Origin of the sequence: Capillibacterium thermochitinicola (assembly GCF_013664685.1) — a bacterium.
GTDB lineage: Bacteria > Bacillota > UBA4882 > UBA10575 > UBA10575 > Capillibacterium > Capillibacterium thermochitinicola.
The window spans coordinates 1-115,343 of the sequence record NZ_JAAKDE010000002.1 but is presented as its reverse complement, the minus strand read 5'-3'; the positions used below and the strand labels follow the sequence as shown (position 1 = coordinate 115,343).

Genomic DNA, 115,343 nt, shown 5'->3' with positions numbered 1-115,343 from the left:
GTACCGCATCACTCTTCCGGCACTCCGCCACCGTCTCTTCCGGCAACGGCTCGCCCGTGGCATCAATGGCACAGCCGCCGGCCAGCAGTTCTTTATACTCAAAATGATGTCCGTAGGTATCGGCAATCTGGTCCAAGACCCGTAAAGTCTGGCCGACAATCTCGGGACCAATCCCGTCCCCGGGAATCACTGCAATTCTGTAGTTGCCCACAGGCCCACCATCCTTCCGTCCGTTTTCCCTTGGAGGTAATACTGGTATTGAGCAAGCCAAAGCCTTCGTTTCACGCCAAACCTCGTGATTGTTGTTCACGTGATCCTAACGGCCGGCCTTCACACGGTTGATCAGGCCGTCCGCCGCCATGATCTCCTTCATAAACTCCGGGAAGGGTTCGGCCTGAAATGCCTTGTTTTTGGTCAAATTCACGATTCTTCCCTGGTCAAAGTCGACCTCCAGCTCGTCGCCGGTCTCCGTCCACTGGACCGCCTCCGGGCACTCGAGAATCGGCAGGCCGATATTGATCGCATTCCGGTAAAAGATCCGGGCGAAAGTGGCGGCAATGACACAAGAGACGCCCGCCGCCTTGATCGCCAAAGGCGCATGCTCCCGCGAGGAGCCACAACCAAAGTTTTTGCCCGCCACAATGATATCCCCGGCTTGCACCTTTTTCCTGAACTCCGGATCCAGATCCTCCAGGCAGTGGGCCGCCAGCTCCTCGGGGTCGAACGTATTGAGGTAACGGGCGGGGATGATCACGTCCGTATCAACATTATCCTGGTACCTGAATACTCTCCCTTTCGCTTTCATCATAGACCTCCTCCAGGAATTTTGCATTTCCCGTTCCTGCCCGGCCTACAACTTGGCCGGGTCCGTAATGATACCGGTAACCGCCGAAGCCGCCGCCACAGCCGGGCTGGCCAGGTAAACTTCGGACTCGGGATGCCCCATCCGCCCGACAAAATTCCGGTTCGTTGTCGCCACCGCCCGTTCGCCCTTGGCAAGAATCCCCATGTGGCCGCCGAGACAGGGACCGCAGGTCGGCGTGGAAACCACCGCTCCCGCCTCCACCAGATCGGCGATGATCCCCTCCCGCAGGGCCGCAAGGTAAATCCGCTGCGTCCCCGGGAAGACCAGGACCCGGACGCCCTTCTTCACTTTCCGCCCTTTTAAGATCTGCGCCGCGGTGCGCAGATCCGACAGCCGCCCGTTGGTGCAGGAACCGATCACCACCTGGTCAACGGGGATCTCCCCCACTTCGTCAATGGTCTTTGTGTTCGAAGGCAAGTGGGGAAAGGCCACCGTCGGCTTGAGCGTGCTGAGGTCGATCTCATACTCTTCATCATAGTCCGCATCCGGATCGGGTTCATAAACCCGGTAGGGTTTGGTCGCATGCTCCTGCACGTAGGCAACGGTCTTCTCGTCCACCGGGAAGATGCCGTTTTTCGCCCCGGCCTCCACCGCCATGTTGGCAATGGTAAACCGGTCGTCCATCGACAGGTGGGCCAGACCGTCCCCCACGAACTCCATGGATTTGTACCGGGCACCGTCCACCCCGATCATCCCGATTATGTGGAGGATAACATCCTTCCCCGATACCCACCGGCCGGGTTTGTTTTTTAGGACAAACTTCAGGGCGGAAGGGACTTTAAACCACAGGCGGCCCGTGGCCATCCCCGCCGCCATGTCGGTGCTGCCCACCCCGGTGGAGAAGGCCCCCAGGGCCCCGTAGGTACAGGTGTGGGAATCGGCGCCGATAATTAAGTCACCCGGAACCGCCAGGCCTTGCTCGGGGATGAGGCAATGCTCGACCCCCATCTCCCCAACCTCAAAGTAGTGCTCGATCCCCATCTCACGGGCAAACTCCCGGATCATGCGGCACTGCTCCGCCGCTTTAATATCTTTATTGGGCGTGAAATGATCGGGGACAATGGCGATCTTCTTCCGGTCAAACACCCGGGTCAAACCGGTCTTGCGAAACTCGTGAACCGCCACCGGGGTCGTCACGTCGTTACCCAGGACCAGATCCAGATCCGCCTCGATCAACTGCCCCGGCCGGACCGTTTCCAACCCCGCATGGGCGGCCAGGATCTTTTGTGACATGGTCATTCCCATTTTTCTTTCCTCCGTCATAGATAGACTTTCATCTTTTTTTCCAGCTCCTTCAGGAGCTTATATTCGATGGAATCGACAAGGGCAATCCAACTGGCTTCAATGATATCGGTGGAGACCCCGACGGTAGTCCAGACCGACTCCCCGTCGGTCGATTCGATCAGCACCCGCACCTTGGCGGCGGTCGCCCGGTTGGAATCGATGACCCGGACCTTAAAGTCGGTCAAGTGCACCCGGGACAGCTCCGGATAGAACACCTCTAAAACCTTCCGCAAGGCCCGGTCAAGCGCGTGCACCGGACCATTCCCTTCGGCGGCCGTGATCTCTGATTTCCCGTCCACGTTCACCTTAATCAGCGCCGCGGCCGAAGAGCCCGTCAACTTGGGCTGCTCCGTCACGAGCTTGAAATTTTCCAGTTCAAAGAAGGGTTTATACTTGCCCAACTGTTTACGGACAATAAGTTCAAACGTGCTCTCCGCCCCTTCGAACTGGTAGCCCTCGTGCTCCATCTCTTTGATCCGCTGGATGATCTTTTCGGCCTCCGGTGAATCTTTGTCGATCTGCGGGATGATCTCCTTAATCTTCTCCACAATCGTTTTGCGGCCCGCCACCTCGGACATGAGAAACCTTCTTTTGTTCCCGACCAGGCTGGGGTCGATATGCTCAAAGGAGCTGGTGGCTTTGGTCACCCCGTCGATATGCATCCCGCCCTTGTGGGCAAAGGCCGAATTGCCCACGTACGGTTCCCGCTTATTCAAACTGATGTTGGCGATCTCCGCAATCTTCCGGGCAGTGTAGGTCAGATTCTTCATCTGGTCCTCCGGGATACACCAGTACCCCTTTTTCAATTGAAGATTGGGGATGATCGTACTGAGGTTGGCGTTGCCGCACCTTTCCCCAAAACCGAGGTAGGTACCCTGGACATGGGTGGCCCCGGCCTCCACGGCCAGAATCGAGTTGGCTACCGCCAGCCCGCAGTCATTATGGGTGTGGATCCCGATCTTGGTCTTGAACTTATCCGTGACAACCCGGACAATCTCGGAAACCTCCGCCGGGAAACAACCGCCATTGGTATCGCAGAGGACCAGACAGTCGGCGCCCGCGTCAAAAGCCGCCTGCAAGGTCCGGAGGGCGTACTCCGGATTGTTTTTGTATCCGTCAAAGAAATGCTCCGCATCGTAGATTACTTCTTTGCCCCGCTGTTTGAAGAAGGCAACGGTTTCGCCGATCATCCGCAGGTTCTCCTCCAGCGTGGTCCGGATAATCTCCGTCACATGGAAATCCCAGCTTTTACCGAAGATCGCGACCACGGGTGTCTCGGCGCTCAGAAGGGCGAGCACGTTTTTGTCCTGATCCACCGTAATATCGCGCCGCCGGGTACTGCCAAAGGCCACCAGTTTCGCGTTGCGCAGGGAAACATCCCGCATCCGTCCGAAAAACTCCATGTCTTTCGGGTTGGAGCCGGGATTGCCGGCTTCAATGTAAGTAACCCCCAGATTATCCAGGGCCGCCACGATCTTCAGTTTATCCTCGACGGAGAAGGAGATCCCTTCCGCCTGCGCGCCATCCCGCAGGGTGGAATCGAAGATATCAATCTTGACCCGCAAACCAATCACCCCTCATCCTAAGCCTGTGCTTCTAAGCCTGCGCTTCCAGTTTTTCTTCGTAGATCATCTTATTGATGGCATTAATATACGAGAGGACACTGGCCTCAAAGATATCCGTGCTGACCCCTTTTCCCGTAAAGATCCGCCCGTTGCGCCGGATCCGCACATAAGCTTCACCCTGGGCATCCTGGCCTTCCGTGACCGAATGGACCTTGTAGTCTTCAAGGACAAAGGAATGCCCGACAATCTTCTCGATGGCCTTAAAGGCGGCATAGACCGGCCCGTCGCCCGTGGAAACCTCCTCCAATACCTCCGGATTGCCGTTCCCCTTGCTCAGCCGGACCAAAGCCGTCGCCGTAAAGGTGTTTCCGGTGTTGATCACAAACTGTTCCAGTTTGTACATGGCGGGAATCTCCACCTTTTTCTGGGAGACCAGAACCTCCAGGTCAGCATCGTGGACCACCTTTTTCTTGTCGGCCAACACCTTGAACTTGGCGAAGGCTTCATCCAGTTCTTCCTTGGTCAAGGTGTAACCGAGCGCCTTAAGCCGCTCTTCAAAGGCATGCCGTCCGGAATGTTTCCCGAGCACCATCGTGTTTTTCTGCAACCCGATCGACTCCGGCGTCATAATCTCGTAGGTGCTGCGGTTGGCCAGGATCCCATGCTGGTGGATCCCGGCCTCATGGGCGAAGGCGTTGGCCCCGACAATCGCCTTGTTGGGCTGGACCGCCACCCCGGTAATATTGGTCAGCAGTTTGGAAGACCGGTAGATTTGCCGTGTGTCCACCCCGAGCTCCACATCAAAGAGGTCGTTGCGGGTTTTCAGCGCCATCACGATCTCCTCCAATGCGGCGTTGCCCGCCCGTTCCCCGATGCCGTTGATTGTACACTCCACCTGGTTGACCCCGGCCCGGACTGCCGCCAGCGAGTTGGCGACGGCCATTCCCAGGTCGTTATGGCAATGGACCGAAAGGATAACTTTGTCAATATTGGGTACCTTCTCCCGGAGATACTGGATAAGCCGGGTAAACTCCTCGGGGGTGGTGTAACCGACCGTATCCGGGACATTGATCCGGTTCGCCCCCGCGGCAATGGCCGTCTCAAAGACCCGGCAGAGAAAATCCGGGTCGCTGCGGGTCGCATCCTCGGCCGAAAACTCCACGTTCGGACTGAAGCGCCGGGCGTAGGCCACCATCGCTTTCGTCCGTTCCAACACTTCTTCCCGCGTCATCTTCAACTTGTATTGCATGTGAATCTCCGAAGTGGCAATAAAAGTGTGAATCAGCGGATCCGCCGCCTGTTGCAACGCTTCGGCCGCCCGTTCAATATCCTTCTCATGCGCCCGGGCCAGACTGGCCACGGTACAGTCCTTAATCTTCTCGGCAATTGCTTTCACCGCCTGGAAATCACCGGGTGAAGCAATGGCAAAGCCAGCTTCGATGACATCAACCTTAAGACGCTCCAGTTGCTTTGCCATTTCAACCTTTTCCTGAATATTCATGCTGCAACCGGGGGACTGTTCCCCGTCTCTTAACGTTGTGTCAAAAATATACACTCGTCTGGCCATGGTACTCCTTTCCGCTTAAAAAAGCTCCTCCCGATTTTTTTATCTTTTTCGAAGCGCCGTAATCCGCCGGTAATTACTTGTTCCAGCTCATCATCTTGCGCAGTTCCCGGCCGACCTGCTCGATCTGGCTTTCCTGTTCCATCCGGCGCCTTGCGTTGAAATAAGGCCGGTTGACCTGGTTTTCCAAGAGCCACTTCCGGGCAAAGGTGCCGTCCTTGATCTCCTGGAGGATCTTTTTCATCTCTTTCCGGGTCTCCTCGGTGATAATCCGTTTCCCGGTGGTGTAGTCGCCGAACTCGGCCGTATCCGAAATGGAATAGCGCATTAAACTCAATCCGCCCTGGTAGATCAGGTCGACAATCAATTTCATCTCATGGAGACATTCGAAATAGGCACTCTCCGGCTGGTAACCGGCTTCAACCAGCGTTTCAAAGCCGGCCTTGATCAATTCACAGAGGCCGCCGCAGAGCACCGCCTGCTCGCCAAAGAGGTCGGTCTCGGTCTCCTCCTGGAAAGTGGTCTCCAGGATCCCGGCCCGCGCGCCGCCGATCCCGGCCGCATAGGCCAGGGCAAGCTCCTTGGCGTTACCGGTCGCATCCTGGTACACCGCCACCAGACACGGGACCCCTCTTCCTTCCTGGTACTGGCTTCTGACCGTATGGCCGGGACCCTTGGGAGCCACCATGAACACATTCACGTCCGCCGGGGGCACGATCTGTCCGTAGTGGATATTGAACCCGTGGGCAAAGGCCAGGCTTTTCCCGGCTTTTAAATGGGGGGCGATGCTTTCCGCATAGATCCGGGGTTGCTTCTCATCGTTGACCAGGATCATAATAAGATCCGCTTGTTTGGCCGCTTCGGCCGTGGTCGCCACCTTTAACCCGGCTTCTTCCGCCGCTTTCCAGGATTTGCTACCCTCATAGAGGCCGACCACCACATTTACCCCCGACTCGTGCAGGTTCAAGGCGTGGGCGTGACCTTGGCTCCCGTAACCAATCACGGCCACCGTTTTCCCCTTCAAAAGCTCCAGGTTACAATCCTGCTCATAGTACATCTTCGCCATTTCCTGATTCCTCCTCACTTTTTTCACTTTTTTCATGTGATTTCAGCGCTTGAGAACCGCGCTCAATTGCCGTCAGTCCGGTGCGGACAATCTCCACAATACCGTAGGACTTCATCAGCTCGATAAAGGCGTTGATCTTGGCTTCGTCTCCCGTCATCGCCACCGTCAGGGAGTCGGTGGCCACATCAACGGTGTTGGCACGAAAGATCTCAACCACCTCCATCACCGAAGCCCGTGTCGTCAGGTTTGTCTTCACTTTGATCAGCGCCAGTTCGCGGAAGACCGACCGTTCCGGGTCAAGTTCCACGACGGTAAGCACATTGATCAGCTTTTTCACCTGTTTTTTGATCTGGTCAAGGATTTGGTCATCACACCGCACGACAATCGTCATCCGGGATATATGGGGATCTTCCGTCTCCCCCACCGACAAGCTGTCAATGTTGTATCCCCTCCGGCTGAAAAGGCCCGCTACGCGACTGAGCACACCGGATTGGTTTTCCACAAGCACTGACAGAACATGCCTATTCATCACTGTCCCTCCCCTTATTTCTTGCTAAAAAACCGCGGTTTTTCCGGCAATAGTTTAGAGAATACTAACCTGGACACGGGCGTTCGCCGGTGTATCGACTTGGCGGCCCGCGCGGTGAACACCCCAGATCCGACTTGGCTGTTTTTATCTTACATTTTTTCTATGTTTTAACATATCCGGGTTACAGTTAAGGCCCCAGTGCTTCCTTTTTCCTGACTTCAGACCCCACGGCCCGTTCGCAAAGTCCGTTGCAATGTAACAAAAAACCCCCGCCCTTCGCCATAAAGGCGACAGGGACGAGGGGTATACGCCACGTGTTACCACCCTGATTCGTCTTTACCTTACGATAAAGACCTCATGAGGTTCTAACAAACCTTCGCCTGTAACGGGGCTTCCCGTACCTTCCTACTGCCGGGTTCAGAAGATCTGCTCCGGAGAGAGACGTCCCCCGCAATTCTGCTGATTTCCACCGACCATCAGCTCTCTGTAAGAATCGGCCCGGGTGACGAGGCTCCTTCATCGCATTTAGTAGCAGGTATTATTACCTGGTGTTGATTGTTTTGTGTTATTTCTATCAAATATATCAACTGCCGATACTGGTGTCAAGAAGATTTTGTCACGGTAATTGTGAAATCTGTGTAAACCGGGCACCCCGTTTACCACCATTTCCGCGCAGACGGCCACAGGATCATCCGTTGATAATCCTCCTCGAAACCGGCGGCCGTCAGGATCCCCTTAACCCAGCTTCGGTTGGCCGGTTCCCCGTTAAAACTCTGGACAATAATCTTCTGGTCCGGGTAGGCCGGATACAAAGCGGGGATCAATGCCTTCAGACCTTGCTCCACCTGGGCCGGGGGAGCAGTTCCTACGGTTTGCAGGCGGAGGTTCCGCCCCGCCGCAACCAAAACGGGCCGCCCGGCGGCCAGGACAAGATAATCGCCGGTGGGCTTTTTGGCGTCCGGGGGAATCGCCGGCCACTCTGTAATATAGAGAAACGGGTTGGCCGGATCGGTCCAAGCCAAAGCCCAGCACCGTGCGGGCATTTCGGCGGAGGCGCCCAGAACGGCCAAAGCCTGCGGCAGTGCATATTGAACCCCGCTTAAGCCCTTGATGAAATAGCCCCGGTGCACCCGGCCGAGATTTTCCAAGACGGCAAGGAGGGGAGCAACCTCTCCCCAGGGGATCCCTTCCACCTGCACGATCTCCCGGCAGACAATCCCGTACCGGTTTAGGAGGGACTGGATTAGCATCTCGCTGGTCCAATTTAAAGGGGGCAACACCGACCATCTCCCCATCTGGGCCATTACCCCCGGTGGGATCACCCCGTGGGCCCCAGGCCGGTCCTGGGGTCTGGTGCGGAGTAAATAACGAACGGGACCAAAGGAATCATTGGTAATCAGCCCTTGGAGCATAAGTTCTTCCAAAGCCTGCCAGACGGTGGCGGCTGGAAGACGGGTCTCTCTTAAGAGAAAGGGTAAGGTTATCGCCCCTTTCTGCCTTAACAGATCCAGAAGTGACCGGGCGGGCGCGGACAACCCGGACAGGTCACCCGCCGCCGGATTACCGGCGGGCGGGTCACCGGCAGGTAGGGATTCGGCGGCCGGGGCCGGGGACCACGCTTCGGAAGAAAAAACCATCTCCTGGCCTTCGGCAGGAAGGGGAAACGCCTCAATCAGGATCTCAAAATGATCCGCGCTGCCCCGCGCCCGCCATTGAAACTGTCCACTGGCAAAGAGCATGTCCAAAAGGGAGGGTTTGTACCCCCGCACCCTGGCGGGGAGAAGATGCCGTTCCCAGGCGGCCGCGGAAAACCAACGTCCGCTCAACTGGTTCAATGTTTCGACCAGTCCTTCCGTCTCGCGCCGCTCCCCGGTCACCCCCTGCCAGCGGGCAAGAAAGGACGCATACGCCCAGGGTTCCTGGAGACGGGTGCGGGCCTTGACCTCCTGCCGCCGCCGGGCAAGGCTCCGCCGGTGGATCTCCCTTAAGATCTCAGGGTCACACCATTCCTCCTCATGGCCGCTGGGACTAAACTCCCCGGTTTCCACCAGCCCTACCGCGGCCAAAGCAGCCAGTTCTTCCTCGACCTCAGGCAAGGTCCAGCCGTAACGGGCAGCCAGTTTCCGGGCGGTAAAGGGCCCGTGGGTCAGCACGTACCGCTGAATAATCCGGGCCTTTGCCTCCTGGTAAGTCGGGGAAGAGGCCGGGCAGGCCGCGCTGGCAACCACAACCTTGGCCCCCGGGAGGGCTGTTAAATACGCGGCCAGCTCGTCCCGGTTCACCAGGAACCGCCGGTTGCTTTCGCCGCCGGCCGCCGGCGCCGCCTCGACCGGGACGGCAACCCCTTTGGCCTGTAAAACAGCGATGATGGTCCGGATCTCCTCTTCCCGCTGGGGAAAGGCCTCCTTGATCTCATCGTCGGTCAGATCCCCGCAGCGCGTCAGCCAGTACCCGACCCGTTCCTCGTTCGGCTCCTTGATCACCAGGTCGAGGCCGCGGGCTTTCCGGTCCACTTCCGCAATGACATCGGTCCGGAAGAAATCACGAAAGCCGCTCCCGCCGGCAATGGTTTTCAAAGTGGCCGCCCCCAGCCCGAAAAGGCGCTGCCCGCCTTCCACCCGCGGCGTATCGGGTTCATAGATAAAACTGGCCACAAAGTTAAAGAGGTGTCCGTAGGCAAAGGGGGAAGGCGTCTGGTGCTGTTTCCGGTAAATTTGGATCTTCCCGCTGCCAATCGCCGCCAGCACGGAACGGAGGCCATCCAAGTCCAAATAATCCTGGAAAATCTCCCGGTAGGCCTCGATCACCAGCGGAAAATCCCGGTCCTTGGCCACAATCTGCAGTAAATTCCCGGCCTTAATCCGGGAAAGCCACAGCGGGACCCTTTTCCCGCCGTACCCGCCCCGGGGCATCACCAGCGACCGTTGGGCAGAGTGGCGGAAAACCGCCCCGAAGAGCGGCGTCCCGGCCAGGCCTTTCCCCAGCTTTTCTTCGAGCGCGTCATCCGCCAAACCCAGCCAGTCGATGGTGGGCGGCGTACTCCCCCGCGGCAGACTGAACATAATCCCGTCGTCCTGGGTCATAAAGGGAAATTTCGCTCCCAGGCGCTCTTCCCAGGCGGCATTGAGCAGTAAAGCCAGCGCCAGATGGACCCGGTTCCCAAAGGGGGAGTGGAGCAAAAGGCGCCATTCCCCGGCCTCGTCGGGGAACTCCTCAATAACGATCCGGCGGTCGGTGGGTAGATAATCGACCGCCCGCTTTTGGGCGGCCAGATAAGCATGGAGATTCCTGGCCACCTCCGGACTGAGGGCACACCCCGTCTCCAGATAAGAACGGAGCTCCCCCGTCTCCAGCTTTGCTTCAAGCGTGCCTAAAAAGGCGCCGATCCGTTTCCCCAGCTCAAAAGAGCGACCTCCCTGCTCCGCCCGCCAAAAAGGGACGAAGGCTTCGCCTTTGCCCGCCGGGGAGACGATCACCCGGTCCTGGCGGATCTCTTCAATCCGCCAGACCGAAGTCCCCAAAACAAACCGGTCGTTCAGGCGCCGTTCGTAGACGAACTCTTCATCCAACTCCCCCAGGCGCACATTGGAGCCGGCCAGATAAACCCCGTAATAGCCCCGGTCCGGAATGGTCCCTCCGGCCGTGTAAACCAGCCTTTTCCCGTAGGCATCCGGTTTGAGGACCCCCGCGCTTTTGTCCCAATAGAGCCGGGGACGTAAATCCACATACTCCTTGCTTTCGTAAGCCCCGCTCAGCATGGCCAGCACCCGTTCGAAGTCGGTCCGGGCCAGGGTGTGAAAATTATAGGCGGAACGCACGATCTGCCAGACCTGCTCCACCATCACCTCGCCGGTGGCGGTCATCGCCACCAGTTGCTGGGCCAGAATGTCCAGGCAGTTTTTGGGGGCTTTCATCGGCTCGACCCGGCCTGCTTTCATCTCCTGGAGCAAGGCTACGGCTTCCAGAAGGTCCGCCCGGTTTTTGGGGATGATCCGTCCTTTGCTGGGCAGATTAACGACGTGGCCGGCCCGGCCTACCCGCTGCAGGCCACGGGCGACCTCCTTGGGGGACTCCAGTTGGATCACCAGATCAACCTCCCCCACATCGATCCCCAGCTCCAAGGAGGCGGTGGCCACCACGCACTTAAGCTCACCCGCCTTCAGTTTTCTCTCCACTTCCAGCCGGATCTCCTTCGACAAACTGCCATGGTGGGTCCGGGCAACCTCCTCCCCGGCGATCTTGTTGAGATTGGCGGTCACCCGTTCGGCCAGCCGCCGGTTGTTGACGAAAACCAGCGTCGACCGGTGCTGGCGGACCAGAGCGTCCACTTGTTGGTAGATCGATGGCCAGACGGTTTTCTCCGGCAATTCCCGCAGGTTGGGAACGGGAAGGATAATCTCAAGATCCAGCTCTTTCCGTTGGCCGGTGTCCACAATGGTCACCGGCCGCGGCCGGCGCTCCCCGCGCACCGGTTCCGGCTCATACCCGCCAAGAAAGGCGGCCACTTCTTCGAGCGGACGGATGGTGGCGGACAAACCGATCCGCTGGAGCCGCTCCCCCGGACCGGCCGTCTCCGCCACCAGACTTTCCAGGCGTTCCAGCGAGAGGGCCAGATGGGCGCCGCGTTTTTCCGTAAAAAGCGTATGGATCTCGTCCACAATTACGCACCGGACCGTCCTTAAGATCTCCCGGGCCTTTGAGGATAACATCAAAAAAAGCGACTCGGGCGTCGTGATCAGGATCTGCGGCGGCCGGCGCAGCATCCGTTGGCGTTCTGGCCCGGGGGTATCCCCGCTCCGGACCGCTCTGGTGATCTCCGGAAGCATCAGCCCCCGTTGCGCGCCGTATGCCCGGATTCCCTTCAATGGCCGTTCCAGATTGCGGTAGATGTCATTGTTCAAGGCTTTTAACGGGGAGATATACAAAATCTTCACCCCGTGGTTCTTTGCCGACCCGAGCTTCAGCGTCGTTGCTTCTTGCTCCATCTCGCGGTAAAGCCCGTCGATGGCTTTTAAAAAAGCCGCCAGCGTTTTTCCGGAACCGGTCGGCGCCAGGAGAAGCACATTTTCCCCGGCGGCGATCCGCGGCCACCCTTCCGCCTGGGGCGGCGTCGGGGTGCCGAAGGTCTCCGTAAACCACTGGGCAACAAGGGGATGAAAATCCTTCAGCGCCGGATGGAGCACAGAGAAACACCTCCAATTCTTTACAACGCAAACAGTCTGCCGGGACCCTTCTATAATAACATTTGTTCCCCGTAATGATCGGCCGGGATGTGAAAATAATATTACGTTTTTTCTTTCCCAACCTTTAAACGGTTATAACCTATAAATCAACTTTCCAGTCTTCCTGACACCTACGAAAATAGCTTATTTCTTGACTTTTGGCGGCATCTGCTATATAATTAATTTAACTTATAACAAGTAGTTTGGTAGAATGGTAGGAAATAAGAAAAGAAGAGGCAGATGATAACCACCGCTCGTGATGTGAGAAGGGGTTATCTGTTCTGTTTCTCTGTTTCATTGGAAACATGCGCTCCTACCGGAGCGCTTTTCTTTTTTCCGCCAGGAGCCAAGGAAAAAGGAGAGTGAACGCCTTGAAGAAAAAAGGAGTTTTGTTGTTAGTCGTTATCCTTTTGGTAAGCGTGGGGGTGTTCTTTTTCCTCCGCCAACCGGCAACGGATACCCTGAAAACGGATACCCTGAAAATCGGGATTGTCCAGATTGTGGAGCACCCGGCGCTCGATTCCGCCCGGCAAGGATTTATCGATCTGCTGACCGAACGCGGGTATGTGGAAGGAGAAAACATAACCTACGAAATCCAGAATGCCCAGGGTGATATGGCCACCGCCAATACCATCGCCCAGAAATTCAAGAACGCCAATCTCGACCTGATCTTGGCCATTGCCACCCCCACCGCCCAGGCCGTGGCGAATCTGATCAAAGATAAGCCCATTTTGTTCACTGCTGTAACCGACCCGGTCGCCGCCGGCTTGGTGGAAAGCGCCGAACGGCCGGGAACCAATGTCACCGGGACCAATGATCTGCAGCCGATGGAAGCACAGTTCAAATTGGCTCAAGAGTTGGTACCCCAAGCGAAACGGGTTGGGATCATTTACAACGCCGGGGAAACGAACTCCGTCACCCAAGTCAAGATGGCAAAAGATATCACCGCGGAATTGGGCCTGACCGTGGTGGAAGCCACAGTCGACACCAGCGCCGGCGTTTTGCAAGCCGCCCAGTCCTTCATCGGCCGGGTAGACCTTATTTACGTCCCCACCGATAATACCGTAGTCTCCGCTTTTTCTTCCGTGGTCAAGGTTGCCGAGGAGAATAAACTTCCGATCATCGCCGGGGAAGCAAACCTGGTATCCCAGGGCGCCCTGGCCACCGTGGGGGTTAATTACTACCGGCTTGGCCGCCAGACGGCGGAGATGGCGCTCCGCATTATTGAAGAAGGCGCCAAACCGCAAACCATGCCCGTCGAGAGCCAGAAAAAGACCGAACTGGTGATCAATGAAGACGTGGCACGGGCTTTGGGGATCAACCTCTCTGCGGCCATGCGGGAGATAGCCACCCTTATTCGGAATCAATAGGGCAACGTTTCCAAGATCGTCGTTAAGACGCCGCTAGAATCCGGGCTAATTCAATCTTTAAATGGAGTGACGAATCATGTGGCTAAATATTCTCCAGGGTACAGTTGAACAGGGACTTGTCTTTGGCCTGCTGGCGTTGGGTGTTTACCTGCCCTTTCGGGTTTTGGATTTTCCCGATCTAACAGTGGAAGGCAGTTTTCCGTTGGGGGCGGCGGTCAGCGCGGCTTTGATCATTAACGGAACGAACCCTTTCCTCGCCACCGGCATTGCGATGTTCGCCGGGGTGGTGGCGGGTATAATCACCGGAGTCATCAACACCAAACTCAAGATTGCCGGTCTCCTCGCCGGGATTTTGACCATGACTTCCCTCTATTCCATAAACCTCCGGATTATGGGGCGCGCCAATATCCCCTTGTTACGGGAGACGACCATTCTCACGGTGATCAAAGACTGGGGCTTTCCCGACCGTTATCTGGCCTTAACCGTTTTTACTCTCCTCGTCTTTCTGGTCAAATTTCTCCTTGATTATTTCCTTTATACCGAGATCGGAATGGCCCTTCGCGCCACCGGCGACAGCCCGGTCATGATTGAGAGCTTGGGCGGGAACACCAACCACATCAAAATCCTCGGTTTGGGCCTGGCCAACGGCCTCGTCGCCCTTTCCGGGGCCTTAACCTGTCAGTATCAGGGCTTTGCCGATGTGGGGATGGGGATCGGCATGATCGTGATTGGCCTCGCCTCGGTGATCATTGGGGAAGTTGTGATCCGGACCAGCAAAATAATCTATGCCACCTTTGGCGTGATCGTTGGCTCCGTCATCTACCGCCTGGCGATCACGGTCGCTCTCCAGCTGGGCTTCGCCCCCACCGACCTAAAGATCGTCACGGCCCTGCTGGTGATCCTGGCCCTCGGCGCCCCGACCCTGCGCCACTTCATGATCCAGGACGAATTCGCCGAACGCTTGATGGAAAGGGGCGTTTCTGATGCTCAGACTAACTAATCTGCACAAAATCTTTAACTACGGCAAGGTCAACGAGAATTACGCCCTGAAGGATATTAACCTGGAGGTTCCCAAAGGCGATTTCATCACGATTATCGGCAGTAACGGGGCGGGCAAATCCACCCTGCTGAACCTGATCGCCGGTACCCTTTTCCCGGATGCGGGAACGGTGGAGATTAACGGCGAGGATGTCACCCACTGGCCGGTTTATAAACGGGCGTCCCTCGTCGGCCGGGTTTTTCAAGATCCCCTGCAAGGAACGGCCGCCGAAATGACGATCGAGGAGAACCTTTCGCTGGCCGTCAAACGCGGTCAGCGCCGGAGTTTACGGCCGGGACTGGACAAGAACAGACGGGCCGAATTTAAGCGCCTCCTTTCCTTACTGGAACTGGGCCTGGAAAACCGCCTGGATTGCCCGGTGAAACTGCTCTCCGGCGGGCAGCGGCAAGCCCTTACCCTGCTCATGGCCACTATGGGCCATCCCCGGCTCCTCCTCCTGGATGAATACACGGCTGCCCTGGACCCGAGTACGGCCCAGCAGATCATGGCCATTACCGACCGGATCGTCGCGGAGTACCAATTAACCGTCCTGATGGTCACCCACGACATGAAACAGGCCTTGGCCATGGGTAAACGCACGATCATGATGGACCGGGGGGAAATCATCCTTGATCTCAAGGGGAAAGAAAGGGAGAAGCTTACCGTCAACGACCTGCTGGCGAAGTTCGCCGCGAAAAGCGGCCGGGAATTGACCGATGACCGGATTTTGTTACATGGTTGATGGTTGGTTGACCTAATTGTAAAGCTGCCGCTTTAGGCAGCCTTTTTATTTTAATTAAAACTTCTTTTCATATGTGCAGAACCCCGGACGGATCATAACCCACGTGGTCTTTTGCTGCTTCCACCGGACAATTTCGTCGGCAAGACAGCTACCGGAACAGACACCGGTTTAGACATGATTCTTCTTATTTTCTTACTTTACTCATTGCTCTGCTACAATCTTTAACAAGGAAGAGGTAAAATAATACCAAAGGTTTAGTAAGGGATAACAAAGATTCTGAAAGCTGGTGTTTCCATGGGAGATAAAGCAAAATACCCGGTTACCCCGGCAATCCGTTTTTTGCGGGCGGCAAAGGTCAGTTACACGGAACATCTGTACCGCTATGAAGACAGGGGTGGGACGGAGGTCGCGGCGCGGGAATTGGGCATCCCCGAACACGCCACCATCAAAACGTTGATTATGGAAGATGAAAAGAAAAAACCCCTCATCATCTTGATGCACGGCGATTTGGAGGTTTCCACCAAGGAACTGGCCCGGCTTCTCGGCGTGAAGACAATCCAGCCTTGCACTCCGGAAACCGCCAATAAGCACAGCGGTTATTTGGTCGGGGGGACCTCACCCTTCGGCATCCGGCACCGGATGCCGGTATATATGGAAGCGACCATTCTGGACCTGCCCAGAATCTACATCAATGGCGGCAAGCGCGGCTTCCTGGTGGAAATGGACCCGCAGGACCTGGTCAAACTCTTAAATCCCCAACTGGTAAAGGTAGGGATTAAGAAGCACTAATTTGTAGGATTTTCGTTGTCCCGTCCGGCTGCGCCAAGTAAACCAGACGGATTTTTTCTCCCTTGGCGAGCGTAATAAAGAGATAATGGCAATTTCTCCCGTCCACCGTAGTCTTTCCCTCCGCCAGCAAAACGGGGTTGTTCAGTTCATTGAGCTCCAACAAATACCGTTCGAGCACCAGCCGACGGGCCAAGGGCAGCGCAGCCACCTGACGTAAGGCCGGTTCGGCAAAGAAAAGCCGCCGGAAATGGAGTTCCCATAGGTTTTGGATCTCCTGCGCCCGGGGAAGGAGGCAAGCCTCCACTTGCTGACCGGTTTCTTCGACCGCTCTTTGCAGAGTGGTTTTTTCGTCCGCTGCCTGCTTCAGCTCCTGGGCAGTAGCAGCCAGTTTCTTTTCTAACTCCGCCAGCTTTTGGTCCAAGCGCTCAACTTCTTCCCTTTTCTTCCGAAGGACGTTTTGATACTGTTCTTCTTCGCCGGGAAATAATTTCTCAAGTGGAGAAAGAGTTGGCACTTTTCGGGTGAGCTTTTCCACCCAAACCTTGGCCTTCGCTTGGTAGCCCGGTGTAATTTGCTGCTTCCGCCAGGTCCCGTTCGCCCAGGCCTCTTCCAATTGACGCAACTCCTTGGCCAAAATCTCCTGTTGATTCGTTGTTTTTTGCTTTTCCTCAGTCAGCCTCGTCCGCAAGGCCTCTGCTTTATCCAACCGGCCGGCGGCCGTCTTCAGGTTTGCCGTTAAATCAGCCCGCTCTGCCTCCAGTTTATGCAGCCGCCGGTCCACCGCCTCCACCTTTGCCCGTTCCTCACCCTCCGCCCAACTGGGCAAATCCTCATCCCAAGGGGCCACCTGTCCTTGATAGTGGCTCAGGCTAAACCAGATCACCATCGCCAACAGGTTACGGTTTATCTCCAGAGTCCCTTTCTGGAGCTGGAAACCGCCAAAGCCGACCGCCAGGAGCCAACCAACCGGCCCGGTTAAAAAGCTTAACAGACTGGCCGCGCCGGTATAAATGGAAAAGGGAAGGGTAATCCCGAGCATCGTCGTAAAGACGGCGTGCAGCACTGTCGTCAACATCAGATAAGCTCCAAACCCGGTCAATTCGACCAGCGCAATCAGGGAAAGCGGGCCGGCCGCCCCCGTGAGGGCTTTCATAATCACCGTTCCAGTTAACCGGTCAACCCCTAGCGACTTTTCCAGGGCACGCCGCTCCTCTTCTTTAAGTCCACTGAGCGCTTCGTCCAGGCGCGCGGCCGCTTTCTCTTTCTCCTCTCCTGAGAAACGCTTCGCCCACTTTTGCGCCTCTTCCCAGAGGCGTTCTTTGTAACGCTCATAAACCAGCTGCGCTTTTTGAGCCAAAGATAAACCGCTATCCAGACGGAGCCCCTTGGCGGCTTCATTAATTATCGTCACCGAAAGGGCTTCCGGGCTGATTTCCCCGTTTAGGTTGACCCGTTTCGCCAGTTCCGCTTGGAAGAGAGAAATAAGTTCCTCGCGACGATAGCCCTGAAGGTTTTGGGTGGCCTCATCAATCAGATCGGAAACCTTTTTAATCTCCACCTCCGGCACCCAATCGCCGTGCCCGATCAGCGCTCCGGCCTGGTTCAATTTTTTCGTGAGGAAACTCCCGATTTTACTCCCGGTTTCCTTTAGATAGTTGGCCAGGGTGATGTTTTGTAAAATGGCAACAAGGGATCTTAGCTCCTCATCATTAACCTTGTCCAAAGGGGCAAAAATGTTAAGCAGGAGAACACTTCCCTTCTCTTCCTCTCCGGCTTCCTCCCGGCCGTAATCCCAAGAAAATTCCGGCGGAACAAAACCCGGGGGTCCGTAGGTTTTCATCAGCCAGATCCCTAGGGCAAAGGCTTTCCGGAGCATGGCCGCAGCAAGATAGTAATTGCCGTAATTTCGGTGATTTGCCTTATTCCCTTCGATCCTTAAGGTATGCAGGTAATTGAGGATAAAGTCGGGGGCTGCCCTATATTTCCGAAGCGTCGTCAGTTCCCGCAAAAAGCGGTGGTCTTCCCAGACAGACGACTGCAGGATCCCCGCTTCCTGCATAATTTGGCCGGTGACCAACTCGGCAAACAACCGTAATTTCGATAAAGTCGCCTTCGGATCCACCCCGAGAAGAGTCTCGGCCAAATGGCCGACTTCCGCCAAATCTGGCCATTTTGTTTTTAAAAACCCGAAGTTGTCCATTAAGTCACCCCTCCCTCACGGCGCAATCCGAATCCTAAAGCTGCAACCTCTCCGCTGAATCGCCTTTAATCCGATGGGTATAAATCCAAAACCTTATAAGCACTACGAATCATATCGTCTTTCAGTTCCTCCGGCGCCAGCACCACTGCCGACGAGCCAAAACTCCGGATCCAGGGTTTGATCTCGTTAATCCCCCGGACCTGGTCGGTATAGATGAGATATCCCTCCATTTTTGTCACCGACGCCTTTTTCCGGTGGGCTGTGTCCCGCAGAACCCGCCGCCAGACGTTATACTCATCGTAAAACTTGATTTTCACCGTAACCAACGGCGAACTGAGATCAACCCCCCAAGCCTCGGCAAAGACCTCTTCCAGAGAAAAATCAGGAGGGTAGGTGAATTTACCTGTCTCCATATAGTCCCTGATGCGATCAACCCGCAAGACCGTCAATTTCCCTTCAATGAGACCCACCAGGTACCAAAAGCCCCAGACCCAGTAATAAACCAACCCGTAGGGTTCCATTTCAAAACGGAAAGCCGCGCCGGCGGCATCCACATAATCAAGGAAAAGGCGGCGTTCGGCCAAGATCGCCTCTTCCAGGCTGGTCACCATTTTTTCCGTAGTGGGGGAGTCGTACAGTCCCCGCCAGCCTTTGACGAGCAGCCTGTTTTGCCGTTTACCCAAGGCCGCCTGCTCTCCCTTTCCCAGCAAGGCCTGGCATAATTTGGCCCGGACCCGGTTAAGTTCCGGCGAATCCTGACGCTCAAGGGCCCACAGCAAAGCCAGGGCTTCGGCCGGGGTGAAGGCCGGCGCCGGCGCGGAGACCTCCGTGGAGATTAATGACCAACATTCCCCGCCGCCGGTATCATCATCCTGGGTAGTCAGCGGCAATTCATGGCTAAGAATCTCCAAATCGGTCCGCACCCGGGCCCGACTGACCCCCAATTTGGTGCTCAGTTCCTCCAGACTTAAACCGGACGGGTTTTTCTTCAGCAAATAAACCAGCCGACTGAGGCGGTCCAAGGTTTCATCCATTGTCCTGCGCGCCCCCTTGACTTTCCGCCGCATAGCGGGCTAATTTCCGGCGGGCGCCGGCGATGATGCGCTCCCGCAACTCCACCGGCGCCAATACTTCGGCCGAAGCGCCAAACTGCCGGACCCAGCGGCTAATCTCCCCCAGGCCGGAGACCGTATCGGTAAAGAGCAACGACCCGTCGGGTTCCTCCTGCACTTGGGCGGTGGGACGCAAGGACGCGTCCCTTCTCACCTTGTCCAGAACATTAAAGTCATTCCGGAAACGGATCTTCACCTCACATAAGGGACCGTCCTCCGCGCCAAGGGCATAGGTTAACCGTTCGCACTTGGCCGGATCCAAACCGGCCGGCGGCCTGCCCCCGGCCGTCAGATTGGCCATCCGGTCCAGGCGAAAGAATCCGGCCCCGCCGTCCGTCTGATTGACGGCCGCCAGGTACCACCGGTCCAAGGCCAGGTTATATACGACATAACAGGGCAAGACCGTCCACCGGGAAGCCGGCTCCTGCGGGCAGCGGTAAGTAAAAGTCACCATCTGATCCTGGGCCACCAGGGCGGTTAATTGCTCCATCACCCGGAAGGCGGTCCCATTCTGCCGGCAAAGGGGTCCTTTAATGACCAGGCGGGCTTGGCGTTTGGCCGCCCTCTCCAACAAACGGGGCGAAAGATTGACCATGCTTAGCCGCAACTTCGCCAAGACCGCATTTAATTCCGGCCCTAAAGGGCCCTTCGCCTCGTAGCCTTGGATAAACCGGATCATACTCTCCAGTTCGGCAAAGGAGAAATTCAGCCGGGGCAAGATTTTTTCGCCCAACTGCCACCCTTCGGCCGTCTCCCGGATTAACCCTTCCTGGCCAAGCCGGTGCAAAAAGCGGTCAAAGGTTTTATCGCTGGCCTCAAATTCGGTACGAAAAAAGGAACGGGCCCTCTCGGTGGAGACGGGAAAACGGCATCTGGACAACCAGAGAAGAAACCGGATGGCCCGTCCGGAAAAATCATCGATCTGAAAAAATTCGCCTTTTAAAATCTGTTCGTATTTCTCCCGGTAACGCTGGACGGTTTTGACCGAAAGCCCCAGCCGGGAAGCGATCTCCGCCAGCGAAGCATCAGGGGATTGCTCGAACTCCAGACAAAACTCCTCGAATTTTTCGGACAGCGGCGCCGCCACGAAACCACCTTCCGGCTTAAATTCTAATTTAACAATTTATTATGTAATTCGCTTATACTTACCGGATTCCTTCCTTTTTGAAAAAAGTAAGCATAATAAAAAAGAGGACAAGACCTTCTACCCGTCTTGTCCCCGCCACTCGCTTACGACCCTGTGGTACGCTTTCTTTTTCGCTTTCTCGCCCAAAGTAAACTCTTAAACTTCTGCTGGCCGCTCAAAACCCGCCCGTCCGCCCGCTCCGTAGTTTTTTTCTTTCTCATCTTACCCTTCTTTGACCCGGAATTGCAAAAGGTGCTTGCCGATGCCAATCAGATCCCCGTTACGCAACGTAAAGCGCTGAGCGGAATGATTGTTATGCATGACCATCCCCCGCCCGGTTAAATCCGTTCCCCGGTAGCTCGAATCATTAATCACGTCAACCCGGAAAGCGTAAGGGGGAACCGACGCATCACCATACAGGACGATGTCGGCCTTGCCGGAAGACCCAAAAACAGTCCGGGCGCCGAAGAGGATGAACTCCTTTCCCTGCATGGGGCCGCTGACGGCCGCCAACCAGACTTCCCGCCGGAAATGTTCAACCAAGCCGATGAGCGCGCCGATCCCGCCGCCAAGGGCCAAAAAACCAACCAGCCGGGCGACGCTGCCTTCCCCGTAGGGCAAGGGGATACAGATCAGATCAAAGACTAAGCCGCCGGCCGCCCCTCCGGCCATTCCGCCGATCAAACCATTCACCATCCTTTTTTTATTCCCCGCCATCCAGCCGTTGGCCATCCCCATGCCGGCGCCCAGCAGGGTCCACCCCAACGTCCGGGCGATGATTTGCCAGAGCAGGGGCTGGCCTATGCCGCCCCCACCGAGCAGACTGTAAAGCATTTGACCGGCTCCACTCCCGATGAACCCGCCAAGCGCCGCCCCGAGCATCCAGCGGAAACCTTTCCGGAGCGCCAGCCCATACTGACGGTTGAGTAATGATTCTACCGTTCCGAAGGAAAAACCGATGATTCCCGAGATGAGACAGCCCCACCAGGCCATTCCCAGCACCATTTCCATAAAGCTCCCGTAAGTGTAATGATCCGGGAACAAACATTCATCCACCAGCCAAGCCAGCACCGCGCCGCATAAGCCGGCCACCGCCATCTGCCAAAGATTGGTCGGGATCAGCCCGCGCATTTTGGCCTTGAAACTTTCCGGTTTGGAAGGGATTTTTTGGGAAGGAAGTTCTCCTTGCTCCGGCGGGAAACTCCCTTTAACCGCGCCCGCCGCATCCAATTCCTCCGGAAACAACTCCAGCCTGGGGCGGACGGCATCCAATTCTTCAGCCGTAAAAATCAGCGCCTGCCTAATGTCATCCAGTTCAGCCCCAGTAATTTCCCAAGGGGAAGAATGCTCCGCCGCCCCGGCCGCCGTTCCCGGTTCCACCAGCACAGCGTCCAACTCTTCCGCGGTTATTTCCCAACGGCATGGAGCGTTTGTCCCCCCGTCTTGCTCCCCCGGCCAAACCTTTCCTCTTCCAGTCTCCGCTTGTTCTTCCGCTTGCTGTTTTGCTTGCTGGGCTTCCTCCTGAAGTCCAGCTCCCGCTTTTTCCCCGCCGGTCTCCTTGGTCATGCGGATCTCCCTCCTTTCCTCCGTTCAAACCGGCTTTCACCTGCCACCAAAATCAGCCTCATCCCCCGGTCAATACCTGCCCTCATCCTTTGCGGGGAAGGCTTTCCTTCCCCCTAACCCAACACCCGGAATAATGATCTCCCGGCTTTCAGTAGCCGCTGCCCGCCGGGAATTCGATTTCAAAATCATCCTCCCGCCGCTTCCTTTTTTTCCGTTGACACCACCGGAGAAAGGAGATGAACCCCACGAGCACGGCTGTTGGCAGCAGGAGGATAAGCCCTTTCCCGGCCAAGGATAAATTCGCCCAGTTGTCAGGTCTCAACATCCAGCGCCGGCCGGTGCTGGTCTCCGGTAAAAGCTCATCACTGACAAAACTATAGGGAACGTGCTGGTTGTTTAAAAAATCCTTGATCACCCCGGCCGGAATGGCCAGCGCCAAATCGGTTCCCTCCACAAGTTCCGTAACCACTCCTAAAACATTTCCGTTCGCATCCAGCAGCGGTCCTCCTGAGTAGCCGGGGACTACCTTGCCTTGGATTTGCATATACCGGTGACCATCAACCGGCAATTCAGTGGTGATTAACTCGCCGTCCGTCCATTCCGGGCTCCCCCCCCCGGTGGCCAAAAAGATAAATCCGTTCTTCGCAGGCGTTTTTATTCTCCCCCAGCCGGAGGAGGGGAGTAGAGGCGGCATCCACCTTCAGCACCGCCAGATCCCTTTGGGGATCGGCCGCCGCCACCTTGGCCGGTAAGCGCGCGCCATTCCCGTTCACCACCGTCACCTCGTCCCCGCCGGCCAGCACATGACAACAGGTGAGCACATGTCCGGCGGAGGAGATAAAAAAGCCCGAGCCTAAGGCCGTTTTCGTTTCAATGGTGACCACAGCCGGGTAGGTCAAACGTTTGACATAATTGGTAACCTGCTCCCCGGCCGGCGCCAAATGGCCGATGCCGATTCCTAAAAGCACACCAAGCAAGAGAAAGACACAAAGGAGTTGCCGTTCTCCTTTCATGGACGCCAACATCCGAATACCCCCTTTACTTGCCAATTTTCACTTTTATACCGCCCGGCTCCGGTCTCTCGGGGAAAAGCGCAGCAGGTCTCCCTTAATGGATGATCAGTTCGAAATCATCTTTTTCCCCACCGGCCGGTTTAAACTCGATCTCCCAATCATCCTCTCTGCCACTGGTCTGCGGTTCCCCCGGGTAAAGTTCCAAATTACCGACCGGGAATCTTCTCTCGTTATCCAGGGCCCAGGAGGCCGCTTCCCGGTCCATCGGGCTTTTGATGTTATATTCTTTGTATTGAATCATATCGCCGACCTTCACGATTAAGTCGACGAGGGTTTCCCCGCCCGCCGCCCAATAGTCGCCGAGACAGACAACGCCGTTTTTGAAATTCGGATGAAAAATCGGGGTTTGAATGGTACATCTCGGTTTGATCTGGGGATAGTTGGCAGTCAGTTGGAAAACAACCTCATGCCGGTCGATCACTTCCGGCCCGTTTTTCCCCAACCGCAAACCGGGTACCCGGTAAGTAACATGGTAAATAGTGGGCGGGTTTCCGCCACTGGCCCGGACAGTAATATAGGGATGTCCGGTAAAAGCCTTCATGACCTGTTCGTAATCGGCTTGCAGCCTTCTGAGCCGTGGTGTGCTCATGTTTAACCCTCCTTCTCTTTTTCTCCGGTTACGTCCGGTTCCGGATCCGGACCCTTTTCCCCCGTCATCGTTGGTTTTTCCATCTCCACTTCCTTCCGGCCTGCGTCGCCCGCTGAGCCATCCTCGGCCAACCGTCTTTCCTCCTCCTTGCCAGAGGCTGCTCCAACTTTCTCCTTTATCCTGCGCTCGCCATTGGCAATCCGGAAAGCCCCTTCCACCACTTCGTCCTTTCTCCAGACAAACACACCGGCTTTTTTCCGTACCGGATCGATCACCAGCGCCACTTGCTCGGGGGAGGAGAAAAAGTAACGGTGGATAAAGAGGTCGTAGGCCGAGAGGAACACCCCGAAGCCGGGATGGGTATGGAACCAACCCACCACCTGCAAAGCGGGGTATAACCGTTCCTGCTCATTCGCCAGGTACTCCCAATCCCGGTGGGTGAAGGTCAGACTGGCCTGCCGGTGCGTGGCGTATTTGGCTTCGACCCAGGCCGTCACCTCCACTACCACTTGGCCGTTTGCCTCCCGGCACCGGCCAAGAAGAAAGCCCCCTTGTTCGTGGCGGAGGTCACCAACCGCATACTCCACTAATTCCGCCATCAATGGCAGGGCAAGCTCCACAAGGACCGGTCCATTGACCGCCGGAACCTCCCTCAGCCGGTAACTTGGGCCAACAATGATCTCAAAATTATCCGGAGTTTCTGTTTGCTTTCCCAAGTCAACTCCTGGATCTTTCCCCTTCTCTACGTGCTGTTCATCAATGGGCATTTGCTCCCTCCTTTCCGCTCCACATCCGGTCACCACTGAGTTCAAAATAGATCCGTTCGGCTCCGGCCTGTCCGGCCAGGATTTCCCAGGGCGCCACGCCTGTTGACCGCAAGGTGTAATCGAGGAAAGGCTCATCCCCGGTGATCTGATGGGTAAAAACCACCTGCCTGACCTGGCCGCAAACCGGACAAACCGCTGCGGAAGCCGACAACTGGGCCAGATTTCCCAGGTAATCCTCCTCCTTCCCGCAATGCGCACAGACCAGCCGGTAGACCAGATCATTCAGGAGTTCCACAATGGCCTCCGCCCCCATTTCCGCCCGCACGCGGGCCAGGAGTTGCCGCCAAGTAGTCCCGGCCGCCGTAAAACCGGGCAATTCCACTAGCCGTTCGATCTTTTCGTGGGCGTAGCAATCTTCCCGCTCCTGATAGGTCACGACATAGGAATCATGGGTTAACCCGTTAAAGACAAACCCCTTCCCCGCCAGGACCGGCAAAGCCGGCTCCTTCTTCCGGTGCAGCAGTTTTACCGCCTCCTGCACGGCAATCCCGGCAATCACCGCCGAGGTGGTTGGCGTGGTCGGAGTTTTCCCGCTCAGCATTTCTTCTTTCGAAAGGAGCGCGCAGGATCGCCTCAGGTTGACTAGGCGGTAGTCTTCTGCGGTCATGGTGCATTCATAACAAGGACCTTCCGGCGGAAGAAAGACCCGGGCCACTCCGCTTAAGGCCTCGATTGCCCCGTCGATCCAGGGCGTGTTGGTCAGCCAGCACCGGCGGTTGATGGCCATCCGCGCTTCCCGGTTATCCACCCCCCCCGATCACCACATCCACATGGCGGAAGAGACCCAGCCCCACTTCGAAGTTGATATTCCCGACAATAGGGACCACCTCAAGCTCAGGGTTGATCTCCCGTAAACGGACGGCCGCCACTTTCGCTTTGAACTTTCCTTCATCTGTGGCGCGGAAAAGCACTGCGCGGGAAAGGTTGGAGAGCTCCACCCGGTCCATGTCAACCAGGAAGATATGGCCTACCCCGAGCAAAGCCAGGTTTTTCAGGATTTCGTTTCCGAGGGTGCCGGCCCCGACCACCAGGACTTTGGCCGCTCGTAACAGGTCCTGATCCCACCAGGAGATGAGCCGGAGCCGGGCATAGCGGTCTTCCGGAGTGAAAGTCAGTTCCATCCGGTCAGGCATGCTCTCCCCCTCCCGGCGGTAATCTCCGGTTGCAGCCTTAAGATGTCGCCTTCCTTGACGCCGGCTTCAGCGAAAGTCTGATCCTCTTTCAACTGTTTCCCGCTGGCCTTATGATGTAACTTGTAGGATAACGGTTGTCCATCCGGTCCGGTCGTCGGCAGCTTCATCCCCTCGATTAATTTTTGGATAATCGCCCGCACCGGCCGGTCGTCCGGGACCGTCACATCAGTCCGTTTATTCCCGGTCTGGTCAATAATGGTCACGGTAAGCTTATTCACTAAAAGTCCCTCCTTTTTAATCGGGGCGCCCCTTTGTCTTCATCTTCATTGTAAAACTCGATCCGGACAAAAGCTGTCCATGGCCATAAACCTCACGGTCACGAACCTGAAAAACGAAAAGAAAACAAAAAAGTAGTTTTCCCGCCCGCCGGCCTTCCGGAAGCTAAAACAAGGGAAACGGCAGGAAAACTCCGGACCAATCCGAATCTTTACCTTTAGAAGCAACCAAGATAACCAAGATAATTAGAAACAACCTGGATAGTCTATTAAACAACCCTCAACAAGCTTTGCTGGGGAGGTGTTATTCCGGATGAACTGGAAAGACTCCTTACGGACCCTATATCAAACGACATATCATGCAACCAGTCTGATCGCCTCCAAGGCTTTTGAAATGATGGATACCGTAAAGACAAGGATCGACATCGGCCGGCGGAATAAAAAATGCCGGCTGCTTTACGGCGAAATCGGGGAAACCATCTACCGCCAAGGAGGGGGCGGCGGGGAAATCCCCCGTTTCCGGCAAGAGATTAGACCGCTCGATGACGAACTGTTTACCGCAACCAGGGAAAAAAATCAACTGGAGCAGGAAATTGCCTACCTCTCCCGGGAACTTAGGGAAGCGAAAAGACGCCATAGCCTAAACTACAGCAAAGAGCTGGAAGAAAGGATCCATCCATTACGGGACCGCTTGCATACCACCAATAAAAAAATATCCCATTTGAAAGGGATATTAAGAAACCTTTATGAACAGATGGGAGAATACGCTTACCAAAACCGGCTGCCCGATCCGGAGCTCAACCACTTGTTTCAGGAGATTGACGACTTAAAAAACGAAATCAACGAGTTATTAGCTGAACTGGATAGGAGAAACCAGGTCCGCAGCCTCCGGCGGCAAAACGACCGGCAGGAAGTATATCAAAGAATCCGGTCCCTCTTTACCTCCCGTCCGGGAGCACCCACCACGGAGAGGGAAGTCATCTTAAACCTTCCCCCTCCCGGCCGGAACCAAACCGATAACTCCGTGCGCACCTGTCCCTACTGCCTGACCGCCATCCAACCCGCGGAAAGAACCATCGTCTGTCCCGTTTGTGAAACCCCCCACCACGAAGAATGCTGGCGCGACAATGGCGGATGCAGTGTCTTTGGGTGCCGTGGGAGGGCTTAGGCTTTCAGCGTCGATTAACCTGTCCATCAATGTTTTTAATTTGATCTAAAAAAGCCCTTTTAAAGAAACGTTAGCCGGTTGTTTGAGGTAAAAAATTCGAGACGCCGGGGGCTATTTACACCCTTTTCCTCTTGGTTTCCTCCGATAAAGAGAGGAACAAGGGTATAACGTGGCAACGAATTAATCCGCAATTTTCCATCAACTGGTTCGGTGACGCCTTTGATTTAGGGAAAAGACCACGGGCCGTTATCAATTAATGCATCATCTAAGATGTAAGATGGAACTTTATTTGCCAAGGGGGTTAAGCTGATGCCTTTTCAAGGATGGGAAAGCGCCCAGGTGCAAACCAAAGACGGGATAAAGCCGGCCATCACGCCGGTGATCATCTCCGCCAGCCGGGCCACGGACATTCCAGCCTTTTATAGTGACTGGTTCCTGCGCAGGCTGGCGGCCGGTTATGTCAAGTGGGTTAACCCCTTCAACGGACAAGCTCAATATGTATCCTTTGCCAAAACACGGGTGATTGTCTTTTGGACCAAAAACGCAAAGCCCTTAATCAAATACCTTCCAGTCCTCGACCGGATGGGAATCAATTACTACTTTACCTTTACCGTCAACGACTACGAAGCGGAAGGGCTGGAACCGAACCTGCCCAGGCTTTCCGAAAGGATGCAAACCTTTCAACAACTGGCAAAAACCATCGGCAAGCAGAAAGTAATCTGGCGGTTTGACCCGTTAATCCTGAGCAAAACTTTAACCGTCGGGCAACTTCTCCGAAAAATAAAACGTGTCGGTGAAGCGCTGCATCCGTTCACAGAAAAACTGGTGATCAGTTTTGCCGACATTTCCATCTACCGACGGGTGCAGCGTAATCTTACGAAGGGCGGGTTTGCCGACTATTGCGAATTCGACCAGGCGCAAATGAAAGCAATCGCCGCCAGCCTCCAGAAAATCAACCGGGACTGGGGCCTCCAAATTGCGACCTGCAGTGAAGAAATTGATCTCTCGGCTTACGGGATCACGCATAATAAATGTATCGATGATCAATTGCTGATCCGGCTCTTCCCCCAGGACCAAGCCTTAATGAAATTTCTTGGGTATGAAGCGCCGCAGCCAAGCTTATTTTCCGGCGGAGAAACCGGCCGGCGGTCAAGCAATCTCAAAGACAAAGGGCAGCGCAGGTTCTGCGGTTGTATTGTCAGTAAGGATATCGGGCAGTACAACACCTGTATGCACCTTTGCAAATACTGCTACGCCAATTATTCGGAAAGCCTGGTGCGCAAGAACTATCAACAAAAAAGGGATGTCGAGGCGGAGAGCATTCTGCGGGACTTTTAAATTCAAAATCTTAAACACTATAGAAATCGCCGGCCTTGCCCGCACTCCCCAACAGCTCGATAAGGTGTTTTGTTTTTTCCTCAAAAAACTGCAGAGTATGCGCCACGATCTCGTGATAAGGGGGATATGGATCATCCTCCCCGATCTTCTTTTCCAATTCGCTCCAGGCATACCTTGCGACGCCGGAATAAAAATGGATGTTGCTGATCCCCGCCGCGACGATTTTTCCATACATACTCTCCGGAAGGCCGGAACCGCCATGCATGACCAGGGGGACATCCGTCAGGGAAGCAATCTTAGCCACCAGGTCGAGGTCAATTTCGGGCTTGCCTTGATATGGCCCATGGACATTGCCAAAGGAAATGGCCAGGGCATCCACGCCGGTTTTGGCGATAAAGTCCGGCACCAATTCCGGATCGGTCTTGTAACCCGCCGGCGCGGACGCCGGTTTTCTGAGCGCCGAACCCCCTACCTGTCCCAACTCGGCTTCAACACAAACATCAAAGGCATGGGCCAGTTCGGCAATTCTTTTGGTCTGCGCCACATTTTCAGCATACGGAAGGGAGGAGCCGTCAAACATCACCGAATTCACGCCCAGTTTGATCGCCTTGGCAATCTGTTCGTAACTTTTGCCGTGTTCCAGTTGGACCGCCACCGGAACCCGGGCCCGTTCGGCCATATTTAAGAGCATGGGAAAAGCGATCTCCAGTGGAATCCCGGCAAAGACTTCGGGCGCCACCCCGAGCGCAATGGGCGATTGCAAAGCTTCGGCCGCGCGGATCGCCCCGTAGGCCATCTCCAGATTTCCCCCCAAAACATGGCAAATGGCGTAACCGTTCCGCCACGCGACCCTTTGCAGATGCGACAGTTTAAAAAGCATCCGTACACCCCCGCCTTCTCAATTCCGCCGTTAGCCAATGAAGCACTACCCACTTCCCCCGGCCTTATCAGAAAAAGAACAATTGTAAAAAAGAATGAGCCGCTTGGCCGGGTAGAAAAAGCGCCCTCGAAAAGAGGGCCCTTTCCCTGCCGGCCGGGGCTTAGCCCGGCCGGATTTCTTTGTTTAACTGGAGCACAGCCGTGTATAACCGGCGGTAAACTTCGTATTGTTCCTCGTAAACACGATGTACCGCCGGATCGGGTTCGTAAATCCTTTCCACCTCAACCATCGTGTCCACCGCCTCCTCGAAGCTGCGGTAATAACCGCAACCGACGCCGGCTAAAATTCCTGCACCTAAGGGTGCGGCGTCTTTATTTTTCAAGATCTTGAACGGCCGTCCCGTAATATTTGTCTTGATGTTCAGCCAGACCGGTGATTTGGCGCCCCCGCCAACCGCAATTAATTCATTGATGCTGATCCCGGCTTGCTGCATCGTTTCAAGGTTTAAGCGCAGTTCGTAAGTGAGCCCTTCCAAAATGGCCTTGGCGATCTCACCCTTGGTTGTATTGAGCGTTAAGCCGAAGACCGTTCCTTTCGAGTCCAAGTCGCACGTGGGAGAACCGCTCCCTTTAAAATGGGGGATAAAATAAAGCTTCGTCGGCTGGGGCGGCATTTGCGCATTAATGAGATCATAGGCGCTCACCCCTTGCCTTTGGGCCTCCCGCTTTTCCTCCCCGCAAAACTGGTCGCGATACCACTGGTAGACCACCCCGCCCGTATGGTTTAAGGCGAAAGTGCAATACAGATCCGGTTTGGCATGAATATAACAGGGATAATAGGCTTTGAACATTTCCTCGGTGCGTAAAGGTTGGGAAAAGGCCGTAAATAACACCTCCGCCGTTCCGGATGAATCGACCCCAATCCCCTCTTTGATCACGCCGGCGCCAAGGGCGGCGCACGTTTGGTCGTGACCGCCGGCAACCAGGATCGGGTCGCCGCCTAAACCCAATTCTTCCTGGACCCTTGCATTCATTTTTCCAACGGCCGTCCCCGACGGAACAGGGCGGGACAATTTAGCCGCCGGGATCGCCAATTGGTCCAAGATCGGCCGTGACCAGTCTTTACGTAACAAATCAAATGCCATTGTCCGGGAGGCCATGGTCTGGTCGATGACCGGTTCGGCGCCCAACTTGCCCAAGAGAAAATCGGCATAAGTCATGAACTTCCAGGTTTTTCCAAAGATCTCCGGCCGTTCTTCTTTAACCCATAATATTTTCGTGAGCGAATTGATCGGGTGCGGCCGCATTCCCGTTAACGCAAATAACTCTTTATCCCCGAATATTTCTTGGCAGCGCCTCGCCTGCGGAAGCGAACGGTAATCCATCCCCAGCAAAGCGGGGAAGAGCGGTTTCATGTTTTGGTCGACGGGAATGACGGCATCGCCCTGCACGGAAAGGCTGAGGGCTTTGACTTCTTTAACCCCGCTGCGCTTTACCGCCGCACCGATGACCTCTTTCGCCAACTGCCAGACCAAAGCCGCATCTTGTTCGGCGTAACCGGGCTGGGGATAGCGAACGGGATACTCCTGCGCGGCTGCGCCCAAAACCGCCCCGTTTTCACTCAAGACGACCGCTTTGCAATTGGTGGTGCCAAGGTCAAAACCGATAAACATCCGGTCACTCCTTCATGCGTCCCAATTAATACTTAATGCTTACCACCCATCAATTCCTCGATCTTCTTGATCTGTTCCGCGCTCAAGGGTTTAAACCCACCCAACAATTTGGCGACGACCAGGGATTTCAAATAGGTCTCCAAGGTTTCCATCTTATAATAGGCATCCCAAATATCACCACCGACAGTAATGGCGCCGTGTTTGGCCAGGATAATGGCGTTCGCCGTCGGATACTTATCAAGGGCTTTATTAATCGCCACCGGGACCTCCTCCGTCGTCGGCAGAGCATATTCGGTCACGGCGATATGGTTAAAGGTAAACATCACCTCGGGGGCGGCAATTTCGTCCAGCGGGTATTCCGCGATGGCAAACCCGGTGGCCACCGGCGGATGAGAATGGACAATCGCTTTGATATCGGCGCGGCGTTTATACAACCCCAAATGCATCCGGTAGTCCCGGGCGGGCTTGGCGTATTCCTTAAGGGCCGCGATCACCTTACCCTCCAGGTCGATTTTGACCAGTTGATCCGGTTCTAAAACTCCTTTACACATGCCGGAGGGGGTAATCAGAACCTCATTCTCCGCAATGCGTATACTCATGTTGCCGCCGCCCCCCTCCAGGAGGCCTTTGGCATATAACCTTTTCCCAACTTCAACAATATCTTTCCGGTAACAACTCTCCGTCTTCACGCGTAATCATTCTCCTTTATGAACTTTATTTAAGTGTCATTACCGCCTTCATAAAAGCGTCAGCTCCGACTTCTTTTGAGCCACCGCAAGCACTTGTTTAATAATGGCGGCAAAACTATCCGCTTCCCAGGCGGCCCGCCCGATAAACAAGCCGTCGATCGCCGGTTGCTCCATGAGACCGGTCGCATTCTGACTGTTGACGCTCCCGCCGTACAAAACCGGTATTTCCTGGCCACAATCCGGGAAAAGCTCGGCCAAGGTTTCCTTAATGACCTGGTGTGAACGGTCGGCGTACTCCGGGGTGGCCGGTTTACCGGCAACCCCGATGGCCCAAACGGGTTCGTAAGCAATCCAAACGTGGCGGGCTTGTTCCCCGGTTACCCCGTAGAGCCCGATCTTTAGCTGTTCCCGTAAGCACTCGGTGGTGACCCGGTATTCTTTGTCCACCGCGGTCTCACCGATGCAAAGGAGCGGGGTAAACCCGTAACGCAGCGCCGCTAAAACTTTCCGGTTCGCATCAAAATTGGTCTCGCCGAACTTGTGCCGGCGTTCCGAATGGCCGATCTCGATCAAATCAACGCCAATTGCTTTCAGCATCTTGGGGGAAATTTCCCCCGTGTACTCTCCCGCATCCTCCCAGTACATGTTCTGGGCGCCGATCTTGATCGCGCCTTCCGCAGCCTTGACCGCCTCCGCCAGGGCGGTGAAGGAGGGAATCACGAACAGTTCCAGTTCGGGACAGCGGAAAGCAGCAACTTTTTCTTTGAGCTCTTTTAAATAGCTCACGGTCTCCTGATTGTTTTTGTACATTTTTAAGTTAGTTCCCATATAGATCCGTTTCATTGCTCGTCATTCTTTCTAATCTTAATTCCTACTTAACGCTCTTTGTACCGCCTCTTTCCACTGGCGGATCAATTCAGCCCGTTCGCCTTCACCCATCTGCGGCTTGAACCTTTTCTCTTCTTGCCAGGCCGCGGCGATCTCCCCGGTATCCCGCCACAAACCAACAGCCAGACCGGCCAGATAAACCGCGCCCAAAGCCGACACCTCGCGGAGCGCGGGTCTCGACACCTCAACGTTTAACAAATCGGCTTGAAACTGCATGAGAAATTCATTGGCCGCGGCCGCACCATCCGCGCGCAGAAAATCAAGCTTGATGCCGCTTTTTTGCATCAGTTCAACCGCATCGAAAACTTGATAGGCAATTGACTCGAGGCCGGCACGGATGAGATGCGCCCGGGTGGTGCTTCTGGTCAAGCCGCAGATTAACCCGCGAGCATCCATATCCCAGTACGGAGCTCCTAACCCGACGAAAGCCGGTACCAAAAAAACCCCGTCATTACCGGAAAGACTCCGGGCAATCTCGGCACTCTTGGTCACATCATCCAGAATCCCCAGTCCATCCCGTAACCACTGCATGGTCGCGCCGGTTATATTGATCACACCTTCTAAAGCATAGGCGGGTTTGTTCCCCAAGCCCCAGGCCAGCGTAGCGACCAACCCTTCCGGCGGGGAAACAGGCTCTTCTCCAACGAACATCAGTAATGATGTTCCCGTGCCGTAAGTCGCTTTGGCCATGCCCGGCCGGAAACAAGCCTCCCCAAACAAAGCCGCCTGGGAATCGCCGATCACCCCGGCGATCGGTACCCCGGCTGGCAGTTGCCCGACCGCCACGGTTGTCCCGTACTGATAGGAAGAAGGATAAACCTCGGGCAATGCCGCCGGAGGAATCCCCAGGATGGCCAATAACTCCTGGTCCCACCGGCATTCATAAATATTGTAGTAAAGGGTACGGGAAGCGTTGGAGTAGTCGGTCGCAAAGACTTTCCCACCGGTCAGGTTCCACAACAACCAGGAATCGATCGTCCCGATACAAACCTGACCTTTAGCCGCTTTTTCCCTTAAGCCACGGTCCTGATCCAGCAGCCATTTTACTTTGGTGCCGGAAAAATAGGGATCAATTTTTAAACCGGTCTTGCGCCGGAATAGATCGTTATACCCCTTTTCAAGCAGATCTTTGCAAATATCCACCGACCGGCGGCATTGCCAAACGACCGCCGGTGCCAGAGGCTTTCCGGTGGTTTTATCCCACACCACGATGGTCTCCCGCTGGTTGGTCAAGGCCAACGCTTTGACGCGCCGAACATCAATACCGGACAAAACCTGGCCAATCAAAGCAACCATCCCGGTCCAGATCTCTTCCGGATCATGCTCGACCCAGCCCGGTTTGGGATAATGCTGCGTTATTTCCTGGTAAGCCCGGCCCCAAATCCGGCAAGTTTTATCCAACAAAAGCACCTTGCTCCCGGTGGTCCCTTGATCCAAAACAAGAATTAAATCGGTACTCGCGCCCACCACGTTCCCCCCTTTACCTTTTCATCCTCTAAAACCGGGGCGCTTGTTTGCGGCGGAACAATTTTTTGGCCCTTTCCACCAAACCCGCCGCATCTAAACGGTAGTGGCGGAAAAGCTCTTCCTGACTGCCGGTGACCAACGGTTCATCCGGGAATCCGGCCACACTCAAAGGAACCGGGCAGGACTCACCCAGGAACTGGGCAACCCGGCTCCCCAACCCGCCGTAAATACTATGTTCTTCCACCGTCAGAATGGCGCCTGTTTCTTTCGCCGCAGTCAAGAGGATCTCGGTATCCAGCGGTTTCAATGTGTTAAGCGCCACCACCCGGCAGGAGATGCCCTCTTTCCGCAGGAGATGGCCGGCATCCAGCGCGGACCGGACCAACTCCCCAGCGGCCACAATTGTCAAATCAAAACCGGAGAGGAGCTCAGTACCCTTCCCAATCGCTGGCCGGTAATCATCTTCGTAAACCCGGGGTGCCGTTTCCCGCCCCAGACGCATGTAAACCGGGCCGGGATAGTCGACCAGTTCCTGGGTGAGCAAGGCTGTTTCCCGGTTATCGGCCGGAAGAAGAACCGTCATCCCGGGGATCGCCTGCATGACTGCCAAATCCTGTAAGGAATGGTGGGTTCCGCCCAACGCGCCATAGCTGACCCCGCCACTGATCCCGATTAAACGGACATTTGCCCCGGAATAGGCCACATCGGTTTTGACCTGTTCAATACTGCGCATCGAAAGAAAACACGCGGGCGAACAGACAAAGGGAATCTTGCCGCACTTCGCCAGCCCGGCGGCAATGCCCACCAAATTCTGTTCGGCGATTCCCACTTCCACAAACTGATCCGGTAAGGTGGCCGCAAACTCATTCAAAGTGGCACTTCCCCGCGAATCGCTGGCCAACGCAAAAATACGCCGGTCGTTTTTGGCTAACGCCAACAAAGTCTCGGTAAAGACGCGACGGTTTGGACGATCCATTACCTATCATCCTCCAATCCCTGTCGGCCGGGGCCTGCCAGTTCCCGCATGGCCCGTTCGTATTCTTCACTGGTGGGTACCCGGTGGTGCCAGTGGTAATCATTCTCAATAAAGGAAATCCCTTTCCCCTTTACGGTTCGGGCGATCACTAAAGAAGGACGCCCGGTGCTAAAAGGAACTAGGTTCAGGTGCTGCCTGATTTGTTGCAGATCGTGCCCGTCGATCGCCCGGACCGCCCAGCCAAAAGCCTCCCACTTGGCGGCCAAAGGTTGGGTGTTCATGACCTGCTTCGTCGGGCCGCTGATCTGTAGACCGTTGCAATCAATAAGGCAGACTAGATTATCCAACCCGTAATGGGCGGCCGCCATGGCCGCCTCCCAAATTGAGCCTTCGGCCAGTTCCCCATCGCCCAAGAGACAGTAAACCCGGTACGGTAGTTGGTCCCGTTTGCCGGCCAAAGCCATCCCGACGGCAACCGATAGCCCGTGCCCCAAAGAGCCGGTGGCAATCTCCACCCCGGGGATCTCCGGATGGGGATGTCCCATCAACCGGCTTTGGTACTTCATGAAACTGGTCAGTTCTTCCCGGGGGAAGTAACCCCGGTCGGCCAGAATCACGTAATACCCTTCACAACTATGGCCTTTGCTTAAAATAAACCGATCCCGCATGGGCCAATCCGGCTCCTCCGGGCGGTAATTCATAATATCGTAAAACAACACCACCAGCAAATCCACCGCCGAAAGCGCCCCGCCGATATGCCCGGCTCCAGCCCGGTAAATCATGCGCAAAACTTCACGTCTGGTCGCTAAGGCCTTTTGCGCCAATTCCGAAAGGGTCATTTTCCTGTCTTGCACTCCACATCACCTTTAGCATCCTTTTTTCTGCAAGGTAGCCGTCCACGCCTCAGCTAAAATATTTCTTCCGTAATTTGGTTAGTTCTTTAAAATCCTCTTTCAAGTGTTGATACAGTTTTAAATATAAAGCGAAAAACTCCATGTAACGCTCGTGGTTTTCCGGGAGCGGCTCCATTTCTTCAATATACTCCGCTTTTTCCTTGGCAATGGCATAATCCGGAAAGATCCCCGTCGCCACCCCGGCCAGAATCGCATCGCCATAAGGCGCGCCAGCCCGTTGTTTGACAAGGACGGTCGGGAGATCGAACACATCGGTAATAATCCGGCGCCAAAGTCTGCTTTTGGCGCCGCCTTCATTAAGAACAATTGGATAATTAATCTTCTTCCCTTTCGCTTTGATGATCATATACGAATGGTAGAGGGCGTAAGCCACCGACTCCATCATCGCCCTGATGAGATGGGCCTTGCTATGTGAAAGCGACAGCCCAAAAACCACTCCCCGCGCATCGACATCCCACAAAGGAGTCCGTTCGCCCATGAGATATGGTAAAACGATCAGCGCCTCGCTGCCCGGCGGAATTCGTTCCGCCTCAAGATTGAGGTAATCATAGGCATTGAGCGACGGGGTCAGTTTTTCCATCGCCTTTTCCAAAGCGGAAAAATTGTCCCGCAGATACCGCATCAATTGCCCGCCGGTGGTGGTCGTCGGAATCGTCACATATGTATGCTCCGGTTCGACCGTATACGGACAAACAATCATCGTATCGATAAAATCGGTATCACGGTGGATTACGCCAAAATTACCGCAGGTCCCCAAGTTCATCTGCATGTCGCCTTCCTGGATCGCGCCCCCGCCGACCCAGCCGGCACAGGCATCCGCCTGTCCGGCCGCCACCGGAATACCAGGAACCAAGCCGGTTTCCTCCGCGGCCTTTGCGGTGACCGTCCCGATGATCGCCGCGCACGGATAATTATCCGGCAGCAGCGCCGGGTCAATGCCGATCTCCGCCAATAAATCATGATCAAACCTTTTGTGCACAATGTCATAGGCCACGCCGTAAAACGAAGCGTTCGAATAATTGGTCGTGGCTTGCGCCGTCAATTTCAACCGGATAAAGCCGTCAATTGTCAGGGCTTTATAAATTCTGCGGTACGACTCCGGCCGGTTGTTCTTTTCCCACAAAAGATTGACGATGGAGGGGTGGTCTTCCAACCGGTTGCCCGTCAGGGCAAAGATCCGGTCGGCACCGATTTTCTCTTGCAACCACTCGACTTCTTTCGTGGCCCGGCGATCCATCAGGTTGTAGGCCAGATTGATGGGTTGATGGTTTTGATCGACCATTACCAGACAAGGCAGCGCCGAAGAGGTGCCAATCCCAAGGATCTCCTTGGGCGAAATGCACGCTTTTTGGAGGCACTCCTTAACCAGCTCGCAGGTAAGTGTCCAGTAGAGCACGGGGTCGTGTTCGGACCAGCCCGGTTTATTGATAATGATTGGATATTCGCGAAAGGCATACGCAAGAATGTTTAATTCGGTATCGGTGATACAAGCTTTGGCGCCACCGGTCCCGTAATCGATCCCCAACAAATAACCGCCCATCACCGCATCTCCCTTCTCGCCAACCTTGGATCGGAAACCGCAGAATAATTAATTAATTATAATTACCTCTCCTTGTGCCTCTACCCAACCGAGGCCCCAACTACTTGGCAAAGATTTTCTTAATGAACGCCAGTGGACTGTTCTCCTTATTATTGCGGAGAATATCGATGATCACGGCCAAAATCACCACGATCCCGATAATGACCCGCTCCCAGTAGGAGGAAATATTAAGTAGAACAATCCCGTTGGTCAGCACACCCATTAAAATCGCGCCCACCATCGTTCCCAAGATGGTTCCCTCGCCACCGGACAGCGAGGTCCCGCCAATAATTGCCGCGGTCACGGACGGCATCACCCAAGTTTGCCCTGTCGTCGGTTGCCCGCCTGCCATCCGGCTGGCATAAAGCATCCCGGACAAAGCCGCCAAAAATCCGGAGATGGCATAGACGCTGATTTTAATCTTGGGGACTTTAATCCCGACCAAATTGGCCGCCGCTTCATTGCCGCCGATCGCATAGACATAACGCCCGAACGGCGTATTCTTAAGAACATACGCCACGACCAAAGCGACCAGAATCATGATGATCACCGGCACCGGGACCACGCCAACCATGCCTTGCCCCAACCACATGAATTTTTTGGGCAGCCCCAAAACCGGGTAACCCTTCGTCAACACCAAAATCAAACCGTAATAAACCTCCCCCGTCCCCAGGGTGGCAATGAACGGGTTCAAACCGATTTTAGCAATTAATAAACCATTAAGCAGCCCGCAAAACAACCCGAACAGGCCGGCCAGGAAGGCGCAAAGATAAGGGTCGATCCCCGTCGCGGTCATCATCATCGTCCCGACAATCGCACTTAACCCGGCAATCGCCCCGACGGAAAGATCAATCCCCCCGCTGATCAAGACCAAAGTTTGGCCCAACGCGAGAATGGCCGTAAATGAGACCTGACGAATCACCATTCCCAAGTTAAAGGCAGTTAAAAAACTGGGTGTGGCCAGCGTCAAACCCAGACACATAATGAGCAGGGCCAGAATAATTCCGCTTTCCCTAAATTTTAGCTTCTTCCATATTTGCTCGGTCATCTTCGACAAAGTCATTCCTCCTCTGCTTTTTTAGCTTAAGGCGATGCGCATAATCTCTTCTTGGGTGGTCTCAGTTCCCTTAACTTCCCCTTTTAAACGACCTTCATGCATGATCAAGATCCGGTCCGCATAGTCAATCACTTCTTGCAATTCCGAAGAGATCAGGACCACCGCATAATCCAGTGCCACCATCTCTTGTAACAATTGAAAGATCTCCGCTTTCGCCCCGACATCGATCCCGCGGGTGGGTTCATCCAAAATTAAAATCTTACAACCGGTCAGCATCCAACGGGCCAGAATTACTTTCTGTTGATTACCCCCGCTCAAATTCTTCACCAGTTGCCGGGGATGGGGCGTTTTGATCTTTAATTCCTCAATGTATTTATTGACATCAACAAGCTCTTGCCGTTGATTAATCCGTCCCCACTTTTTATATTTCTTCAACGTTGACATGGTCATGTTCTGGCTGACCGGGAGGACAGGGAATAATCCCAACTTACGCCGTTCTTCCGGCAGGAAACCAACCCCGTTTCTTATGCTTTTCGCCGGCGTAGGGTGTTTGATTTCTTTCTGGCCGATCTTGATTGTTCCTTCATCGGGTTGCGTTTCGCCAAAGATACACCGGACCAGTTCCGTCCGGCCGGCCCCGACCAACCCAGCGATACCTAATATTTCTCCCGGGTATAACCGAAAACTGATTCCGCTAAACTCACCCCGCCTGGCCAAATTTTCCACTTCAAGGACCGGCGTTTTCGCTTCATCAAACCTCCGGGCGGTGCGTTTTGCTTTTTTGATCTCCCGGCCCACCATGTAGCGGACCATCTCGTCGGTAGTAGTCTGTTTGGGATTAAGTTCCGTGATATAACAACCGTCGCGTAAAACCGTAATCCGGTGTGCAATCCGTAGTATTTCTTCCAACCGGTGGGAAATGTAAAAGACTGACCCTTTGTTTTCGATAAAACTATTAATGATCTTAAAGAGTCCTTCTGTTTCTTTCTGTGTTAAACTGGCGGTCGGTTCATCATAGATCAGAACCCGGGCGCCAAAGGCCAGCGCTCTGGCAATTTGAACAATCTGCTGTTGCGCCACGCTCAATTCCGCCGTTGTTCTTTTTATATCGATAATCTCCCCGACCGTTTCCAAAATGGCGGCCGCATCCTTGCGCATTTTATTCCAATCGATCAGGCCAAACCTTTTCCTCGGCTCCACGCCCAACAAAATGTTTTCCGCCACCGTCAACTGGGGAACCAGGTTAAGTTCCTGGGGAACAATCCCGATGCCCAAACGTTGCGCAGCAATTGGACTGTCAATGACCACCCGCCGGCCGTTCCAGTATATTTCGCCGGCATCCGGTTGGAGTAAACCGAAGATTATTTTCATCAAGGTGCTTTTCCCCGCCCCGTTTTCGCCAATTACCGCATGGACCTCGCCTTCGCGCAAGGAAAGACTAACTTCTTTTAGCGCCTGGACCCCCGGAAAATGTTTGGAGATTTTCTTTACCTCAAGCACAGTCTTGGTATTAATTGTCTTCACTTCCTTCCCCTGCACCCTTTTAATACCATTCTACCGGCGAAATCGCCGGTAGAATGGTGTTGTGCTAAAACCTATTTAAGATCGGCTTTGGTCATGATCCGGGAGCCGGTCGGGTGTTCCTTCGGAATGGTGTGTCCTTCGTTCAGCGCGACCAGGTATTTTACGCTCCAGTACCCTTGCTCCCATTGTCTTTGCACTTTAACGGCGTCAATAACGCCTTCTCTCATGAACTGCACTGTTTCATCCAGGTCATCCATACCGACGATGCAGATTTTCCCGGCTTTGCCCGCATCTTTAACCGCCCGGGCAATCCCAATCGGGTTGGAAGCATTGCAGCCGAAGAAACCTTTGATATTGGGATAGGCCTGCAAAATACTCTCGGCAATTTCAACCGCTTTATCCAACACGTCGTTGTCGGCTCTTTGCGCTACAACTTTAATGTCGGGGTATTTTGCCATCGCTGCCAGGAAACCTTTCGTCCGCCCTACGTGGTTCGGGGCAGTCGGCGTCCCAGTCAACACCGCGACTTCACCCTTATAACCGATCTTTTTCGCCAAATATTCCCCTAACTCAAAACCGTCTTCGTAGTCCTTGTTATGACCGACATAAGCCAAACGTAAGCTTTCGGGAGAATCGTTATCAAAGGTTATTACGTTAATGCCGGCTTTGACCGCTTCGTTAATGACCTGGGCGTTGGTCGGGGGATCGACGCAGGCAATGGCGATTCCATCCGGGCGCCGGGCCATATGGGATTCAAACTTGCTGATCTGGGTCGAAATATCGGGAACCGGCGGCGCATCCCACGTAACGTTGATCTTGATCCCTTGCTTCTCAAATTCTCTGATGGCGTAATTCACACCGTCTTTGACCTCTTCATACCAGGGGTGAACGGTCTTCGGGATGAATACAAAATTGAGGGTTTTCTTGATCGGTTTAATCAACGAAGCTTGATAAGGATTACCATCGATTTTAACATAAGCACCTACGGTAGCGGTTACGAGCAGCACCAACAGTAACGTGAGACCAATTAGATTTTTTTTCGTCAATTCATTTCCCTCCTTAAAATATGTACTGCTTTTGGATCAATTTGAACAGTTTGATCATCGACCACCCCCTTCAAATTAAAGATTTTCGACAACGTCGTTTCTTAATTGTAAAATTACGACACATTGTGCACGAATTCCTTCTAAAAAATAAAAAAAGTTTCGTCTGTGATTTTTGTTATCACAAACGAAACCTGATCTTTGTTTTTTCTGTTACCTGTGTCTGGTTAATTGCTTATTGCGTCATATAATCAAGCAACTTTTGCTGCGATAAATCCGGTGTGTTAACCAGGTCGGCCACGATTTTCCCTTTGTTGAGCACGATAATCCGGTCACTCATCCCCAACAACTCATTTAAATCGGAAGAGATCAGTAAAATCGCCGCCCCCTCCAAGACCAGCGTATTAAGAATGTTATAAATATCGATCTTCGAAGCGAGATCGACCCCTTTGGTGGGCTCGTCCAGGATAAAGATCCGGCTGTTTTTGTAGAGCCAGCGGGCCAAAAGCAGCTTTTGTTTCATCCCGCCGCTCAGATTGCAAGCTTTGGTTTCCGAACCGGTTTTGGTGATGCCCAGCTCAAGTTTGTAAAACTCGGCAATTCTCTCTTCCCGGTGCCGGCTCAGGAAAAGGCCATTCCATAACCGCGCCAAATTGGAGATGGTGATATTCTCTTTTATGTTCAATAAAGGAAAGATCCCTTCCTGTTCCCGGTCTTCGGTAATAAAACAAATGCCCGCCTTAATGGCATCCCGGGCATTATTGAAGGTTATCCGGTAACCGTCTAAGTAAATCGCCCCCGACGAAACTTTGCCCAGCCCGTACAAGATCCGGGCCAAATTGGTCCGGCCGGAACCGGCGCTCCCCGTCAAGCCAAGAATCTCTCCCCGGTGCAGCGAAAAAGAGATCTGATCTAAAATATCGTCGCTGACTAGATTTTCCACCTGCAAAATCTCGGCGCCCCGTTGGACGCGCAATTTCGGGTAACGCTCCTTATAATCCGCGCCGGCGATATAGGTTAACAACCGGTTGTACTGTATCTCTTTGACCGGAAAAGTACCGATATGAGCCCCGTCCTTTAGAACCGAAACCTGATCCCCCAAGGCAAAGACTTCCTCCGGTAGACTGGTGAAATAAACAATGGTGACTCCTCTTTGTTGCAACTCCTTGATTAAATTATAAAGTAGTTCAGCCTCGGTTCGGTTTAACGAGGTGGACGGCTCATCCAGGATTAAAACCCGCGGGTTCTGGTGATAAGCCCGTAAGATTTCAATCAACCGCTTTTGGGCCAACCCCAGTTTATGGACGGGTTGATGGGCATTGATCTTGACCGGTAACAGCGATAATAATTTGTTCGCCTCTTCATATAATTGCTTGTGATTGATCCGGAATCGCCCCAACCACGAACTTTCCCGGGGTTCCTGGTTGAGGAACAAATTCTCGGCCACGTTCATCTGCTCAATGAGAATACAATCCTGGTGGATCATGTAAATTCCATACGCCCGAGCATCGGCCGGTTCCCGAAACCTGACTTTTTCCCCATCCATGATTAAATCGCCGTGATCCGGTTGATAAACGCCGCCCATGATCTGGGCTAAGGTGGATTTCCCGGCGCCGTTTTCCCCGGTTATGACATGAATCGTTCCGGGGGCAATACTGATATTGATCCCCCGCAGAACCAGATCCTCCCCTAACCTTTTCGTGATATTCACCAGTTCCAGTTTTGGGCCAACCACTACCATCACATCCTTGGTTATGATTCGATTTCGATGGTTGTATAAACCCCAATACAGTTCTCAAAAAAGTAGTTTTTATACTCCGCCGGGATCCGGCTGTTGGTAATGACTTTATTAAAATACTTTAAGTCACCGATAGAGGTAAGGGCAATTTTGTCAAACTTGCTGTAGTCAGCCACCAAAACCATTTCATCCGAGTTAAACTTGATCGTCTTAATTATGTCAATCACGGCAAAATCATTCAAAGTATATCCCCGGTCCAGGTTTATCCCGTCCACTGTAACAAAACTAATATTGGTGTGCAAATGTTTTAAACAATCCTGCGCGATTGGACCAACCAGGCAGTTTCGCCCATAATTGACCTCGCCGCCGACAGCAATCACCTTGATGGTCGGCGATTTTTGCAATAAAGAAATAACGTACAAATTATTGGTGACAATCGTTAGGTTCCTTTTCTGGACAAGGTTCGCGGCAATTTGGTAACAGGTTGTTCCCGGTCCGAGAAAAATGATCTGATAGTCCTGCACTAAGTTGGCGGCGATCTTCCCGATCTGCTCCTTTTCGGCCAAATAAGGATCATCGTCCAGATTAAAGCCGGGCATCTCGCTTTTGGGGCTTTCATCAACTAACTCTTGTAAGACAGCTCCCCCATAGGTCTTGACAATATAACCCTCTTCTTCCAATTTAAGCAAGTCCCGGCGGATGGTCACCTCCGAGACCGCCAATAGTTTGCTGAGAGTTGCGACATCAATTCGCTTTTTTTCCCTAATGATTCTTTTTATCTTTGCCAACCGTTCCGCCGCGTACATTAGATTCCCTCCTGGAACCTATTATAACATGGGAGATTAATTTTTTGCTAATATTGTGGTGACCACCCTCAAATGTTGTACCTTCTTGAACAGATTGTTCAAGAAAAATCACGACAAACATTCATCCCACGGCTTTTCTTAGCTCGGCAAGGGCTTTCATGTTGTTCGCCAGCACCGGGTAGAGGTTTTTATATTGGGCGAAATATTGGGAGTAAAGTTGGTAATTTCGTTCGTTCGGCTCAGAACGGTCATCAAAACTTACCCATTCCTTGATGACGGAATAATCCTTCAAGAGACCCGTGCCCACACCGGCCAGCAAAGCGTCCCCCAACGGTGCTTCGATATTTCTGCTCGGACTGACGATCGTCAACCCGGTAACATCGGCAAAGATCTGTTTCCATAGTTTCGACTTCGTCACCCCGCCGACGAGGACGCATTGATCACCGGATTTGACCCCGGCGTCACTGGTCTCCATAATATGACGCAAGGAATAAGCCACCGCTTCCAAGATTGCCCGGTAAACATGGGCTTTCGTATGGGACAGAGTCAGACCAAAGATCGTCCCCTGCGCATTCGTGTCCCAAATCGGACTGCGTTCGCCCATAAAATAAGGAAGGACAAGCAGCCCTTCGCTGCCCGGCTTAATTTCCGCCGCCAAGTCGTCAAGGGCGGCATAGGCGCTCTTCGCCCCTTGTTTCTCCTTTTCTTTTTCCAACTCCGCAAAGTTATCCCGGAACCAACGGGGCAAAGCGCCGGCTGTCGAAGCGCCGCCATAAGTATAATTCTTCGTCAACGGATCTTTGATATAAGGCATGGTCACCAAGGTGCGGTTGGTCGGGAACTGCTCGTGGACGACCCCCCAATTGATCGAGGTTCCGATTACGGCCACGTGTTGGTTGGGCTCAAGCACACCCGCACTGAGCGTCGCCACAATGCAATCAATTCCGCCGCCCAGGACCGGCAGGCCGGTTGGGAGCCCCAATTCTTCACTGAACATCCGGTTCAGGCCGCCGATTACCGTTCTGGCGTCGACAATCCGCGCCGGCATCATCGTCTTGGGAATACCCAAATCCTTCATTAATTCCTCCGACCAGTTCCGGGTCTTCAGATCAAAGATCCCGCCCAGATTTCCGGCGGAGGAATAATCGATCGCCACCTCGCCGGTCAGCTTATAAATCACATAAGCATTGGGCGGTAAAAACAGTTTAATCCGTGCCCAGTTTTGCGGTTCGTGTTTTTTGATCCACAGGATCTTCGTAAAACCAAAGTAAGGGTCAAAGCCATTACCTGTGATCCGGAACAACCGGTCCAAGCCGATCTGCACTTCCACCCAGCGGCTCTCTTCGGTCGCCCGGCGATCCATCCAAATTATACAGGGGCGGACCGGATCCATGTTTTCGTCACAGGGTACCCCGGTTCCGCCGTACAAGCCACTGATGGCAATCCCCCCCCACCTCGGCAGGATTGACTTTTGCCTCCGCCAAAACAGCTTTGATCGTCTTTACCGTAGCATCAACCCAGACATCAGGCCATTGTTCAGCCCATAAAGCTTGGGGCGTCAAGACCTGATACTCCACCAACGAAGAGGCCATTACTTTGCCGTTAAGATCGACCATCACTGACTTGGTGCCCGAGGTACCGATATCGGTCCCGATTAAATATTTCCCCACGATCGTCCTCCTCCTTTTCCGCTGCAATTGGGCAGAGCAGCCGGCAAGAACAGCCGGCATCCCAAGCTGCCTGACCGCATCTATTCACAAAAGCTCCACCAGGGCCTTTTGGTACTCTTCGTCGTTGGGCGGGGTCCCGTGAAATTTGATCTGGTTTTCCATAAAGGAAACCCCTTTCCCTTTCACGGTCCGGCAAAGGATCGCCGTCGGCTGACCGGCCCATTGTTCAGCCTGGTTAAGCGCATCCAGGATCTGCGGGAAACTGTGTCCGTCAATTTCGACCACATGCCAGTTGAACGAGCGCCATTTGGCCGCCATTGGTTCCATGGACATCTCCTGGGCCGTCGGGCCATCGTTTTGTAAGCCGTTCAGATCAATCAAGGCCGTTATTTTGTCCAGCCGGTGATGGGCGGCGGTTTTGGCCGCCTCCCAGATCTGCCCCTCGTTGGTCTCCCCGTCCCCGATGACGACAAAGACCCGGAAATCTTGGCCTTTAATGCGACCCCCGAACGCCATGCCACAAGCCACGGACAAGCCGATCCCCAGGGAACCGGAGGACATGTCAACACCGGGGGTTTTTTTCAGGTCGGGATGCCCCTGGAGGATTCCGTTGACGCAACGGAATGAAGTGGTCAAATATTCTTTGGGGAAGTAACCCAAGTCGGCAAGGACGGCATACAGAGCCGGAGCGCAATGTCCCTTGGACAGAATAAAACGGTCTCTCCCTTCCCACCCTGGGTCGGCCGGGTCAATCCGCATTACCTTATAATACAGAGCAACCAGCATTTCGACGATGGAGAAAGAGCCACCCAAATGCCCCGATTGTCGCCGGTAAACCATCTCCAGAATATCCCGCCTAATCTGTCTGGCTTTAGTTTGGAGCTGCTGGATTTCCAATCCGTTGTTTGCCATCTTTCCCCCTCCCTTCGTTTACATAGACTTCCGCAACATAACCTTTTGCGCGGCAGAAACGATCCGGGAAACCGTCAGGCCATACTTTTGAAAAAGGTCTTCCGCCTCCCCGGATTCGCCGAATTGGTCGTCAAGCGCCACCTGTTCGACGGGAACCGGACACTTCCTGACCAACAGCTCGGCAACGGCCCCGCCCAAGCCCCCGATCCGGGTGTGGTCTTCAACCGTAACCAAGCATCCGGTTTCCTCCGCCGCTTGCAAGAGAATCGCTTCATCCAGGGGTTTCAGGCAATGCATATTGATGACCCGGGCCTTTAGATTCACCTTTCTTAACTCCTCCGCCGCTTGCAAAGCTTTGGCCACCATCGTCCCGCAGGCGACAATCGAGACATCATTCCCGTTCGTCAGCAAGTCGGCCTGGCCGATGATGAACGCTTTTTCCTCCCGATAGACGACTTCGGCCTCATCCCGGCCCAACCGCAAATAAACAGGTCCCTTATGTTCAAGGGCGGCTTTTAACGCGGTCTTTGTTTCGCACGCATCAGCCGCGACCAGAACCGTAAAATTGGGTAAAGTTCTCATGATTGCAAGGTCTTCGATGGCCTGATGGGTGGCGCCATCCGGACCGACCCCGATTCCGCCATGGGTGGCGACGATCTTAACGTTAAGGTTGGGATAGGCGATGGCATTCCGGATCTGTTCAAACGGTTTCTCCACCGCAAACATGGCAAAAGCGGCGGCAACCGGAATTAATCCGGTCGTCGCCAGCCCGGCGGCCACCCCGATCATATCCGCCTCGCTGACTCCAACTGTGATAAACCGGTCCGGAAAGGTTTGCTTAAAATCCGTGATCCGCAAAGATTTTGCTAAATCCGGGGTAACAACAACCATCGCCGGATACTCCTGACCGAGTATTAACAAACTTTCTCTGAGGGCGTCGCGAAATGAGCGTTTCATGCCAAGTTGTAACCTCCAAATAAAGTTTTTTATAAAAACCTGCTCCGTTTAAGCTCAAAGCTTATTGAATTTAATGACCTCCGTTGTTATTTTTAGATTTTTCTCGTATTGTTGTCGTTTTTTTGCCAACAAGCCCAAATACAAACTTTCTAAAATTGCTTGCTCCGCCACCCGCCGGGCAATAATCTCTTTCCCAAGGGTCGTGTCGACCGTAGCCGTAAAAATCGTAATGTCACTGACTTTCGTTAAGGGTGACTTCTCATATTTGGTAATGCTGATGGTCGTGGCTTTCCGTTCCTTGGCCAGCCGCATCGCTTCCACAATGGTCCGGCTGCGCCCAGAATGGGAGACCGCAAACGCCACATCACCAGGTTCAAGCAAACTCGCCATGGTCAGTTGCAGATCCGGATCGCTGTGGACTTGACTGTTAATGCCCAAACGCTTGAATTTGATGTCGGCAAAATAACAAGGGATTATGGCGTCACCCATCCCGAAAAAGATGACGCGGGAGGCGGTTAATAATGCATTTAAAGCTTCCTCACAGTTCTGTGCATTAAGCGCCAGCGTGTCTTGTAACGTTTGAATATTAATCAGGAACACCTTCTCCATGATCTCCGCAAAGCTATCATCCAGACTCACTTCCTGACTGGTCACGTCGGGCTGTTTAACACTTAGTTCTTTCGTAAGATGAAGTTTTAGTTCAGAAAAACCTTCCAACCCCAATTTTTGGCAAAACCTCAAGACCGATGCTTGACTGCTTCCAGCGGCTTCGGCAAACTCGGCTAAGGTCAATCCCAAAACCAAATCCGGTTTTTCCAAAAGGAAGACGGCAACCTTCTTCTCGGCTTTTGTCAAGGAGGGAAGAAGAAACCGCGTCTTCACGAAAGTACCGTGCGGGTTTTTGATCTCCCGATCCGATAAAACGGTCATCAACGATCACCCCGTTAAAGAAGTTCGCCTTGCTTTGGAGAAAACCTCCAATTTTATAAAAAATTTTTTGGAGCTATATTGAACATAACATTAGCATTTTACCTTTTATACCTCGATTTTTCGGAATATTCGATTGTGTTTACCTCCATGTTTACTCCAATTTTTTAATCTCATTTTTGAAGTATCTTTTCGTCATTAGCGGAAGATCGTAAAGAACCCCCACAAAGTCAAAAAGCAAACCAAAAAGCCTACCTTTCCCAAGGTAGGCTTATCAAGTTTAAAAAGCTCCTTTCTAATCCCGAATCACTTTATTTTATTTGTTCATATCAATAACTACTTTCACGGTCTTTTCTTTGTTTACAATGTTGTATTCCAACGCTTTTTTAATCTCCGAAAAACCAAACACGTCCGTCACAATCTGTTTGACATCGATCATCTTCTCGCCCACTGCTTTAATCGCCGCCGGATAGATGTTCCGGTACCGGAAAACGGTGTTCAAGACGGCTTCTTTCGCCTGTAACTTGCCAAAGTCATACTCAATTACCGGATTGGCCGCCATCCCGACCAGGATGATGCGGCCGCCTCTTTTTACCAAATCAACCGTCTGTTGCGTCGTGATTTTACTGCCGGCCGCATCAATAACAATATCGACTCCTTTGTTATCCGTCAGCTTCATAATTTCTTCCACGACTTTGCTTTCCCGGGCGTTGATACATTTTTTCGCCCCGATCTCTTCCGCCTTTTTCAATCTGAGGTCGATTATATCTGTAATATAGACCTCGCGCAGGCCTCTTGCCAATAAGGACATTAAAATGACCAGACCGATACAGCCCGCACCTAAAATAACAGCACTTTCACCGATCTGCGCATTGGCCTGGTTGGCCGTATGAAAACCGACCGCCAGCGGTTCAATCAATGCCCCTTCCATCGTGTCCATCTCCGGCGGCAGTTTGAAACACATATCTTCGGGGTAGGCAATATATTCAACAAAAGCGCCATCATACGGTGGCGTTGCCAAAAACTCAACATCCGGGCATAAATTATACCGGCCGGTTTTACAGAATTCACATTTACCGCAGGTTATTCCCGGTTCCAAAGCCACCAGGTCACCTTTTCGCAATGTCTTCACATTTTTACCCGTTTCGACCACTCTTCCGGCGGCTTCATGACCTAAAACAATCGGTTTTTCAACAACAAAATTACCGATGCGCCCGTATTCATAATAGTGCAAGTCCGACCCGCAAACACCGACATGCTCGATTTTGACTAATACTTCGTTCTCTTTGATCTGTGGCATTTCCCGTTCAACAATCGAGAGTTTCCCCGGTTCCGTCATCAAGGCTGCTTTCATCTTTCCGAACCTCCTCCTCGTCGTTTTTCTCTCAAACTTTTAAAACATACTATATGCGGTCAACAGGATGACCGCATATAGTATGTTGTTTGGTTTTGGGCGCTACCAGCTTGGCACTGGTTTAGGCTGATCTAGGCTTATAGATTCCCTGCCCGTTTGTGCATGGCAATATATTGATCAACATTATCTTTGGTAATGACCGGATTGCCGATATCGGTATGGATCTCGATCACCTGGCCCCTGAGTAACAGATCCGAAGCCCAGAGAATTCTTTCGGCCAGTTCATAGGCGTTTTGCAGGGTGGTCGCGGTCATTCTGCCCTCTTTGATCAGCAAGCAGGCTTCTGCGGTACCGTCGACGCCATAGGCCAGTATTTTCTTGTTGACCGGATCGTCCTTCACCACTTCCAAAGCACCGGCGGCCATGTTGTCGTTCATAGAGATAATGGCGTCAATTTTCCCGTGGGCCTGTACCCAGTCCTCCATATACCGCATGGCTTCTTCTTTGTTCCAGTTGGCAATCTGCTCGCCGACAATCTTTACATCCCGACGTTTCTTAAAGAACTCTTCTTCCCAAGCTTTCCGGCGCGCAATCGAATGGAAGTTTCCGGCCGGCCCGTTCAAGACCACCACTTTCGCGTTCCTGGGCACTTGTTTCAAAGCTAACTGGGCAACCACCGCCGCCTGCATATACGGATCGGCATCCACGGAAGACCCGCCTTCAATACCTTCAATCCGGGCATTGGTCGTGATCAGATGAATTCCGGCTTGGACAACCTTCTCCGCATATGGACGTTGGGCTTCGCCATCGTGCGGTTGAACGATGATGAGATCATACCCGCTGACAATTGCGTTCTCAATCAAAGCATTTTCCTTGGCGCTGTCGGCTTGTCCGTCAAAGACCCGTACGGTGATGTGGTCATACTTCTTTGCTTCTTCCAGGATCGAGTTGGCCAGCCATGCTGCGAACGAATCCGCCTGCGCTCTGGCGATATAAGCGACTCTGAAATTCTCCTTGGCCAAAGTGCTGCTCACGTTCACTAACAGTCCAACCATCAACAGAAGCACTAGAAGTAGCCGTAAACCTTTTTTCATCCATAATTCCTCCTTTGTTTTTTATTAAAATGGCCGGTGGCCATTTTAAGCCGCTTCCTCAATAGACCCCAGTTTACGCTTGACCCTCATTTTCTTGGCATACATGTCGTAAATTACGGCCAGAGCGATAATGGCGCCACGAATAATCTGTTGGAGATAGGCATTTAAACCGACCAAATTCATGATATTGTTGAGAATCCCGACTATAAACGCGCCGATGATCGTTCCCCAGGCCGTACCGATGCCCCCGGAAAAACTGGTTCCCCCAATGATGGACGCGGTCAGCGCTTCAAACTCAAAACCCACCGCACCGTTGGGCAAGCCGGCATTCACCCGCGACATGAAAATCACCCCGGCCAGCCCGACAAAAAGGCCGTTGATAATATACGCTTTCATCTTTACTCGCTTCACATTGATCCCGGAAGCAATGGCCGCTTCTTCATTCCCGCCAATGGCGTATATGGACCGCCCCAACCGGGTGTGATTCAAGAGGTACCAGGTGACGATCGCAATCAGCACCAGGAAGATAATCGGCGTCGGAACTCCCCCGATTGATCCCTGGCCAAACACGATATAATTGCCAATTTGGTAGATATTTTGACCATTGGTATAAAGGAGGGCGGCCCCCCGCGCCATGGTCATCATCGCCAGCGTCGCAATAAACGGCGGGGTATCAAACTTAGTTACCATGAGACCGTTCAAGATATTGCACAAGACCGCAATCGCGATCGCCAGCAAGAAAGCCAGGAATAAATCACCTGTTGTTTTATACAACGAGACGGAAAGCAGCCCGGCTAAAGCCAGTACCGAACCGCAGGAAAGGTCCAACATGCCGCAGATAATCAAGATTGTTTCCCCGAAGGCTAAAATGGTCGTGATTGAAATCTGCCGGGAAATATTGGTCAAGTTTCTGATCGACAAGAAGTTTTCATTGAGCAGTGAGGAAATAACAAACAGAACAACCAAGACCAGTAAAATACCGTATTTCTGCCTCATTTTTCTAAAATCGACCCTTAAATTTAAACCTCTCATCTTTTCATCTTCCTTTTCATCGAGTTATTCAGTAACTATTCGCCCACCGCCAGTTTCATAATGGCCTCCTGCGAAAACTCCGGCCGCTGCAGTTCTCCCCGGATTGTGCCTTCCGCCAGCACATAGATGCGGTCGCACACCCCAATCAACTCCGCCAGTTCGGAGGAGACCATCAAAATTGCTTTACCTTGTCCGGCCAATAAAGTCATTAGCTTATATATTTCATACTTGGCCCCCACATCAATCCCGCGGGTTGGTTCATCCAGGAGCAGGATATCAGGATTATTCATCATCCATTTGGCCAGGACAACTTTTTGCTGGTTACCGCCGCTTAAAGCGCTGATCTCTTTTTCAATGGTCGGGGTCTTGACATTCATTTCCCGGCACTTTTGGGTGACCGCTTCTCTTTCTTGTTTCCGGTGGCACCGCCCTTTATAGATAAACCTCTCCAGACTGGCCACCGTGATATTTTCGCGGACACTCCGAACCGGAATAATCCCGTAGCGCCGCCGGTCTTCCGAGAGCATGACCATTCCCCGCTCGATGCTGTCTTTGGGGTTACGAATTTTCACCGCTTGCTTCTTGATCCTAATCTGGCCCCGGTCATAGGGATCGAGCCCAAAAAGGCTCCGTAAAATTTCCGTCCGGCCGGCCCCGACCAAACCGGCAAACCCTACAATCTCCCCGGCGCGGATATGAAAATTAACATTTTGGAAGACTCCGTAGCGGGTAAAGTTCTCGACCTCTAAAATCTCCTCCCCGATGCCAACATTTTCTTTGGGGAAGTTCTCCGACAGTTTTCTGCCGACCATCAACGAAATGACCGTGTCTTTATCCAGTTGGTCTTTGGGCTTGGAATCGATCACCTTCCCGTCCCGCATAATGGTGATCTCATCGGCGATTTCAAAGATTTCATCCATTTTATGGGAAATATAAATAATACTTTTCCCGAGTTGTTTAAGGGAGTTTATCTTTTTAAACAGAACAGCCGTTTCTTTATCGCTGATCGCCGAAGTGGGCTCATCCATAATGATGAGGTCTGCATTGTCGGATATGGCCTTGGCGATCTCCAGGAGCTGGATGTCGGAGATGGACAAGTCCTTTAATTTAGTGTTTAAATCATAAGGCAAGTTTTCTTCCGCCAGCAGCCTCCGGGCGCGGCTCCGGATCTCCCGCCAATTCACTTTACCGTATCTGTTCGTTGGCCACTTGCCGGAAAAGAAATTTTCTTCAACCGTCATCTCCGGAATAAAGTTCAGCTCTTGATTGATCATTGAGATCCCAAGGTTCCGGGCTTGAACCGGGCTGTTGATCGCCACCGCCTTGCCGTCAATCAAGATCTGCCCCGCATCCGGTTGCAGAATACCATTGATGATCTTCATCAATGTGGACTTTCCCGCCCCGTTCTCCCCGCATAAGACATGGACTTTACCCTTTTCAATCGTTAAATTGACTTTGTCCAGCGCCTTGACGCCAGGAAAAGATTTTTCTATATTACAAACCTGTAATTTGATGTTACTGCTCATCGGTCTCCAAACTCTGCTCCTTTCCGGTTTGGCTTTCCCGCGCTCCCTTTCTTACTATGAATAATAAACCGAAGTCTGGTCTCAATAAATAACACCAATTAATGAAGTACTGTCCTTTTTTGCTTATAGGCACACTTGTTTATATTTTCTGTAAATTTTCTTTACAATTTTTTAAGGTTTAGATGTTTTATTTTAATCATTTCGCATCCCATTATTAATCTTGGTGTATAATAAAGTTTACAAATTAAATAAAAAAAGCCATCCGGTTCCGGATGGCGAATCAGGTCAAATAAAATACGAAACCGGCCTGGGCCTTTCCAAGCTTACAGCACAAGGCCATAAAACGCGGGACGCCGAAAGGTCAAAGAGGCTTGGTCGCCGGAAAAAAGGCGCATCTTCTCCAGAAAGAACCTCTTGGCGTCCGTTCTCCAGTTCCTCTACAATTATTTTAGAATAATGTTGAATAATGTCGCCGACCGAGTTTATTTCACAAAAGCAGGTGATGGGGGATGACCAGAAAAAGACTGCTTTTAATCTTAATGATCATTATTATAATTCTTCTTTTCTCTTTGCCCCGTTACTTTAATTGCTCGAAAAGCCCGCTCGAAAACGAAAAAGCCGAGCGTACAGACCCAATTACTGCCGAGCGCTTTGAGCATGAAAATACCAATTTCAAAAACCTGCAAATTCCCGCGGGCTATGATCTCCGGCAATTCCAGGGGATTACCCTGAATTTTATCGTGGAAAACAATATCAACGCCAATGTTCTTTCCCATGAAACCGAGGCTTTTTCCAGGATGACCGGGATAAATGTCAAGATCCGCTCGATGGATTATGAAACTTTAATCCAGCAAGCCAACAAGGATTTACTGTTTCAAACCGGGGATTATCCGCTTATCTATGTTGATCCCTATCAAACCCTGAATCGCTTCTACGATTACTTAGAAGACCTCAATCCCTATAATGAAGACCCCCATTTACCCAAACTGGCCGGTTTTCCTGACGATTTCATCGAAAATCAAACCGAAGTTCTTTCTTATTTCAAGGAAAAAAACCACTTGTACGCCGTCCCTTTTGACAGTAATACGATGATTTTATACTACCGGAAAGATATCTTCGACAAGTACAGAGACCAGTTTTATAACGAAATGGGTTATGACTGGACGCCGGGGACAAAGGATTTTACCTGGGAAAGATATATTGAAGTAGCGCAGTGGATTACCGAAAACGTCCCCGAGGTAAAGTATGGAAGTGGACAGATGGCGCAAGCGCATAACTCCATTTATTGTGAGTTTTCCAACATTCTTGCCGCCTACGGCGGGGATTATTTTGCCGATCCCAACGTCAATACTTTAGGGGTGGACACTTTTAACGAAATCCGGGTTTTGGAACCGGAATTCGTCAAAGCGCTGGATGTATATAAAGCGGTGGTCAAAGCCGCCGCCCCGGACAGTGTTAATTGGAATTGGACCGATTTGGCCAATGCTTTCCGCAACGGCGAAATCGCCATGATGCCGAACTGGGATGAAAACAGCACTTATATCGAGAATGAAGAATCTAAGGTGCGGGGGAAGGTGGGGTATGCGATCCTTCCTTACGGTGAAAGGAGAAGCGCCAATATCTATGGGGGTTCCGGGATTGGCATTAATAAGTACGCCTCCGAGCTTCAAAAGAAAGCAGCGTGGCTTTATATTACCTGGGCGACTTCCACCGAGATGCAGTTGGAAATTTTGGTCCATCCGGAGGGAGGCAGTTTACCAACCAGGAAATCAGCTTACGAAAGACTAGACGATTATCTGGACGAACTTACCCCGGGGACCAAATATAACGATCTTAAACACATGAAAGCCGTATTGGAGGCATGGAAGCCGGAGAATATCTATTTCCGGCCGAAGATCAAAAACTTCTATGAAGTGGAGAAGGTGTTGATTAGTAACCTCCATGAAATGGTGAAAAATGATCTGGACAGTGCATACGTCAGCAAGAAGATTTACCGGGAATTACAAGCGATCAAAAACAAGACTAATAAATAAGGCAATTGCGGTGAGTTTTGCGTGACTAAAGTAAGATTCTTCAATTCTTTACGGTTTAAATTGGGAATTATCGCTGTTTTTTTGATTGGGGTACCCATCACCCTCGGCGCGATTTTATATTCCCGGACGGTTAAAGAGATCATTATCGACAAATATATTACCACCGCCCTTGAATCGGTCTATGAGACCGGGGAAAAAATCAGTTTATACTTGAACGATCTGCAAAAATTCTCGATCATCATCGTCTCCGACCAGAGTTTCTTAGAAATGCTGCGCCATCCGTCGGTTTTCAGCAAAAACGACTTTAACATCAAACTACGGAATTTTATTACGACACGGGCGGATATTGAAGCAATCCACTTGTTACTGGACAAGGATTATTATCTAACCGGCGCCAAGTTGGCTTCGCAATTGGCAAGGGTTGATGAAGCGCTAATTAACTCTTCCGGCCAACCGGTTTGGCTTTCGACCAGAGAAGAAATGGTGGAGATCCTGGCCGGTACCTTTAAAAAGTACTACTTTACCCTTGGGCGGAAGATTATTGATTTCAACACTTTAAATGAATACGGTTATTTGTTGATTGATCTGGATGAAGTGATTTTAGAACAAGCGTACACCAGCATTAAGGAGGATGAGGGTTCCGAAGTTTTTATCTGTGATCAAGCAGGACGTATCATCAGTCATCCCCAGAAGAATAGAATTGGCGAGAGCATTCTTAACCAGGCCTATGCCGGTGAAATCTTGGCCAACAAAAAGGGGCAGATCCAATTTCGCGACCGGATTGAACAAGTCGCTCTTTACTCGACCATCGATAACGGCTGGAAGATTATCAAAACAGTCCCGACCAGTTATTTGTTTAAAGAGATCAACAAAATCCAAAGATATTTAACCTTTGGCGGACTCTTCTACGGTATTGCCATTGTCCTTTACATCATTCTTTTTGCCATCAGGTATACCGAGCCGATGTTTAAAATAATGAACGTGATTAAACGGGTCGAAGAAGGGGATTTGCAGGCGAGGGCGACCGTAAAAACAAATGATGAGATCGGACAACTGGGGGACAGTTTAAACAAGATGATTGCCAAAATGCAGATCCTCATCGACAAACTGGTCAAAGAAGAACAGGAAAAGAAAGAACTGGAACTCGAGGCCCTCCAGGCACAAATAAACCCCCATTTTCTCTATAACACCTTAAACACGATCAAATGGATGGCTAAAATCCAGGGAAATCAAAGTGTCAGTAAGGCGATTACCGCGTTGATCAAATTATTGCGCATCAGTACAAACCTGGGCCGGAACATGATCTCGCTCCGGGAAGAACTGGATTATGTAAAAGATTATATGGTCATCCAAAATCTACGTTTTAATAAAGCCATAAATATAGAATACATCGTCGATGAAAGCTGTCTTGATCTAATCGTTCCCAAATTAATTCTGCAACCAATCGTCGAGAATTCGATTATTCATGGGATGGAAAATGAAGAATTACAAATTGTCCTCAAAATCTACAAAAACGGTCATCAACTCCTGATTGCCATCAGCGATAACGGTCCGGGGATCAAAGAAGAAATCCTGGAGAATATCTTTGAAGCCGCTTCGGACCGGAACAAATTTTCCAAAGTGGGGCTCAACAACGTCAATCAGAGGATAAAACTGTATTGTGGCAATGAGTATGGACTGGACATTAAGACGGAGTTAGGCCAAGGGACAACGGTCATTCTCAAACTGCCGTGTTGATTCCCACAGTCCATGCCGGTTACTGGAGGTGGAACCAATGTACAAGGTGATGATTGTTGATGATGAGGTTCTGGTCAGGATTGGACTGAAAACAACCATCAACTGGGAGGATATTGGCTTCACCGTGGCCGCCGAAGCTTCCAATGGGGAACAGGGTTTCGAACAGTATAAAAAGCATCATCCGGACGTTTTAATCACCGACATCAAAATGCCAAAACGGGACGGGCTTTGGCTGATCGAAGAGATCCGAAAGGAAAATCAGGATATTAAAATCCTGGTGCTGACCTGTTATGATGAATTTTCGTATGCCAGAAAAGCATTACAATTAGGGGCGGATGATTACATTCTAAAATCCGAAGTCGAAGATGAAGAGTTAATCAGCGTGATGAAAAAAATAAAAAATAAAATCGATGTGCTTCGGCGGACAAAAAATAGTCAACTGCGGATGAAAAGCGATCGCCACGATATGAAGAGGTCGTTACTGAACGACCTGATTAAAAGTGATTTTTATGTTGATGAGAAAATCGTTGAACGCTGTGCCGAATTGGATTTTACCGTTGACAATACCAGATTTGTGTGGGCCAGTATCGGTATTGGTGAACAAGCAGGGCAAAACAACCCTAAAGTAAACAAGATGAAGCACAATGCCGTTTTGAACATTGTCTATGACCAATTGCAGGAGAAAGGACTGGAATATCTTTATAATCACCTGCGGGATAATTATCTTTTCCTGATTTCCGCTCGGGAAATGACCGCCTACCGGATCCAAAAGATTTTTGAGTTGGTCAGCAACGCCGCCAGGCAATACTTTGATCTGCCGTTGCAAATAATCTACACCGATCCTTTTGATGAGCTAAGGGAAAGGCCGGATATCTATAACGATTTTATCGAGAAAACGGGGATTCTCTTTTATTCCGGACCGCAACACGGATTAATCCAGAATACAAAAGAGATTAATTTTAAAGATGTGAATGTGTTTATTCTTAAAGAACAGTACAGTCCCAGTGTTATCGAATACATTGGCCAAGGGGACTTTGCTTCCCTGAAAGAATTAACCTATGAAATTGGCCACTATTTCAAAGATAACAAGATTAAACCCATGACGGTTAAGATCTTCTACTCCACGCTGGCCGGTGATATTTTCACCAGTTATGGACAGCTTTTTGAGGATAATGACGACTTTTTGAAGTATGAAGATTTTCACTCCGGCATTGTGAATCTGAATCGTTTGGAAAAGGTCAGCAAAGCATTTTTTGATTTTGCGGTAAAAGTCATGGATGAACTCAGGCAGGTCAAAAACGGCGAGTTAATCATCAACAAAGCGATCAAAGCGCTCCCGCCCCGTCGTCCGGGGCTGGGAGCGCAATTTTTTTCCGTCCGGATTTCTAGAAAGATAAACACGCCGGTCTACATTGCGCTGGCGGCTTCGATCTCCGCCTGCATCTCTTCGGCAAGGGCTTGGACCTTCGGCAACGTCGCCATCAGATACTTTTGGGTTATCTCCATTGTCTTTTGGGTAAGGACCGGCGTTTGGGCGACTGTCTTTTGTCCCACCGGCGTCTGGTAAAACTTGATCAGCTCCTGGATCTCCTCTTCCGTATAGATCGACATGTAAACTTGGATAAAATCATCCTTAATCTTCGCCCAACCCATCTCCTCTTCCATCAGATCCATCAGTTTACCGATATATTTCTCCATGATCTTAATTTGTTCAGGATTCAGATCTTCGGGTATTCCTTGCTGAAACTGCTCAAAAAGCATGGGACGGATTTGGGCAAAGGAATAGGCCAAGTTTTCCTCAAATCTCATCAGCCGGAATAGCTCCTCCACAGATTCGTAACGGGCGCTGGTGCTGGGGTTCGCCTCGGCCAAGCCGCCGGCCACCAAGATAAAGATGCAGCCGGCGATTAACACCTTGACCGCCAATTTCCACCTGTTCATGAGCGGGCCTCCTCCCCTTAGGTTTCTTCCAACACAGGTAATTGTACCATATTTTACCCAAAATTACCAAAACATAATAAGGTCAACTTTTTTTCCTGCCGTAGTCCTGAAGTTTTTTTACCGTCTCCGGACTATGGCTGTGGACGGTTTGCACCAAGGTTTTCAGATTCTCCGTCGGCACGCTCGTCGGAATCGCACACTCCGGACCGATCATTTGCACCCCGCAGGCAAGGTTGTACTCCACTTCCCGCCGGACCTCCGCCGGGGTCCCCTGGGACAGGGTGAGCGGATTATTGATCCCCCCGACAATTTTGATCCGGTCACCGGCCATCGCCACCGCCTCCGCAATATCGTTCCGGGAATCCATATGGAAACACTTAAAACCGGCCTTGATGAACAGGGGGAAGCGGTCGGCCACATTCCCGCAGACATGTAAAATCAACGGGCCGTATTGTTGTAAGATCCGGGTCACCCGGGCGTGGACCGGCATCACAAACTCTTCATAGATCTTGGCACTGACCAGATCGGCCGTGACATGGTCGGCCCAGGTAATAATGTCAGCGCCCGCTTCAAATTGGGCTTTGGCAAATTCCAATGGCACTTTCGCCAGTTCTTCGATGAGGGCACGGGTCTTCACCGGTTCCAGGATGGTATCCAGGATCAGATTCTCCACCCCGTAAAGATTATAGGCTAAAGTCCATGGCCCGATCACTTTCCCGATCACCGCCACTTCGCCCCGGAAGCGCTTACGCAAAAGCCGCAAAGCCCTTAAGAGTTGCTGGAACTCAAAACGGGAGAGAAAATTGTCGGGAATCGCAAACTCATCCAAACTGTGAAAGGCGGTCGCCATGACCTGGGGGGTACTGGTTTGGTCGCTCCAGTCCACTTTCGCCCCCAAGGCCGCCGCTTCAAGATGGACCGAAAAATAGGGGGCCACCGTGTCAAAGCCAAACTCCTCATGCCCCACTGCGGCCAGCTCCGCCATCTCTTCCCCGTTGGTGTGGGCGGAAGGAAAACTGGCACCGGACCGCCGCATCCCTTCGATAGTAGCCACCGAAGTCGGACTGACCGCCGGAAAGACGTCAAACTCGTCTCCCGCGATCGCCGCCATCACCCGTTCCCTGCTGGTCATCGTCATTTTCGGGGCCATCCGCTTCTCCCCTCCCAAAACGAAACTGGATTCGACCAATCGTGATCAATCATACTATAACACATCAATCATCCTCCAGTACAGTTATAGAGAAAGGAGGAGATCCTTCCTCTCCCCCTTTCTCCTCCCTTGGTATTAAGAAGCATTCCGTGCCGCCGGCACATTAACGCTGAATAATGCGGTCAAAAATCCGGCCGGAAGGATAGATCCCCTCCGCACCCAGGAGTTGCTCCATCCGGATGGCTTCGTTCCATTTAACCCCCCGCTCGCTGCGGGCGACCGACCCAACTTTCAATTGGCCCGCATTCGTGGCGATCGCCAGGTGGACAATGGTCGCGTCCTCCGTTTCTCCACTCCGGGCACTGATCACCGGGAGATAACCACTGTTCTTCGTAAACTCGATGGCATCCAAGGTTTCGGTAATCGTGCCAATCTGGTTCATTTTCACCAAAACGGCATTATAGGCTCCCCGCTCCACTCCCGCGCGGATGCGGGCAATATTCGTCGTAAAAAGGTCATCCCCAATCAACTGGACCTTTTTCCCCAGTTTTTTCGTGAGCAGGACGGCACCTTCCCAGTCCAGCTCCGAACAGCCGTCTTCCAGGGAAATAATGGGGTACTTATCCACCCACTCGCACAACAGGTCCACAAATTCCGCCGACGTAAACTCCCGGTCTTCGAGGCTGAACCGATAAACCCGCCGCTCCGGATCGTAGAATTCGCTCGAAGCAACGTCAAGCGCGATGGCGAGATCTTTCCCCGGTTCATAGCCGGCTTCCGCAATCCCCGCCACCAACAATTGCAAGCCTTTTTCATTGGACTTAAAAGCCGTCGGCCAGAAACCGCCCTCATCGGCGATGGAAAGCGGGCGGCCCGTCCGGGTGAAGACCTTTTTCGTCGCGTTATAAACATTAATCACCATCGCCAAGCCCTGCTCAAAACTGGTGGCCGTCAGCGGGATCACCAAATAGTCCTGAATGTCGACGGAGTTGACGGCATGCGCCCCCCCCGCCGATGATTTGGATCATCGGGACCGGCAATACTTTGGCGTTGGCTCCGCCCAAGTAACGGAAGAGGGGCTCCCCTTTGGCCTTCGCCGCCGCATGGGCGATCGCCATCGAGCAGCCTAAGATCGCGTTTGCGCCCAAGCGGCTTTTATTCTCTGTCCCATCCAGCTCAATCATCATGTTGTCCAGTTCCACCTGGTGGGTGGCGTCTTTCCCGATCAGGGCCGGGGCCAGGGTCTCTTCAATGTTCCTGATGGCTTTGCGGACGCTTTTGCCGCCCAAATCGGCCGGGTCCCCGTCCCGCAGTTCTAGGGCTTCAAAGCGCCCGGTCGAAGCACCGGAAGGCACCGTCCCGCGCCCGACAACTCCACAAGCCAGGGTCACATCCACTTCCACCGTCGGGTTGGCCCGGGAATCAAAAACCTGCCGGGCTTGAATCTTCGTAATGGTAAAGTCACTCATGTTGTCTCCTCCTCATCCGCCCACCGACTTGCTGATCAAGCGAAGGGCATCGGCAAAGTTTTCAATCTTCTCGGCCACGAGGCCAAAAGTCATCCGGCGTACCAATTCTTGTTTCTCCGGTTCCGCCGTCAGATACTCCACCGGCGATTTGCCATCAACCCGGGCAATCATCAAGAGCGCCAAGGTCCGGATATAACAAGACTCCAGTTCCGTCCGGTCCATATAGTCCACCCGGTCAAAATAAAGGCCGATCATATAAGCCAGCATATTGAGGTAAGCCTGGGCAAAGTGGGGATTTTTAACCGCCTTCAGGATAAAGTGGTTGGAGAAGAAGGCCAAATCAAAAGCGGGATGCCCGTAATGGGCCACCTCATAATCCAGGACCTTGATCCCGCGCCCCACAACCATGATGTTCTTGGGACTATAGTCGCCATGGACCAGAGTAATCTCCCGTTCCATCAACTCGGTACTCACCCGGTCGGCATAGGCCTGTAGCTGCGGGTGTTTCCCGACGGTAAAAATAATATAGGGTGAAATCCGCAAATCATAAAAGATCTTCTTGTCCGCAAACTTGGCCGCCACCGCCGGATCGCCGGCACATTCCTTATGCACCACCGCCATCGTCTCAATGGCCTTTTGCGCAATCTTGAAGTCAAGGAGCCCGTCCAGGAGGTCGGCTTTCCACATCGTGCAGCCGGCCGGCACCGCTTCCCGCCCGAAGATGTAATTTTCTTCGTCGTAAAAGTAGACTTCCGGCGCGTTTTCCGGCATTAGTTCGTGATAAATTTTATTGCTTTCGTATTCGATATTCATCCGGTTCGGGTCGCAGAGCCACGTCTCTTTCACTTTAAGTTTGGCCAAAGCTTGCTTAATAATCAGCGGTTTTCCGGGACGCTCGACATAGACGACAGTCCCGGAAACACCACCCTTGCAGTACTCGAGTTTAAAACCATCCGCATCGCTGATTAGCTTCCGTTGCCGTAAATATTCTTCGAGGATCTTCTGGTTGGAAATGTCGATCATGTCAATTCCTCCGTAAGTTTTATAAAGAGGGAGCCGGTTTGTTCCGCTCCCTCCTCTCTGACGATACCAAGTCTAGGTCCGCAAAGACTACCGGATGCTGGGGAGTTGTTGCTTAATGGACAAATAGTGAGAAGATATAAATGGAAACCAAGGCGATGGCGCCCATGACGAAAGTCGTGGCGGTCACTGCCACATAGCCCTTTTTAATGTCATAACCGGCCAGTTTAGTAACACACCAGAAATAGGAGCCCTGTGGGAAAACACCACAGAAGGAACCGCCGGCAATCGAGATCACGGCCAACTCGGGCGAGATTCCCAACGACGGCAGGAGCGGCAGCACAATCGCCGAGGCGGTGGTCAAGGCCACTGTGGCCGAACCCTGCGCAATCAGAACAATGGCGGAAATCGTAAAGGGCAGTAAGACACTGGGCAAGCCGGTTTTGGCGATTACATCGGCCAACACATTGCCGACCCCAATCCCTTGCAACACACGCCCAAAGCAACCGGCAATCCCGGTGATGAGCAGGATTTCGGCACTCTTTTCAATCGCCCTGGAGACCCAAGTATCGGTGACTTCAGCTGTAATCTTGGACGGTAAAAGGAACGAAACCAAGGTACCAATCAAGAGCGCAATATAGGGTGTACCCACAAAAGCGATGAACTGCCCCAAACCGCTTTCCGCATTGCCGTACTGCAACACGAAAGAACGGACGACAATGAGAATAATAGGCAATACAATCGGCAGATAAGACATAAAGGTGGAAGGTGCATGTTTGACTACTTCTTTAAATTGTTCATTGGCCGCCAGATCATCACTGTCCGCTTCGGCAATCTCCGGATACTTCTTACGGACATATGTCGAATTACACCAGAGCAGGGTCCCGAGGATCACGGGAATCGAAACAATTAGCCCATAGATCATAACTTTCCCGACATCGGCCCCGAGAATACCGGCAGCGGCAATGGGACCGGGCGTGGGCGGGACCAGGGAATGGGTGGTTAATAAACCGGTCATTAAGGCCATCACCAAAGTCATGTAGGGTATCTTCCCCACCCGGGAAAGGGCTTTAATTACCGGATTGAGAATGACAAAACCGGAATCGCAAAAAGTCGGAATCGAAACAACCCCGCCGGTTAGCGCGGTGGCGAGGGGTGCCCGTTTGATCCCGACTAAACGAAGAAGAGAATCGGCAATTTTTTGGGCGCCACCGGTAACTTCCAAGATTTCACCGATGATCACACCACAGATAATGACAATCCCGATGTTCTGCATTGTTCCGCCAAAGCCCTGGGCAACCATGTTCGCCACATCAGTTAACGACAGCCCGCCGGCTACCCCGAGAAGCAAGGAAACAATTAGCAAGGACAAAAAAGCATGAATTCGTAGTTTCGAGATCATCACCATCAGCAAAGCTACGCCCAACACAAGCAGAATTACTGAGTACATCCATTTTCCCCCTTAGTTTCGTCTCTTGTCGAAAGTATGATCATACTTCTCAACTAAAAGTATAAATAAGCCGCTACGCTTGATCAATATTAATCTTATAGAAACATTGTACAATTTATCTGTTTGTTTTATTTTATTATGTGCATATTGCACATTTTTCTTTTCTTGTTTTAAGTTGTTTAAATGACAGTTGTGCTATTCTGATAAGTATTGTATTATTTATGATGAAACCTGTGCTTTTTGCACTATACATTATTGGGCAGGGATTACAAGATGATCAATGTCGACTTTATCAATCATATTTTGGAAAAATTCCGCTCCCCACACCTCACTATTTACATTACCGATGCGGAAACGCGCATTTTATCGGCGACCAACGAGGAACGGATCGGACAGACCAGCCGGACCGCCAGTTATATCATTAGTATCATGCGCCCGGCCACCATCGAGAGTAACGCCGCCGAATCCACCGACGCCGGCGTTGTAGTTTACGGCACACCGGTGATGAAAGAAAACAATTTGTTTGGTACGGTCATTGTGCGCGGCCCGGCCGGAGCGGCGGTCCAAACCGGCAATACCATCAAAATGCTCCTGGAAATCACCTTGGAATTTTTGTACAGCACCACTGAACAAACCGACAGCCATAGCCCTGAATATAAAATGGCCCAAATTGCCAGCCAAATCCTTTCGGATCATGTTGACAAGGAAAAGCTCTATTCGCTGATGTACAGTCATGAGTTGGATCCGCAATTATTACGGACGGTCATCTGTATCCGGCTTAATTACTACCAAACCAGCTACTTCAATATTAACTTGAATTTGGGATACCAATCTTCGATTGAGCAATTACGGGAAACCGTTTTTCAGCGCATCCGCGCCAACCGTTATCTCAACTCTCAAGATCTTGTCTACACTGCCGACCGCAATACGATCTTGATTCTGAAGTCCTTTATTCCCTCGCCGGATATATCCCGGATTTACTTGGCCCTGGATGTAATCTGCCGTGACCTGGCCGCTTCCTTGAGTTCCTTCTCCGGTTTTTCTTTTAGCATCGCCTACGGCAACCTTTACGAAGACATTACGCAACTGCGCAAAAGTTGGCTCGAAGCCATTGAAACCCTGGAAATCGGCCAGGAGACGGATCCGAACGCCCAATTTTATAGCCTGGAAACCCTTTTGTTTGACAATGTCTGTTTACATCTCCAACCGCAAATCATCAATAAATTTCTCCTTCCCGCCCTGAAAAAACTGACCAGAAAGGACGGCACCCTTCCCCAAGACTTGATCGAAACGTGCGAAGCGTTTGTTGACAACTGTATGAACCTCTCGGTCACCGCCGCCAAAACGCGGATCCACCGGAATACCATCAGCGCCCGTCTGCAAAAAATGAAAAACCTGACCAACCTTGATCCGGTTTCAAGTTTCCGCGATGCTTTTTTAGTCAAAATGCTGGCTTTATATGTCAGACACAATAATATCAAGCAGATCTGAGCGGTAAGAAACCAAAATGAACCAAAGTTGATCAGTAGATTATAAGCGGTTTATAAGCAAAGCACCGGCCGTTTCAACAAACCGAAAGGACAAACCGACCGCAACTAGGCATTACCCCGGCTCCCCGGCTTCTCCCAGGGAATCCCCTGGGCGCAAAGGGGACACTCCTCCAGGGCAAACGCCTCAATCTGCAGCGACAGCAAACTGTGGAGGGGCAAGCCGGCAAAAGTCACCCGGCCTCCGCTGCGGTCCACCAGAACGCCCACCCCCACCGGTTCGGCGCCAAGGTCCTTAACCAAGTCGATCACTTCCTGCACCGACCCGCCGGTGGTGATCACGTCCTCCACCACCAAAACTTTTTCCCCCGGTTTGAGGGTAAAACCCCGGCGCAGGGTCATTTTGCCGTCCTGCCGTTCGGCAAAGAGCGCGCGCACGCCCAAGGCCCGGCCTACTTCATGGGCGACCAGAATCCCGCCCATCGCCGGTCCGACCACCGTCTCCACGCCTACCCCGGCATAGTGGGCGGCCAGAGCTTCCCCTAAAGTAGCCGCCAGCCACGGATACTGTAAAACCTGGGCACACTGCATATACTGGGCGCTGTGTTTCCCCGAAGTCAGGACAAAATGCCCTTGGCGCAAGGCGCCGGTCTCGTTAAAAATGGCCATAATCTCCGTTACCCCCATGGGGCTTCCGGCCTTCATACCGCCGTAACCTTCACACATATGGATTCCCCCTTCACGCAATTCAATCCAATCCCAATCAAACCCACCTTATAAACCACACCCTACTCCCAAAGCGCCGCCAGGGCTTGCCGCGGATCCGCCGCCCTGGTCACCGGCCGCCCGACCACCAGGTATGAACTGCCCGCCTGGAGGGCTTCCCGCGGCGTCACCACCCGGACTTGGTCGTTTTTCGCACTCCCCGGCGGCCGGATCCCCGGTGTAACCAGAATAAATTCGGGGCCCAGCTGTTCGCGAAGGACCGCCGCCTCCTGGGCCGAAGCCACCACCCCGTCCAAACCGGCTTTTTTCGCCAGACGGGCCAGGTTGACCACCTGCTCCTGCGGGCTGGCCTGTACTCCAATCGCCCGCAGGTCTTCCGGGCCCATACTGGTCAGCACCGTGACCCCGATCACTTTGATCCCGGCCTCGTGGCACACCTCCGCCGCCCGCGCCATCATGGTATAACCCCCGGCGCAGTGGATGTTCACCATATCCACGCCGGAAGTGCACAGCACCTTCAGGGTCCGTTCCACCGTGTTGGGAATATCGTGCAACTTCAGATCGAGAAAGAGGGAAAAGCCCATCTGTTTAAAGGTCTCAACCAGCTCCAGTCCGGAGAGGGCGTACAGTTCCAGCCCAATCTTCAACCAGCAGCCGGAGCCCTGGAGGGCCTCCGCCAAGGCCAGCGCTTGCGTACGGGAATCAACATCCAGCGCCACCATCACTTTTTCGTTGAGGTTATGTCCCCCCGGCCAATCCTTGTTTACCGCCATTTACCCAGTCCTCCTTTTTTACCCGGATCCCCGGTCTTCATAAATCGGTCCGTTTCTCTCCTTTACTATCCTTTACCAACCCCAGCATCCAAACCGGTTTAATTCAACCCCCGCCTGGCCTGGATTATTTCCTTCTAACAGCTGGCCGAGCCGGTGCTTATTCCCCTCTAGCGGTGGGCCAAGCCAACGATCTCCCGGACCGCCGTAAAACCGTTCTGCCGGCAATACTCCGCCAGCCCGTCGATGATCTCCAACGGGGCCAGGGGATTGACAAAATTGGCCGTTCCTACGCTGACCGCCGAGGCCCCCGCCAGCATAAACTCGACCGCATCCTGCCAGGTGCTGATCCCGCCCATCCCGATGATCGGCAGGCGGACCGCTTGGTAGACCTGGTATACCATCCGCACGGCCACCGGGAGGACCGCCGGGCCGGAAAGCCCGCCCATGATGTTACCGAGGACGGGTTTTCTCGTTTTGATGTCAATCCGCATCCCCAAAAGCGTATTAATCAAGGAGATTATATCGGCCCCGCCGTTTTCGACCGCCTTCGCCAGTGTCACAATGTCGGTCACATTGGGTGAAAGTTTGGCGATCAGCGGCAGCTTCGTGTTTTTGCGCGTTGCGCTCAGGACCGCCTCGGCGCTTTTGGGGTCCGTGCCAAAAGCCAACCCGCCCTGTTTAATGTTGGGGCAAGAGATATTGACCTCCACCGCCGCAATACAGGAATCTTCCGGTAGCGCGGCAGCCATTAACGCGTAGTCATCCAGGGAAAAACCGGAGATGTTGACGATGACCGGCGTCTTGAGCTTTTCCAGCCGGGGCAGGTACGTGGTGAGGAACTCGTCCAGACCGGGATTCTCCAGTCCCACCGCGTTCAACATGCCGGAAGGGGTCTCCACCACCCGGGGTGCGGGGTTTCCCCGGCGCGGCAAAGGAGTAATCCCCTTCACCGTAATCGCCCCCAAGCGGGATGGATCGTAAAAGGCTGCATACTCTTCCCCAAAACCATAAGTGCCCGAGGCCGTCATGACCGGATTCTTCAGGGTTAACCCGGCCAGACGCGTGGTCAGGTCAACCGGTTTCATCCCAGACCACCTCCCTGCCGTCAAAGACCGGGCCGTCCTTACAGACCCGCCGCCGCACCGGCGTCCCCTCGGCGGTCCGCACCAAACAGGCACAGCCCAAACAGGCCCCGATCCCGCAGGCCATTCGCTCTTCCAACGACACCTCCACCGGGACGCCCGCCCGGCCGCAGCAGGCGGCGACCGCCTGTAACATCCCTTTGGGGCCGCAGGCCGCCACCGTTATCGCCGTGCGCCCTTCCGGGCTTTTTACCAAAGCTCCGGCCTGTCCGCCAGACGGGGCGGATTCTGCTTGTTGGCCGGCCGCTGTTTCCGGCGCCAGCGCCGCTTGAAGGAGATCGGTCACCAAACCGGGGTGGCCCATACTCCCGTCCACCGTGGCCACGGCATAATCGACCCCCATCTGGAAGAGGGTCGCCCGGCCGACGTCCTCCAGAAACCTCCGGTTTTCCCCGCCCCACAGGACTTTGACCCGTACCGCCAAGCGGTCCACCGCTGCGAGCAGGGCAAGAAGGGGAAAGAGGCCGATCCCCCCGGCCACCAGGAGGAGTTCGCCCGCGGCCGGGACCGTAAACCCCTTCCCCACCGGCCCGATCACGCTCAAGGTCTCCCCGGCCCGTACCCGGGTAAGGAGGGCGGTCCCCCGGCCGGTGACCCGGTAGTATATGGTAACCTCCCCCTTTGGCCGGTCAATCCCGGCAATACTGAACGGCCGCCGTAATAGGGGGTCGGTGGCCGTCCCCACCTGCACGTGGACAAACTGGCCCGGCCGGGCTGTCGCCGCCACCGCCCCCTTCAGTACCAGCCGGTAGATCGCCGAACCTAAACTCCGGTTTTCAAGCACCGTCTCCCGATGGAGCATGCCTATCACCTAATTTCTTTTTTTAATAATCTTCCGATAAAACGTGCCTTTTCCGCTCGTTACCCGTTACTCGTGTATAATTACCTTTGTTCGCCTTCCCCCAGCCGGGCCAAATGGTATTCTCCACAGACTTGAATTTCTTGGCACAGTATTCTTAGCGAAGCGGAGGTTGAAAGAAGGTCGAGCGACATGGAGGTCGCGAGCCGCTTTGGTTCAGGAGAAACCATAAAGCGATCTGCCTGCTTTCAACCGGAGCTGAGCTTTAGAATACGCCAGGAAATTCACTGGAAGGGGAAATACCATTTGGCCACATTTCTGCTCACAACACAATCAAACTCGGCACGGTCTCTTCCATCACCTGCAACCACGCCGCCGCCGTGTCCAGACTGGTAAAGCAGGGAATCCCCTGTTCTACCGCCGCCCGGCGGATGGCGAAACCGTCGGTGGCCGTCTTCCGGCCGTGGGTGGTCGTGTTCAACACACACTGGACCTGCCCCTGGCGGATCTGGTCCCGGATCGCCGTCGAACCGGTGTGCAACTTCGCCACCGTGGTCACTTCAAGACCCGCCTGGCGCAGGGCCTTCGCCGTTCCTTCGGTCGCCACCAACCGGAAGCCCAGGTTATGGAAGCGGCGGACCAGCTCCACCCCTTCGGCCTTGTCGCGGTCGGCCAGGGTGGCCAGCAAAGTACCGTGGACCGACATCCGCATCCCGGCCGCCAGCAACGCTTTGTAGAGCGCCTTGGCGTACTGGTAGTCGATGCCCATCACTTCACCGGTGGATTTCATCTCCGGCCCCAGCGAAGGTTCGACCTTCTGCAGCTTCGAGAAGGAGAAGACCGGAACCTTGACGGCCACCTTATCCCCGGCCGGCTTCAGCCCATGGGCAATCCCCATGGCCGGCAGGCTTTCCCCCAGCATGACCCGGGTCGCCAGGTCGACAATGGGCAGTCCGGTCACCTTGCTCATGAACGGCACCGTCCGGCTGGAGCGGGGGTTGACTTCCAAGACGTAAACCTGGTCTTGGTGGATCACATACTGGATGTTCAACAGGCCTTTAATCCGCAGGCTCCGGGCGATGGCCGCCGTCAGCTCAGTGATGGCCGCTTGCTGTTCTGCCGACACCCGCTGGGGCGGGTAGACGGCGATCGAATCCCCGGAGTGAATCCCGGCCCGCTCCAGATGCTCCATGATTCCGGGGAGGCAAACCGTCTCCCCGTCGGCAATGGCGTCCACCTCCACCTCTTTCCCCACAAGGTATTGGTCGATCCAGATCTGCTGGGCGGGGAACTCCTGCAGGGCCTGGTCTAAAACCGTACGCAGCTGCGCCTGGTCGTAAACGATTTGCATCGCCCGTCCCCCCAGGACATAAGAGGGGCGGACCATCAACGGGTAACCCAGCTCCCCGGCCAGCCGCTCCCCTTCGGCCACCGTGGAGACGCAGCCGCCCCGCGGCCGCCGGGCCCCAATCTCCTGCAGGACCCGGTCGAAGAGGCCCCGTTCCTCGGCGCGGTCAATATCCTCCACCGCCGTCCCCAGAATCTTGTAACCCCGGGCGGCCAGCCCTTTACAGAGCCCCAGCGCCGTCTGGCCGCCGAACTGAACGATGACCCCCTCCGGTTTCTCCTTTTCCAGCACCGCACAGACATCCTCCAGAGTGAGCGGTTCGAAATACAACCGGTCGGCCGTATCAAAATCGGTCGAGACCGTCTCCGGATTGTTGTTGATAATGATGCTCTCCACACCAGCCCGGCGCAGCGCTTTTACAGCATGGACCGAACAGTAGTCAAACTCGATCCCCTGCCCGATCCGGATCGGCCCGGAACCCAGGACGACCACCTTACGGCGGGTGCTGACTTCCCCCTCATCCTCCTGGTCGTAACTGGAGTAAAAGTAGGGGGTGGTCGCCTCATACTCCCCGGCGCAGGTGTCAACCATCTTAAAGACCGGCCGCAGGCCATACTTCATCCGGAAAGCATAGACCTCTTCTTCGGTGGCGCCCCACAACCGCGCCACCTCCCGGTCGGCAAAGCCCAGCCGTTTCGCCTCTTTCAGGGCGGCAAGACTAAAGGGGTTGGCCTTCAGCTCCGCCGCCAAGGCGACAATCCCCTGGATCTTCTGTAAAAAGAAGGGGTGCCACTGAGTCAGATGGGCAACGCGGGCCACGGCCCAGCCCCGCCGGAAGGCCTCGGCGATGATGAATAAATGGTCGTCCGCCGGCTGCCGGCACCGGACTTCCAGTTCGGCGTCGCTTAAGCCCTCCAGCCCCGGATCGAGCAGGCCAAAGACCTTCATCTCCAGGGAGCGGACGGCTTTATTGAGCGCCGTCTCCAGGTTCCGCCCCAGGCCCATCACTTCGCCGGTGGATTTCATCTGGGTGCCTAGCGTCCGGTCGGCATCGGAGAACTTGTCAAAGGGCCAGCGCGGAATCTTAACCACCACATAATCCAGAGCCGGTTCCGTGCAGGCGCTGGTCTGGCCGGTGACGGCGTTTTTCAATTCCGCCAGGGTGTAACCGATGGCAATCTTCGCCGCCACTTTCGCAATGGGATAGCCCGTTGCTTTGGAAGCCAAGGCACTGGAACGGCTGAGGCGCGGATTAACCTCGATCACCACATACTCCAATTTCTCCGGGTGGAGGGCGAACTGGACATTACACCCGCCGGCAATTCCAAGCGCCTCGACGATCTTCAACGCCGACCCCCGCAGACACTGCAGTTCCTCGGCGGTCAGGGTCTGGCAGGGGGCCACCACAATGCTGTCGCCCGTGTGGACTCCCACCGGATGCACGTTCTCCATATGGCAGACGGCAATGCTGTTCCCCGCACTGTCGCGCAAAACCTCAAACTCGATCTCCCGCCAGCCGGCCACACTTTTTTCCACCAGAATCTGCCGGATCAGGCTGGCATTAAGGCCGTTTTCGGCGATTTGGCGCAATTCTTCCGCGTTCCGGGCGATGCCGCCCCCGGTTCCCCCCAGGGTAAACGCGGGCCGGACAATCACCGGATAGCCAATAGTTTCGGCAAAGGCCAAGGCCTCCGCCACCTCCGCCACGATCGTACTCTCCGGAAACGGTTCGTTCAACTCTTGCAGGAGCGCCCGGAACTCCTCCCGGTCCTCGGCCCGCCCGATACTTTCCAGCGGCGTCCCGAGCAAGGTGACCCCGCAGCGGGACAGCACCCCGGCCTTGGCCAACTGAAAGGCCAGGTTTAAACCGGTCTGCCCGCCCATCGTCGGCAGGAGCCCGTCCGGCCGCTCCTTCTCGATGATCCGCTCCAAAAACTCCAAGGTTAAGGGTTCGATATAAATTTTGTCGGCGCTCTCCTGGTCGGTCATGATCGTGGCCGGATTGGAGTTGACCAGGACGGTCTCGATCCCTTCCTCCCGAAGCGCCCGGCAGGCCTGCGTCCCCGCATAATCAAACTCGGCGGCCTGTCCGATGATGATCGGCCCCGAACCGATCACCAACACCTTACGCCAGTTCCCTTTCGGCATGGTCCATCCTCCCTTCCACTACCGCCGCGAACCAGGCAAAAACCCCGTCGTGCACGGCCGGGCCCGGAGCCGCTTCCGGCTGGTACTGCACCGTGAGGATCGGTTGCTCCGTATGGCGGAGCCCTTCGACGGTGCCGTCGTTCATATTTATCGCCCACACGATAAAGCCCGTCCCCGTTAGCGATTCGGCCCGTACCGCATAGGCGTGGTTCTGGGCGGTGATCAACACTTTGCCGCTCACCAGGTTTTGCACCGGATAATTACCGCCCCGGTGGCCGAAGGGCAGTTTATACGTCTCGGCCCCCGCCGCCAGCGCCAGCAGTTGGTGGCCCAACCCAATCCCGAGGATGGGCAGTCGCCCGCTGAGTTTCCGGAGTTCAGCCTGGATCGCCGGCAGCGCCGCCGGATCCCCCGGTCCGCTGCTGACCACCAGCCCCTTGGGCTTCACTTCCAGGATCGCCGCCGCCGGTGTCCCGGCCGGGAACACATGGAGGCAGAAACCCTTTTGCTGGAGGCAACGGAGGAGGCTCCGTTTCACGCCCAGATCAAGGACGGCCACCACCGGCCCCGCGCCCGGAATGACGTAGCCTTCCGCGGTCGTGGCCTGGTAGACCCAATGGGGCGCAGGTCCGTTCTCCTCCGGAGCGGGCGCGGCCCAAAAACGCTGCCCGGCCTCTAAATCGCGCACCAACACCCCGGGCTGCGTTCCCTTTTGCCGCAGATACCTAGCGAGCGCCCGGGTATCGACCCCTTTGAGCCCGGGAATCTTTTGTTTAACGCAAAACTCCTCCAGACTGCCGTCGGCCCCCGGTGCCCCCGCCCCGGCGGCCGGCTCCCGGAGGATGATCCCTTTCAACAGTACTTTACCGGCTTCACCGGCCCCCCGGCGCCAGCCGGAGTTTCCGATCTGGGGCTGGGTGAAGGTCAAAATCTGCCCGGCGTAAGACAGATCGGTGATCATCTCCTGAACACCACTCATCGCCGTGTTAAAAACAACCTCGCCGCTGACCGGGCCGTCCGTTTCCGGCCAGAAGCCGAACTCCTCCCCGGCAAAGGCTTTACCGTCCTTTAAAACCAGCCATGCCATGGCCTTGCCCCCTTTGTCCTGTTCTTTATTTCAGTCCAACACTTTCCGGTCCTTCACGACCAGCTTGCCGCCGACCCAGACCATTACCGGAAAGCCCTGCAGTTCCCGGCCGAGAAACGGCGTGTTGTGGCTTTTGGACTCCCGGGTTTCCGCCGTCACCCGTTCCCGCCGCGCCGGGTCAAAAAGGACCAGATCGGCCGGGCTGCCTTCCGCCAACGTCCCGCCCGTGAGCCCAAAGCGGCGGGCCGGATTGACCGCCCACAGCTCAACCAACTTCTCCGGGGTCAGCTTCCCCTTGGCCACCAGCTCCTGCCACACCGCGGCCAAAGCCGTCTCGAGCCCGTTGATCCCGAAGGGCGCCTCCGCAAAGGGCCTTGCCTTCTCTTCCCAGGTGTGGGGTGCGTGGTCGGTGGCCAGCATGTCAATGGTCCCGTCCAACAGTCCTTCCAGCAACGCCTCCTGATCCGCCCGGCTGGGCAGCGGCGGGTTTACTTTATATGAAGTGTCGGTCAGCGGCACATCCTCGTCGGCCAAGAGTAAATGATGGGGATTGACCTCGGCCGTGAGATCAACCCCGGCCTTCTTGGCCATTCTAATCACCTGGACACTTTCTTTGGTCGACACATGGGCGATATGGAGACGGCCCCCGGTCTCCCCGGCCAGCAGGGCATCGCGGGCCACCATCACACTCTCGGCACTGGCCGGAATCCCTTTGAGGCCCAGCCGGGCACAGTGCTCACCCTTTCGCATCACGCCCGCCCCGGCCAAACTGTCGTCCTCGCAGTGACTGATCACCGGACAGCCGGTGAGCTTGGCGTACTCCAGGGCCAGCCGGAAGGTCTCCGCGCTCTGGATCCCTTTACCGTCGTCGGAGAAGGCCACCGCCCCGCCGTCCTTCAGGTCCACCATCTCCGTGATCTCCTTCCCGGCCATCCCCTTGGTCACGGCGGCCACCGGATAGACCCGGGCTTTACCCGCCCGTTCACCCGCCAGCCGGACATACTCCACCAGCGCGCGGCTGTCGATCACCGGCTGCGTATTGGCCATGACCAGGATGGAGGTGAAACCGCCCCGCACCGCCGCCCGGGCCCCGCTGCGGATCTCCTCCTTCTCCTCCTGTCCCGGTTCGCGCAGGTGTACATGGGCATCGACCAAACCGGGGAAGAGATACATGCCCGTTCCGTCCACCTGGTCAACCGCCGCCAGGTCGGAGCAGCCCAGCAGGGCCAAGACCGCCTCGGCGGTTAACGTTTCGCCCACCACCACCTTATGGATCCGGCCCTCCCGCACCAGCAGACTGCCGCGGCCGGAGATCCCGCAGGCCGGATCGACAAGATGCGCATCTTTAATCCACAACATCGCTCGTTCCTCCTCCCATCAGCAGATAGAGCAAAGCCATCCGGACCGCCACCCCGTTGGTCACCTGTTCCTCAATCACCGAACTGGTGCTGTCTGCCAGGTCACTGGCGATCTCCACCCCGCGGTTGATCGGCCCGGGGTGCATGACGATGGTCGCTTTCCCGGTTTTGGCCAGGCGTTCTTTCGTTAAACCGTAGAGCCGGTGGTACTCACGGACGGACGGGAACAAGCCCCGTTCCTGCCTTTCCAACTGCAGGCGCAGGGCCATCACCGCATCCGCCCCGGGCAGTTCCCGGTCCAGATCATGGGAGAGCTTGACCCCCAAGTAGCCCATTTCCGGCGGGAGCAGCGTCGGCGGTCCCACCAGCACCACCTCCGCACCGAGTTTTTTCAGGCCCAATACGTTGCTGCGGGCCACCCGCGAGTGGAGAATGTCGCCGACGATCACGATTTTCTTCCCGGCAATCTCCCCCAGCCGTTCTTTGAGGGTGAAAAAATCCAGCAAAGCCTGGGTGGGATGGGCATGCGCCCCGTCGCCGCCGTTGATCACACCCGCCTTGAGCTGTTCGGCCAGAAAAGCGGCCGCGCCGGCACTGGCGTGCCTGATCACAACCAGGTCAATCTTCATGGCCTGCAGCGTCTTGGCCGTATCATAAAGGCTTTCTCCCTTGTTGACACTGCTCTGGGCCACGGAGAAGTTGGTCACATCCGCCCCCAAAATTTTACCGGCCGTTTCAAACGAGGTCCGCGTCCGGGTACTGTTCTCGTAAAACATCAGCGCAATCGATTTTCCCCGGAGGGTCGGCAGTTTCTTGAGCGGGCGCGCCAAAATCTCCTTCATGGGGACTGCGGTTTGCAAGACATGTTCAATCTCTTCAGCGGTTAAAGCATCCAGGTCCAACAGGTTCCGGTGTCTCCAGTGCATGGGGCAAACCTCCTTCCAAACTTGCGGGGTGATACAAAAAACCTCCTGGCCAAAGGCAGGAGGAATTGCAGTGCCAATCCAGCTTACCCTTGGCTACCTCACGGGATAACCTTAAAGGGGTGAGGAACAAAGCTCTGAACAAAACGGCGGAATCAAAAAAAGCTGCCGGCAAGCGCAGGCAGCTTAACATTCCTATCCTTAAGCATGCTTAAGCATAGAAAGTGGTCATGCACAGAAAATTTCTGTTCGTTCTGCCTTCCTTGCCTCACGGGACAAGTTTTAAAGGCCCTACTTAAGTTTTCAAGTCATTTTAAACGATCTACGGTCAAATGTCAATAGAAGTTAGATTAATTCATCGCATCCCAGCTCCGCCAATTCATCACCGTTCCGCGCCAAGCCGTTTCTTCTAGGCGGGAGCAGCACAGATTGTCGATAAGAAAATGAGAACAATCAAGATGATCATGACCACTTTTTGCTTCAACTTTTCTTTCATTGCCCAACCTCCCTATGGGGGAAAATGTCTACTTTCGCCAAGTAATTAATTGTTTTCTACAATTTAAAAATTCTTCCTGCTTTTGGCAGGACGAGGCAACAAATTTTATTAAAATCTCTCTTTAAATAATTAAGTGAGTGGTTTATAATCTTCTCTAATTAAAAAAAGCAAAAACAGGGGGTTTCCCCATGCTTGATTACGACGAGATCCTGCGCCAAAACTCCATCCTGGAAGGAGAAAGGATAGTTTTACGCCCCTTTTCCCTTGATGACGTAAATGACGTGTTTTTATACGCCAGTGATGAAAAGGTGACCAAGTATCTAACCTGGCCGCCCCATGCCGACCTGGCCGAAACCGAAAAGATCGTCCGGGAGATTTATCTCAACAAACCAAACGTTTACGCCATTACCTTGAAAGACGAACCGCGCTGCATTGGCTGTATCGAACTGCGCCTCTGCCCCGAACACCATAAAGCGAGTTTCGGTTATGTTTTAAACCGGAACTATTGGAACCGTGGCTATATGACCGAGGCTTTATCGCTCATCCTCGATCTGGCCTTCTCCAAGTTGGGTTTGAACCGGGTGGAGTCGACCCACTACGCCGGGAACGAAGCTTCCGGCCGCGTCATGGCGAAGTGTGGAATGAAATTCGAAGGAAAAGGCCGGCAGGAGGTGAAAATCAAGGGGATTTACCATGATGTTCTTCACTACGGGATCCTGAAGGAAGAGTGGTTGCAAAACAATACTCCATAAAAGAATCATTCCCGATAATTACAACTATTCCCTCGAAAACATTCCCTCTTCTTCCTCCCTGCCAAATCCGAAACCGGCAGCGCCCTTTGACCTCGCCTGGCCCCCACGCTCCTCCGGGAACAACGACGGCGGTAAGGATCAGGGCGGCCACGGCGGACCCATCCCGCCGCCCCGCTCGCTCCCTTCTCCCCTCAGAAAAAAAGAGCCTTGCTTTGCAAAAGCAAGGCTCCCAGTAAAAGAGGCCTCGGGTTGCCGGTTATGCTTCATACCAATGCAGGCGGTTAAACCGGAGATAACAGGTCTCTCCTTCCCGGAGGAGGCCTTGGCGGTACAGTTTTTGGACACGGACTTCCGTAGCGCCGATCATGACCCGGTAATCAATGACCTCTCCCAAAAAGGCCCGGCGTTTAACCACGCCTTTGACGCCGCCTTCGCCTTCGCTGACAAAGGCGATCTCCGACGGGCGGCAGGCCAGCGTGGCTGTGGGGGCCTTGAACCCGGCGGGAATTTCCCTGGTCAACACCCCCGCTTCCGGCGCGGATTCCACCACCGCGCCGCCCTCTTGCACCCGGACCGGAATAAAGTTGGAGAGGCCGACGAAGCCGAAGACGAACTTATTGGCCGGATGGTTATAAATCTTCATCGGGGCATCAACCTGCTGAACGACGCCATGGTCCATAATCATCATCCGGTCGGAGATGGCCATCGCCTCCGCCTGGTCGTGGGTGACAAAGACAACCGTGTAATTGAATTTCCGTTGCAATTCTTTGATCTCAAAGCGCATTTCTTCCCGTAACTTCGGATCGAGGTTGGACAAGGGCTCATCCAAAAGCATGACGGTGGGATTCAAGGCAATGGCCCGGGCGAGGGCAATCCGTTGCTGTTGCCCGCCGGACAACTCGTTGGGATAACTCTCCTTCACCTTGGTTAAGCCGGTATGCTGGAGGGCCTTATCCACCCGTTCCTTGATCTCCGCCTTGGGCAAACGCCGGTACTTCAAGGGGAAGGCCACATTTTCATAGACGTTCAAATGGGGCCACACCGCAAAAGCCTGGAAGACCATGGCAAAGTTCCGCTTGTTCGGGGGGATATAAATCTTCTTGACGCTGGAGGAGTAGATTTCCCCCCCCCACGATCACTTCGCCTTCGTCCAGATCCTCAAAACCGGCCAGCATCCGTAGGGTGGTCGTCTTGCCGCAACCGGACGGTCCCAGCATGGAGAAGCATTCTCCCTGCTCGATCTTTAAGTTGAGATCATTAACCGCCGTGACTTTGCCAAATCTCTTGGTGACGTGCACGAGCTCAACCTGTGCCATCAGGCATTCCTCCTCTCCGCTTTACTGAGTCTCCGGATGACAATCTCTCCGATGACAATGATGACCAGGGCAATGGAGGCCAACGCGGTGGCGTAGACCGTCTCGCCGTCCTCATGCAGGGCATAGATGGCCACCCCGATCGTCCGGGTCGTCGGCCCGTACAACAACACCGAAGTGGTGAGTTCCCGGAGGGCCGGGAAGAAGATCATGAAAAAGGCCGAAATCATTCCCGGTTTAATCAACGGCAAGACAATGTCTTTTAAGGCTTGCCAATGGCTGGCCCCGCACGCGCGGGAGGCTTCTTCCAAGGAGTCATGGACCTGTTCCAGCGAAGCGGAGGTCGACTTCAGGGCAAAGGCCATATAGCGGGCGATATAAGCCACAAAGATAATCCCTGCCGTATTGTACAGGTTGATGCCGAATTTCCCGCTCCAGGCCAGGATCACACCCAAGACGATGACCGTCCCGGGCACCGAATAGGGCAGCATACCGAGGAACTCCAGAATAAATTTGCCTCTCACCTTGGCTTTGACAATCACATAGGAGATCATGGTCCCGACCAGCATGGTCACCACGGCCGCGCCGACGGAAAGAATCACACTGTTCTTAATCGAATCCCTGGTCATCTTCCAGGTAAAGATGTATTTCAAGTTATCCAGGGTCATGTTGGCAAACTTCAGCGGCAGGCCGTAGGTCTTCAACGCCCCGACCAGGAAGATGATGACCGTCGGCAGGAGAACCGTCACGGCAATATAGAGAATGCTCAAGACCAGCATGGGCACCCGCAAGCCTCGGAGTTTCAAAAGCATCGGGCGCATGCTCTTCCCGGCGATAATCTGGTAACGGCCCTTCTTTAAAACCAGGTTCTGCAGGTAGAGAATTAGGGCCGCCGACAGAACCAGGAGCGAGGCCAGGACCGTCCCGGTCCGGATCGCGTTGAAGCTCCCGCCGCTGGCATGGATCGCCTGGTAAATGAGGGTCGGAATATTATAGATCCCGGCATTCTGCCCCAAAACCGACGGCACCCCGAAGTGGGAAAGGGAGTACATTGCCACCAACAGCGCCCCGGCCACAATACTCGGCGTAATCAGCGGGAACGTGATCTTGCGGGTAATGGTGAAAAGGTCAATCCCGGAAATGAGAGCGGACTCCTCCAGGGTCGGGTCCATCCGCTCCAGCGCCCCGCTGACCTGAATAAAGACAAAGGGGAAAAGATACATGGTTTCGACAATGATGATCCCGGTCATCGTATAGACATTAAAGGGGGCTTTCTCCAACCCGAAAAGATTCACCAAAAAGACGTTTAAATAACCGCCCCGCGGGGAACAGAGGATCTTCCAGGCAATCGCCCCGATAAAGGAGGGCAGCATGAACGGGACCACAAAGAGCAGTTTCATCAGGTTTTTAAAGGGCAAATCGGTCCGGGTCACCAACCAGGCAAAAAAGACGCCCAAGACCGTGCTCAGGGCCGTCACCCCGGCCGCGATCACCACCGAATTCCAAAGGGCTTCGTAAGTTTGGGGTTGACTGAGGATCGTCACCACATCTTTCAAGTTAAACTTGCCTTCGGCGGTGGTAAACGCATTCCAGAAAATCAAGAGGATCGGAAAGGCCACAACCACTACGAGAATAGCAATGGAGACCAAAAGCACCAACTCGGCCACGCCAAACTTCTTTAAGCCGGACAAACCTTTTGCCAGCCGTGGAAACTTCACATTAATCCCTCCACTTCCGCCTCATGGGCAAAGGACTTCACGTGATGAAACTTGAGGAAGCAAGTTTCCCCCTCTTTAAACAGCAAATTGTTGCTGATCGCCTCGTGGGTATCTTGTTGCACCCGCAGATTCATCCCGCCCAAGCTTACACTGTAGTCAATGGTGGGCCCGAGGAAGGTTGCCCTTTGCACCTGGGCCCTTGTCCCCGTATCCTCCCGGGTCAACTCAATATCGGAAGGACGGCACGCGGCCAGAATTTTCCCGTCCTGGCCGGTCTTGGCCAGGAACTGCAGGGCCTTAACCTCCTCCTGCGTGCTTTCCAGCCAAACGCGGCCGTCTTTCTTGGCCACCGGAATAAAGTTGGAAACCCCCATGAATTTGAAGACAAAGCTATCCGCCGGCTGCTCATAAATCTCTTCGGGTGTCCCCACCTGCCGGATCCGGCCGGCCGCATCCATAATGGCAATCCGGTCGGAGAGGGCCAGGGCCACTTCCTGGTCGTGGGTGACGTAAAGAATAGTCACCCCGATCTCCTTCTGCAGCTCTTTAATCTCAAACCGCATCTCCTCCCGGAGTTTGGCGTCCAGGTTGTTCAAAGGCTCATCCAGCAGCAAAATCTGGGGTTTGGAGACCAACGCCCGGGCCAGGGCAATCCGTTGCTGCTGACCGCCGGAGAGCTGATAGGGAAGGCGTTCCTCCAGACCGGCCAAGCCCACCTGGGCGATGGCTTTCCTCGTCCGCTCCCGGGCTTCTTCTTTCTCGACCTTCTGGATATTCAGGGGATAGATCACATTTTCAAAAACGGTCATGTGGGGCCAGACCGCATAGTCCTGAAAGACCACCCCGATCTTCCGCTGCTCGGGAGGGAGGAAGATATTCCTGTGGGCACTACTGACTAGGGTGGAGCCGATAAAAATCTCGCCCGCGTTGGGGCGCTCAAAACCGGCAATTAACCGGAGAACCACCGTCTTCCCGCAGCCGGACGGCCCCAAAAAGGTCAGACACTCCCCATCTTTGATGGTGATATTAAAATTTTCGATTACTTTATGGCTGCCATAATGTTTACTGACGTCCACCAACCTAACTTCAGCCATCCATTAATCCCCGCCTTTGACATAATTTTCCTCCGTCATAAAAAAGTTGCACGTCCCTTTCCGCCGGTTGCACCAAAGGAACGTGCAACGACACCAGCCTTAACCCGACAGGTTATTATTTCGTCATGATCTTCGTAAACGTAGTGAGATCCGTTTTTACGATGGTCGAAGGTTATGTGGAAGAAAACGTCGCCCAGGCCGATGTCCTGATCGAACAGGAGATGGACTTTGATACGTTCATTGATTTTCACCGGGTGTCTTACTTTGTTGAACAGGGCTACCGGGCGGGGAATAAAGCCATGCCGCAGATCAAAGCGGCAATCCTGGCCTACGACCCGAATTTTGAATTTATCCCTCACCGGCAAGCCGGGTATGGCCCCGCCGAACTCCAGCGGATCCTGAAAGAAGCGGAACGGGCCGCCGCCCAAGTGCCGAAACGCTTTACCATCAAACCGGGGTTCTCCTTTGACCACGACTACAATTTCACTAAATTTGAGGTTAAGTTGACCAACGGTCCCTTCGGCCGGTTCGGGGTCGGCTACCGTTACGGCTTTGATGCGGACAACGGCGGGCATGAAGTCTTTTTTGACTGGGGGACAAAAAAAAGAGGCCATGCCGGCGTCTTTTTCCGGCAGAGCCCTAACCTGGATAAGCCTACTTACGGTATTAGCCTCAAAAGCCCTGAATTCAAGGAGTACGTTGTGGAAGCGGTCTACCTCTCCCAGGGGGACCGCGCCTGGCGGGCATCCCTGGGCAAAGACCCTGTTTTCGTTCTCCCCTGGGCCGTGACCGGACTGTCACTGGACCTGTTTGGCCTCCGCCAAAATGAAAAGAACCTTCCCCCCACCGAAAAGCTCATGCTCGGGATCCGCCCCGCAGTTAAGCTCTTCCCGTGGGGAGAAAGGCGCTTTCCTTTCTTCCCGGTCTTGGCCAGACCCTATTTCACCGCCGGAGTTACGGTCGTTTCCCCCCTTACCGCCTATCGCCCCCAGTTTACATATGAAGCCGGGATCGGCACTGATCTCCTGTTGTTCGGCCTCTACCCGAGTAGTTTTTCCGTGGGCGTACAGCTCGACAACGAGCACAAAATCCGCTGGCAAGTGGAGCTGGGCTATTGACCTTGCGCCACATCCGTGTGCAAATCTTGCCCGAACCGTTTGTCCTTGTCATCCCGGCTTTCGAAGGTTTAATAAAAGTTGAGGGTCCCCTCCCGCCGGACCTTTTTTTCTGTATAACCGAAGATTAATACCCCCAGTAAGAACCAGATTAGTGAAACCACAACAAAAAAGAACAAGTCGGACTTGGCGACCAACAATCCGGAAATAGACTGCCTGGCCAGGTTAATCCCGTTGGTTAAGGGAATAACTCTTCCCAGTCTGTCGGATAAAGATGTTTTGGTCAGGGTATCAGTCAAGAACATTAAAAGGATTCTAGATTTATAGTTTAACTCTTTAGCCAGGCCACGATTGGCATTATTTCTTAAAGGGGACTTAATCATGTCTTTTCAAGGATGGGACCGCGTCCAAATCGATACCAAAGAGGGGTTAAAAACGGCCGTCGCGCCGGTGATCGTCTCCGCCAGCCGGGCAACGGATATCCCGGCTTTTTATAGCGACTGGCTGATGCAGCGGCTCAAAGCCGGCTATGTCAAATGGATCAACCCCTTCAGCCGGCAGGACCAGTATGTATCCTTCACGAAAACGCGGGTGATTATCTTTTGGACGAAAAACGCCCAACCGCTGCTTCGCCACCTGCCAGCCCTGGACCGGATGGGGATCAACTATTACTTCCACTATACGGTCAACGACTACGCGGCGGAAGGGCTGGAACCCAATCTGCCCGGACTGGCCGCCCGGATCCAAACCTTCCGGCAGCTGGCCAAGGCGATCGGAAAGAAGAAAGTGATCTGGCGGTTCGACCCTTTGATCCTGGGCCAGGATTTAACCGTCGCGCGCCTCCTGGAAAAAGTGAAGCGCGTCGGGGACGCGCTCCATCCGTTTACGGAAAAACTGGTGATCAGTTTTGCCGACATCGCCCGGTACAAACGGGTCCAGCGCAATCTGATCAATGGTGGTTTTTCCGGCTACCGCGAATTCAACCCGCCCGAAATGCGGGCGCTCGCCGCCGGTCTTCAGGAAATGAACCAAAAGTGGGGCCTCCGGATCGCGACCTGTGCGGAGGAGATTGATCTTTCGCCTTACAGTATAACGCATAATAAATGCATCGACGATCAACTGCTGATCGAGCTCTTCCCCCATGATCAGGCCCTGATGAAGTTCCTTGGGCACGAACCGGCGCCGCCCGGTTTGTTCCCCGGCGCAACCGGGCGCGGCCGGCGGGCCGTCAACCTGAAGGACAAGGGGCAGCGCAAGGCGTGCGGCTGCATCGTCAGCAAAGACATCGGCCAGTACCACACCTGCCTGCATCTTTGTCAATACTGCTACGCCAACTATTCGGAAAAGATGGTGCGCAGGAACTATCAGGAGAAAAGGGACCCCAACGCTGAAAGCATTTTGCGCAACTAAACCCGCTCTTTTTTATTTCTCCTCTTTCCGGGCCAACTGAATGATCTGCTCCAATTGCTTCAGTAGTGCAGAAGGCGGCACCTCAGATTTCCTTCCGGTAGATCCGGTACGTCCGGTAGTGCTTGCCCCCGGCCCGTTCCACATCCCGGCGCATCCGGTCGTTTTCTTCCCCGATGGTCGAACCCTCGACCCAGCGGTAACGGGACTTCTTTACCGCCTCGAAGGTCCGGAGGAAGATGGCCGCCGAGACCCCTTTCCGGCGAAAATCGGGGACGACAAAGAGCACGAAAAAGCGGAGCCCGTCGATCTTCCTTTTCCAATACAGAAACTTAAGCCAGCCAAAGGGGAACAATCGCCCATTACGGAGATGAATCAAAACTTGATTGTAGTCGGGCAGGGTAATGTTAAAGCCAATGGGCCGCCCGTTGTGCCTGGCGATCAGGATAAACTCCGGGTCGGCCAGCGGCCGCAGGGTCTTGGCGATTTCCCGTAAGGCGTCCGTGTCGGGGGGAATCATATCCGGCCATTCTGCGGGCATCGCCTCGTCCAGGACCCGTTTGATATCGGCCAGTTCCTCTTCCAACCGGTTGAAGTTGATCGGTTCGACGGTAAACCCGTACCTTTCCATCGCATAGGCGACCGCTTCCGGTGTCCGCGGCACGTGAATGTCGAAGTAGTAGGCGAACAGGTCAATATGCTTGGTAAACCCGTACCGTTCAAAGAACTCCGGATAATAGGGGGGATTGTAGGAATTCATCAGGACGGGCGGGCGGCCAAAATCATTAAGTAAGAAGCCCCGGTAATCATCGCCATTGGTCGGGGAGACCGGCCCCCGGACCGCCGTCGCCCCGTTGGCGCGCAGGTAAGCACAGGCCGCATCCAACAAGGCGCGGGCGCACTCGTAATCCTCTATACATTCAAAGAGCGAGATATACCCTTCACATTTCCCTTTGGCCTCATTCGTCTTCTGGTCGATCCCGGCCAGTAAGCGCCCGACCGGTTTCCCGTCCCGTAAAGCCAAAAAAAGACGAAACGGTCCTGAGCGGAGAAAATGGTTCTGCTCCGGATCAAGGGTCTGCGCCAGATCGCGCCGGAGCGGCGGCACCCACGCCGGATTCCCCTTGTAAATCTGCCAGGCGAGATTGATGAAGGCCTTCCGGTCCTTCTTGGTTTCCACGGTACGGATGGTTATTGACATGATGATACCTCCAATGTTTTATCCCATGTGCTTATTAGCTTATTAGACTAATCCTTCGTACCAATTTGGTCATTGATTTCTCCCCAGATCCTCCTCCGCACCGGCGGCCGAAGTAGCCCGGGCGGCCAGTTCCTGGGTGATTCGCGCGTGGTAAGCGCGGTCAATGGGGAATTTAAGCAAAACCAGCACCCCGAGGCCGATCAATACAGCCGGTAACAACCCCAGCAGCAGCCGGATGGCAAGTAAGGCACCGGCACTCTGGGCGGTGTTTGGCACATAACCGGACCACTGCAAAACAAGGCCCACAATAAAAAGCGCACCCGAAGTGGCAAATTGCTGCATAAAGGTGACCAAACCGAAATAGATTCCCTCTTGCCGGTGGCCGGTGCGCAATTCATCATACTCGATGGTATCCGGAATGATCGAAAGAGGAATGATATGGGCGGCCGAAACACCAATCCCGGCTAAAGCAGCGATTAAATAGACCAGGTTACGCTGGCCGGGCTGGATGAAGATGGTCGCCAGCATGATCAAGGCCAAAAAGCCAAGGCCGACAAAATAAGAGCCTTTTTTGCCGAAACGTTCCGCATATTTAACCCAGAAGGGCAAGAAGACGGCCGCAACGATAAAGATAATGCCAAAAATAATATTACTGTTTTCCTCGCTGATTGCCAGCCAGTATTTTAAATAATAAATAAAGACGGCGGAGATGATATCAATTGCCACCCAGGTCAACAGGTACGTAATGAGGGCCAAAATATACGGCCGGTTGGCGAGAACCAGACGAAGCCCTTTTTTCAGCGGTAACCGTTCCTGCTTGACCGCCAACTTCTCCTCCGTCCCCACGAACGCAAAGAGGGGTAGCACGGCCAGGACAACACCAAGCGAAATCCCCATCACCCGGTACCCGTACCGCAGGTCCGGTGACAAGCCGAAATAATAGGAGGGTAAAAGCACGGCCGCCAGCCCGCCGATGATGGAAAAGAACATCCGGTAACCGTTCAGTTTGGTGCGCTCATCATAATCCCTGGTCATCTCCGGGGCCAGCGAGGAGTAGGGGACCGAAAGCAACGAAAAGAACGTAATAAAGGAGAAGATCGCCCCGAGAATGATCAGTGTCTGCCCCACCGGTGAAGCCACCTGGGGAATTTGCCAGATCAAACTGAACGCCAAGCCGAACGGGACCGCAAACCATAGTAAAAACGGCCGGCGCCGCCCCCACCGGGTTTTCGTCCGGTCGGAAACGTGACCAATCACCGGATCGATCAGGGCATCCCAAATCTTTGCCAATAAAAGCAATGTACCGGCCAACGCCGGTGGAAAGTTCACCACATCAGTGAGAAAGATCAGAAGGTAAAAGGCGGGAATCGTATAGGCGATACTAAATCCTAGGTCGGTAAGGCCGTACAGAAACTTGGAACGGAAGGAAAGCTTTTCGTGCATCTTAATCCCTCAATTCGATTTAATTTCACCTGAACATTCCACATTTTATGCCCACTCTCCTTCCCCCTCAGTTTAAAATCTTAAGCAACACGGGTGCTTATTACAAGCAACTCTACCGGGCCCGACTAGTACAAAACCGCCGGGACGATTTACGTCCCGGCGGTTTTTGCCAATTGGTTATTTTATCGTCAACTTACTTACCCATCTGCTTTTGGATCGTAAGTTAAATTTACTTGTCCACTGGTGTAAAGTACCAAGTAATAGTCATGTTTGTCTCCTTAACATCATACGCCCCCGTGGCGTACAATAGAGGGACTAAGGATACCTTCTCTATTTTGCTTCCGGTTAAAGTTTTCCCCACTGACGGAAGAGGCTGATCAACAATCCTGATCTCCTCAAACCCATAGCCGGGCCAGCTTTCCACCGGTTCGTTATCCTCATAAAGGACCATTTCTATTTCCGGAACGGTAAATCCATACAGCACAATAGTATAGGTCCCCGTCTCCTCGTCAATAGATAGATAGTCAAGCTGACTGGTCTCAGGAACAACCGCAAGATAGCCCTGCCATTTCACTTCGCAGTAGTCTTCCCGCTTTGGAAGCTGATCCGACCGATCGTGAATCGAACCTGAGACCTCAACTGCCTCATCGGTGCTGCTCCATGAGTCGTTAATTTTCACAGTAACATAGCCCTGCCAGGCCTCAACCTCGGTAAAAACCTCTACATCCACCACATGAACCTTAGTTTTTGCCGTTTTTGATGGATCCGCCTTACTGGAGGCAATAATGTCGAAGGTGCCAGGCTCGGTTGCCAGATAGAGACCATTCTCGTCAATCTCCCCGCCGGTGGCCGACCAGGACACGCGCTGATCGGAAAGGCCGGTCACCGTCGCCGTACACGTACGGTTGAATCGACAAGCCCTCTTCCGGAAGGGGTAAGGAACCTTCCAGCGCGAACAGATACCCAAAGCCCTCGATGAACTCCGGTTCTTTACCCAGCCGTTTCCGGTAGAAATCCGCAATTTGGTCAAGAGAATCATTGCTAATATTATGTTCTAAACTTAATCCTTCGTGTTGGTGAAGGATTGGATTACCACAATTTTCGGTAAGTACCTATTAATTCCTGCTGATGGGAATGATAAATCTTCCAACCGGTAAACCGGCTCACGAAGAAGGCAAGGGGGTTACCCTCCCACCCAGGGGCGGACCGGAATCCGGTGGGCCGCCAAGTATTCTTTAATCTCCCGAACCGAGTAATTACGCGGCATTAACGGGGAATAAAGCATGGAACTGATGATCGCCGCCGAAGCGCCGGTCTTCTGAAAGACCCCCCACCGTAAAGGGGACAAAAACGCAGCCGGCCACTTTCTTCACGGTTTCCAGATCAATGCTTCGCCGCTCGGCGCTGGCGTTGATATCATAAAAAATAATCTCGTCAATCTGCTCCCGGTAAACCCAGTCGGCGACGAGTTCCGCCGGGGCAATCGGAATATTATTCTGAAATTGGCGGGCCTTCGTCACCATCCCGTTTTGCATGTCAAAACAGGCAATGAGGCGTTTCGTCAGCATCAGGCTCACCCCCCGCCAGTAAGGCAAAATTCTTCAAAAGCTTTAAACCGGCCACGCCGCTTTTTTCCGCGTGAAACTGGGTGGCATAAAGGGAACCCCAGGCCAGCATCGAGCAGAACTCCCTGCCGTAGTGGGTGGTTGCCAGGACCACCTCTTCCGCCTCCGGGCGCACATAGTAAGAGTTGACGAAGTAAAAGAACTCCTTCTCCGGCAAACCGGCCAGGATAGGATCCCGCCGCCGGAAGGTCACCTCATTCCAACCCATCTGCGGAATCCGCACCGCGCCGTCGAACCTTTCCACCCGCCCTTTGAGCCAGCCCAGGCAGGGGGTGTCCCCTTCCGCGCTGTATTCCATCAAGATCTGCATCCCGATGCAGATCCCCAAAAACGGGGTTTTCTCCCCCAACACTTTCTCTTCCAGCGTGGGAATCAGCCGCAGCTCCCGCAAGGAGTCCATCGTCGCCCGGGCCGAGCCGACCCCCGGCAGGATGATCCCCGTCACCGGCCGCAACGCCTCCGGCGTGGAGATCAGTTCCGCCTCTATTTTTAACGCGCGGAGCGCATTAAGCACGCTCGGGGCATTTCCCGCTTTGTAATCAATCACCCCAATCATGGTTTCACCCCCGTTTCTTCTATCCGCTTATTCAACATCACCAGACCGGAGATCCGGCTTCCTCCTGAACCGTAAAGCCGGTTTCATGACGGCCGCCCGATTGCGGATCGCTGTGCACCGGTGCCGCCTTGATCAAAAAAGGGAGGCGGGGGCGCCGCCTCCCTTCCCTCGTCCCTCTATTCCACCGCCGTTCCCCTTACTCCACAGTCACGCTTTTCGCCAGGTTCCGCGGTTTATCCACATCACAGCCGCGGACTTTCGCCACATGGTAGGCGAACAACTGCAAAGGCACCACCGAGAGGATGGGCGTAAAGAAGGGGTGGGTTTTGGGGATATACAAGGCATAGTCCACGGATTTTTCCGTCTCGTAATCACCGGCGTTGACCAGGGCAACCACCGTCGCTTCCCTGGCTTTCACCTCTTTGATGTTGCTCAGCATCTTCTCGTAGAGGTCCGGCTGGGTGGCCAGCGCAAAGACGGGCACCCCTTCCTCGATCAGGGCCAGGGTGCCGTGCTTGAGCTCCCCGGCGGCATAAGCCTGGGCATTAATATAGGAGATCTCCTTCAGTTTCAAAGCACCCTCCATCGAACTGGGATAATCCAGCCCGCGCCCGATAAAGAAGATGCTCTCCTTGGCCTGAAAATCCTCGGCAAACTCTTTGATCTTGGTCTCCGTCGCCAAAGTCTTCTCCAATAAACGCGGAAGGAGATACATCTCGGCCAACAGCTGCTGCCGGAGACCGTCATCCAAAGTCCCCAGTACCTGCGCAAAGTAAATCCCAAGCAAGTAGAGGCTCAAGAGTTGGGTGGTATAGGCTTTGGTGGAGGCGACCGCAATCTCGGGCCCGGCCTGGGTAAGGATGACTTCATCCGCTTCCCGCGCCACTGAACTGCCGATCACGTTGGTGATCCCCAGCACTTTGGACCCATGGGTTTTCGACAGCCTTAAGGCGGCCAGCGTGTCGGCGGTCTCGCCCGATTGGGAGATGACAATCGTTAAGACCTCCGGCCCGATGATCGCCTGCCGGTACCGGTATTCGGAAGCCAGATCGACTTCGGCCGGGATCCGCAGGAGTTTTTCAAAGATATACTTGCCGACCATCCCGGCATGAAAGGCCGTCCCGCAGGCCACCAACTGAATCCGGCGGATGGCCGCCAGCTCTTCCCGCCCGATTTTGACCTCCGGTAAGACAACAACCCCTCTTTCCAGGTCAATCCGGCCGGCCATGGTTTCCTGGAGCGCTTGCGGCTGTTCATGAATCTCCTTGCGCATAAAATGTTCATAGCCGTTTTTTTCCGCGGTCACCGCGTCCCATTCCACCCGGAAGACTTCTTTGCCCACTGCGGTCCCGTCCGCCTTGGTAATACGCACTGTCGTGGCCGTTACCTCCGCCAGTTCATCGTCGTCCAGAATATAAATATCCCGGGTTTTATCGAGCAACGCCGGAATATCGGAGGCAACATAATTTTCGAAGGCACCCAGCCCGATCACCAAGGGACTGGACTTCCGCGCCACGACCAGCTTGTCGGGTTCATCCGCCGACAAAACCGCCAAGGCATAGGACCCCCGCAACCGGCCGACGGCATTCCGGACCGCCGCAAACAGGTCACCCTCGTAATAATCCTCGATCAAATGGGAGACTACCTCCGTGTCCGTCTCCGAGATAAAAATGTGCCCTCGTTTTTGCAATTGCTCCCGGAGTTCCTGGTAGTTTTCGATGATCCCGTTGTGGACGACGGCAATCCGTTGGTTACAATCCAGGTGGGGGTGGGCATTCCGCTCCGACGGGCGCCCGTGGGTCGCCCACCGGGTATGGCCAATCCCCGCTCCGCTCCGTTTACCGGTTTCCGTCAACATCTTCCGGAGGGTCGCGAGGCGCCCCGCCGTTTTGCAGGTTTTAATTCGCCCGTTCTGAATGGTGGCAATCCCAACCGAGTCATAGCCCCGGTATTCCAACTTCTCCAGCCCGTCCAGGATAATGGAGACGGTCTCCCCGGAGCCGACATAACCCATAATTCCGCACATTAATCTATTTAACCTCCAATACACAGTTGTCAAATGGGAATGACATAAAGAACAACAGCGCTTTTAACTTCTCCCTCCGCTGTTAGCTTGGGACAAGTTAAGCCTTATTTATAACATCAGCGCACTCTAGCCTAATTTACATTTTTTACCATCACTAGGCGACAAATAACGACTAAGCCACCCGAATCTTTTGTCCCGTCCATCACTGGAGGTTTTGTCAATTCTTTAACGGTCGTGGCCCAACCGGGGGTCACCCGCCGATTCTTCCGAGATCCCCCACCTCGTCAACTTGGCCGCTGCCAAGCCCTGGCGCTTCGTTAAATTTTTTATATCTTCATCTTTTACACCATCAAACACCTCCCACACAAGCTATATGAGTTTTTCCACCAACAATCACCTCCCATCTCCTTCGCTTTGGCCGGAGGGCCGCGAGGCGCCCCGCCTACCGCACAATAATCTCCTCCCTTTTTGCCCCGACCGAGATATATTTGACCGGTACCTCCAGCCACTCCTCAATATACTGGATATAGCGGCGGGCGTTCGCCGGTAACTGGGAATAGCTCCGCACCGCAGAAATGTCTTCTTCCCAACCGTCCAGCTCCACATAGACCGGCTTGGCTTTATAGAGCAATGGCGTGAGCGGGAAGGTGGTCACCACTTCCCCGTCGATCTCATAGCCAACACAAACTTTGAGCTTCTTTTCACTGGACAAGACATCCAGTTTAGTCAAGGCCAATTCGGTCGCCCCTTGCAGTTCGGCCCCATACTTGGTGGCCACCAAATCAAGGTAGCCGATGCGCCGCGGCCGTCCGGTCGCCGCTCCGTACTCGGCCCCGATCTGCCGCAGCCGGTCGCCGACCTCATCAAACAGTTCGGTGACAAAGGGTCCTTCCCCAACGCAGGTGGAATAGGCTTTCACCACCCCGATGATCCGCTCCACCGGCCGGTTAAACACTCCCGCCCCCACCGGCGCGAAAGCCGCCAAGGGGGAAGAGGAAGTGGTAAAGGGGTAGATGCCGTAATGAATATCCCGTAAGGCGCCAAGCTGTGCTTCAAGGAGAATCTTCTTCCCGGCTTTGACCGCTTGCCTTAAAAGGGTGGTGGTATCCGTGACCATGGGCTTCAGCTTTTCACCGTACTCGGCCAGCCACGCCAGGATCTCTTCCAGTTGATAACCCCGGCCGCCGTAGACCTTGGTCAGTTCGGCATTTTTCCACTCCAATACCGTGGCAAGCCTTTCCTTGAGATACGCGGGGTGGAACAATTCGCCGATCTGGATTCCTTTTTTCAGATACTTATCACCATAGACCGGAGCGATCCCGCGCACGGTGGAACCATATTTCTTACTGCCCAGCCGCTCCTCTTCCAACCGGTCCTGAGCCTGGTGGAAGGGGAAACAGATGATGGCCCGGTCGCTGATCTTCAAGTTATCGGCGTCAACCCGTACCCCTTTGGCCCGGACCCCCTCGATCTCCTTGACCAGATGTTCCAGATCAATGACCGTCCCGGTCCCCAGAATATTCAGCGTTCCCGGGTGAAAAATCCCCGAAGGTAGTAAGTTCAGGGCAAACTTCCCGTACTCGTTGATCACCGTATGACCGGCGTTGTTCCCGCCTTGGTAGCGGACGACAATCTGGTATTCTCCCGCCAGGTAATCAACGATGCGGCCCTTGCCTTCATCTCCCCAGTTCACACCAACAATCGCTGTAATGGACATTGACGAAACCTCCTCTGCACCCGTTTCCACAGTTAGATCTCCACCCGGCCGAGGGCCGACTGCATCCGTTCCAAAGCAGTACGCAAGCGGTCGGTCGGGGTCGTCAGGGAGATCCGGAAAAAGCCCTCGCCCCGCTCCCCGTAACCGCGCCCCGGAGTAATGATCACCTGCGCCTTTTCCAAAACCAGTTCGGCAAACTCCTCCGCCGTAAAGCCCTTCGGCGTCGGCACCCAGATGTAGATTCCGGCCTTGGGCGCGACCGGTCGCCACCCCATCGCCTCCAGGCCGGCGATGACCAGGTCCCGGCGTTCCTGATAAATCCGGCGCATCTGCTCCACACAGGTTTGGTCGCCGCGGAGCGCGGCAATGCCCGCTTCCTGAATTGCCTGGAAGACGCCGGAATCAACATTGGACTTAAAGCGGCCCAAGACTTCGACCGCCTCCCGGTTCCCGCACGCCCAGCCCAGGCGCCACCCCGTCATATTATAAGTCTTGGACAAGGAGTGAAATTCAATCCCCACTTCCTTCGCCCCCGGCGCCATCAGGAAGCTGGGCGGGCGGTAATCATCATATGCAATTTCGCTGTAGGCCGCGTCGTGACAGACCAAGATGTCAAATTCCCGGGCAAAGGCGACCACCTCGTTGAAGAAAGCGAGATCGGCCACCGCGCCGGTGGGGTTGTTGGGATAATTCAAGAACATCAGCTTCGCTTTTTTCGCCACGGCCGTCGGGATATCGGCCAAAACCGGTTTAAAACCGTTCTCCGCCGTTAACGGCATGTAATAAGCCGTCCCACCGGCCAGCATAGTACCGATCCCGTAGACCGGATAACCGGGATCCGGCACCAGGCTCACGTCACCGGGGTCCAAATAACAAAAGGGGATATGGGCGATTCCTTCCTTGGACCCGATCAGGGTGACCACCTCGGTCTTCGGGTCAAGCGCCACCCCGAAACGCCGTTGGTAAAAATCGGCCACCGCCTGCCGGAAACTTAATAAACCGACCGAACTCGGATACTGGTGGTTGGCCGGGTTCCGGAGGCTCGCCGTCATCGCGTCAACAATATGGGGCGGCGTCGGCAGATCCGGGTCCCCAATGCCCAAACTGATCAGATCGATCCCTTGGGCGCGCGCTTCGGCGATCTTCTGTTCAATCCGGGCAAAAAGATAAGGGGGCAGGGTTTGCATTTTGGTATTGACTTGCACCATCAAACTTCCCTTCCTTCCGTTCCGGCTTGCCAGTTTAAGTCCATCCGGCCGGTAAAGACCAGGGTGGCCGCCCCGGTCATGTAGACATGATCATCACTGGCCCACTCGATCAACAGGTCGCCCCCGGCCAGCTGCACGGTCACCCGGCGGCCCGTCAGGCCCATTAGCGCACAGGCGACGGCCGTCGCACAGGCACCGGTGCCGCACGCCAGCGTTTCGCCGACGCCCCGTTCCCAGACCCGCATAATCACGCGACCGGCATCAACCACGTCACAAACTCCACATTGGTCCTGGCCGGAAAGAGCGGGTGGGCCTCAATCAACGGCCCCCACTGCCGAACCGGAAAAGTGGCCGCCTCCTCAACCTCGATCACACAATGGGGGTTCCCCATCGAGACGGCGGTAAAGGTAAACTCCCGTTCCGCCACGATCAGTTTACCGCCCACCACCGGGCTTTCCGGTGAGCGGACCGGGATCTTCTCCGCGGCGAGCACCGGCCGGCCCATATCCACCCGCACCCCGGTGAGCCGGTCCCCCTCGGTCAACAGGGTCGCCTCCCGCGGCCCCCCCCAAAGTGCCGATCCGCATGCGGCGTTTCCGGCAAAGCCCCGTTTCCCAGGCATATTTGGCCACACAACGGATGGCGTTTCCGCACATCTCGGCCTCGCTGCCGTCCGCGTTGAAAATCCGCATGCGCAGGTCATATTCGGGGTCCGGTCCGATCAGGACCAGGCCGTCCGCGCCGATTCCCCAGTGGGGGGCACAAAGGCGCCGTGCCGCGTCCGCGTATTGCCCCGCCGGCAGATCCGCCTGCCCCTCCGGGACAATAATGAAATCATTGCCCAGACCGTGCATTTTCACAAATTCCATCGTCACAACATCCCCAGGTCAGATATTCCCCAGATACTGGTCGATCTCCCACTGGTGCACCTGGGTCCGGTAGACCTCCCACTCGATCAGCTTTGCTTTCATATAATGGTCAAAAGCGTGTTTACCCAGCATCTCCCGGATCAGCGCATCTCCGGCCAGACAGTCCAGGGCTTCCCGGAGGCTGCCGGGGAGGCTTCTAATCCCTAGCTTTTGCCTTTCGTCCGGACTTAACTCGTACGAGCTTTCCGGAATCGGTTTCCCGGGGTTCATCCGGTTTTGGATCCCGTCCAGGCCGGCTTTCAGCGCCGCCGCAATAATCAAATAGGGATTGGCCGCCGGGTCCGGTGAGCGGAATTCGACCCGCGCGGACGGCCCGCCGGCTCCCGGGATCCGGATTAAAGTGCTCCGGCCCCGGTCCGACCAGGTGATATCGACCGGCGCTTCGTAGCCCGGGACGAGACGCTTATAGGAATTGACCGTCGGATTGCCCAGCGCGCACAAGGCCGGCGCATGATGCATGAGACCGGCAATATAGTGCCGAGCGAGATCCGAAATCCCGAATTCACCTTCGGGGTCGGCAAAGACGTTAACCCCGTTTTGGTAGAGGGATTGATGCAGGTGCAACCCGGAACCGTTCTCCCCGAAGATCGGTTTCGGCATGAAGGTGGCGTGGAGGCCGTGTTTCTTCGCGATGACTTTAGTGACCAGCTTGAACGTCATAAAATTATCGGCCGCACTTAAAGCCTCGGTGAAATGCAGATCAATTTCATGCTGGCCGGGAGCGACTTCATGATGGGACGACTCGATCTCCAGACCCATCTCTTCCAGGGTAATCACGATGTCCCGCCGGGCGTCCTCCCCGCGGTCCAGGGGCGACAGGTCAAAATAGCTCCCGGTATCGATCGTCTCCTTGCGCGGCCGTCCCCGTTCGTCGGTTTCGAAGAGGAAAAACTCGGGCTCCGGTCCGACATACAGCGTATACCCCAACGCATTCGCTTCGGCTAGCACCTGACGGAGGATATAACGGGGGCAGCCGACAAAAGGCTCCCCGTCCGGGGTATAAACATCGCAGATCAGCCGGGCGACCGCGCCTCCTTCCTTGGGCCGCCAGGGGAAAATGGTGAATGTATCGGGATCGGGGCGCAGATACATATCGGACTCGTGGATCCGGGTAAATCCCTGAATCGAGGAGCCGTCAAAGATAATCCCTTCCGTAAACGCCCGTTCCAATTGGTTGATGGTAATCGCCAAGTTCTTGAAATTGCCCAAAATATCGGTAAACTGGAGCCGCACAAATCTCACATTAAGCTCGTGGGCCCTTTTGATCACTTCTTTTTGTTTGGAGTTGAGCATCGGCAAACCTCCTTATCACGATCGATCCCTATTTTAACCCAAAACTAACATGATGTAAAGTTTTTAAATATCAACCGGCCCAAACACCTCTTTTTAAGGCGGGGCGCACCCCCGGTGGAAAAGATTGTGTTATTTTCCCCAGGCTTGACGTTACTTTTAAAGTTTGTTAACATATGAAGAAAGGGTTGTTCAGAAGAGGAGAGGAGTGCACCATGGCCGATCAAGATCCAAACCAACCAACTTACTCCATCGGCGAAGTCCGGGAAAGAACCGGCTTAAGCAGCAGGCAAATCCGGTACTATGAAGCAATGGGGTTGATCGAATCCCTCCGGACCAACGGCAAACACCGCCGCTTCACGGAGGAGATGATCGACCGGCTGCTGACGATCAAAGAACTGCTCAAAGAAAAATCCAGCATCGAAGCGGTCCGCCAGGCTTTGCAACAACCCGGGGCCGGCCAGTCCGGTCTCCAGAAAAAAACGCCGGCTCTTCCGCGCTATCCTCAGATGAGCCGGCAAGGTTTAACCTCCCTCTACCCGGTTTCCAACCGGGCCGACCTCCTGGCCATGATCCAATGGCTGGAAGGGCAAAAAAAGATGAAAACCAACCAAGACCCCTGAGGAAACTCAGTGGTCTTTCTTTTCCTACGCCCGGCCGGCCGGTCACCCCTGCGCAAGTTTGGCCAACTCCTCTTCAAGCAAAACCTTAATCACCTGGGGATTGGCCTGGCCTTTGGTCTCCCGCATAATTTGGCCGATCAAAAACTGGGCGGCCTTTGTCTTTCCGTTCAGGTAGTCATGGACGGATTGGGGATAAGTTTGCAGCACTTGGGCGACGACCGCCCGCAGCCGGGCTTCATCCGAGATTTGCCGGATACCCTCTGCCCTAATGATCTCTTCCGGAGAAGCGCCGGTCCGGAAGACCTTTTCAAAAACGGTTTTCCCTTGGGAGACACTGATTTCTCCGGCATCGATCCGGCGCAGCAGATCGGCCAGGTGGGCCGGGTTGACGGCCAGCGCTTCCGGGGTCAACCCTTCCTCCCCCAGCAGCCGGAGCACTTCGCCCATGATCCAGTTGCTGGCCGCTTTCGGGCTGAAGTAAAACTTGAGGACGGCCTCGAAGAAATCCGCCAGGTGCTTGGAGCCGGTGATCAGATCGGCGTCATACTCCGGCAGCTTATACTCCTCGATAAACCGGCGTTTCTTCGCCTCGGGGAGCTCGGGCAGGGAAGCCGCGATCGCCGCCACGTAAGCCGGGTCCAGTTCGATCGGGACCAGGTCCGGGTCGGGGAAATACCGGTAATCCTGGGTCTCCTCCTTGCTCCGCAGGGGCAGCGTCCGCTGCTTCGCTTCCTCCCACTTTCTGGTCTCCTGTTTGACTGTTTTGCCCTCCGCCAGAAGTTCGCTCTGGCGTTCAATTTCATAGGCCAGCGCCCGGCCCAGCGCTTTAAAAGAGTTGATGTTCTTCAGTTCGGTCTTGGTCCCCAGGTGTTTTGCCCCGGCCGGTTTGAGCGAAATATTGGCGTCGCACCGCAAAGAACCCTCTTCCATTTTGCAGTCGGAGATCCCAAGGTACATCAGGATCCGGCGTAACTTCTCCAGAAACTCCACGGCTTCCTCCGGGGTGGCCAGATCCGGAGCCGTCACAATTTCGATCAGGGGGACTCCCGCCCGGTTGTAGTCCACCAGGGAATAACCTTCCCCCTCCGGACTATGGATAAGTTTGCCGGCGTCTTCCTCAATATGGATCCGGGTGATCCGGATCGTTTTCCCGCTGGCCAACCGTAAAAACCCGTCCCGGCAGAGGGGCAGATCATACTGGGAAATCTGGTAAGCCTTTGGCAAGTCGGGGTAGAAATAGTTTTTCCGGTCCAGCTTGCTATAGTCCGCAATCCGGCAATTTAAGGCCAACCCCGCCCGGAGGCAGTACTCGACCACTTTTTCATTGAGGACCGGCAGCGCCCCGGGCAGCCCCAGACAGACGGGGCAGGTCTGAGTGTTGGGCTCCGCCCCGTACTTCGTGGCGCATCCGCAAAAAATCTTCGTGGCGGTGGCGAGCTCCGCATGCACCTCCAGGCCGATCACCGCCTCAAACTTCATCCGGGCTCCCCCCTTCCTGCTCCGCACGGTCGTGTCCGGTTCCGCACGGCCGTGCCCGGTGATGACCGGTCACCTTTTGGTACTGGTGGGCAATGTTCAAAATGGTCGTCTCGGCAAACGGCCGGCCGATAATCTGCAACCCCACCGGCAACCCCCGGGCGAAGCCGCAAGGAATGGAAAGGGCGGGCAGGCCGGCAATGTTCACCGGGACGGTACAAACATCGGACATGTACATCGCCAGGGGATCGGTGAGCCTTTCCCCCAGCCGGAACGGGAGCGTCGGCGAAGTGGGGGTCACGATCGCGTCCACCACCCGGAACGCCTCCGCGAATTCCCGGCAGATCAAGGTCCTGACCTGTTGGGCTTTTTGGTAATAGGCCTCGTAATACCCGGCGCTCAGCGCATAGGTGCCGAGCATAATCCGGCGTTTGACCTCCGGCCCAAACCCCTCGGCCCTGGTCCGGGTATAGTAGGCGGCCAGATCCTCCCGGCCCGCCGCCGCCCGCCCGTAGCGAATCCCGTCGTACCTGCCCAGATTGGAACTGGCCTCCGCCGAAGAGATCAGATAGTAGACCGGAAGGGCGTACTCGGTCATTTTTAAGGAAATTTCCACAACCCGGGCGCCCAGATCTTCCAGTTGGGCGACCGCTGCCATGACAATCCGTCCGACCTCCGTGTCCACGCCCTCCCCGAAATACTCCCGGGGCAGGCCGATCGTCCGCCCGGTAAGTTCCCGATCCAATTCTTGTGTGTAATCCACCGGCGTACCCCGGACGGAAGTGGAATCCAACGGGTCAAAGCCGGCCATGGCCGAGAGCATTAAGGCACAATCCTCCGCATCCTTGGTGAGCGGGCCAATCTGGTCAAAGGAAGAGGCGAAAGCGACCAGCCCGTAACGGGAAACCAACCCGTAGGTCGGTTTCAGGCCGGTCACCCCGCAAAAGGCCGCCGGTTGGCGGATCGAGCCCCCGGTGTCGGAGCCGAGGGCGGCAATGGCTTCACCGGCCGCCACCGCCGCGGCCGAACCGCCGCTCGAACCACCCGGCACCAGCCGGGGGTCCCAGGGGTTTTTCGTCGGTTTGACCGCCGAGTTCTCGGTGGAAGAACCCATGGCAAACTCGTCCATATTGGTCCGGCCGAGGATCAGCGCGCCCTGGTCCATAAGTTTCTGCACCGCCGTCGCCGTATAGGGCGGCACATATCCCTGCAAGATCCGGGAGGCACAAGTCGTCTCCTTTCCCGCCTGACAGAGATTGTCCTTGATCGCCACGGGAATCCCGTCCAGGACCCCCAAAGCGTTGCCCGTTTTGATCCGGTCGTCGGCCGCCCGGGCGGCCGCAAAGGCCGCTTCCAAATCCAACGCCAGGTAAGCGCCGAGGTTCTCCTCTGCTTCCTCGATTCTCTTGACCACCGAGGACAGGACCATCGAGGGCAAAACCTCTTTCCGCGTGAAGAGGTCTTTAATTTCATGCAGCGTCAAATCGCAAAGTTCCATCCCCGCGCCTCCTATTCCATAATCAGCGGCGCCACGAAGCTGCCATCCTTCGCTGCGCCGGCGTTACGCAACACTTCCGTCCTGGGCAGAGAAGGTTTAACCTCATCGGCCCGGAAACGGTTCTTCACTTTCTGGACATGGGCAGTCGGCGGAACACCGGTGGTATCCACCTCGTTCAGCTTGGCAAAGGCCTCTAAAATCCGGTTGAATTCCCCGGCCAACTGCCGGAGTTCGGCTTCGGAAAACGCCAGCCGGGCCAGTTCCGCCACCCGGCGGACTTCGTCTTCGCTAACCCGCATCTCAACTCCGCTCCTTTCTTCCTTCCTTTGCTTAATAAAGTTGCGTTGGCGATCCCCTTACGGGATAACCCGCTCCACATCCCGCGGGAAAAGGCTGGCTTCCCGAATATTCGCCAAGTTCAAAAGCTGCATGGTCAAGCGTTCGCAGCCGATGGCAAAGCCGCCATGGGGCGGGACGCCGTATTTGAAAGTATCCAAGTAGAATCCGAAATCTTCCGGATTCAGCCCAAAAGCCTGCATCTTGTCGTAGAGCATGCGGTAACGGTGGATCCGCTGCCCGCCGGTGGTAATCTCCAACCCTTTGTATAACAGATCAAAACTCTTGGTGAGGGCCGGCTCATCCTCCATCGGCATGGCATAAACCGGCCGTTTCGCCACGGGAAAGGCGGTCAGAAAGAGAAAGTCGCTGCCGGTTTTCTCCTTGATATACCGGCCAAGCAGTTTCTCCGCTTCGGCATCGATCTGCCCGGCGGGCAATCTTTTGCCGTATTCCTTCTGGAGGAGCGCCTGCGCTTCACGGACGGAGAGTCTGGGGATCTCCCCGGGGTCGGCGAGTTCCACGCCGTGTTGGGCCAGTTCCTCACCGCAGGTCTCCGGCAGGACAGAGAAGAGATAACGCAAAAATTCATTCTCGATCGCCATTAGATCATTCTCATCCCGGATAAAGCCCATTTCCACGTCCAGGCTGATATACTCGTTCAGGTGGCGGGTCGTGTTGTGCAACTCCGCCCGGTAGGCGTGGCCGACCTCAAAGACCCGTTCATACCCGGCCGCAACCATCATCTGTTTGTAAAACTGCGGGCTTTGGGCAAGATAAGCCCGCTTTTTAAAGTACTTGACCGGGAACATCTCCGCCCCGCCTTCCGCCCCCTCGGCCACGATCTTCGGCGTCTGGATTTCGGTAAACCCCCGGGCCCGGAAAAAGTCGCGGAAGGCCCGGATGATCTCCTGCTGGACAAGGAAGATCCCGTGCACCAAGGGACTCCTCAGGCTCAACACCCGGTGGTTGAGGATGGTGTCCAGTCCTTCCTTAATTTCCTTGGCGTTCACGGCCAGGGGTAAATGGTCGTACTCCACTTCCGAGATTACTTCCACCTTCGCCTCTTGGATCTCTACTTTACCTGGGGCTTTGTCGTTAGCCACCACCTTCCCCTCGACCGTCACCACCGTTTCCAGGCGCAGTTCCGGATGGTCCTTCCCCTCCAGCACCACCTGGATCAACCCGCTCCGGTCCCGGAGGAGCAAAAAGGTCAGGTTCCCCAGATCGCGGAGGCGGTGCACCCAACCGCACAGCCGGATCCTGCAGCCGGCCTTTTGCCGGGCTTCTTTCGCCAAAGTTCTCTCCATGCACAGTCCTCCTTTCTCCCCATTGGTATAAAAAAAGTCCCGTCCCTTGCGGGACGAGACTTTGCTCGCGGTGCCACCCATCTTAACCGTATCCGGTTCACTCGTTTCCACAGTCCGCACCTCCATTGCGAACTGCCCCTTCTTTTAACGGTGAAGGTTCCGTCCACGTCTACTCCGCCCGCCTGCCAAAAAGGCGCCGTTTCGGGTGGCTGCTCAGGGGTGTTCTTCCTCACCGCCCACCTATCCGGTTTCCACCCGCCCGGACTCTCTTTCAGGTGTGCCGCGGTGAGTACTCCTCCTCATCCTCGCTTTTTCCCAAGGCTAAATTTTATAAAAATATACCCAAAAACAACCATTTTGTCAACCATAAGATGACCCGCGGTTCCAAAACGTGGGTTACCAGGTTCAAGGGAGCGGTGCCCGCGGGGGCGGGGTCAGTTTGTGCCGGTTCTCCTCCCGGCGCTTCTCCACAAAGGCCCGGACCGCCGGATCCCCGCCGTTGCCGTACAAAACGGCTTCCAACGCTTGATAACTATACCCCAGCTCCCCTTCGTCGGTTTGCCCGGGCAGCAAGCCGGCGCTGGGCGCTTTGGCAACAATGGCGTCCGGTATTTTCAGATGGCGCGCAAGTCCGTAGACATCCGCTTTCGCAAGATTGCCCAGCGGTAAAAGGTCAACCCCGCCGTCCCCGTATTTGGTAAAATAGCCCAAAGCCAACTCGGTGGCGTTGCCGGTCCCGACGACCAAATAGTTATACTCGTTGGCCATATAATACAAGGCGGTCATCCGCAAACGTGCTTTCAGGTTGGCCACGGCCAAGGGGGAACTTTCCTGCCCTCCCCAACCGCTCACTTCCTCCAGTAATTGTTCGAAGACACCGGAAAGCTCAATCACGCGGACGGGAATCTTGTATTCCCGGGCCACCATTCGCGCATCCATCACATCCTTGGGGTCACTCTTAATCGGGAGGATTAAGCCCAGGGTCGATTCGGGACAAGCCGCCTTGCAAAGCACGGCCGTAACCGCCGAATCAACCCCGCCGCTTATCCCCACCACTAAACCTTTGGCGTTGGCCGCAGCCACCGCCGCCCGGAGCCAAGCCACTATTTTTTCGTAAACCGCCGCGTAGTCCATCGGGTTCCTCCTATTTGGCAAATACTCTCGTCGTTGATACCAGCTCTAGCGGTCAAACAACCTGAATCGCCTTTAAGGCTTTCCTGGTCATTAATAGATTTACCCGGCCGGCCCGGTTAATAGACCTGTAAATACCGTTTTATTTCCCAATCGTGCACTTGCGTCCGGTATTCGTCCCATTCCAGTTCTTTGGCCCGGAGATAGTTGGTGTAAACATGCTCGCCGAGGGTCTCCCGGAGCAGCGGATCCCGCTCCAGATAATCCAGGGCTTCCCTCAGGCTGCCCGGCAGACTTTCAATCCCCGCGGCCTGCCGCTCGGCGGCCGTCATTTCAAAGATGTTATTAAACCGCTGCGGACCCGGGTCAATCTTGTTCTTGATGCCGTCCAGGCCGGCTTTGAGGATCACCGCCAAGGCCAGATAGGGGTTGGCCGTGGGGTCGGGGTTGCGCAGCTCGATCCTGGTCCCGAGTCCCCGGGCGGCCGGGATCCGGATCAGCGCACTCCGGTTCTTGGCCGACCAGGAAAGATAAACCGGAGCTTCATACCCGGGCACCAGCCGTTTATAGGAGTTGACACAAGGGTTGGTTACGGCCGCCAAGGCCTTGGCATGGGCCAGGATTCCCCCGATATAATGGAGGGCGAGCTCGCTCAAGCCCAACTCATTCTCCGGATCGTAGAACAGATTGGTCTCCCCCCGGAACAAGGACTGGTGAAGGTGCATCCCGGAACCGTTCTGGCCGTAAACAGGTTTCGGCATAAAGGTGGCGCACAATCCGAAGCGCTGCGCAATGATTTTGGTCACAAACCGGAAGGTGACAATGTTATCGGCCGTCGTCAGGGCATTTGTGTACTTAAAATCAATCTCGTGCTGACTGGGAGCGACCTCATGATGGGAGGTTTCAATCTTGAAGCCCATGGCCTCCAAAGCCAGCACAATCTCCCGCCGGGCTTCTTCCCCCCGGTCGGCCGGGGCCAGGTCGAAATACCCGGCATGATCGTGCACCTTGACCAGCGGGTAGCCCTCCTCGTCGGTTTCAAAGAGGAAAAACTCCGGCTCCGGCCCGACTTTAAGCTCATACCCCAGGGCTTCCGCTTCGGCCAATGCTCTCCGGAGGATCCCCCGGGGACAACCGGCGAAGGGCCGCCCTTCCGCATCATAAACATCACAGATCAACCGGGCGACCGCCTCCCCCTGCGGTGACCAGGGAAACAAGGTATAAGTGTCATAATCCGGTTTTAAATACATGTCGGATTCTTGAATCCGGACAAAACCTTCAATCGACGAGCCGTCAAACATGATTTTCCCGTCCAACGCATCTTCCAATTGGTCGACGGTGATCGCCACGTTTTTGACGATCCCTAGAATATCGGTGAATTGCAAGCGGACAAACTTCACCTTTTGCTCTTCCGCCATCTTTAAAATCTGTTTTTTGGTCAAACCAGCCATTTTACTCCCCCGTCTCTTTTATGTGTCATTTTAATGAAGGGATCTTAACACTATACCACTGCTTTGTCAATTGGTAATGTAAGATTTTACGAAATATATATCGTATTCGTGTTAGATTTTCCTCGCTTCTATGCCGAGTGATCATACAGGTGGGCATAGGGTCTGGCCCCCCGTGGCGTCAGGCGGCTGAACGCCTCCCGGTACAAAGCGGTACAATCCAGGTTCAACCCGGCGGCAAATTGGTCGATCCAACTCCGGAGCGCGGGGGATTCTTCCGGCGTCGTTAGTTCCACCTGCACTTGCCCGCGGATCTGCCAGGCGGGAACCCGGCCCCGGATATAGATCACACCCCCGTGCATCCCACTGGCCAGATAATTACCGGTCAGCGGGTTGGCCGCTTCCCGTTCCCGGGGCAGCGGGTGGTTCAACCCCAAAACCACGATCGTGCCCCCGGCCATGTACTCGCCAAGAAAATCCCCGGTCTTACCCCCGATGATTAAAACCGCCGGACTGTGCGCGCCGCTTTTCATGTGGATCCCCACCCGCCAGCCGGCATTCCCGCGAATGAGGATTTTCCCGCCGCGCATCGCGTACCCGACAATGTCCCCCGCCGACCCCCGGACGACGATCGTCCCGCCGGACATGGTATTGCCGGCGCCGGCCTGTTTAACGCCCAGTTGATCCAGTTCGTTTTGGGGCAGACCGACGCCCCGCAGTTGCAGGCGGTTCCCCCGCAAACTCTCCAAGGCGTTAATCCCCATTGCCCCCATAAACTCCTTAATCTCATGCTGCCAGGCGGTCAGCAGATTGACCAGCCGCGCCGCCCCCCATTCCGGATCCAGCCGCCGGGTGAGAGCGGGGTCCTGGGTGGCAATCCCCCAACTGCACCGCCCGGTGTAACACTTTTGGCACAGGTGGCAGCCCAGGGCAAGCAGGGCGGCGGTCCCAAGATAAACGGCGTCGGCACCCAGGCAGACAATCTTTAACAGGTCGGCACTGGACCGGATCCCCCCGCTCGCCACCAAAGAAACCTGTTCCCGGAGGCCTTCTTCCCGCAGGCGCCGGTCGACCACGGCGACGGCCAGTTCAACCGGGAGCCCGATGTGGTCCCGGATCAACTTGGGTGCCGCACCGGTGCCGCCCCGCAGGCCGTCAAGGACAACGATGTCCGCCCCCGCCCGGGCGATCCCGCTGGCGATCGCCGCCACATTATGGACCGCCGCGATCTTCACGGCCACGGGTTTCCGGTAATCCGTCGCCTCTTTCAGGGTGGTAATCAACTGGCGCAGATCCTCGATGGAATAAATGTCATGGTGGGGCGCGGGTGAAATGGCATCCGCCCCGGCGGGGATCCCCCGGGTCCGGGCAATCTCCTCATTCACCTTTTCCCCGGGCAGGTGCCCGCCGATCCCCGGCTTCGCCCCCTGCCCGATCTTAATCTCAATGATCCGCCCGGCCTCCAGGTAAGCGCTGTCCACCCCGAACCGCCCGGAGGCGACCTGCACGATCATGTGCTCCCGGTAGGGGGCAAGTGCGGCATGCATCCCCCCCTCCCCGGTATTGAACATGATCCCCAGCTGCTTTGCCGCTTGCGCCAGGGCCAGCACCGCATTTTTACTGATCGACCCGAAGGACATGGCGGCAAACATCACCGGCATCTCCAGCCGCACCGCGGGCGGGAGCGGGCCGGCCAGCTTTTCCTCGCCCGGCGGCCCGGTAAGGCTCAACTCCTCGGGTTTGCGCCCCAAAAAGGTCCGGATCTCCATCGGTTCCCGCAAGGGGTCAATCGAAGGGTTGGTAACCTGACTGGCATTGAGAAGAAGATGGTCAAAGTAGACCGGGTAACTCCGGTCACAACCCATCCCGGTCAGGATCGACCCGCCGCTCTCCGCCTGACGCCAGATTTCCCGTAACCGGCTCCCCGGCCAGTAGGCGTTCTCCCGGCCGATACTGTCGTTGGCCTTGATCCGTAAAGCGCCGGCCGGGCACATCACGACGCACCGTTGACAATTGACACAGCGCTGGTCATTGGCGCTTAAGCCGCCCTCCGGCTCCTCCGCATGGACGCCAAACCCGCACTGGCGGACACAGGCTTTACACTTGGTACAACGCCCTTCATCCCGGAGGACAAAAAACTCGGGAGGAATTAAGCTACGTGGCATGCACTCTCCTCCTCCGCCTGGCAAATCAAGGCTTCCCCGGCGGGCAAAGACCAGACCGCCTCCACCTGCGGACAAACCTGACGGACGGCCGCCTCTTCGCTGGCCAAATAGAGGTCAGCCCCGCTGGTCCCCGCCACCAGGGAGCGCAGCTTCAACCGGTCGTTAAGCGCCAGCAACCCGCCGGGGAAAGCGACAATGATTGAGAAAGGCCCGTTCATCAAAAGCCCTCCATAAACCCGGCGTAAAGCGGTGTAAAGCTCCCGTTGGGACTCGCCCATCCGTTCCAGTTCGGTCCAGTGGGGTGGGGCCAACACCTTCGCCACCAGAGGCCAGGACAGGTTTTGCCGGCGCAAATGGTGAATGGCGTAAGCCAGCACTTCCGTATCGGTCCGCAGGCTCAGCTCGTAACCGAAATTCTCCAGCACGCTCTTATTGGTCCCATAGGAAGACAACTCCCCGTTATGGACCACCGCGATCTCCCCCAGACTGAACGGATGGGCCCCGCCCCACCAGCCGGGGGTGTTGGTCGGGAAACGGCCGTGCCCAATCCAACTGTACCCCCGGTACTGGTCGATCCGGTAAAACTCGGCGATCTCTTCCGGATACCCGACCCCTTTAAAGACCCCCAGGTCCTGGCCGCAGGACATGACGGAAGCCCGGGGGGCCAGCCGGTTTATCCGCATCGTCGTCGTCAATATTAGTTCCTCAATGGCGTTTTCGCGGTCCGGCCGCACGGGGGTACAAAAATAACGCCAGAGGAGCGGGGCCTTTTTATAACGTCCGGTCCGTCTGACCGGAATTTCATGCTGTTCATTGATCTTAAAGGACCGGGCCAGGAGCGTCGTCACCTCTTCCCGGGTCCGGTCGTCCGCCAGGATCACATGAAATGCATAGGCTTTCCGGTATTCCGGGTAAATCCCGTAGGCGGCATAACCGGCGCCCAGGCCGTTGCTCCGTTCGTGCATCACCGCCATCATCTCCGCAATCGTCCGGCCGTTCACCCGTTCCCCGGCTTTGTTGATGAATCCGGCCACCGCACACCCGGACGGGATCCGGATCTGCCCTTCGTAGCATTGCTGATCATCATCGCGCCGCGTCTCCATTAATCCCACCCCACAAACTAAATTCTCATCCGTTGTAAAGAATTTACCACCATCTTAACTCATATCTTACATCATGTAAAGTATTATCGTGTAAGTATACACGTACACATGATTATTATGCCTTTGTGGGCAGTTGCTGCGTGGTGATGTCAATTTTTATAGTTTTAGCGTCACATTTCGCGTGCATCTTCATATAAATAAGCTGAACGGGGAGGAAGAAAAGCCGGGAAAGTACCACCTTCCCCCGCATCCGCCCGTAAACACCGCCTTGAAGAAAGCCAAACGGGTTAAACAAACATTTCAAGCGGGATAAACAGAACATAAAAAAACTGAGAAAGAAGGGGAGTTTCATGTGTGGGATTGCCGGTTGGGTCGACTGGGATCTGGATTTCACCAAGGAAAACAGGGAAAGGAAACAGATTATGGCGCGGATGGCCGCGGTGCAGGCCCACCGGGGTCCCGATGCTGAAGGGGAATGGTTTACCAAACACGCCTATTTGGTCCACCGCCGGTTGATCGTAATTGATCCGGCCGGCGGCACACAGCCAATGGTCAAAACCGTTCAGGGACCCTGCTGGACCGGAAAGACCGGATGAGCATGTACACCGGGCTGGAGATCCGGGTGCCCTTCTGCGACCACCGCCTGGTCGAATATGTCTACAACATCCCCTGGGCCTTAAAGAACTACCACGGAAAACGCAAAGGGATTCTCCGGGCCGCCCTCCAAGGACTGCTCCCCGAAGACGTCCGCAACCGCCCGAAAAACCCCTATCCAAAGACCTTTCACCCGGACTTTTTTGAGGCCAGCCGGCAACTAATCCTGGACCTGCTGGGCAAGCCCGGCGCTCCCCTGTTCCACCTGGTGGACCCCTCTGCCCTACGGCAACTCGCCGCGCACCCGGAAGAGATGAGTAAACCCTGGTTCGGCCAGCTGATGCGCCTCCCGCAACTCTTTATCTATCTGGTGCAGTTAAATATGTGGCTGGAAAAATATCGTGTCAGATTAAGGGTATAAAAAAGGGCGTTGCTCCGCCTCCGGGCGGAACAACGCCGTTGGTTTCTTCCGGTAGTTGCTCAGTTTTTGCCCCTGATTTCCGGTGTTTTGCTTGGATCAGTCCTCTCCGCAGCGCAGGAGGTCATGAAAATACCGGTGGAGTCTGAGGTCCCCGGTTAATTCCGGGTGAAAAGCGCCGGCCAGGATTTTCCCCTGCCGGGCCAGGACAATCTTCCCGTCCAAAGTCGCCAGCACTTCCACCTGCCGGCCGGGATTGATCAAATAAGGCGCCCGGATAAACACGGCCGGAAAGGGTTGTTCGCCCAAAACCGGGACCGCCAGCTCGGTTTCGAAACTGTCAACCTGCCGGCCAAAAGCGTTTCTGACCACTTCGCATTCGATCAAGCCGAGCCGCGGTTCGTTGTCGCCGGCCCGTCCCTTCGCCAGCAGAATCATCCCGGTGCAGGTCCCGAAGATCCCCATCCCCGCTTGCGCCCGTTCACGGACGGCGTCCCATAACTGGAAGCGTTTCAGCAGTTTGCCGACGGTCGTGCTTTCACCACCGGGGATCACTAAACCGTCCAGCCCGGCCAGGTCTTCCCTTCCTTTAACCGTTACGGTCTCCGCGCCGCAGGCCTGTAACGCCCAGACATGTTCCCGCACGGCGCCCTGTAAGGCCAAGACACCTATTTTCATCCGAATCCATCCTTTTTCTCCCTTTTTACCAGTTTACCAGCCGCGCCCGGCCATCCGGTCCCCGCTCGCCAGCCCGGCCACCGCCACCCCGCGCATGGCTCCGCCTAAACCGCGGGACAGCTTCGCAAGCAGCTCGGGGTCGTTAAAACCGGCCGTGGCATCGACAATTGCTTTGGCGCGGGCCGCCGGATTTTCCGATTTGAAGATCCCGGAACCGACAAAGACGCCGTCGCACCCCAACTGCATCATCAAGGCCGCGTCGGCCGGGGTGGCCACCCCGCCGGCCGCAAAATTGACCACCGGTAACCGGCCCAGGTTCTTCGTTTCCAGAACCAGTTCCACCGGGACCCGCATTTCGGCGGCCAACTTCTGAATTTCTTCCTCCGAAGCCGATTTTAAGGCTGCGATTTCGGCGTTTACGATCCGGACATGCTTCACCGCTTCCACAATGTCGCCGGTCCCGGCCTCGCCCTTGGTCCGGATCATCGCCGCCCCTTCGTTAATCCGGCGCAAGGCCTCGCCCAGGTTCCGCGCCCCGCAGACAAAGGGCACCTTGAACTTGCTTTTGTCAATATGATACCGGTCGTCCGCCGGGGTCAGGACTTCACTTTCGTCAATAAAGTCAACCCCCAAGGCCTCCAGGATTTGCGCTTCCACAAAGTGGCCAATCCGCACTTTGGCCATGACCGGAATGGTCACCGCCTCCATGATCCGGATAATGATTTCCGGGTCGGACATGAACCAAATACATGGCCGGCCAATTCAGATCTTGCCTTGAAAGACCGTATCAGTATCCCGGCATAAGTATTGCACGGCCCTCCGTCCCGTTTCCGCCGCAATGGGCAGCCCGCCGGGAATGACCAGACGCTGACCGGCAAAATAGACATTTTTGATGCTCGCGGGTTTGGAAGGATAGCTCTCCATCTTGTTCCCCTTTTCCAGGATTGACATCCACGAGCCTTTATAGGAATGCAAATACCGTTCATAGGTCAGCGGCGTGGCCACATCCCACACGGCGATCTTCCCGGCCGTCTGTGGAATCTTTTTGTTCAGGATCCGGATGAAGGCCTCGGCCAGCTTTTGCTTTTCCGCTTCATAAGTCCCCTTTTCCTTGCAGGCCTTCCAGAAATCATAGCTGTCGCCCAGGATCCCCGAGGTGATGGCGGTGCATCCTTCCGGAGCATAGCCTTGATAGCCGGCGTAATTGTAGATGGAAACAACCGGGGAGACCAAATCCCCGCAGCGGAGCGGCTCATCGGCGACGAAGGTTATATTCTCCGGCAGGCCGGACAAATCCGTCTCCACCCCCACCCCAATGAAGGTGATCAGCATGGGTTTGGTGTTTGCCCGCAGCTTTTCCGCCCACGGTTCACGCAGCGGAGGATCAAATAACTCATCGATCGCCGCCCGCGTATCCTGGGTAATGATCACCGCATCGGCCGGAATGTGTTCCCCGTCCACGATGACGCCGGTCGCCACCCCATTTTCCACCGGTACTTTGCTTACCGTTTTTCCGTATTGAATCTTACCACCCAACGCGGCAAAGCGTTTGGCCATCCGGTTGGCCATACCGAGGGAGCCGCCTTCGGGATAACCGCCGTCACCGGAGACAAAAGTGGCAATGGTAAAAATCAAGGCGCTGGCGTTGTTCTCGGCCCCTACGATATTTTCCAGTAATCCCTGTAAAAGCGGACTTTTAAACCGCCGGGCAAATTCCCCTGCTGTTTGCCTGGTATAAAAGGGAAGGCGGGGCAGGACAGGCAACATCCCCAAAAGCGCCGATAAAGGAAGAATAGTCTTTTCCTTAACCTTGACATTCTTGATATCCAAAAGGGGCATCTTCATCTTGGTGAACTTCTTTATATCCTTGCACAATTTGATAATTTCCTTCCAGTCTTCCGGCGCGATCGCCAAAAAATGCTGACGAAGCTTATCAAGATCCCGGTACAGACATGCCCGCCGGCCGTTGTCCTCAAAAACATAAAAAGGATCACGGTTATGAATCCTGACACTGTCATCCAAAGCGCCCACTTCCCGCCAGAGCTTGTGAAGGGGAGTCTCGGGCGAAGAACCGGTCAGCCAGTGCATCCCGCCCTCGAATAAATAGCCCTTCCTGCGCCAACTGGTGCTGGCACCCCCCGGGATGGTATGACTTTCGTAAATCGTAACATCAAACCCGCTTTGCAAGGCGTAAATCCCGGCAGTCAGCCCGGCAATGCCCGCGCCGACGATAATAACTTTCACTCCCATCTCCCTCCTTCTCCGCTCATCAGTTAAGCGCTCCGGCCGTTTTGGGTTCCGCGGTTGGGCGTAGGCGCTCACTCAGGCGCCGTCCTAATTTTGATTTCATCCACTAACCTCCTTATTTTTTTAAAAAAACATGCGTTTACCAATAGGAGGTCTTTTCTACATTAACAAAAAATTCCCTGCTTTTGGCAGGGAAAGAGCGGCTGCTGTTTAGCTATGCCCCAGTTAACCGGGGGTAAATTTAAACAAAATAGCCTTCCCTTTGCAAAATGGCAATCGCCTCTTCAATTTTTTCTTTAGTAAACTTCTCCCCTTTAATCTTTCTTACGCCCTCAACCAGACTGTCTTGGTCCCACGGTACACCGTTAACTTTAAGCTGCTGCGCCACATAATCGGTGGTCGTAATTATCTCGAGATCGTAAGCGGATTTAGCGGCAAATTTCGTGATTACATCTTCAATCAGGCGGAATTCTTTTTCTTCAAAAGACTCTATTTCCTCTTCCCCAATTAAACCACTGTTTTCCACCAAAGAAATCTGATGAGTCATTCCTTCATGCTTTATTTCCAGAACTCCTTGCATCTCAAGACGGTGAATGGCATAGTCCAATTCCGAACTGTAAGGACCGTAATAATGGATGGAAAAAGCAAAACCCAGTTTAACTCCTTTTCTTTGAATTAAATATACCACTTTTTGCAGTATTTTCTTGCCGGGCTTTTGGTTCCGGGTGATTTTCTTGATGATCGGGATTAACCTCTCAACCTTATCCATGGTTATCCTCCTTTATGATGACATTTCACTAAATATATCATTAACAAGTTTCTTGGCTTCCTCAGCTATTTCCTCTTTAGCATAGATCCGCCAAATATTGATCGGCTTCGTCATATTCTTAATCACTCCCGATTCTGTACTAATTGTTCCGGGTGTTTTCGTATGGCCTAGAATGATCGGAATAGCCTGTTCACTATCGATCGTATGCTTGAGTGGAATCTTATGCGCCAATTTATCAGCAGAATCATAGATAAGATTTTCCTTTCCGAATCTCTTCTCTAATCTATTTTTGATTAAATTAAAAATCCCTTGGTCAGTATGTTCAGAATGAGTTGGCGACTCGTAAACACATCTCATTATTTTTCTGGTCATTAACCGGTTGGCATATTCATCAGTATTCTGAGAGTCTTTTATCAAGTTCCATACAGTATTATCATCCCAGGCTAAATAATCACCAACATCCTCAGGATACTTACCATCAGGTAGGTTATTCTTTAAAAATCCGACTAATATTTTATCCAAAAACCTTCGTGTTTTGTGGAAATAAACTTGGATAAACATAAAATAACGGGCCAAAACAAACTCTTCAAAAGCATAAAGCCCTCCCTTTTCGATAGCGAGAAACAGGTTTTCATCTTTCTTGTAAGCAGTTAAAGTTGAAACCAGCCTTTCCAAATCGTATCTTCCATAATTCACGCCACAGTAATAAGAATCCCTGAGAAGATAATCCATCTTGTCACAATCCAGCTCACTGTCGAGGAACTTTCGTAAAAATATAAAATCCGGGTTTGAAGTGTTTCTCCCTCGATATATCGAGCAAATCAATTCTGGAGTAATATTATATTCTTCTCCATATTTCTGTGCAAATTCTTGGCCAATTTCATAAATATAATCGGCGATTTCCGTTTCTTTTATTATTTTTTCTGTGAAACTTTCATGGGTCATATCTTCAGGGAAAACCTCTTCCGAACCATGAGAGAAAGGCGCATGTCCTAAATCATGGGTAAGAGCCATTAGACGTAATATCTGCTCATACCATTCCCTTTGTTCTTTACTAAACAGGTCTCCTCTATTATTAACAACAGCTTGAAATGCTCTGGAAACTAGATGCATAGTACCAATTGAGTGCCCAAAACGGGTATGTTCCGCCCCATGGTATACTAAATAAGTTAACGAAAGCTGTTTTATATACCGCAGCCTTTGAAATGGCTGGGAGTCGATTATCTTCTTTTCCCAAGGTCTGACCGGTATAAACCCATGAATCGGATCCCGGAATTCCAACAAAAACACCACCCGGCGAACATGTGTTCGTAATATATTATAATACAAATTTTCCCTGTTTGCAAGGGACAAAAAAACTATGAAAGCACATGTTCTGTTATGATGTTATACACCCGCAGCAGTTCCAGTTGCAATACCACACATGCCCTATAAAAAAACAGGATGTTTCAATGCTTTAACTGAGTCCTTAAAACTTAATTTATCAGAAAATATAAATAGTTCGTAATCAGTCCTATTAGATGCGGATTGCGAAAGCCTATGTATAATTTTTTGTTTTTCGGCATATAAATTCAAAATAAACTCATTATTATCATATGAAATAATCCATCTATTGCGTAACTGCTTGACTTTTTCAGAGAGCTTGATATGGTCTTTTTTTGAATAAAAATTCATATATAAATCTGCGCCTTTTTGATAATACGGGGGGTCTAAATAAATGAACACTTCTTCTTTTCTTCTATCAAGCTTTTCTATAAACTTTATCCCGTCATGATTCGAAACGAAAATACGGTTACTCACATCTTTTATCCTCTGTATCCTGTTTATAAGGTTGCTTTTATCAAATCTAGCGTCAATCTTATATTTTCCTTTCTGCTCAATACCTCCAATAATACCACCTCTTAATATCCCTGAAATATTTGTCCTGTTCAGAAAAAAAGTGGCCTTTGCCAATTCAAACAAGCTAACAGTTTGCGCTCTTTTATGAATTTCCTTGTATTTTTCCCAATTAGCTATAGACACATCAACGTCTTGGAGCCACTCGCAAAAATCATCAGGTCTTTCCGTAATTATTTTCCAAAAAGCATAAATGGCTGGATCAAGATCATTGATATAAATCGCATCCACATAACCTTCAAACAATAACCTAAGAGCCAAACCCGCACCACCTGCATATGGTTCCGCATATCTTATCCCAATTAATTGATTTTCATAAAATAAACGAGACATAAACGGGAATATGCAATTTTTCCCACCCGGGTATCTTAGAGGCGAATAGTATTTTGACATTTTACCGTTCCTTCCCATGTGTTATTTCTAATATTGCCCCAATAATAATCGACATTGCAATAGTCTGCTCCAAATTAGATGAAGAACGATAGTTATGTGCTCCAGTATGTAGTAATTGGATTAAGCTATCATTAGTAACATTTTGATTTGCCAAGGTGGTTTTTGTATCTTGATCAAGTCTTTTTTTTGCATCATCAAAATATGTCTTCAGAAAACCGTCAAGTCCTAATCCACACTCCTTTGCTGCTGCCTCACATAATAACCGTAACGACATTCTAATAATACTTGGAAATGACTGAGACAATGCTTTCTTATTCTTAATGTAAAACTGGTATAAATCCGTTATATCTCGATATATATCACTGACTTCCCCAAACCTCAAATATAACTTTCCCCCAAAAATTTCTAACTCTTTTTTGGGAGTACGTTTCGTTTGTTTTATTTCCTTTTCTTTATTAGTTTTTTTAAATGAAAAGTTACAAGGACGGGGTTTATTTGCTTTGTTTTTGTCAATCAGTTGCTGCGTTGAAGGGTCTAGAGCTTCAATTACTTTCCCTCTCATTTTTCTAGTAGTTATATCCTTATCCTTAATCTTTCGTGAAATATCGGAAAATATTGCATAGTCTTCTTTTTCGTTATGCAAACTATATAATCGGCCATCTTTAATTGTATAGCCTAATGAATTCAATATGCTTTCTTTAAAAATTTCTTCTTTTACAAAGCGTTGGTTTAAATGAGGGTTTGCGCTGATAATACCTGTTTCCTCTTCCAAAATAAGGAAGGTACTTTTTTCCTGTCCCATAAACTTATGCAAAAAAATGTCTCGTTCAAGCGGCAGCCAAGAGCCCGTATCACTATGTTTCCTGTAAATATTTTTTAATGCTATTTCTTGCGAACAAACGTTACAGGGTATTTCTTCCGGAAAATATGGTAATTCGCCTTTAATTTCAAAAGGAGCCGAAACAAGTCCATGTTTGATCTTACCAAGGATTATCCTTCTGTTCCCATCATAAACAACAGGTTTATCACCATGATAGACAACAGTAGGTAATTCACTAAAGTCGTAATGCTCGCCCATTTCTTCTATTAGCTTTTCCAATGTCCATTTTTTTAAACTATCTTTAAATGCTCTGTTGACAATATCTTGATCTGAGGCATCCTTATCAATTGGATCGCGTGGATTTTCAGTCCATAGTACCAAATCCTTAATGTTGATATATTTGATTTCTTGTTCCACCAAACCCCTCCTTGTATCATTACAAAGTTTACCATGAAATATTAAACTCAAGAACTACCTTTCATGAATTAAATCACCTATGGCATTAATGAAAGTTATACGTGGCGACACTTAGCGGAAAAGCCCGGCTCGGGACCAGTCGCAAGCAAAAACCCTGTTCATATGGGTAGTTCGTTGTTCCCCCAAACCTTTTGGTAGTACATATAACAATTTTCATATTCATCCTGCAAATGCCTTCAATAGGTTCGTTGGTTTTTATTCATGAAAAACCTCCCTCTATGATCTTCATTTTTCTCTTAAAATCTCACTTATTCACAATATTTCATTTATTAGAAATGAGTCCTTATGGGTAATATAAACAGACATTCAATTATTAGGAAGTGCATGTGTATG

95 protein-coding genes, 6 pseudogenes and 2 other annotated features (1 of these 103 running past the window's edge) are annotated in these 115,343 nt (G+C 53.9%); of the genes and pseudogenes, 16 read left to right on the top strand and 85 right to left on the bottom strand.

The annotated features are described in order from the left end of the window. The 8 genes from leuB to G5B42_RS01300 form a co-directional block, all read right to left on the bottom strand. Window positions 1-211: the 5' portion of a 3-isopropylmalate dehydrogenase gene (leuB, locus tag G5B42_RS01335; RefSeq protein WP_181338654.1), read on the bottom strand. The gene continues 878 nt to the left of window position 1, outside the view; the window shows 211 of its 1,089 coding nt (coding positions 1-211); the start codon lies at window positions 209-211; its stop codon lies off the left edge, out of view. A 105-nt stretch (window positions 212-316) separates the two neighbouring features. Further along, window positions 317-805 (bottom strand): 3-isopropylmalate dehydratase small subunit, encoded by a 489-nt coding sequence (leuD, locus tag G5B42_RS01330; RefSeq protein WP_181338653.1) that lies wholly within the window; start codon window positions 803-805, stop codon window positions 317-319. A 45-nt stretch (window positions 806-850) separates the two neighbouring features. After that, window positions 851-2,110: a 3-isopropylmalate dehydratase large subunit gene (gene leuC / locus G5B42_RS01325; RefSeq protein WP_181338652.1), complete on the bottom strand. Its 1,260-nt coding sequence runs from the start codon at window positions 2,108-2,110 to the stop codon at window positions 851-853. A gap of 14 nt (window positions 2,111-2,124) precedes the next feature. Continuing rightward, complete coding sequence (gene cimA, locus G5B42_RS01320) at window positions 2,125-3,714, bottom strand: citramalate synthase (RefSeq protein WP_181338651.1); 1,590 nt, start codon at window positions 3,712-3,714, stop codon at window positions 2,125-2,127. Window positions 3,715-3,745: 31 nt separating this feature from the next. Continuing rightward, window positions 3,746-5,281, bottom strand: a complete 1,536-nt coding sequence (locus G5B42_RS01315; protein WP_181338650.1) for a 2-isopropylmalate synthase — start codon at window positions 5,279-5,281, stop codon at window positions 3,746-3,748. 73 nt (window positions 5,282-5,354) lie between these two features. Next, the gene (gene ilvC, locus G5B42_RS01310) at window positions 5,355-6,344 is read right to left on the bottom strand and encodes a ketol-acid reductoisomerase (protein WP_231133124.1); all 990 of its coding nucleotides are present in this window, start codon (window positions 6,342-6,344) and stop codon (window positions 5,355-5,357) included. After that, a complete protein-coding gene (ilvN, locus tag G5B42_RS01305) occupies window positions 6,325-6,873 on the bottom strand; it encodes an acetolactate synthase small subunit (RefSeq protein WP_181338648.1) in 549 nt (182 codons plus the stop codon). The genes ilvC and ilvN overlap by 20 nt, the downstream gene beginning before the upstream one ends. A 289-nt stretch (window positions 6,874-7,162) precedes the next feature. Then, window positions 7,163-7,402, bottom strand: a binding site (T-box leader). 127 nt (window positions 7,403-7,529) lie between these two features. Beyond that, window positions 7,530-12,056, bottom strand: a complete 4,527-nt coding sequence (locus G5B42_RS01300) for a DEAD/DEAH box helicase (RefSeq protein ID WP_181338647.1) — start codon at window positions 12,054-12,056, stop codon at window positions 7,530-7,532. Between the two features lie 401 nt (window positions 12,057-12,457). Here G5B42_RS01300 and G5B42_RS01295 point away from each other — a divergent pair, with 401 nt between their 5' ends. From G5B42_RS01295 to ybaK, 4 genes are all read left to right on the top strand, one after another. After that, entirely contained in the window at window positions 12,458-13,465 is a 1,008-nt protein-coding gene (locus tag G5B42_RS01295) for an ABC transporter substrate-binding protein (protein WP_331274007.1), read from the top strand. A gap of 76 nt (window positions 13,466-13,541) precedes the next feature. Beyond that, on the top strand, window positions 13,542-14,465 hold the full coding sequence (locus G5B42_RS01290) for an ABC transporter permease (RefSeq protein ID WP_181338645.1): 924 nt from the start codon (window positions 13,542-13,544) through the stop codon (window positions 14,463-14,465). Beyond that, on the top strand, window positions 14,449-15,246 hold the full coding sequence (locus G5B42_RS01285; protein WP_181338644.1) for an ABC transporter ATP-binding protein: 798 nt from the start codon (window positions 14,449-14,451) through the stop codon (window positions 15,244-15,246). The genes G5B42_RS01290 and G5B42_RS01285 overlap by 17 nt, the downstream gene beginning before the upstream one ends. 294 nt (window positions 15,247-15,540) lie before the next feature. Then, window positions 15,541-16,035 carry a Cys-tRNA(Pro) deacylase gene (gene ybaK / locus G5B42_RS01280; protein WP_181338643.1) on the top strand — a complete coding sequence of 165 codons (495 nt, stop codon included), beginning with the start codon at window positions 15,541-15,543 and terminating at the stop codon, window positions 16,033-16,035. Here ybaK and G5B42_RS01275 read toward each other — a convergent pair. The 11 genes from G5B42_RS01275 to G5B42_RS01225 all read right to left on the bottom strand — a co-directional run bounded on the left by G5B42_RS01275 (window position 16,022) and on the right by G5B42_RS01225 (window position 25,939). Beyond that, the gene (locus tag G5B42_RS01275) at window positions 16,022-18,235 is read right to left on the bottom strand and encodes a hypothetical protein (protein WP_181338642.1); all 2,214 of its coding nucleotides are present in this window, start codon (window positions 18,233-18,235) and stop codon (window positions 16,022-16,024) included. The two genes, ybaK and G5B42_RS01275, sit on opposite strands and share 14 nt — an antisense overlap. Window positions 18,236-18,300: 65 nt before the next feature. Continuing rightward, a complete protein-coding gene (locus tag G5B42_RS01270) occupies window positions 18,301-19,269 on the bottom strand; it encodes a helix-turn-helix transcriptional regulator (protein ID WP_181338641.1) in 969 nt (322 codons plus the stop codon). After that, window positions 19,262-20,434, bottom strand: coding sequence for a helix-turn-helix transcriptional regulator (locus tag G5B42_RS12235; RefSeq protein WP_181338640.1), 1,173 nt, complete (start codon window positions 20,432-20,434; stop codon window positions 19,262-19,264). The genes G5B42_RS01270 and G5B42_RS12235 overlap by 8 nt, the downstream gene beginning before the upstream one ends. Before the next feature lie 261 nt (window positions 20,435-20,695). Beyond that, window positions 20,696-22,039 (bottom strand): FHA domain-containing protein, encoded by a 1,344-nt coding sequence (locus G5B42_RS01260; protein WP_181338639.1) that lies wholly within the window; start codon window positions 22,037-22,039, stop codon window positions 20,696-20,698. 148 nt (window positions 22,040-22,187) lie between these two features. Next, the gene (locus tag G5B42_RS01255; RefSeq protein ID WP_181338638.1) at window positions 22,188-22,664 is read right to left on the bottom strand and encodes a serine protease family protein; all 477 of its coding nucleotides are present in this window, start codon (window positions 22,662-22,664) and stop codon (window positions 22,188-22,190) included. Continuing rightward, the gene (locus G5B42_RS01250) at window positions 22,609-23,064 is read right to left on the bottom strand and encodes a S1 family peptidase (RefSeq protein WP_181338637.1); all 456 of its coding nucleotides are present in this window, start codon (window positions 23,062-23,064) and stop codon (window positions 22,609-22,611) included. Before G5B42_RS01250 ends, G5B42_RS01255 begins: the two co-directional genes overlap by 56 nt. Before the next feature lie 82 nt (window positions 23,065-23,146). Further along, complete coding sequence (locus tag G5B42_RS01245) at window positions 23,147-23,701, bottom strand: ubiquitin-conjugating enzyme E2 (RefSeq protein ID WP_181338636.1); 555 nt, start codon at window positions 23,699-23,701, stop codon at window positions 23,147-23,149. A 2-nt stretch (window positions 23,702-23,703) separates the two neighbouring features. Then, complete coding sequence (locus tag G5B42_RS01240) at window positions 23,704-24,468, bottom strand: Mov34/MPN/PAD-1 family protein (protein WP_181338634.1); 765 nt, start codon at window positions 24,466-24,468, stop codon at window positions 23,704-23,706. Further along, window positions 24,458-25,276, bottom strand: a complete 819-nt coding sequence (locus G5B42_RS01235; RefSeq protein ID WP_181338632.1) for a HesA/MoeB/ThiF family protein — start codon at window positions 25,274-25,276, stop codon at window positions 24,458-24,460. Before G5B42_RS01235 ends, G5B42_RS01240 begins: the two co-directional genes overlap by 11 nt. Continuing rightward, window positions 25,269-25,661, bottom strand: coding sequence for a HesA/MoeB/ThiF family protein (locus tag G5B42_RS12060; RefSeq protein WP_181338630.1), 393 nt, complete (start codon window positions 25,659-25,661; stop codon window positions 25,269-25,271). Before G5B42_RS12060 ends, G5B42_RS01235 begins: the two co-directional genes overlap by 8 nt. Beyond that, window positions 25,640-25,939, bottom strand: a complete 300-nt coding sequence (locus tag G5B42_RS01225) for an EsaB/YukD family protein (protein ID WP_181338628.1) — start codon at window positions 25,937-25,939, stop codon at window positions 25,640-25,642. The genes G5B42_RS12060 and G5B42_RS01225 overlap by 22 nt, the downstream gene beginning before the upstream one ends. A gap of 310 nt (window positions 25,940-26,249) precedes the next feature. Here G5B42_RS01225 and G5B42_RS01220 point away from each other — a divergent pair, with 310 nt between their 5' ends. Then, window positions 26,250-27,104: an RING finger protein gene (locus G5B42_RS01220; protein ID WP_181338626.1), complete on the top strand. Its 855-nt coding sequence runs from the start codon at window positions 26,250-26,252 to the stop codon at window positions 27,102-27,104. A 309-nt stretch (window positions 27,105-27,413) separates the two neighbouring features. Next, window positions 27,414-28,442 (top strand): DUF1848 domain-containing protein, encoded by a 1,029-nt coding sequence (locus G5B42_RS01215; protein WP_181338625.1) that lies wholly within the window; start codon window positions 27,414-27,416, stop codon window positions 28,440-28,442. 10 nt (window positions 28,443-28,452) lie between these two features. On the opposite strand, the gene G5B42_RS01210 is transcribed toward G5B42_RS01215, so the two are convergent. The 22 genes from G5B42_RS01210 to G5B42_RS01110 all read right to left on the bottom strand — a co-directional run bounded on the left by G5B42_RS01210 (window position 28,453) and on the right by G5B42_RS01110 (window position 53,147). After that, the gene (locus G5B42_RS01210; protein WP_181338624.1) at window positions 28,453-29,322 is read right to left on the bottom strand and encodes a class II fructose-bisphosphate aldolase; all 870 of its coding nucleotides are present in this window, start codon (window positions 29,320-29,322) and stop codon (window positions 28,453-28,455) included. A 160-nt stretch (window positions 29,323-29,482) separates the two neighbouring features. Then, window positions 29,483-30,994: an FGGY-family carbohydrate kinase gene (locus G5B42_RS01205; RefSeq protein WP_181338622.1), complete on the bottom strand. Its 1,512-nt coding sequence runs from the start codon at window positions 30,992-30,994 to the stop codon at window positions 29,483-29,485. A 32-nt stretch (window positions 30,995-31,026) separates the two neighbouring features. Further along, entirely contained in the window at window positions 31,027-31,683 is a 657-nt protein-coding gene (locus G5B42_RS01200) for a class II aldolase/adducin family protein (RefSeq protein ID WP_181338621.1), read from the bottom strand. A 48-nt stretch (window positions 31,684-31,731) separates the two neighbouring features. After that, window positions 31,732-32,526, bottom strand: a complete 795-nt coding sequence (locus tag G5B42_RS01195; RefSeq protein WP_181338620.1) for a triose-phosphate isomerase — start codon at window positions 32,524-32,526, stop codon at window positions 31,732-31,734. Between the two features lie 21 nt (window positions 32,527-32,547). Beyond that, window positions 32,548-34,038, bottom strand: coding sequence for a glycerol kinase GlpK (glpK, locus tag G5B42_RS01190; protein WP_181338618.1), 1,491 nt, complete (start codon window positions 34,036-34,038; stop codon window positions 32,548-32,550). 28 nt (window positions 34,039-34,066) lie between these two features. Next, on the bottom strand, window positions 34,067-35,014 hold the full coding sequence (locus G5B42_RS01185) for a transketolase family protein (RefSeq protein ID WP_181338614.1): 948 nt from the start codon (window positions 35,012-35,014) through the stop codon (window positions 34,067-34,069). Beyond that, a complete protein-coding gene (locus tag G5B42_RS01180; RefSeq protein ID WP_181338666.1) occupies window positions 35,014-35,853 on the bottom strand; it encodes a transketolase in 840 nt (279 codons plus the stop codon). Before G5B42_RS01180 ends, G5B42_RS01185 begins: the two co-directional genes overlap by 1 nt. 64 nt (window positions 35,854-35,917) lie before the next feature. Next, window positions 35,918-37,468, bottom strand: a complete 1,551-nt coding sequence (locus tag G5B42_RS01175; RefSeq protein WP_181338612.1) for an FGGY-family carbohydrate kinase — start codon at window positions 37,466-37,468, stop codon at window positions 35,918-35,920. Window positions 37,469-37,568: 100 nt separating this feature from the next. After that, entirely contained in the window at window positions 37,569-38,555 is a 987-nt protein-coding gene (locus G5B42_RS01170) for an ABC transporter permease (RefSeq protein ID WP_407926892.1), read from the bottom strand. Between the two features lie 30 nt (window positions 38,556-38,585). After that, window positions 38,586-40,088 (bottom strand): sugar ABC transporter ATP-binding protein, encoded by a 1,503-nt coding sequence (locus G5B42_RS12230; protein WP_181338610.1) that lies wholly within the window; start codon window positions 40,086-40,088, stop codon window positions 38,586-38,588. 71 nt (window positions 40,089-40,159) lie between these two features. Then, window positions 40,160-41,134 carry a substrate-binding domain-containing protein gene (locus tag G5B42_RS01160; protein WP_181338609.1) on the bottom strand — a complete coding sequence of 325 codons (975 nt, stop codon included), beginning with the start codon at window positions 41,132-41,134 and terminating at the stop codon, window positions 40,160-40,162. Between the two features lie 232 nt (window positions 41,135-41,366). Continuing rightward, a complete protein-coding gene (locus G5B42_RS01155; protein ID WP_181338608.1) occupies window positions 41,367-42,866 on the bottom strand; it encodes a sugar ABC transporter ATP-binding protein in 1,500 nt (499 codons plus the stop codon). A gap of 17 nt (window positions 42,867-42,883) precedes the next feature. Beyond that, complete coding sequence (locus G5B42_RS01150) at window positions 42,884-43,675, bottom strand: DeoR/GlpR family DNA-binding transcription regulator (RefSeq protein WP_181338607.1); 792 nt, start codon at window positions 43,673-43,675, stop codon at window positions 42,884-42,886. A 121-nt stretch (window positions 43,676-43,796) separates the two neighbouring features. Further along, complete coding sequence (locus G5B42_RS01145; RefSeq protein WP_331274005.1) at window positions 43,797-45,104, bottom strand: FGGY-family carbohydrate kinase; 1,308 nt, start codon at window positions 45,102-45,104, stop codon at window positions 43,797-43,799. Continuing rightward, window positions 45,076-45,345 carry an FGGY family carbohydrate kinase gene (locus tag G5B42_RS12225; protein ID WP_331274004.1) on the bottom strand — a complete coding sequence of 90 codons (270 nt, stop codon included), beginning with the start codon at window positions 45,343-45,345 and terminating at the stop codon, window positions 45,076-45,078. The genes G5B42_RS01145 and G5B42_RS12225 overlap by 29 nt, the downstream gene beginning before the upstream one ends. A gap of 84 nt (window positions 45,346-45,429) precedes the next feature. Then, window positions 45,430-46,257: a transketolase gene (locus G5B42_RS01140; protein WP_181338606.1), complete on the bottom strand. Its 828-nt coding sequence runs from the start codon at window positions 46,255-46,257 to the stop codon at window positions 45,430-45,432. Between the two features lie 18 nt (window positions 46,258-46,275). Continuing rightward, entirely contained in the window at window positions 46,276-47,214 is a 939-nt protein-coding gene (locus tag G5B42_RS01135) for a transketolase family protein (RefSeq protein ID WP_181338605.1), read from the bottom strand. A 54-nt stretch (window positions 47,215-47,268) separates the two neighbouring features. Then, window positions 47,269-48,144, bottom strand: a complete 876-nt coding sequence (locus G5B42_RS01130; protein ID WP_181338604.1) for a MurR/RpiR family transcriptional regulator — start codon at window positions 48,142-48,144, stop codon at window positions 47,269-47,271. A 313-nt stretch (window positions 48,145-48,457) separates the two neighbouring features. Further along, window positions 48,458-49,495, bottom strand: a complete 1,038-nt coding sequence (locus G5B42_RS01125) for an NAD(P)-dependent alcohol dehydrogenase (RefSeq protein WP_181338603.1) — start codon at window positions 49,493-49,495, stop codon at window positions 48,458-48,460. 137 nt (window positions 49,496-49,632) lie between these two features. Continuing rightward, a complete protein-coding gene (locus tag G5B42_RS01120; protein ID WP_181338602.1) occupies window positions 49,633-50,589 on the bottom strand; it encodes a sugar ABC transporter substrate-binding protein in 957 nt (318 codons plus the stop codon). 45 nt (window positions 50,590-50,634) lie between these two features. Next, complete coding sequence (locus tag G5B42_RS01115) at window positions 50,635-51,585, bottom strand: ABC transporter permease (RefSeq protein ID WP_231133121.1); 951 nt, start codon at window positions 51,583-51,585, stop codon at window positions 50,635-50,637. A gap of 71 nt (window positions 51,586-51,656) precedes the next feature. Then, the gene (locus G5B42_RS01110) at window positions 51,657-53,147 is read right to left on the bottom strand and encodes a sugar ABC transporter ATP-binding protein (RefSeq protein WP_181338600.1); all 1,491 of its coding nucleotides are present in this window, start codon (window positions 53,145-53,147) and stop codon (window positions 51,657-51,659) included. 539 nt (window positions 53,148-53,686) lie between these two features. On the opposite strand from G5B42_RS01110, the gene G5B42_RS01105 reads away from it, so the two are divergent. The 3 genes and pseudogenes from G5B42_RS01105 to G5B42_RS11735 all read left to right on the top strand — a co-directional run. Continuing rightward, window positions 53,687-55,180, top strand: a complete 1,494-nt coding sequence (locus tag G5B42_RS01105) for an ABC transporter substrate-binding protein (protein WP_231133120.1) — start codon at window positions 53,687-53,689, stop codon at window positions 55,178-55,180. 21 nt (window positions 55,181-55,201) lie between these two features. Continuing rightward, window positions 55,202-56,917, top strand: coding sequence for a cache domain-containing sensor histidine kinase (locus G5B42_RS01100; protein ID WP_181338598.1), 1,716 nt, complete (start codon window positions 55,202-55,204; stop codon window positions 56,915-56,917). A gap of 37 nt (window positions 56,918-56,954) precedes the next feature. Continuing rightward, a pseudogene (locus G5B42_RS11735) lies at window positions 56,955-57,287 on the top strand (response regulator); the annotation flags it as partial. Window positions 57,288-58,324: 1,037 nt separating this feature from the next. Here G5B42_RS11735 and G5B42_RS11730 read toward each other — a convergent pair. From G5B42_RS11730 to G5B42_RS01075, 5 genes and pseudogenes are all read right to left on the bottom strand, one after another. Then, window positions 58,325-58,858: a DUF2059 domain-containing protein gene (locus tag G5B42_RS11730; RefSeq protein ID WP_231133119.1), complete on the bottom strand. Its 534-nt coding sequence runs from the start codon at window positions 58,856-58,858 to the stop codon at window positions 58,325-58,327. Between the two features lie 82 nt (window positions 58,859-58,940). Next, the gene (locus G5B42_RS01090) at window positions 58,941-60,008 is read right to left on the bottom strand and encodes an MtaA/CmuA family methyltransferase (RefSeq protein WP_231133118.1); all 1,068 of its coding nucleotides are present in this window, start codon (window positions 60,006-60,008) and stop codon (window positions 58,941-58,943) included. 163 nt (window positions 60,009-60,171) lie between these two features. Next, window positions 60,172-61,477, bottom strand: a pseudogene (eno, locus tag G5B42_RS01085) (phosphopyruvate hydratase). Between the two features lie 12 nt (window positions 61,478-61,489). Next, window positions 61,490-62,500 carry a phosphotransferase gene (locus G5B42_RS01080; protein WP_181338596.1) on the bottom strand — a complete coding sequence of 337 codons (1,011 nt, stop codon included), beginning with the start codon at window positions 62,498-62,500 and terminating at the stop codon, window positions 61,490-61,492. Window positions 62,501-62,612: 112 nt separating this feature from the next. Then, entirely contained in the window at window positions 62,613-63,947 is a 1,335-nt protein-coding gene (locus tag G5B42_RS01075) for a GntP family permease (RefSeq protein ID WP_181338595.1), read from the bottom strand. A gap of 273 nt (window positions 63,948-64,220) precedes the next feature. Between G5B42_RS01075 and G5B42_RS01070 the strand changes: the two genes are divergently transcribed. Further along, the gene (locus G5B42_RS01070) at window positions 64,221-65,438 is read left to right on the top strand and encodes a PucR family transcriptional regulator (protein ID WP_181338594.1); all 1,218 of its coding nucleotides are present in this window, start codon (window positions 64,221-64,223) and stop codon (window positions 65,436-65,438) included. Between the two features lie 104 nt (window positions 65,439-65,542). Here the strand turns inward: G5B42_RS01070 and pyrE are convergent, their stop codons facing one another. The 8 genes from pyrE to G5B42_RS01030 all read right to left on the bottom strand — a co-directional run bounded on the left by pyrE (window position 65,543) and on the right by G5B42_RS01030 (window position 75,741). Then, window positions 65,543-66,139 (bottom strand): orotate phosphoribosyltransferase, encoded by a 597-nt coding sequence (pyrE, locus tag G5B42_RS01065; RefSeq protein WP_181338664.1) that lies wholly within the window; start codon window positions 66,137-66,139, stop codon window positions 65,543-65,545. 83 nt (window positions 66,140-66,222) lie between these two features. Then, complete coding sequence (pyrF, locus tag G5B42_RS01060; protein ID WP_181338593.1) at window positions 66,223-66,933, bottom strand: orotidine-5'-phosphate decarboxylase; 711 nt, start codon at window positions 66,931-66,933, stop codon at window positions 66,223-66,225. A gap of 167 nt (window positions 66,934-67,100) precedes the next feature. Beyond that, window positions 67,101-68,018 carry a dihydroorotate dehydrogenase gene (locus G5B42_RS01055; RefSeq protein WP_181338592.1) on the bottom strand — a complete coding sequence of 306 codons (918 nt, stop codon included), beginning with the start codon at window positions 68,016-68,018 and terminating at the stop codon, window positions 67,101-67,103. Next, on the bottom strand, window positions 68,005-68,859 hold the full coding sequence (locus G5B42_RS01050; RefSeq protein ID WP_331274003.1) for a dihydroorotate dehydrogenase electron transfer subunit: 855 nt from the start codon (window positions 68,857-68,859) through the stop codon (window positions 68,005-68,007). Before G5B42_RS01050 ends, G5B42_RS01055 begins: the two co-directional genes overlap by 14 nt. Before the next feature lie 337 nt (window positions 68,860-69,196). Further along, a complete protein-coding gene (gene carB, locus G5B42_RS01045; RefSeq protein WP_181338590.1) occupies window positions 69,197-72,370 on the bottom strand; it encodes a carbamoyl-phosphate synthase large subunit in 3,174 nt (1,057 codons plus the stop codon). Next, window positions 72,348-73,457 (bottom strand): glutamine-hydrolyzing carbamoyl-phosphate synthase small subunit, encoded by a 1,110-nt coding sequence (carA, locus tag G5B42_RS01040; RefSeq protein ID WP_181338589.1) that lies wholly within the window; start codon window positions 73,455-73,457, stop codon window positions 72,348-72,350. The genes carB and carA overlap by 23 nt, the downstream gene beginning before the upstream one ends. 30 nt (window positions 73,458-73,487) lie before the next feature. Next, a complete protein-coding gene (locus G5B42_RS01035) occupies window positions 73,488-74,816 on the bottom strand; it encodes a dihydroorotase (RefSeq protein ID WP_181338588.1) in 1,329 nt (442 codons plus the stop codon). After that, entirely contained in the window at window positions 74,803-75,741 is a 939-nt protein-coding gene (locus G5B42_RS01030) for an aspartate carbamoyltransferase catalytic subunit (RefSeq protein ID WP_181338587.1), read from the bottom strand. Before G5B42_RS01030 ends, G5B42_RS01035 begins: the two co-directional genes overlap by 14 nt. A gap of 681 nt (window positions 75,742-76,422) precedes the next feature. Between G5B42_RS01030 and G5B42_RS01025 the strand changes: the two genes are divergently transcribed. After that, a complete protein-coding gene (locus G5B42_RS01025; RefSeq protein WP_181338586.1) occupies window positions 76,423-76,986 on the top strand; it encodes a GNAT family N-acetyltransferase in 564 nt (187 codons plus the stop codon). A 256-nt stretch (window positions 76,987-77,242) separates the two neighbouring features. Here G5B42_RS01025 and G5B42_RS12045 read toward each other — a convergent pair. The 3 genes and pseudogenes from G5B42_RS12045 to G5B42_RS01010 form a co-directional block, all read right to left on the bottom strand. Beyond that, window positions 77,243-78,302 (bottom strand): annotated as a pseudogene (locus G5B42_RS12045) (ABC transporter ATP-binding protein). After that, a complete protein-coding gene (locus G5B42_RS01015) occupies window positions 78,302-80,017 on the bottom strand; it encodes an ABC transporter permease (protein WP_331274002.1) in 1,716 nt (571 codons plus the stop codon). The pseudogene G5B42_RS12045 and the gene G5B42_RS01015 overlap by 1 nt, the downstream one beginning before the upstream one ends. Further along, window positions 80,014-81,111, bottom strand: coding sequence for an ABC transporter ATP-binding protein (locus G5B42_RS01010; protein WP_181338585.1), 1,098 nt, complete (start codon window positions 81,109-81,111; stop codon window positions 80,014-80,016). Before G5B42_RS01010 ends, G5B42_RS01015 begins: the two co-directional genes overlap by 4 nt. Before the next feature lie 143 nt (window positions 81,112-81,254). On the opposite strand from G5B42_RS01010, the gene G5B42_RS01005 reads away from it, so the two are divergent. Then, a complete protein-coding gene (locus tag G5B42_RS01005; protein WP_231133116.1) occupies window positions 81,255-82,229 on the top strand; it encodes a hypothetical protein in 975 nt (324 codons plus the stop codon). A 68-nt stretch (window positions 82,230-82,297) separates the two neighbouring features. Here G5B42_RS01005 and G5B42_RS11715 read toward each other — a convergent pair whose 3' ends face one another. Further along, a complete protein-coding gene (locus G5B42_RS11715) occupies window positions 82,298-82,531 on the bottom strand; it encodes a hypothetical protein (protein WP_231133115.1) in 234 nt (77 codons plus the stop codon). 76 nt (window positions 82,532-82,607) lie between these two features. Here G5B42_RS11715 and G5B42_RS01000 point away from each other — a divergent pair, with 76 nt between their 5' ends. Further along, entirely contained in the window at window positions 82,608-83,636 is a 1,029-nt protein-coding gene (locus G5B42_RS01000; RefSeq protein WP_181338583.1) for a DUF1848 domain-containing protein, read from the top strand. 82 nt (window positions 83,637-83,718) lie between these two features. On the opposite strand, the gene G5B42_RS00995 is transcribed toward G5B42_RS01000, so the two are convergent. The 11 genes and pseudogenes from G5B42_RS00995 to G5B42_RS00950 all read right to left on the bottom strand — a co-directional run bounded on the left by G5B42_RS00995 (window position 83,719) and on the right by G5B42_RS00950 (window position 95,631). Next, window positions 83,719-84,834 carry a GNAT family N-acetyltransferase gene (locus G5B42_RS00995; RefSeq protein WP_181338582.1) on the bottom strand — a complete coding sequence of 372 codons (1,116 nt, stop codon included), beginning with the start codon at window positions 84,832-84,834 and terminating at the stop codon, window positions 83,719-83,721. 69 nt (window positions 84,835-84,903) lie between these two features. Next, entirely contained in the window at window positions 84,904-86,277 is a 1,374-nt protein-coding gene (locus G5B42_RS00990; RefSeq protein ID WP_181338581.1) for an MFS transporter, read from the bottom strand. A 229-nt stretch (window positions 86,278-86,506) separates the two neighbouring features. Beyond that, window positions 86,507-87,163: a hypothetical protein gene (locus tag G5B42_RS00985; RefSeq protein WP_181338580.1), complete on the bottom strand. Its 657-nt coding sequence runs from the start codon at window positions 87,161-87,163 to the stop codon at window positions 86,507-86,509. Window positions 87,164-87,533: 370 nt separating this feature from the next. After that, window positions 87,534-87,845 (bottom strand): HisA/HisF-related TIM barrel protein, encoded by a 312-nt coding sequence (locus G5B42_RS00980; protein WP_181338579.1) that lies wholly within the window; start codon window positions 87,843-87,845, stop codon window positions 87,534-87,536. Further along, window positions 87,814-88,458, bottom strand: coding sequence for an imidazole glycerol phosphate synthase subunit HisH (gene hisH, locus G5B42_RS00975; RefSeq protein WP_181338578.1), 645 nt, complete (start codon window positions 88,456-88,458; stop codon window positions 87,814-87,816). Before hisH ends, G5B42_RS00980 begins: the two co-directional genes overlap by 32 nt. A 196-nt stretch (window positions 88,459-88,654) precedes the next feature. Then, entirely contained in the window at window positions 88,655-90,484 is a 1,830-nt protein-coding gene (gene glmS, locus G5B42_RS00970; protein WP_181338577.1) for a glutamine--fructose-6-phosphate transaminase (isomerizing), read from the bottom strand. 225 nt (window positions 90,485-90,709) lie between these two features. Beyond that, window positions 90,710-90,850 (bottom strand): hypothetical protein, encoded by a 141-nt coding sequence (locus G5B42_RS11710; protein WP_231133114.1) that lies wholly within the window; start codon window positions 90,848-90,850, stop codon window positions 90,710-90,712. Window positions 90,851-90,926: 76 nt separating this feature from the next. Then, entirely contained in the window at window positions 90,927-92,201 is a 1,275-nt protein-coding gene (locus G5B42_RS00965) for an adenylosuccinate synthase (RefSeq protein ID WP_181338576.1), read from the bottom strand. Window positions 92,202-92,233: 32 nt separating this feature from the next. Next, window positions 92,234-93,409 carry an LL-diaminopimelate aminotransferase gene (locus G5B42_RS00960; RefSeq protein ID WP_181338575.1) on the bottom strand — a complete coding sequence of 392 codons (1,176 nt, stop codon included), beginning with the start codon at window positions 93,407-93,409 and terminating at the stop codon, window positions 92,234-92,236. Next, window positions 93,409-94,278 (bottom strand): annotated as a pseudogene (dapF, locus tag G5B42_RS00955) (diaminopimelate epimerase). The gene G5B42_RS00960 and the pseudogene dapF overlap by 1 nt, the downstream one beginning before the upstream one ends. Window positions 94,279-94,296: 18 nt before the next feature. Beyond that, complete coding sequence (locus G5B42_RS00950) at window positions 94,297-95,631, bottom strand: glutamine synthetase family protein (protein ID WP_181338574.1); 1,335 nt, start codon at window positions 95,629-95,631, stop codon at window positions 94,297-94,299. A 212-nt stretch (window positions 95,632-95,843) separates the two neighbouring features. On the opposite strand from G5B42_RS00950, the gene G5B42_RS00945 reads away from it, so the two are divergent. Beyond that, complete coding sequence (locus G5B42_RS00945; protein ID WP_181338573.1) at window positions 95,844-96,251, top strand: MerR family transcriptional regulator; 408 nt, start codon at window positions 95,844-95,846, stop codon at window positions 96,249-96,251. A 42-nt stretch (window positions 96,252-96,293) separates the two neighbouring features. On the opposite strand, the gene gatB is transcribed toward G5B42_RS00945, so the two are convergent. The 9 genes and pseudogenes from gatB to G5B42_RS00905 all read right to left on the bottom strand — a co-directional run bounded on the left by gatB (window position 96,294) and on the right by G5B42_RS00905 (window position 106,718). Continuing rightward, window positions 96,294-97,730: an Asp-tRNA(Asn)/Glu-tRNA(Gln) amidotransferase subunit GatB gene (gatB, locus tag G5B42_RS00940; protein ID WP_181338572.1), complete on the bottom strand. Its 1,437-nt coding sequence runs from the start codon at window positions 97,728-97,730 to the stop codon at window positions 96,294-96,296. Next, window positions 97,720-99,225: an Asp-tRNA(Asn)/Glu-tRNA(Gln) amidotransferase subunit GatA gene (gene gatA, locus G5B42_RS00935; protein ID WP_181338571.1), complete on the bottom strand. Its 1,506-nt coding sequence runs from the start codon at window positions 99,223-99,225 to the stop codon at window positions 97,720-97,722. Before gatA ends, gatB begins: the two co-directional genes overlap by 11 nt. A gap of 11 nt (window positions 99,226-99,236) precedes the next feature. Then, entirely contained in the window at window positions 99,237-99,524 is a 288-nt protein-coding gene (gatC, locus tag G5B42_RS00930; protein WP_181338570.1) for an Asp-tRNA(Asn)/Glu-tRNA(Gln) amidotransferase subunit GatC, read from the bottom strand. Window positions 99,525-99,581: 57 nt separating this feature from the next. Beyond that, window positions 99,582-100,871, bottom strand: a complete 1,290-nt coding sequence (aspS, locus tag G5B42_RS00925; RefSeq protein ID WP_181338569.1) for an aspartate--tRNA(Asn) ligase — start codon at window positions 100,869-100,871, stop codon at window positions 99,582-99,584. Window positions 100,872-100,917: 46 nt separating this feature from the next. Next, window positions 100,918-101,186, bottom strand: a binding site (T-box leader). Window positions 101,187-101,276: 90 nt separating this feature from the next. Then, on the bottom strand, window positions 101,277-102,005 hold the full coding sequence (gene nadE, locus G5B42_RS00920) for an NAD(+) synthase (RefSeq protein WP_181338568.1): 729 nt from the start codon (window positions 102,003-102,005) through the stop codon (window positions 101,277-101,279). Between the two features lie 116 nt (window positions 102,006-102,121). Further along, window positions 102,122-103,453 carry a type I glutamate--ammonia ligase gene (gene glnA, locus G5B42_RS00915; RefSeq protein WP_181338567.1) on the bottom strand — a complete coding sequence of 444 codons (1,332 nt, stop codon included), beginning with the start codon at window positions 103,451-103,453 and terminating at the stop codon, window positions 102,122-102,124. A 128-nt stretch (window positions 103,454-103,581) separates the two neighbouring features. Continuing rightward, window positions 103,582-104,103: pseudogene (locus G5B42_RS12220) on the bottom strand (GltB/FmdC/FwdC-like GXGXG domain-containing protein); the annotation flags it as partial. Window positions 104,104-104,109: 6 nt separating this feature from the next. Beyond that, window positions 104,110-105,615: pseudogene (locus tag G5B42_RS00910) on the bottom strand (glutamate synthase-related protein); the annotation flags it as partial. Then, window positions 105,600-106,718 carry a class II glutamine amidotransferase gene (locus G5B42_RS00905; protein WP_181338565.1) on the bottom strand — a complete coding sequence of 373 codons (1,119 nt, stop codon included), beginning with the start codon at window positions 106,716-106,718 and terminating at the stop codon, window positions 105,600-105,602. The gene G5B42_RS00905 and the pseudogene G5B42_RS00910, both read right to left, overlap by 16 nt. A gap of 350 nt (window positions 106,719-107,068) precedes the next feature. Here G5B42_RS00905 and G5B42_RS00900 point away from each other — a divergent pair, with 350 nt between their 5' ends. Both G5B42_RS00900 and G5B42_RS00895 read left to right on the top strand, forming a co-directional pair. Next, the gene (locus G5B42_RS00900) at window positions 107,069-107,314 is read left to right on the top strand and encodes a class II glutamine amidotransferase domain-containing protein (RefSeq protein ID WP_181338564.1); all 246 of its coding nucleotides are present in this window, start codon (window positions 107,069-107,071) and stop codon (window positions 107,312-107,314) included. Continuing rightward, window positions 107,311-107,733, top strand: a complete 423-nt coding sequence (locus G5B42_RS00895; protein WP_181338563.1) for an asparagine synthase-related protein — start codon at window positions 107,311-107,313, stop codon at window positions 107,731-107,733. Before G5B42_RS00900 ends, G5B42_RS00895 begins: the two co-directional genes overlap by 4 nt. Before the next feature lie 96 nt (window positions 107,734-107,829). On the opposite strand, the gene pdxT is transcribed toward G5B42_RS00895, so the two are convergent. From pdxT to G5B42_RS00860, 7 genes are all read right to left on the bottom strand, one after another. Beyond that, window positions 107,830-108,408, bottom strand: coding sequence for a pyridoxal 5'-phosphate synthase glutaminase subunit PdxT (gene pdxT / locus G5B42_RS00890; RefSeq protein WP_181338562.1), 579 nt, complete (start codon window positions 108,406-108,408; stop codon window positions 107,830-107,832). A 33-nt stretch (window positions 108,409-108,441) separates the two neighbouring features. Beyond that, window positions 108,442-109,146, bottom strand: a complete 705-nt coding sequence (pdxS, locus tag G5B42_RS00885; protein WP_181338561.1) for a pyridoxal 5'-phosphate synthase lyase subunit PdxS — start codon at window positions 109,144-109,146, stop codon at window positions 108,442-108,444. Between the two features lie 24 nt (window positions 109,147-109,170). Then, on the bottom strand, window positions 109,171-110,652 hold the full coding sequence (locus G5B42_RS00880; protein WP_331274001.1) for a phytoene desaturase family protein: 1,482 nt from the start codon (window positions 110,650-110,652) through the stop codon (window positions 109,171-109,173). A 244-nt stretch (window positions 110,653-110,896) separates the two neighbouring features. After that, a complete protein-coding gene (locus G5B42_RS00875; RefSeq protein ID WP_181338559.1) occupies window positions 110,897-111,424 on the bottom strand; it encodes a type II toxin-antitoxin system antitoxin SocA domain-containing protein in 528 nt (175 codons plus the stop codon). Window positions 111,425-111,436: 12 nt separating this feature from the next. Next, entirely contained in the window at window positions 111,437-112,714 is a 1,278-nt protein-coding gene (locus G5B42_RS00870; protein WP_331274008.1) for an HD domain-containing protein, read from the bottom strand. Window positions 112,715-112,852: 138 nt separating this feature from the next. Further along, window positions 112,853-113,713 carry a DNA adenine methylase gene (locus G5B42_RS00865; protein ID WP_181338557.1) on the bottom strand — a complete coding sequence of 287 codons (861 nt, stop codon included), beginning with the start codon at window positions 113,711-113,713 and terminating at the stop codon, window positions 112,853-112,855. A 1-nt stretch (window position 113,714) separates the two neighbouring features. Further along, complete coding sequence (locus G5B42_RS00860) at window positions 113,715-114,950, bottom strand: hypothetical protein (RefSeq protein ID WP_181338556.1); 1,236 nt, start codon at window positions 114,948-114,950, stop codon at window positions 113,715-113,717. Window positions 114,951-115,343: the final 393 nt, after the last annotated feature.

Bases quoted from the DNA above. Each gene is read 5' to 3' on its own strand.
- leuD (WP_181338653.1), bottom strand. From the start codon at position 805: ATGAAAGCGAAAGGGAGAGTATTCAGGTACCAGGATAATGTTGATACG.
- leuC (WP_181338652.1), bottom strand. From the start codon at position 2,110: ATGGGAATGACCATGTCACAAAAGATCCTGGCCGCCCATGCGGGGTTG.
- G5B42_RS01315 (WP_181338650.1), bottom strand. From the start codon at position 5,281: ATGGCCAGACGAGTGTATATTTTTGACACAACGTTAAGAGACGGGGAA.
- ilvC (WP_231133124.1), bottom strand. From the start codon at position 6,344: ATGGCGAAGATGTACTATGAGCAGGATTGTAACCTGGAGCTTTTGAAG.
- ilvN (WP_181338648.1), bottom strand. From the start codon at position 6,873: ATGAATAGGCATGTTCTGTCAGTGCTTGTGGAAAACCAATCCGGTGTG.
- G5B42_RS01290 (WP_181338645.1), top strand. From the start codon at position 13,542: ATGTGGCTAAATATTCTCCAGGGTACAGTTGAACAGGGACTTGTCTTT.
- G5B42_RS01285 (WP_181338644.1), top strand. From the start codon at position 14,449: ATGCTCAGACTAACTAATCTGCACAAAATCTTTAACTACGGCAAGGTC.
- ybaK (WP_181338643.1), top strand. From the start codon at position 15,541: ATGGGAGATAAAGCAAAATACCCGGTTACCCCGGCAATCCGTTTTTTG.
- G5B42_RS01275 (WP_181338642.1), bottom strand. From the start codon at position 18,235: ATGGACAACTTCGGGTTTTTAAAAACAAAATGGCCAGATTTGGCGGAA.
- G5B42_RS01270 (WP_181338641.1), bottom strand. From the start codon at position 19,269: ATGGATGAAACCTTGGACCGCCTCAGTCGGCTGGTTTATTTGCTGAAG.
- G5B42_RS01260 (WP_181338639.1), bottom strand. From the start codon at position 22,039: ATGACCAAGGAGACCGGCGGGGAAAAAGCGGGAGCTGGACTTCAGGAG.
- G5B42_RS01250 (WP_181338637.1), bottom strand. From the start codon at position 23,064: ATGTTGGCGTCCATGAAAGGAGAACGGCAACTCCTTTGTGTCTTTCTC.
- G5B42_RS01245 (WP_181338636.1), bottom strand. From the start codon at position 23,701: ATGAGCACACCACGGCTCAGAAGGCTGCAAGCCGATTACGAACAGGTC.
- G5B42_RS01240 (WP_181338634.1), bottom strand. From the start codon at position 24,468: ATGCCCATTGATGAACAGCACGTAGAGAAGGGGAAAGATCCAGGAGTT.
- G5B42_RS12060 (WP_181338630.1), bottom strand. From the start codon at position 25,661: ATGCCTGACCGGATGGAACTGACTTTCACTCCGGAAGACCGCTATGCC.
- G5B42_RS01220 (WP_181338626.1), top strand. From the start codon at position 26,250: ATGAACTGGAAAGACTCCTTACGGACCCTATATCAAACGACATATCAT.
- G5B42_RS01215 (WP_181338625.1), top strand. From the start codon at position 27,414: ATGCCTTTTCAAGGATGGGAAAGCGCCCAGGTGCAAACCAAAGACGGG.
- G5B42_RS01210 (WP_181338624.1), bottom strand. From the start codon at position 29,322: ATGCTTTTTAAACTGTCGCATCTGCAAAGGGTCGCGTGGCGGAACGGT.
- G5B42_RS01205 (WP_181338622.1), bottom strand. From the start codon at position 30,994: ATGTTTATCGGTTTTGACCTTGGCACCACCAATTGCAAAGCGGTCGTC.
- G5B42_RS01195 (WP_181338620.1), bottom strand. From the start codon at position 32,526: ATGAAACGGATCTATATGGGAACTAACTTAAAAATGTACAAAAACAAT.
- G5B42_RS01185 (WP_181338614.1), bottom strand. From the start codon at position 35,014: ATGGATCGTCCAAACCGTCGCGTCTTTACCGAGACTTTGTTGGCGTTA.
- G5B42_RS01180 (WP_181338666.1), bottom strand. From the start codon at position 35,853: ATGACCCTTTCGGAATTGGCGCAAAAGGCCTTAGCGACCAGACGTGAA.
- G5B42_RS01175 (WP_181338612.1), bottom strand. From the start codon at position 37,468: ATGGGCGGTTATTTGTTGGGGATCGATTACGGGACCGGTGGCGCCAAA.
- G5B42_RS01170 (WP_407926892.1), bottom strand. From the start codon at position 38,555: ATGACCGAGCAAATATGGAAGAAGCTAAAATTTAGGGAAAGCGGAATT.
- G5B42_RS01150 (WP_181338607.1), bottom strand. From the start codon at position 43,675: ATGTACGCGGCGGAACGGTTGGCAAAGATAAAAAGAATCATTAGGGAA.
- G5B42_RS01140 (WP_181338606.1), bottom strand. From the start codon at position 46,257: ATGGCAAACAACGGATTGGAAATCCAGCAGCTCCAAACTAAAGCCAGA.
- G5B42_RS01135 (WP_181338605.1), bottom strand. From the start codon at position 47,214: ATGAAACGCTCATTTCGCGACGCCCTCAGAGAAAGTTTGTTAATACTC.
- G5B42_RS01130 (WP_181338604.1), bottom strand. From the start codon at position 48,144: ATGACCGTTTTATCGGATCGGGAGATCAAAAACCCGCACGGTACTTTC.
- G5B42_RS01125 (WP_181338603.1), bottom strand. From the start codon at position 49,495: ATGAAAGCAGCCTTGATGACGGAACCGGGGAAACTCTCGATTGTTGAA.
- G5B42_RS01120 (WP_181338602.1), bottom strand. From the start codon at position 50,589: ATGAAAAAAGGTTTACGGCTACTTCTAGTGCTTCTGTTGATGGTTGGA.
- G5B42_RS01115 (WP_231133121.1), bottom strand. From the start codon at position 51,585: ATGAGGCAGAAATACGGTATTTTACTGGTCTTGGTTGTTCTGTTTGTT.
- G5B42_RS01110 (WP_181338600.1), bottom strand. From the start codon at position 53,147: ATGAGCAGTAACATCAAATTACAGGTTTGTAATATAGAAAAATCTTTT.
- G5B42_RS01105 (WP_231133120.1), top strand. From the start codon at position 53,687: ATGATCATTATTATAATTCTTCTTTTCTCTTTGCCCCGTTACTTTAAT.
- G5B42_RS11730 (WP_231133119.1), bottom strand. From the start codon at position 58,858: ATGAACAGGTGGAAATTGGCGGTCAAGGTGTTAATCGCCGGCTGCATC.
- G5B42_RS01090 (WP_231133118.1), bottom strand. From the start codon at position 60,008: ATGGCCCCGAAAATGACGATGACCAGCAGGGAACGGGTGATGGCGGCG.
- G5B42_RS01080 (WP_181338596.1), bottom strand. From the start codon at position 62,500: ATGATCGACATTTCCAACCAGAAGATCCTCGAAGAATATTTACGGCAA.
- G5B42_RS01075 (WP_181338595.1), bottom strand. From the start codon at position 63,947: ATGTACTCAGTAATTCTGCTTGTGTTGGGCGTAGCTTTGCTGATGGTG.
- G5B42_RS01070 (WP_181338594.1), top strand. From the start codon at position 64,221: ATGATCAATGTCGACTTTATCAATCATATTTTGGAAAAATTCCGCTCC.
- pyrE (WP_181338664.1), bottom strand. From the start codon at position 66,139: ATGAAGGCCGGAAGCCCCATGGGGGTAACGGAGATTATGGCCATTTTT.
- pyrF (WP_181338593.1), bottom strand. From the start codon at position 66,933: ATGGCGGTAAACAAGGATTGGCCGGGGGGACATAACCTCAACGAAAAA.
- G5B42_RS01055 (WP_181338592.1), bottom strand. From the start codon at position 68,018: ATGAAACCGGTTGACCTGACCACGCGTCTGGCCGGGTTAACCCTGAAG.
- carB (WP_181338590.1), bottom strand. From the start codon at position 72,370: ATGCCGAAAGGGAACTGGCGTAAGGTGTTGGTGATCGGTTCGGGGCCG.
- carA (WP_181338589.1), bottom strand. From the start codon at position 73,457: ATGGCATGGCTGGTTTTAAAGGACGGTAAAGCCTTTGCCGGGGAGGAG.
- G5B42_RS01035 (WP_181338588.1), bottom strand. From the start codon at position 74,816: ATGTTGTGGATTAAAGATGCGCATCTTGTCGATCCGGCCTGCGGGATC.
- G5B42_RS01030 (WP_181338587.1), bottom strand. From the start codon at position 75,741: ATGCACTGGAGACACCGGAACCTGTTGGACCTGGATGCTTTAACCGCT.
- G5B42_RS01025 (WP_181338586.1), top strand. From the start codon at position 76,423: ATGCTTGATTACGACGAGATCCTGCGCCAAAACTCCATCCTGGAAGGA.
- G5B42_RS01010 (WP_181338585.1), bottom strand. From the start codon at position 81,111: ATGGCTGAAGTTAGGTTGGTGGACGTCAGTAAACATTATGGCAGCCAT.
- G5B42_RS11715 (WP_231133115.1), bottom strand. From the start codon at position 82,531: ATGTTCTTGACTGATACCCTGACCAAAACATCTTTATCCGACAGACTG.
- G5B42_RS01000 (WP_181338583.1), top strand. From the start codon at position 82,608: ATGTCTTTTCAAGGATGGGACCGCGTCCAAATCGATACCAAAGAGGGG.
- G5B42_RS00995 (WP_181338582.1), bottom strand. From the start codon at position 84,834: ATGTCAATAACCATCCGTACCGTGGAAACCAAGAAGGACCGGAAGGCC.
- G5B42_RS00990 (WP_181338581.1), bottom strand. From the start codon at position 86,277: ATGCACGAAAAGCTTTCCTTCCGTTCCAAGTTTCTGTACGGCCTTACC.
- G5B42_RS00980 (WP_181338579.1), bottom strand. From the start codon at position 87,845: ATGCTGACGAAACGCCTCATTGCCTGTTTTGACATGCAAAACGGGATG.
- hisH (WP_181338578.1), bottom strand. From the start codon at position 88,458: ATGATTGGGGTGATTGATTACAAAGCGGGAAATGCCCCGAGCGTGCTT.
- glmS (WP_181338577.1), bottom strand. From the start codon at position 90,484: ATGTGCGGAATTATGGGTTATGTCGGCTCCGGGGAGACCGTCTCCATT.
- G5B42_RS00965 (WP_181338576.1), bottom strand. From the start codon at position 92,201: ATGTCCATTACAGCGATTGTTGGTGTGAACTGGGGAGATGAAGGCAAG.
- G5B42_RS00960 (WP_181338575.1), bottom strand. From the start codon at position 93,409: ATGGTGCAAGTCAATACCAAAATGCAAACCCTGCCCCCTTATCTTTTT.
- G5B42_RS00950 (WP_181338574.1), bottom strand. From the start codon at position 95,631: ATGCTCAACTCCAAACAAAAAGAAGTGATCAAAAGGGCCCACGAGCTT.
- G5B42_RS00945 (WP_181338573.1), top strand. From the start codon at position 95,844: ATGGCCGATCAAGATCCAAACCAACCAACTTACTCCATCGGCGAAGTC.
- gatB (WP_181338572.1), bottom strand. From the start codon at position 97,730: ATGAAGTTTGAGGCGGTGATCGGCCTGGAGGTGCATGCGGAGCTCGCC.
- gatA (WP_181338571.1), bottom strand. From the start codon at position 99,225: ATGGAACTTTGCGATTTGACGCTGCATGAAATTAAAGACCTCTTCACG.
- gatC (WP_181338570.1), bottom strand. From the start codon at position 99,524: ATGCGGGTTAGCGAAGACGAAGTCCGCCGGGTGGCGGAACTGGCCCGG.
- aspS (WP_181338569.1), bottom strand. From the start codon at position 100,871: ATGGAGAGAACTTTGGCGAAAGAAGCCCGGCAAAAGGCCGGCTGCAGG.
- nadE (WP_181338568.1), bottom strand. From the start codon at position 102,005: ATGGACTACGCGGCGGTTTACGAAAAAATAGTGGCTTGGCTCCGGGCG.
- glnA (WP_181338567.1), bottom strand. From the start codon at position 103,453: ATGGCTGGTTTGACCAAAAAACAGATTTTAAAGATGGCGGAAGAGCAA.
- G5B42_RS00905 (WP_181338565.1), bottom strand. From the start codon at position 106,718: ATGGAGACGCGGCGCGATGATGATCAGCAATGCTACGAAGGGCAGATC.
- G5B42_RS00900 (WP_181338564.1), top strand. From the start codon at position 107,069: ATGTGTGGGATTGCCGGTTGGGTCGACTGGGATCTGGATTTCACCAAG.
- G5B42_RS00895 (WP_181338563.1), top strand. From the start codon at position 107,311: ATGAGCATGTACACCGGGCTGGAGATCCGGGTGCCCTTCTGCGACCAC.
- pdxT (WP_181338562.1), bottom strand. From the start codon at position 108,408: ATGAAAATAGGTGTCTTGGCCTTACAGGGCGCCGTGCGGGAACATGTC.
- pdxS (WP_181338561.1), bottom strand. From the start codon at position 109,146: ATGTCCGACCCGGAAATCATTATCCGGATCATGGAGGCGGTGACCATT.
- G5B42_RS00875 (WP_181338559.1), bottom strand. From the start codon at position 111,424: ATGGATAAGGTTGAGAGGTTAATCCCGATCATCAAGAAAATCACCCGG.
- G5B42_RS00865 (WP_181338557.1), bottom strand. From the start codon at position 113,713: ATGTCAAAATACTATTCGCCTCTAAGATACCCGGGTGGGAAAAATTGC.